Below are 114761 nucleotides of genomic sequence, written 5' to 3'. Positions count from 1 at the left end.
GGCCGGCAGCGTGCTCGCGGTGGCGGGGGCGTCCGTCGGCGTCATGGTCTGGCGCCTGCTCGAGCTCTGGGAGGCGACGGGTGCCTGACGACCGCACGCTGGGGGCGCCGGCCGAGCCGGGATCGGGCACATCGGGTGCCGCCCGGGTGCTGGTGGCGCTCTACGCCGTCTTCGCGCTGGCGGCGGGATCGCGGGCCGGCGTGCAGTTGGCCACCCGCTTCGACGAGGCTCCGCTGGCGTACCTGCTCTCGGCGCTGGCCGCGGCCGTCTACCTCGTGGCCACGGTCGCGCTGGCCCGGGGCCCGGCCGGACGTCGGGTCGCCCTGACCGCGATCACCGTCGAGCTGGTCGGCGTCCTCGTCGTCGGCACGCTGTCCCTCGTCGATGCGGCGGCCTTCCCCGACGAGACCGTGTGGTCGGGCTACGGCCGCGGCTACCTCTACGTCCCGCTGGTGCTGCCGGTGCTGGGGCTGGCGCTGCTGCTGCGCAGGCGGAGCGGTCGGCCGGCGGAGCGCTGAGCTCAGAAGTCCCCGCCGCCGAAGTCCCCACCCCCGAAGTCCCCGCCGCCGCCGAAGTCCCCGCCGCCGTCCCCGGTGTCGGCGCCGGTGTCGGCGCCGTCCTGGTAGCCCTCGGCGTAGGCCTCCTCGTCCCCGCCGCCGAACAGCCCGCCGTCGCCCAGGCCGGTGTCGAAGAGCGCGTCGGCGACGGCGGTGCCGATGACCAGGCCGCCGATGGTGCCCAGCAGGCTGCCGCCGATCATGCCGCCCATCCCCATGCCGCCGCCGTACCCGCCGCCGTAGCCCGGCCCGTAGCCGCCGCCGTAGCCGCCGCACCCGTACCCGCTGCCGTAGCCGGGTCCGTAGCCGCCGAGGGCGCGCTCCAGCGTCCCCGGCTGGCGCATCTCCGCCCGGGTGGCCACCCGGGCGAGGGTTCCGGCGTCGTCGGTGCGCGGTCGTTCGGCGGCCGGCACGACCGCGGCCAGCTGGGCGAGCACCTGCTGGCGCTGGTCGGTGGTGAGCTGCGCGAACGCCTCGGCGTGCGCCTGCTCGATCTGCTCGGGCGGGGCGGTGCGCAGCAGGTAGCGGTAGCGGGCGACGGCCTGCTCGTCCGGCAGCGGCTGGCCGTCGGGCTGGCGGGCGTAGCGGCCGGGGGCCCCGCCGGCATACCCCTGACCCGGGTACGGCGCTGCGTGCTGCTGGCGGGATCGGCCGAAGAGCCGGTCGAGCAGTCCCATGGCGTTCCTCCTCGGAGATTGCTCGGGTCCGGTGCCCGCAGGAGCGGATCCCCACACCACGGCCCCGTCCAGAGGCTCGCGCCGAGCGGAGCGAGGGGTGAGGAGGACGGGGTCCTTACTCAGCCCTCGGCGCGGTGCAGCAGCCCGTAGGAGCCCCGGTGGAACAGCAGCGGCCGGCGGTCGGCCGACGCGCCGAGGTCCAGCACGCGGGCCACCACGATGGTGTGGTCGCCGCCGTCGTACTCGGCCCACAACTCCCCGTCGATCCAGGCGACGACGTCGTCGAGGACGGGGGAGCCGTGCGGGCTCGGCGTCCACGGCACCCCGGCGAACTTGTCGGTGCCCGAGCGGGCGAAGTTCTGCGACACGGCGTCCTGGCCCTCGGCCAGCACGTTGATGCAGAAGCGGCCCAGGGCCCGCAGCTGCGCCCAGGTGCGGGACGTGCGCGCGGGCGCGAAGGCGACCAGCGGCGGGTCGAGCGACAGCGAGCTGAACGACTGGCAGGTGAAGCCGATCGGGCCCTCGGCGGTGTCCGCCGTCAGCACGGTGACGCCGGACGCGAAGTGCCCGAGCACGTCGCGCATCACCAGCGGGTCGACGATCCGCTGCGGCTCCTCGGCACCGGGCGCGCTCACCGGGCGTCCAGGGCACGCGGCACCGACCGGCCACCGGCGCGGTACAGCGAGCTGGGGAGCTCGTGCCCGACGGCCCGCTCCGTGGCGCGGGCCGCGACGAGCAGGGCGTCGAGGTCCAGCCCCGTGCGCACGCCCGACTCCTCGAGCATGTAGACCAGCTCCTCGGTGGCGATGTTGCCGCTGGCCCCGGGAGCGAAGGGGCAGCCCCCGAGGCCGCCGATGGAGGCGTCGAGCTGGGTCACCCCCGCCTGGACCGCGGCCAGCGCGTTGGCCTGACCGGTGCCGCGGGTGTCGTGGAAGTGCACCCCCAGCGGGATGCCCGGGCATGCGCGGCGGACGGCGTCGAGCATCTGCACGACGCGCAGCGGCGTCGTCGTCCCGATGGTGTCGCCCAGGCACAACTGGTCGGCCCCGGCGGTGACGGCGGCGCGGGCGACGTCGACCGTGCGGGCGATGGGCGTGCGGCCGTCGAAGGGGCAGTCCCAGGCGGTGGCGATGATGACCTCCAGCGACCCGCCCGCGGCGTGGGCCAGGCGGGCGATCTCCCCGACGGCGGCGACGGCCTCGGCGGTCGAGCGGCCGGCGTTGGCGCGGCTGTGCCCGTCGGCGGCCGAGACGACGTACTCGAGATCGGCCACCCCGGCGTCGACGGCCCGGACGGCGCCGCGCTCGTTCGCCACCAGCGCGGACCAGTGCACGCCGGGCCAGCGCGCGAGCTCCGCGGCCACCTGGTCGGCGTCGGCGAGCGCCGGCACCGCCTTCGGCGAGACGAAGGACGTCGCCTCGATCCGGCGGACGCCGGTGGCGACGAGCGCCTCCAGCATCTCCAGCTTGGCCGCCAACGGCACCGGCGCCTCGAGCTGGAGGCCGTCGCGCATGCCCACCTCGCGGACGTCGACCTCCGAGGGCAGCACCAGGTCGAACTCGTTCACGGTGGCCTCCTGTCGTCACTCACCGTGCATCCTGCACCCGTCCGGGGTCCCCCGATGAGGCGACCCGGAACGGTTCCGTGACGCCTGCCGCGCCGTTCGTCGGTGCCGTCGCGCAAGATGAGTGCAGGCGACGGAGGTGGGATGTGATCGAGGTGGTGGGCGAGCACCCCTCTGCTGACCGCGCCTCCGTGTTCCTGCACGCGCCCACGGGCGTCGCGCTGACCACGACCGACGGCGTCCTGCTCGACGTGAACGCAGCCCTGTCGGAGCTGCTCGGCGCTCCCGAGGCGGACCTCCGGGGCCGCTCGCTGTTCGACCTCACCCACCCCGGCGACCTGACCGCGGCCCGCGCGGCCTGCGCCGGGCTGCAGGTCCACCCGGAGACGCCGGTGCGGCAGGAGTGCCGGCTGGTCCGCCCGGACGGCACGCCGGTCCCCGTCCAGATCGCCACCTCGTGGGTCGCCCCGCAGGCGGCCGGGCAGGAACCGCACCTGGTCATGATCATCGAGGACATCACCGAGCGGAAGGCGCTCGAGGAGCAGCTGGTCCACCGCTCGCTGCACGACCCGCTGACCGGGCTCCCCAACCGCTCGCTGTTCCAGGACCGGCTGTGGCACGCCCTCGAGCGAGGTCAGCGCGACGGCACGCCGACCTGCGTGCTGATCATGGACCTCGACGGGTTCAAAGCGATCAACGACGAGCTCGGCCACCCCATGGGCGACCAGGTCCTGATCGCCTTCGCCGACCGGCTCCGCTCGGTCCTCCGGGCCAGCGACACCGCCGCCCGGCTGGGCGGTGACGAGTTCAGCATCGTGTGCGAGAACACCGACCGGCCCGACGCCGAGGTGCTGGCCGGACGGCTCCGCACGGCGGTGACCGCCCCGCTGGAGCTCGACGGTCAGGCGGTCTCGATCGGCATCAGCATCGGGATCGGCTCGGCACCCGGGGGCGAGGAGCCCGCGGACGTGCACGAGCGGGTCATCCGGTCCGCCGACGACGCCATGTACGCCGACAAGGTTCGGCGCCGGCGGGCGCGCTCCCGGTCCCGCTGAACCGGCCGGCCCGGGTCAGGGGCCGGACGAGGCCCAGCCGACCGTCGCGCGGGACCGCGCGAGGACGGCGGTGACGGCCGGCAGCGGTGCGCCCAGGAAGGCGAGGCCGAGCAGGAAGCCGGCGTCGTCCCCGTAGAGGGTGGTCTCGGCCACCACGGCGATCAGCGCCAGGGAGGCGAGCGCGGCCAGGGACGTGGCGAAGAGCAGGTCGGCCGACGTCCGGCTCAGCAGCCGGATGCCGCCGGCGAGGAAGCCCGCGGCGCAGAGCACGCCGGTGACGATGGTCAGCAGGAACGCGGCCTCGTCGTCGCCGTCGGCCAGACCGAAGAGGAGGCCCGCGGTCATCAGCGCGGTCAGGCCTGCGGTGACCAACCCCAGGACGGCCGCGGCGGTGGCGACACCCGGTCGTCCCGGCCCGGCCGGCCAGGTGGGCACCAACCCGGGGTAGCCCGGCGCGTACCCGTAGGGCTGTCCGTACCCGGAGGGAGGGCCGTACCCGGGCGGGGGGCCGTAACCGGGCGGGGGGCCGTAACCGGGGGGAGGGCCGTACCCGGGCGGGGGGCCGTAACCCGGGGGTGGCCCGTAGCCGGGAGGAGGGCCGTAGCCGGGAGGAGGGCCGTAGCCGGGAGGAGGGCCGTAGCCGGGAGGAGGGCCGTAGCCGGGCGGCGGGGTCTCGTAGGACGGTGGCCCCGCGTAGGGCTCCGGGGACCCGTGGTGCTCCGACCCGTCTCCGCTCACGCAGCCAGTCTGCCCGGGTTCCGGTCGTCCGCTCCGCAGGGCGGTCAGGCGGCGCGCGGGGCGTACATGATCACCGCGACCCCGACCAGGCACAGCAGCGCACCCGCGACGTCGTACCGGTCGGGCCGGAACCCGTCGACGGCCATGCCCCACAGCAGGGATCCCGCGACGAAGACGCCGCCGTAGGCGGCCAGGATCCGGCCGAAGTTCGCATCGGGCTGCAGCGTGGCGACGAAGCCGTACGCACCGAGCGCGATCACCCCCGCGCCGATCCACAGCCACCCGCGCGCCTCGCGGACGCCCTGCCACACCAGCCAGGCGCCACCGATCTCGGCCACCGCCGCCAGCAGGAACAACGCTACGGACCGGGCGACGCTCACCGCGCGACGGTAGCGGCCCCCAGCCCCTGGCCACCGCCCGGCCGTGCGTCCGCGCTGCGCGAAAACCACTGCGGAAATGTCGGTGGGGCGGATCACACTGTGGCCCATGAGCACCACCGCTGCCGTCGAGGCCATCGACCTGGTCAAGCACTTCGGGGACACGCACGCCGTCGACGGCGTGAGCTTCGTCGTCCCGGAGGGCACGGTCCTGGGCCTCCTGGGCCCGAACGGGGCCGGCAAGACCACGCTCGTGCGGATGCTGACCACGCTCAGCGTGCCGACGAGCGGCACCGGCCGCGTGGCCGGTCACGACATCGTCCGCGAGCCCATCCAGGTGCGCCGCAGCATGGGGCTGACCGGCCAGGCCGCGACGGTCGACGAGCTCCTGACCGGCCGCGAGAACCTCAAGCTGATCGGCGCGCTCTACGGCCTGCCGCGGGCCTACGTCCGGGAGGCCACCGAGCGGCTGTTCGACCGGTTCGACCTGACCTACGCCGCCGACCGGCAGGCGAAGACCTATTCGGGGGGCATGCGCCGCCGGCTCGACCTGGCCGTGAGCCTCCTGGCCGCGCCGCCGATCCTCTTCCTCGACGAGCCGACGACCGGGCTCGACCCGCACAGCCGGTCCGGGCTGTGGGCGGTCCTGCGCGAGCTCGTCGACGAGGGCACCACCCTGGTGCTGACGACGCAGTACCTCGAGGAGGCCGACCACCTGGCCGACGAGATCGTCGTCGTCGACAAGGGCACGGTCATCGCCGCCGGCACCCCGACCCAGCTCAAGGACCAGGCCGGCCGCGCCAGCGTGGTGGTCACGCTGACGCACGCCGCCGACGTGGACGCGGCCGCGGACCTGATGCGTGCCCACTCACCGGAGGTGCACGTCGAGCGCAGCAGCCGCCGGCTCACCGCGCAGGCCGGTGGGCTGAGCGACATGACCCGGATCGCCGCCGTCTTCGAGGCCAGCGGCATCGAGCTCGACGACCTCGGGCTCGCCCGTCCCAGCCTGGACGACGTCTTCCTGCACCTCACCGGGCGCCGCGCCGAGGCCCAGCCCGGCGCGGAGACCGCCACCGACGCCTCGACCGACGCGACCCCCGAGGGAGCCACCCCGTGACCGCCGTCCGGAGCCAACCCACCACCCTGTCCCCGACAGAGCGACCGCCGATCTCGCCGCCGTCCCTCCTGCGGGCGGCGTCGACGATCGTCTGGCGCAACCTGATCCACATCCGCCGAATGCCGGAGATGCTGCTCGACGTCACCGTGCAGTCGGTGATGTTCGTGCTGCTGTTCGCCTACGTCTTCGGCGGGGCGATCGCGGTGGACGGGTCGAACTACCGGGAGTTCCTCCTGCCCGGGATCATGGTCCAGACGATGGTGTTCTCCTCAGCCGTCGTCGCGATGGGGCTCACCAGCGATCTGCAGAAGGGCTTCGTCGACCGCTTCAAGTCGCTGCCGGTCCCCCGGCCCGCCGTGCTCGTCGGGCGGAGCATCTCCAGCCTCATCCACTCGAGCATCGGCATCGCGGTGATGGCGGTGACCGGCCTGCTCATCGGCTGGCGGATCCGCAACGGTGTCGTGGACGGCGTGCTCGCCTTTCTCCTGCTGCTGCTCTTCGGCTTCGCCATGATCTGGCTCGGCATCTGGGTCGGCTCGCTGATGCGCACCGTCGAGGCCGTGCAGGGCTTCATGTTCACGATCATGTTCCCGCTGACGTTCGTGGCCAACACGTTCGTCCCGACGGAGAGCATGCCGGCGTGGCTGCGCGCGATCTCCGAGTGGAACCCGGTGTCCGCGCTGACCCAGGCGTGCCGGGAGCTGTGGGGCAACGGCCTGCCGGCGCCCGCGGACGCCGCCTGGCCGCTGCAGCACGCCGTCACGGTGTCGATCGGCTGGTCGTTCCTCCTGACCGCGATCTTCGCGCCCCTGGCCGTGGCGGCCTTCCGGCGCCGGTCGCGCGACTGAGCGCGCGACCGGCCGGCCGGAGCAGCCGGGGGGCGGGTCAGCCCGCCCGCCGCGGCTCCCCGGCGTAGGTCCCGAACGACCAGAGGTTGCCCTCGGGGTCGCGGGCGGCGAACTCCTTCGATCCGTAATCGGTGGTGCTCAGTTCCCTGACGATCGTCGCCCCGGCGCCGACGGCGCTGGCGTGGACGGCGGCCGGGTCGGCCGTCACCACGTAGCAGGCGGCGGTGCCGGGCACGGCGGGCCAGGCGTCGTCGGCCTCCTCGCGGACGGACCCGAGCATCACGCCCCCGCCCTCGGGCCAGGAGAGCTGGGCGTGCGAGACGTGGTCCCCCTCGCCGTGCACGGCGGTCTCCTCGAAGCCGAAGGCGTCGACGAGGAAGCGGATGAGGGACCGGGCGTCCCGGGCGCGGAAGGCGGGCCAGACGGTGGGCTGCGGCGTGGTGAGGTGCGGCGTGGTCATGCCTCGGAGAGTGCCGCCGTCAGGGCCCGGGTGTCTTGCACGAATCCGAACTCGGCGGCCAGCCAGCGGGTCGGCGGCAGCCCCGAGAGGGCTCGCCACTCGCGGGTGAGGTGGGCCTGGTCGGCGAAGCCGGTGGCGCCGGCCAGGCCGGCCAGGTCGAGCGGCCGGCCTTCCGCCGCCCGGACGGCCAGCTCCCGGCGGGCCCGGTCGAAGCGCACCACCCGGGCCGCCTCCTTGGGGGCCAGACCGGTCTCGGCGCGGAACCGCTGCTCCAGGTACCGGGTCGACCAGCCGATCCGCGCCGCGACGGCGGAGACGGGCAGCCGCCCCCCGGACGCCGTCGTCAGCCGCCAGGCCTCGGCGACCTCCGGGCGGGCCACGTCGTCCCGCAGCTGGCGGAGCAGCACCTCCTGCAGGACGGCGAAGCGCGCCGCCCAGCCCGCCGCCGACCGCACCCGCTCCACCAGCTCGCTGCCCACCGGCCCGAGGACGTCGTCCACGGGGGCGTCCAGCGAGGCCAGTACGCCGGCCGGGCAGCCCAGGAGCGCGCGGGCCCCGGCGGGGGTCAGCGACAGCTGGATCCCCGCCTGACGACCCCGGTGGGCGATGCGTGCCGGCCGCGTGTGCAGTCCGCCGATCAGCCCCTCGTACCGGCCCGGGGCCTGGGCGGGGTCGGGGTGCGCGGCCATCTCCAGCGGCTCGTCGAACGGGAGGACGACGGTGAGGAACGGCGAGGGCAGGCCCAGGTGCTCGCCGGGCGGCATGCCTTCGTGCCGGTAGCCGACCGCCGCGGCCACGAACGGGCGCAGGCGCGGGTGCACGCGGTGCACCACGGACTCCTGCTCCACCCGGCCAGCATGGCGGGGGCCGGCGGGCGGCGACAGGGGGTTCACCCGCCGGCGGCGTCCACGGAGTCGAGGAAGACCCGCAGCGTCTGCAGGAAGACGTCGGGCTGCTCGGAGTGCACCCAGTGGCCGGCGTGCTTGATCCGCACGAGGCGCGTGGAGGGGAACAGCGCGTCCATGCGCTCCCGGTCCTGCGGCAGGACGTAGTGCGAGGTCGCCCCCGCGATCCAGAGCACCGGCCCGTCGAAGGTCGCCCCGGCGGGCGGCTCGGGGAAGCCACGCAGCTCGCCCAGGTCGCGCTCGAGGAGGTCGAGGTTGAGCCGCCAGCGCCAGCCCCCACCCGCCCCCGCCCCCTCGCGGACGAGGCTCTGCAGCAGGAAGCTGCGCACCATCCGGCTGGGCACGGCGGTGTGCAGCGCGGCGTCGGCGTCCTCGCGGGTCTCCAGGGAACCGAGGTCCATCGCCTTCATTGCGGCGATGAAGGCGCCGAAGGGGGATGCCTCCTCGTCCTCGTCGTCGGTCCGGCCGCCCTGCAGCGGGTACTCGACGGGCGCGATGTCGACGACGACCAGGGCCCGCAGCAGCTCGGGGCGGCGCAGCGCGAGCGTCATCGCCACCTTGCCGCCCATGGAGTGCCCGACCAGCGTCACCGGCTCGCCGTGGCCGGCCAGCTCCGCGGCGACGAGTTCCGCCATGTCGAGGTAGTCGACGCGGTCGGTCCAGGGGGAGTGCCCGTGGTTGGGCAGGTCCAGCAGCGTGACCCGGTGCCGGTCGCTGAGCCCCTTCGCGACCGTCGTCCAGTTCTTGCCCTGCCCGAACAGCCCGTGCAGGAAGACCACGCGCGGGCCGGCCTCGCCCAGGGTGCGGCCGTGCAGCCGCAGGTCGTCGTCCACCCGCCCATCCCACCAGCCCGGCGTCGCGCCGTCCGCCCGGGCGCGCCGTCAGCGCGGGAGGACCTCCGCGACCCGGCGCGCCGAGTCCCAGCGGATGGAGCCGCCCTCGAAGTCGCTCCTCCGCCCGCCCGGCACCGCGTACTCGCCGCTGACCGGGTAGCCCAGCGGCCCGCGCTCCCAGCCCTGCTGTGCCCAGCTCGCGCGGATCCGGCCGTAGACCTCGTGCGCGCCGGTCGACGGCGTCCAGTAGATCGAGGCCCCGTCGCCCCGGGCGAAGTGGTTGAACCGGCCCCGTCGGTCCGGCGTCGGCAGCTCGCCCGTGACGGGGTAGCTCAGCGGTCCGAGCTCCCAGCCCAGCTGACCCCAGCGCGCCCGGATGTCGCCGTAGATCTCGTGCGCCCCGGTCCAGGGATGCCAGTAGATCGACGCGCCGCCCGGCCGGGCGTAGTGCGTCATCCGCCCCCAGGTGTCCGGAGTCGGCAGCTCCCACGTGACGGGCGCACCGAGAGGGCCCCGCTCCTGACCGAGCGCCAGGTAGCGGCCCTCGACCCCCGACCAGCGGACGCCGACGCCGAAGTTCCGCGCCACCCGGTCCCGTTCGGCGATGAGCGGCCACATGTTCGACAGGCAGCCCTGCAGGCCGATCGACTGCTGCTGCATGGTCGCGGCGGTGCGGCCGGGCGCCGGGCAGTTCGAGTGCCCGAGGCCCAGCCAGTGGCCGACCTCGTGGGTGATCACGTACTGCTGGTAGTACGGCACCCCGTGCGGCCAGGTGCGGGTCGCCGTCCGCCACCGGTCGTCGTTGATGTAGACGTTCCGGCCCACGCGGCAGCTGTAGTAGGCGTCGCAGCCGGCCAACCGGCCGATCACCGACGGCGCCGCGAGGACCAGCGTGAAGTCCCCGCCGGAGGCGACGCGGGAGAAGGCGAGCGCACCCCCGAGGCTCCAGCCCCGGGGATCGGCCAGGGTGCCGGCCGCCACCGCCGCGAACTGGCCCAGGTCGCCACGCACCGCGCCCTGCGAGGTCACCGAGTAGGTGATGACCCGGTCCGCGGCCTGGGCCTGCGGCGCGGGCGGGACGAGCAGCGCCGCGATCGCGGCCAGGGCCACCAGCACTGCGCGCCAGGTGCCGGGCATGGGCCGCTCCTCGCCGTCGGGCGTGACGCGGTGGACCGTAGCGGCGCGCCGGCCCGCGCGGAACCACATGGGCCACGGTCGTCCGCTCGCTCCGCGACATGCCCGCGAGCGACCTCGATCCGTCGGAGGCGGCGCCTACCGTGCCTCGGGACGAGGGAGGTACCGGCATGCCGGGACGACGCCGGCGCAGCAGCCGGAACACCACCAGCACGACGACCCGCACGACGACCCGCACGACGACCCGCACCCGGGCGGCGGCACCGCGGAAGCGGGCGCCCGCGAAGCCCAGCAAGCCGGCCGCCGAACTGCCGATCGCCGGGCCCGGCGAGCGCGTCTGGGTGCTGGCCGTGCCGTTCCGGGCGCCGGCGCCGGGCGCGGTCTGGAACGCGGGGCTGCAGGCGCACGTGTGGGTGGGCGGCGAGCTACCGGCGGCGCTGGTGCCCTACGACCCACCGCCCCACAGTTTCGAGCGCTTCGTCGAGGACGAGCTCAACGCCTCGCCGCGCCCCCTTCCGGAGGCGCGTCCCCTGACTCCGCGCGACCAGCAGTGCGACGGCGCCGACGTCGTCGCCGCCCATGCCGCGGCCGGTGGCCGGGTGTTCCTGCTCGGCGACGACCCGGGCGTCGGCAAGACGGGAACCGCGATCCTGGCCGTGAAGGCGATCGCCGAGCAGCGCGACGTCACCCGGGTGCTGGTGGTCGCCGACCGGCCCGCCGCGATCACGATCCCGCACTGGTCGCGCTCGATCGCCGGCTTCGGCGACGGCGGGCTGCGCTGGTGCGTCACCACCTGGGACCGGCTGGGCAAGGTGGCCGCGGTCCAGCGGGCGACCGGTGCGCGCTTCGACGTCGTCGTCGCCGACGAGGCGCACATGGTGCGGCACACGACCACCCAGCGCTGGAAGCACTGGAAGGCCGTCTCCGGCGCCGGCCGGGTCAAGGACGCACCGTACGTGCTGGCCTGCACCGCGACGCCGGCGCACACGCCCCTCGAGCTTCCCTACCTGGCGCCGCAGTTCGCCGTCCAGCACGGCGAGCCGCTCAAGGACTGGGCGGACCTGCCCGCGCGGCTGGCCGCGCGAGGGTTCCACGTGGAACGTGGCCGCTACGGCTGGCAGTGGACCGAGGACGCCGACGAGCGCCGCGCCGACCTCGCCGCGCTGCAGGGCTGGCTGGCCGAGGCGGACCCGCCCGCGACGCTGCACCGGCCCGCGCCCTGGGGCCCGGTGTCGGTGAGCGGAGCGCCCGTTGCGCTGACGCCGGCCGAGCGGGCGTCCTACGAGGCGGAGTGGTCGGAGTTCCGGGCCGAGATGCAGCTGGCCCGGCGCGGCCGGCAGACCGCCCGGGGCCGCGCCGCACTGCTGCGGTTCCGGCAGAAGGCGGGGCTGATCCGCGTCCAGGCCACCGTCGACTGGGTGAAGGCCCAGGTGGAGGCGGAGCGGCAGGTCGCGGTGTCGGTGGAGTTCGTGGAGACCGCGGCCGACCCGATCCGCGAGGCGCTGATCGCGGCGGGGATCGAGGTGGCCGGCATCTACGGCCGTGATCGCTTCGACGTCGAGGCCGAGCGGCTGCGCTTCCAGCGCGGTGAGGCGCAGGTGTGCGTGTTCACCGTGACCGCCTCGATCAGCCTGCACGCCGGGGAGCTGCTCCCCGACGGGGCGCACGCCTCGGAGCTCCCGCGCGTGGGGCTGTTCCACCAGCCGAGGTTCTCCGGCATCCAGGCGCGCCAGGTCACCGGCCGCACCCACCGTGACGGCCGGACCTCGCCGTGGCTGGTCGCGTTCGCCGAGGACACGGTCGAGGAGCAGGTTGCGCGCGTGATGGTGGAGCGGCTGGCGGTCACCGGTTCGACCGCCGGCGCGGACACCTCCGCCCTGCAGGAGATCGCCGAGCTGCTCGACGCCGACTGGCTGCCCGGGACGGCGTTCACCGAAGGCTGACCGGATCCTCTTGTGGCCGGGTCGGCCGGGGGCGTCTGATCGACGCCTCCGTCCGAGCCCGGGAGCCCACGTGATCGTCGAGTACATCCGCAACCGCATCCCGGACGACCGCCGCGAGGCCTTCCTCGCCGACTACGGGCGGGCCGCGCTGGTGCTCGGCCGGGCGCCGCAGTGCGTGGACTACGAGCTCAGCCGCAGCGTCGACGAGCCGGCCTGCCACGTCCTGCGCATCACCTGGACCTCGGCGGAGGACCACCTGCAGGGCTTCAGGGGCGGTGACCTCGTCCCGGGCTTCCTGGCTTCGATCCGCCCCTACGTGGGCGACATCGAGGAGATGCGGCACTACGACCGGACCACCGTCACCGGCACCGGGGCCGCGGTGCCCACGCTGCACGACTGGGCCGGTGGCACGCCGGCGCTGGAGCGGCTGACGACGGTGCTCTACGAGCGGGTGCTCGCCGACGACCTGATCGGCCCGCTGTTCGCGCACATGGACGACGACCACCCGCGGCACGTGGCGATGTGGCGGGCCGAGGTGCTCGGCGGCCCGGACCGGTACACGCGCGAGCGCGGCGGCTACCCGGCGATGCTCGGCCACCACCTGGGCAAGGGCATCACCGAGCCGCAGCGCCGTCGATGGGTCGCGCTGCTGCTCGACAGCCTGGACGACGCCGGGCTCCCCGCCGATCCCGAGTTCCGCGCCGCCTTCGTGGGCTACGTCGAGTGGGGCACGCGGCTGGCGCTGCTCAACTCCCGGCCGGGCGCCGAGGTGGTCCGATCCGCGCCGGTGCCCCGGTGGGGCTGGGGAGTCGCACCGCCCTGGACGGGGTGAACACGGCTCCCGCACGGCAGCATGCAGGCGTGGACAGCAGGACGACGCCGTGGGCGCGACGGGCCGTCGGGCACGTGGCGCGATCCTCTGCCGGGAACGTCCTCGACCGCTCGCTGCGCGTGACGCTCAACTTCCACCCGGACCGGCTGATGGCCGGGGCCACCGTGCTGGAACGGCTGGCCCGCGACGGCCGCTACCGGTCGCAGTTCGAGACCGGCACCAGCAACGGCGGGCTCACCGCCCACCCCGGAGGCGATCGGTGGCGCTGGGAGCAGCGCATGTTCGGCCACGCCTACGACGACGCACCGGCCGCCGAGCGCCCGAAGTACGGGGCCTTGGACCACCGCCGCCGCCCGGTGGGCGGTGCACCGCGGTTCGGGTCCGCCCACCTGCGCCTGACCGGAGCCGTCCTGGACCGGACCACCTTCTGCTTCCCGGACTCCGTGTTCGAGCCGACCGCGCTGGCGACGGCCGACCGCTTCGGGCTGTTCCCGCTGGTGGAGCGCTTCGACGCCCGGCCGCTCACCGACGAGCTCGAGGCCGCGGAGGGCGGGCTGCTCGACGACTACGTCGAGGCGCACGTGCACGGCCCGGTCGAGCTGGCAGCGGACGTGGAGGCCCTGGTGCTCGACCCCTGCTTCCGCGGCTCGCCCGTCGAGGAGCAGGCCCTGGCGCTGGGCGTTCCGGTCGAGTGGCACGAGGGACGGCGGCTGACCGTGGATGCCCTCGCCGCGCATCCGACGTTCCGGGGGCCCCGCACGGTGGAGGTCGGCCGCCGGATCGCGGTGGACGGCTTCCTGGACGCCTTCGTCAATCGGCCGCGCAGCCCGCGCCGGCCGGGAGGACCCGCAGGACCTCAAGCGCGTCTGGCACTGCGTGGCCAGGTTCGGGACACCGGCCGACGACGGAGCCGCCGGAACCGGTCGCGCGCCGACGCGCTAGCGCCGGCGTCCGAGAGCCCGGTCGAGGGCGCTCAGGAGCGCGTCGGCGTCGGAGACGAAGTCCCGTCGCACCCGCTGCAGTCCCCACACCACGACGACGAAGAGCAGCGCGAGGCCGCCCGTGACGAGGCCACCGCTCACCGATCCGGCGGACACGGAGAGCGCGAGCAGCACCACGCTCACCAGGAGCCCGAACACCTGCCCGGCCAGCACGAGAAGGGTCGCCTCGTTCTCCGTGACCGTCCCGGTGAGCTGCACCCCGCCTCCGGGCGGGGCCTCCAGGCGGCCCCGGAGGACCGGGAACACCGTGTTCGTGCCGGACAACCGGCCGACCCGGACGCGGCCACCACCGCGCAACCGGATGCGCAGGTCGCCCGGGTTGCGCGGCCGGCGGACCCGCTGACGGGCCGCGAGCGCCGCCAGCCGCTGCACGGCGTCGTCGACGTCCCGCCCGGGGACGGGCACGGTCACCGACCGGCGACGCCGGCGCACCGCTGCTCCTCCGCGCCCGGGGACACCCCGTGCGCTCAGGGGCGGCTGCCGTTCCCGGCGGCGCCGTCGCCGTCGGAGGAGATGGGCACCATCGTGACGCCGTCCACGGCGCTCGCCGCAGCACTGCTGCTCAGCCGGCGGAGCAGCGCGGCGACGTCGATGCCGGTCAGGTCGCCGGAGAGCTGCAGCCCCTGCGCGACGTTGGAGGCGACCGACTTCCCGAGCGAGCCCGCGCCGTCGGTGGAGATGACGGTCATCTTCTCGACGGCGGAGAGCGGTGCGGCGGCGGCGCCGACGACCTCGGGCAGCACCTTGACCAGCATCTCCAGGATCGCCGCCTCGCCGTACTTCGCGAAGGCGTCGGAGCGGGCGTCCATCGACTCGGCCTCGGCCTGACCCCGGGCGAGGATGGCGGCCGCCTCCGCGGCACCCTCGCGTTCGACGGCGTCGGCGATGGCCTGGCGGCGCAGCTTCTCGGCCTCACCGCGCTTGGCGCCCTCGATCGCCTCGGCCTCGGCCAGCGCCGAGCGGCGGGCCCGCTCGCCCTCACCGGAGAGCTCCGCCTGCCGGGCGGCCGCCTCCGCGGCGGCGATCGTCGCCTGGCGCTGGGCCTCGGCGGTCAGGATCGCGGAGTTCTTGCGGCCCTCGGCCTCCTGCTCCACCTTGTAGCGCTGCGCGTCGGCCGGGCGGCGCACCTGGGTGTCCAGCTGCCGCTCGGTCAGCGCAGCGGTCCGCTCGGCGACCTTCTCCTGCTCCATGAGGATCGCCTGATCCTGCGCGGCCTGGGCGAGCGGACCGGCCGCGGCGGCCCGGGCCTTGGCGGCGTCGGTCTCGGCGGTGATCTCGGCCTGCTTGAGCGCGAGCTGCCGCTGGGAGATCGCGATCGCCTCGTCGGCCAGCAGCTGCTCCTGCTGGGAGGCCTGGCGGGCGCGCGCCTCCGCGATCGAGGCCTCCTTGAGCACGCGCGCCGCCTCGGGGCGGCCGAGGTCGGCGAGGTAGGAGCCCTCGGCCTGGATGTCCTGCAGCTGGAAGGTGTCGAGCACCAGGCCCTGACCGGTCAGCGAGGACTCCGCCTCCTCCGCCACCGCGGAGGCGAACGCGGCGCGGTCACGGATGATCTCCTCGATCGTCAGCCGGCCGACGATCGAGCGGAGCGCACCGGCGAGCACCTCCGAGGTGAAGGTGTCGATGCCCTCCTGCTGGTTGAGGAAACGCTGGGCGGCGGCGCGGATCGAGTCCTCGGTGCCGCCGACCTTGACGATCGCGACGCCCTCGAGGTCGCACTTCACGCCCTGCTTGCTCACGGCCCCGCGGATGCCGACCGGGATGCGGCGGCTGGACAGGTCCATCGTGTGCAGCTTCTGGACGACGGGCAGCACGAACACGCTCGCGCCCATGACCACCTTCTGGCCGGACGAGTCGCGGGAGACGACGCCGGACTCGCTCGTCACCTGCCGCCCCTGGCGTCCGGTGACCAGGAAGGCCTGGTTGGGGCCGGCCACCTTGATCCGCGACAGCACGAGCAGGACCAGCAGGATGACCAGGACGGCGATGCCGCCGATGGCGTAGACCAGCGTCACGGGGTGTCGCCTCCAGGCAGGGGATGGGGATCGGGCGCGGTCGAGACGACCTCGACTGCGGTCTCGCTGAGCGCCTCGACGACGTAGACCGGCGTCCCGGTCGGGAGCGGCACGTCGCTGCGGGCGGAGAACTTGAGCTGCTGGCCGGCGAGGGCGAGCCGGACCTCGCCGTACCCGGGGCTGGGGACCGCCGAGACGACGACGCCCTGCGCCCCCAGGAGGGAATGCCGGGTCAGCGTCGGCTGGGTGGGCATGTCCTTCAGCGCGCGGGAGAGCCGGATCGCGCCCCAGGCCAGCGGGACGGCGACACCGATGCCGACGGCCAGGGCGAGGAGTGCGGTGACGGCGTCCGGCAGCGACCCCGGCAGCAGGCTGACCGCGGCCGCGCCGCCGAAGCCGATGCCGCCGAGCAGCGCCGCGAGGGCCGGGACGGAGAAGGGCCCGTCGGCATCCAGGTCACCGAGCCCCAGCTCACCGAACTCGCCCACGAACAGGGAGAGCAGGAGCACGACCAGGCCGAGCACCCCGATGACGAGGAAGACCGCTGCCACCGCGTGGGTCCTCCTCGTCGGCCGTGGGCCCGCAGCCTCCCAGTTCCGGTACGTCCGCGGCAACGCCGTCCCCCGGCCGGTGGACAACCCGGGTCAGCCGCCGGTGCCGCCCCGCTCCAGCGCCGCCCGGTCCCAGCCCGCGAGATCGGCGGCGGCCTCGTAGGTGCGCTGGAGGAAGGCGAGCAGCAGCGCGTCGGGGTCCGCGGCCGTGCGGACGAGCTCGTAGGGGAGGACGAACTCGCCGAGGCCGTCGTCCCAGCGCGCGCCCTGGGGCAGGCCGGTGATGTCCCGGAACCCGGCGGGCTCGGGGTAGGCGTAGCTGTAGAACACGCCCTCTTCCCCGGGCGGACCGGGCCAGTAGCCGCAGCTGCTGACCTCGTGGGAGTAGGCCTCGAGCATCACGTGCGGGCCGCAGTTGGGCGCGCCACCGGGGTGGTCGGGGGCGGTCCGACCGGAGAAGCGGGTGGTGGCGAGGTCGAGCGCGCCCCAGAACAGGTGCACGGGGCTGGACTTGCCGACGAACCGGTCGCGGAACGTGGTGAGGACCCGCGTCGTCTGCACCAGCCCCAGCCAGAAGCGGTGGACGGCGTCGGGGTCGTAGGCGGCGTGGTCGCGGTCGTCCGGGAACGGGATGGCCCCGGGGATCTCCACCGGCACGGGCCAGATCTCCGTCCCGACGCCGAGCCCCTCGAGCAGCCCCATGACGTCGGCGTGGAAGTCGGCCACGGCCTGCGGACCGAGCGGCAGGCCGCCGCTGCGGCCCTCGACGGTGGAGACCTCCAGGCGGTGGGCGACGAGGTCGAGGTCGATCTGGAACGACGGGCCGGTGGGATGGGGGACCAGCGAGGTGGTCAGCCCGCGTGCGGTGACGTACAGCGGCACGTTCCACCAGTGGTTGGACAGTCCCGTGTTGGCCATCCGGACCTTGCCGATCACCTGCGTGTACAGCTGCAGCGTGTCGCGGGTGGCGGCCCAGTCGGCGACCGGCAGCGCCGGCCAGGAGCGCGCGGAGGTCTGCTCGGTCATCCCGGCAGTCTGCCCACCGCGCCGTGCCGGCCCGTCCCGGGGCCCGGGAGCCGGCTCAGCGCGAGACGGCGTACTGCTGGGCGATCTGCGCGGCGCTCAGCACGTTCTGCGTGATCATCACGTGCGCGACCGAGCCGCCGAAGAAGGGGCTGGTCGGGGCGCTGGGCCAGCTGGTGGCCAGCGAGTCGTAGCCGACCCGCCAGTAGCCGGTGTAGGGCTCGGCCGACGTCGCGGCCGCCGAGCCGACCAGCGCGCCGTTGACGTAGAGCCGCATGCCGGTCGAGGGCGAGAAGGTCGCCGTCACCAGGTGCCAGGCGCCGTTGTTGTAGGCGGCCGGGCTGGTCACGGTGGTCGGGGTGCCGTTGTAGACGCCGAAGGTCAGGCGCCCGTCGTTGCGCATGTAGACGTGCCGGTCGTACTGGCCCGACGCCGCGCCGTTCGCGCCGTTGCCGAAGCCGACGAGCTTGCCGCCCCGGTTCGTCGAGGTGGAGAACCACAGCTGGGCGGTGAACGTCTGCGGGTTGTCCAGGGCCACCGTCGTGTAGAGCCGCCCCGAGGAGCCGTCCAGGCGCACGGCCTTGTCCCCGCCGGCCCCGCAGGTGGGCCCGTTCACGCGGTAGGTGATCCCGCCGGCGTAGGTGGCGTTGGCGTACCAGCCCGCGGTGCCGACGTTGGTGGCGGTGGGGCCGGCGGTCTCCTGCAGCGGCAGGTAGCCGGGCGCGTCGACGCCGGCGCCGGCGGACGTGCACGTGAAGTACGGCGCCGCGGCGAAGGAGTTGGCGTGGTTGGCGGTCGAGGCGCTGAAGACCGCGCCGGCCCCGGTGATCGGCGGCAGGCCGGCCGCCAGTGCCACCGCCGCCGTGCCGACGGCGAGGGCCCGCCGCCCGGGGCGTCGGCGAGCGGGGGCCACGGCGCGCGTGCCGTCGGTCCCGCGTCGGTCGTCGTCGGGCCGGTGCAGCAGGGCCAGGGCCAGCAAGGCGGCCAGCCCGGCTCCGGTCAGCGCGAGCGGCACCGTGCGTCCCTCGGCGAGCCACAGCGCCGGCAGTCCAAGCCGCGGCGCCGACCAGACGCCGGCACCGTGCACCGCCGACGGCGCGACCAGCGCGACATCGGCCTCGGCGTTCGCGTCACCGCGCAGCCGCAGCCCGCCCGCCTCCACCTGCTCGAGGCGGTGCAGGCGCAGCATCCCGGGCGCATCCGGGTCGTCGACCAGCAGGATCGTGCCGACGGCCAGATCCTCGGCGTCGACCGGCCGGACGACGACGACATCGCCGGCCTGCAGCGCCGGCGCCATCGACCCGGACATGACCACGCTGGTCTCCCAGCCGGCGAGGGCCGGCACGGTGGCGGCGGTCATCAGGAGCAGGAGCAGGCCGAGGACGCTGCGGGCGACGACGCTGACCACGAACGCGGTCCAGCCCCGCCGCCACGAGGTGAAGCCGGTCATCGGGTCTGCGCCTCCCACACGAAGGAGACCGCCGCGGAGCCGCCCTCGGCCGACAGCGGCGCGGAGGACGGCAGGGACCAGGCGATCCGGTAGGTGCGGGCCGTGGCGACCCTGCCCGGAGCGGTCCAGCTGCCCAGCCCGGCCGCGAAACCCTCGGCGGTGAAGGCGGCGAGCGAGCCGTTGTGGAGGAGGGCGGAACTGGAGAAGCCGTTGCAGGAGGCCGCCGACCCGCCCGTGCCCAGGTGCACGGTGAGCGTCATGGCCGCCGCGAGGCCGGCGCTGCTGGAGCGTCCCGTGCCGTACATGCGCACGGTCGCCGGCGCCGTCCCGTTCGCCGTGACGCGGATGCACCGTGTGCCGTTGTCCCCGGGCTTGATGTCGGAGACGCCGAACAGCGTGCTCCCCGCGTCGTCGTCCCCGAGGGTGAGCGTGCCGGTGCTCGCGGTCGCGGTCACCGGGCCCGCCGAGTCGGCGAACGTGGCGTAGGCCGACTGCCAGACGACCAGCGACGACCCGACGACGGCGACCAGTACGCACGCCGCCAGACCCAGGCGCCGCGCACGGCGACCGGGCCGCGCAGCGCTGCGCTCAGGGGTCACACGGACAGGCTAGGGACTCAACGTGTTCGCTAGGAGACTCTGCGTAGTCGATGCACCCGGATGGGGGAGAGGCGCCGGCCCACGACCAGGGATCATCGTGGGCATGCGTCGGGAGGCCAGCGTGCTGCACCTCGACCTCGATGCGTTCTTCGCGGCGGTGGAGCAGCGGGACAAGCCCTCCCTGCGCGGCCGGCCCGTCGTCGTCGGTGGGGTCGGCGGGCGCGGCGTCGTCGCCACTGCGTCCTACGAGGCGCGCGCCTACGGTGCCCGCTCCGCCATGTCCACGGCCGAGGCCCGGCGCCGCTGCCCGTCCGGGACGGCGTTCCTCGGGGGCCGGTTCGCCGCCTACCGCCGGACCTCCGACGTCGTGATGGGGCTGCTGCGCGAGCTGTCCCCGCTGGTCGAGCCGGTGTCGATCGACGAGGCCTACGTCGACCTCGCCGCCGGGGGGCACGACCTCTCGGTCGAGGGTGTGACGGAACTCGGTCTGTCCCTCAAGGCCCGCATCGCCGCGGCCACCGGGGGAGTCACCGGCTCGGTGGGCATCGGCTCGTCCAAGCTGATGGCGAAGATCGGCTCGGAGCTGCAGAAGCCCGACGGGCTGGTCGTCGTCCCGCCCGGGGCGGAACTGGACCTGCTGCACCCCCTGCCGGTGACCACGCTGGGCGGCGTGGGGCCGGCGACGGCGGAGCGGCTGCACCAGGTGGGCGTGAAGACCGTGGGCGACCTGGCCGCCAAGTCGCTGGCCGACCTGGTCGCGCTGGCGGGCCGGGCGCACGGCGCAGGGCTGTACGCGCTGGCCCGCGCCGAGGACGACCGCGCCGTCGTGCCCGACCGCGAAGCGAAGTCCGTCTCGCACGAGGAGACCTTCGAGCGCGACCTCACCGACCTCGCCGTCCTCGGCCGGGAGATCGACTCGATGGCCACCCGCGTGGGCAAGCGGCTGCGGGACTCGGCATTCTCCGGCCGCACCGTGACGCTCAAGCTGCGCCGTTACGACTTCACCACCCTCACCCGCTCGCAGACGCTCCCCCAGCCCACCGACGACGCCCGCCAGATCGCGGCGATCGCCCGCCGGCTGCTCGCCGACGCCGGCGCCGAGGGCGGTCTGCGGCTGCTCGGCGTCGGTGTCTCCGGCTTGTCGCTCTACGCGCAGGGCGACCTGTTCGCCGAGGAGGACGACGGCTCGGCGGTGTCCGCCACCGAGGAGTCCGTCGCCGACGAGACACCTCCGGAGCCGCCGCTCCCGGCGGACAAGCGCTGGTGGCCGGGACAGGACGTGCGGCACGAGGAGCTGGGCGCCGGGTGGGTGTGGGGGCGGGGGCTGGGCCGGGTCACGGTGCGCTTCGAGGGGCCGTTGACCGCGCCCGGGCCGGTGCGCACACTCGCGGCGGACGACCCGCTGCTGCAGGCCGCCGACCCGCCCGACTGGAGGCCACCTGCATGACGCCCGAGCGCTCGTGGTGGGGGTGGGGGACCACCGACCACGCTCTGAGCGACGAGGAGTGCATCGCGCGCGCCGCGGTGCTGCCGGGGCTGCCCGACCGGCCGCGACCGGTTCCGGACCTGGCCGACGTCGTCCTGCCCACCTCGCGGGTGGCCGCCCCTGACGGGCTCCCGGTGACGACCGACCCCGCCGACCGGGCCCGCCACGCCTACGGCAAGGCCTACCGGGACGTCGTCCGTGCGCTGTCCGGCGAGCTGCCGGGTGCTCCGGACGCCGTCGCCCACCCGGCGGACGAGGACGACGTGGTGCGCCTCCTCGACTGGGCGTCCTCGGCCGGCGTCGTGGTCGTGCCCTTCGGCGGCGGCAGCTCGGTGGTGGGCGGCGTCGAGTACCGCGGCGACCGGCCCTGGATCTCCATGGATCTCACCGCCCTGGACCGGGTGCTGGAGATCGACCGCACCAGCCGGGCGGCGCGGATCCAGGGCGGCGCGCTCGGGCCCGTGCTGGAGGACCAGCTGCGCCCGCACGGCCTGACGCTGCGCCACTACCCGCAGAGCTTCGAGTTCTCCACGCTCGGCGGCTGGCTGGCCACGCGCGCCGGGGGGCACTACGCCACGCTGCTCACCCACATCGACGACCTGGTCGAGTCGATGCGCGTCGTCACGCCGGTCGGCATCAGCGAGTCCTGGCGGCTGCCGGGCTCGGGTGCGGGCCCCTCACCGGACCGCATGTTCCTGGGCTCGGAGGGCACGCTCGGCGTCATCACCGAGGCGTGGATGCGCCTGCAGGACCGGCCCCGCTCCAAGGCCTCGGCGTCGGTGACCTTCGCCGACATGACGACCGCGATCGGCGCCGTCCGCGCGATCGCGCAGGCCGGGCTGCACCCCGCGAACTGCCGCCTCCTGGACGCCGGCGAGGCGGCCACCTCGGGCGCCTCGACGTCAGGTGGCTGCGTGCTCGTGCTGGGCGTCGAATCGGCGGCGCACCCGGTCGAGAGCCGACTCGAGGAACTCACCACGCTGGCCCGCGACTGCGGCGGCGTGGTGGCTCCCCGACGGGACGGCCCCCGGGACGCCGCCGCCGACGCGTGGCGCTCGTCCTTCCTGCGTGCACCCTACGGCCGCGACGGGCTGGCCCGCATGAGCGCGGTCGTCGAGACCTTCGAGACGGCGACCACGTGGGACCGCGTGGACGAGCTGTACGCGACGGTGCAGGCAGAGGTGGGCACCGCGGTGCGCGAGGTCACCGGCGCCCCTGGGCTGGTGAACTGCCGGTTCACGCACGTCTACCCCGACGGGCCGGCGCCCTACTTCACGGTGGTGGGGGTAGGGCGGCCCGGCTCGGAGGTGGCCATGTGGGACGACGTGAAGACCGCCGCGATGGAGGTGCTCACGCGGCTGCGCGCCACCGTGACGCATCACCACGCCGTCGGCCGCGACCACCGTCCCGGCTACGACCGGCAGCGCCCCGAGCCGTTCGCCGTCGCCCTGCGGGCCGCCAAGGCCGCGCTCGATCCGGCCGGGGTGCTCAACCCGGGCGTGCTCGTCGACCCCGTGTAGAACTGCGGGGGTGACCGAGCAGAGCGCCTGGATGCGCATGACCGAGGAGGACCCGGACCACTCGGCCGCCTACGTGCAGCGCTTCCGCACGCTCGCCGAGCAGGGCATGGACCTCGTGGGCGAGGCCCGGCTGGTCGACGCGATGCTGCCGCGCGGGTCCCGCGTGCTGGACGCCGGCTGCGGTCCGGGCAGGGTGGGCGCGTACCTGCACGGGGTCGGGCACCAGGTGGTCGGGGTGGACGCCGACCCGGTGCTGATCGCCGCGGCCGAGGAGGACCACCCCGGCCCGCGCTGGCTGGTCGGCGACCTGGCCGAGCTCGACCTGCCGGCCCACGGCATCGCCGAGCCCTTCGACGCCATCGTGTGCGCCGGCAACGTCATGGCCTTCCTCGCCGTGAGCACCCGGCGGGAGGTGCTGCGGCGGATGCGGGCACACCTCGCGCCCGAGGGCCGCGCGGCCATCGGCTTCGGAGCCGGCCGGGGCTACGAGTTCGACGACTTCCTGGCCGACGCCCGCGCCGTGGGCTGGGCCGAGGACCTGCTGCTGTCCACCTGGGACCTGCGGCCGCTCACCCCGGACGCCGACTTCCTCGTCGCGGTGCTGCGCCCGGCCTGACCCCCGTCAGAGACGGCCGTTGGCGCGCAGCAGCACCAGCGCGTCGACCGTCCGGTGCCCGCGCCACTCGAGGGTGGCCGCGGAGGAGTAGCTGTCGAAGTCGACGGTCCACCCGCCGTCGTCCTGCTGCTCCGCCGCCAGCCGGTCGAGCTCGGCCTCCACCACGGCCGGGGCGAACAGCTCGCGGGCCGGTCCGCCGGGCATGGGCGCGAAGTCCAGCGGGCGCATGAACTCGTCCTCCGCGCCCCCGGCCACGTGCAGCAGCCCGTCCGCCGGGACGAGCGGGGCCAGCCGGTCCAGAAGCGACCGGGCCTCCTCGGAGGCGCCACCGGCCCGGCCTGCGGCGTCGAGGAACTGCACCGCGAAGGCCAGCTCCATGGCGTGCGCGTCGGCGTCCAGCACCCCCACCGCGCCCAGGCAGTACGCCGTCGCCCGCGCCAGCCAGGGGTGCTCCGCCACCGCCGGGTCCAGAGCCGCCACCCGGTACGCCGTCGCGGCGACCACCGCGGTGATCTGCAGCGACGACACCGACGGGTCCGCCTGCACCCAGAACGGCGCGCACGCCGCCGGATCGGGCACCGGCCGCGCGAAGGGCAGTCCGCCGTCGGGCAGCGTCACCGAGGCCAGCCAGTCGCACACCTGCGCGGCCCGCGGCGTCGTGGCCGGCGCCAGGTCGGCGAAGGCCTCCAGCGCGTGCAGCGCGCCGCCGGGCTGGCTGGTGCCCGAGCGCAGGTCCGGTTCGAGCCCCCAGCCGTAGCCGCCGTCGGCGTTCCGGTAGCCGTCGACTGCAGCGACGACGGCGTCCGCCCCGCCGACGCCGGTGAGCAGGTCGAAGCGGCGGCGGTCGAGCACCCGTCCGTGCCCGGCCAGGAACGCCGCTGCGGCGTCGAGGCTCACGGTCATGACGCCGATCCTGCCCGGGGGAGCCACTCCGGCGCGGCCTCCGGTGGCAGCACGGCAGCCGTCGTCCACGCCGGTGAGCCCGGCGGGGCCACCACTGTGACGGACCCGTCCGTCGAGGCGAGCGTCTGCAGGTAGGGCTCGGGGTCGGGCACCGGACCCGGAGCCGAGGGGTCCTGCGGTGCGGCGAGCAACCAGCGCGCGGTCTGCGCCAGGGAGAGCTCGCCGTACCAGCCGCCGCCCTCGCCCCGCTGCCGCACCAGCGCCGCCAGCACCGTCGCGGCGGCGAGGTAGCCGGTCGCGTGGTCCAGGGCCTGCGCCGGCAGCACCCCCGGCTCCTCCGGTGAGCCGTACGTCGTCGCGATGCCCGTGGCCGCCTGCACCAGCGAGTCGAAGCCCCGTCGGTCCGCCCACGGCCCGCTCGTCCCCCAGGCGGACAGCCGGACGACGACGAGGTGCGGGTGCCGCTGCGCCAGCGCGGCCGGATCCAGGCCGAACGCCTCCAGCGCGCCCGGCCGGTACCCCTGCACCACCACGTCCGCGGCCGACAGCAGCTCCTCCACCATCGCCCGGTCCCGTGCGCCGGCCAGGTCCAGCACCACGTGCCGCTTGCCGACGCCGGTGTCGATCAGCCCCTCGCGCAGGTCGGGCAGCCGCGGACCGTCCATCCGCAGCACGTCCGCGCCGTGCGAGGCGAGCACGCGGGTCGCCACCGGCCCGGCGATGACCCGCGTGAGGTCCAGGACGCGCAGCCCGCGCAGCTCCGGCCGCCGAGGGGCGCCGTCGGACACCCGGCGCAGGTCCAGCAGCGGCAGCCCGGCCACCGCCCGGCCCTGCGGAGAGGCGGCCCACGCCTCCGGCGTCCGGACGGCGGCCGCCGCCCCGCCGGCCGCCACCACGGCGGTCTCCAGCTCCTCGGCGGTCCGGCCCACCGCCGCGGCCGCCACCGCGGCGACGTCCTCCGACCCCAGCACCGACGCCGCGGCCGCCCGGTGGTGCGGATAGTTGCCGTGCAGCCGCAGCCACCCGTCGGCGGTGCGCCAGAACCGGGACAGCGGCGCGAACCCGAGGCCCACCGGGCGCCCGTCCAGTCGCACGAACCGCTCGCTGCGCACCGCCAGGGCCACGTGCGCCGCGTCCAGCCGGAGGGGGGACGGGTCGCCCGTCAGCGACCGTGCCGCCACCAGCTGGGCGGCGACGGCGCCCAGCACGAGCTCGGGCACCGCGAGCGGGCCGCCGAGCCCGGTGTCGCCGACGACCGCGACGGGGACGTCCAGCGGCACGCCCGTCGCCGCGGCCACGTCGCCCAGGAGCGCGGTCACCGGGGGGTGATCCGCACCGACGGGTCGGTGCACCAGGCCGGCACCGACGGCCACGAGCCGTATCCGGCCGGCAGGTCGAGGTGCCGCCCGCCCGGGACCACGTCGACGTCCAGCCCGAACCGATCGTCGTACAGCGAGGCCGCGCCGCCGGGGAAGTAGGGGTCGTCGTCGCTCGCCACGAGGCGCGTCCGGGCGACCAGGTCCGGCGGCAGCGTCGCCGTCTCGATGCCCGGCGGCGCGAACGCCGCCACCTCGGGGTACCCGCGCAGCACGTCTGCCGACGGCGGCGCCACGAGCAGCACCCGGTCGGGCTGGAGCTCGCCCAGCGACGGCGCCGCCTGCCACCAGAGCAGGACGGCGAGGCTGTGGCACACGAGCACCCGCTCGCCGCCGTCCAGCGCGGCCAGCTCCGACCGGAGCAGCGCCAGCCAGTCGGCCGGCACGGGGACGTCGGGCTCGGGGAACTGCGGATAGCGGACCTGGTGGCCGTCGTCGCGCAGGCGCCCGGCCAGCCAGCGCTGCCAGTGCCCCTCCGGCCGCCGGTTCTGCCAGCCGTGCACGATCAGGAAGCTCACGACACCGTCCCCTCCGGGAGCACGCCGAGCGCGAGGACCAGCGCCAGGACGGTGGCGGGCTCCTCCAGCCGGGCGCCGTAGAGCTCGCGCAGCTGCGTCATCCGGTAGCGCACGGTCTGCGGGTGGACGAACAGCTCGGCGGCCACGGCGTCCCGGCGTCCCTGGTGGAGCAGCCAGGAGCGCAGCGTCTCGGTCAGCTTCTCCCGGGCGCTCTCGCTCAGGTCGGCCAACGGGGCGAGCGCCCGCGCCCGCAGATCGGCCAGCGCCGGTTCGTCGGCCCGTAGCACCAGCTCCGTCAGGCGCTCCTCGGTATCCACCGGACCGCCGTCGTCCGGCGCCAGCCCCAGCTGCCGCGACCGCAGCGCCCGGGCGTAGGAGGCGTCGACGTCGTCCCACGGCCGTGGCGGGCCCACGACCGCCTCCGCCTCCCGCAGCGAGCGCATCAGGGCCGGCCGGGAGCGTCCCTCCGCGTCCGGCACGAGGAGGACCACCAGCTCGCCGGCCCCGGGCGGGCCGGGCACCTCCTCGGTGGACCGCAGGGTCCGCGCGTCCAGCGCTGCAAGGGCCGTGCGCACCCGGGCCTCGGGCACGATCACCGCCGTCAGCGTCCGCGGCAGCGGCCAGTCGGCCCGCTCGGCGGCGGCCTCCTTTTCCCGCCGCGACCCCCGCCCCAGGAGCACGTTCGCCAGCCGCTCCCGGTAGCGCTCCCGGACGCGGCCCGTGGTGGCCAGCTCGTCGCTGTGGCCGGCCACGCTGGCCGCCGACAGCTGGTCGATGTAGGCGAAGACGAGCTCCGCGAAGTGGGCGAGCTGCTCGGCGGACAGCCCGGCCCGCACCCCGCTGTCGGCCATGTGCCGCCAGGACACCCGCGCTCCCACCCGGTAGGCCCCGAGCAGCGCATCCATCGATCGCCCGCTGCGCGCCTCGCCGCGGCCCAGCGCGTAGGCCCCGTCCAGCGCCGGCTGGATCGGCGTGCTCGCGTCGCCGTCCCCGCCCTCGGACGCGAGCTCGAGGAAGCCACCGAGCGCCAGCTGGACGGCGTTCTCGATGTTCCGGCCCATCTCGCCGCTGAACGCGTCGGCGTAGCTGGGCACCTCGACGACGATCGCGGCGACAGTTCGCTCGGCCACCGACGGCAGTTCCCGCCGCATCTCGTCGGCGACCGGGGCCGGGATGCTCAGGGCTGGGTCCGCCATGGCGCCTCACTTGTTCGGAGAGAACAGAACATAGCGGCTGATTCACGTCCGTCACACAGGTAACTGACGCCTGAGTTGGACAACCCTCTGTGTATGACGACGACCGTTCCCCGCCCGAACTCGGTGCGGTCGCCCCTGGCCTCGCTCCGGGAGCGGGCCGTGCGGCTGGCCGAGATGGTGACCACGCCTCTGCTGCCCGTCGACTACCTCGACCTGTTCGACCCCCTCCGGTCCGGTGCCGCCCTCCGTGGCCGCATCGAGGCCGTGCTCCACGAGACGCGGGACGCCGCCAGCATCGTGATCCGCCCGGGTCGCGACTGGCTGCCGCACAAGCCCGGCCAGTACGTCCGCATCGGGATCGACGTCGACGGCGTGCGCCAGTGGCGCGCCTACTCGATCACCTCGGTCCTGGATCGCGCCGACGGCTGCTTCACCATCACCGTCAAGGCCATCCCAGGCGGCTTGGTCAGCAACCACCTGGTGCACCGCGTCCGCCCCGGCACGATCGTCCAGCTCGACCAGGCGACCGGGGAGTTCTGCCTGCCCGAGCAGGCGCCGGACAAGGCGCTGTTCGTCACCGCCGGCTCCGGCATCACGCCGGTCATGGGCATCCTGCGCAACTCCGCCGAGCTGCTCACCGACACGGTGCTGGTCCACTCCGCCCCGACGGCGGACGACGTCGTCTTCGGCGCCGAGCTGCGGCAGATGGCCGCCGAGGGCCGCATCCGGCTGATCGAGCAGCACACCGACACCGCCGGGATGCTCGACGCGCGCTCCATCGCCGAGCTCGTCCCCGACCTGCACGAGCGCTCCACCTGGGCCTGTGGCCCCGTCGGCATGCTCGAGGCCCTCGAGGAGCACTGGGCCTCGGTCGGCGCCGCCGACAAGCTCTACACCGAGCGCTTCCGCCCGCGGATCCTCGTCACCGGCGAGGGCGGCACCGTCACGTTCAGCAAGAACGGCACGACCGTCGAGGCGGACGGCGCGACGCCCATCCTCGACGCCGGCGAAGAGGCCGGCGTCCTCATGCCCAGCGGCTGCCGCATGGGCATCTGCTTCGGCTGCGTCCTCCCGCTGCGCGAGGGCGCCGTCCGCGACCTCCGCAACGGCGAGATCACCACCGCCGCCCCGGGCGACGGCGTGCTCATCCAGACCTGTGTCAGCGCCGCCGCCGGCGCCTGCGACATCGACCACTGACCGACCCGACACTCAGGAGCCGGACATGACCGTCATCCAGAAGAAGATCGACGACAACCCGATCGCCCACCTCTCCGCCGAGGACATCGAGCTCATCGGCAAGGAGCTGGACACGATCCGCCAGGAGATCCGCGACAGCCTCGGTGAGGACGACGCGAAGTACATCCGCACCGTCATCGACGTGCAGCGCAAGCTCGAGCTGGGCAGCCGCGCCGTCCTGCTGGCCTCGATGTTCCCGCCGGCCTGGTTCGTGGGCACCGTCGGGCTCTCCCTGGCCAAGATCCTCGAGAACATGGAGATCGGGCACAACATCCTGCACGGCCAGTGGGACTGGATGCGTGACCCGAAGATCCACTCCACGACGTGGGAGTGGGACATGGCCAGCCCCGCCGCGCAGTGGAAGCACTCGCACAACGAGCTGCACCACACGTACACGAACGTGATCGGCAAGGACAACGACCTCGGCTACGGCATCATGCGCGTCGACGAGGACCAGAAGTGGCACCCGCTCTACCTGGCCCAGCCGCTGTGGAACTTCGTGAACGCCTGCTTCTTCGAGTACGGGATCGCGGCCTACGACCTGGAGCTGGGCAAGAACCTGGCGACGAAGAAGCGCCGGCAGAACCCCGAGTTCCGCGCTGCCACCAAGCAGGTCCTCAAGAAGGTCCGCAACCAGGCGACCAAGGACTACGTGCTGCATCCGGCACTGTCAGGCCCCTCGTTCGTGCCGACGCTGGCCGCGAACTTCACCGCGAACGTCGTGCGCAACCTGTGGTCGCACTCGGTGATCATGTGCGGGCACTTCCCAGAGGGCGTCCAGACCTTCGAGAAGACCTCGATCGAGGGCGAGACCCGCGGTGAGTGGTACCTGCGCCAGATGCTCGGCTCGGCCAACATCTCCGGCAGCAAGGCCATGCACATCCTGACCGGCAACCTGAGCCACCAGGTCGAGCACCACCTGTTCCCCGACCTGCCCAGCAACCGGTACGCCGAGATCGCGCCGCGGGTGAAGGACATCTTCGACCGCTACGAGCTGACCTACCACTCCGCCCCGCTGGTGCAGCAGGTCGCGTCCGCGTGGCACAAGGTCATCCGCCTGTCGCTGCCCAACGACTGGCTGGCCGAGACCCGGCCCTCCAACCTGCCCTCCCAGCTGGGCAAGCTCTGGAAGATGACGACCGGGGGGCCGAAGGTCCGGCGGGCGATGCAGACCCGGCCCGCTGCCGCCTGAGCAAGGATCCCGCCCCTCTCACCCTTCGCAAGCTCAGGGGAGCCTCCGGGCGGGGCCGGGACCGTTGAACCGCAGAGGCCCAGGACCGGTCAGGTTCTGGGCCTCTCGCGTTCACCGCTCGACGATGTTTCCCGTGGAACTGCGTCAGCGGACGGCGGGCGTGCGCAGGTGCACCGAGTCCAGCCGGCGGCCGACGACCGACCCTGGCTCCCAGACCTGGGCGTAGCGGATCGTCTGGTCGACCTCGTCGGCCAGCATGTCCTCGAAGTCCACCGCACCGAGCACGTCAGGCCCCATGCCGGCGGCCACGAGATGGGCCGACAGCGCCATGCGGACGTCGTCGTAGGTCAGCTCGAGATCCCGTACCAGCGCGGTGGTGGTGGCCCGCAGGGAGTTGAGGCCGGAGAACGCGCGGCCGCAGCCGCAGCCTCCGTCAGGGTCCGACCGGTCGGTCGCGCAGACGAAGCCTGCGAAGACCAGCTCCCCCTCGACGGCGTGGCAGAAGTCCCCGTCCCGGTCGCCCTGGCCCTCACGCGTCGCAGTCAGCAGCTTCATGGCGCGACCCTGGCGGGCGGGTCCGACAGTTCGGGTCGCACGTCAGCCGGCGACCGTGCCCTGGTGGTAGACGGCCTCCCAGTCGTCCGCCGTGCGGCGCCAGACCGTCGCGCGACGCGTGAGCCGGTCACCCTGCCGCAGGTCGTACGTGAGCAGGTAGGTCTGCGGGCCGAGGGCCACGCAGTGGAAGTCGCCGGCCGCCCAGGGGTCGTCCGGGAGGCCGCGGGCGACGCGGTCGTGCACGGTCGCGAGGACGAACTCCCGGCCGTACCGCCGCCCGGAGGCCCCGACCTCCTCGAACTCGGCCGCCGCCTGGCGGTCGAGCGCCTCGCGGGACGTGCCGAGCCGGGGGTGGTGGAAGACCGGCTCGCGCGCGGCCAGCTCGTCCCGCACGGCGGCGAGCGCGGGAGCGGTCATCCGTGCCGGCTGCTCGTCCACGGTTCCTCCTCGGGTCACGCCCACCGGTGGATCAGTTGGCCATGTCCACGAAGCGGCTGTAGTGGCCCTGGAAGGCGACGGTGACGTTGGCGGTGGGGCCGTTGCGGTGCTTGACCAGCATGATGTCGGCCTCGCCCGCCCGCGGGGACTCCTTCTCGTACATGTCCTCGCGGTGGATCATCATGACCATGTCGGCGTCCTGCTCGATCGAGCCGGACTCACGGAGGTCGGAGAGCATCGGCTTCTTGTCCTGACGCTGCTCCGAGCCACGGTTGAGCTGCGACATCGCGATGACCGGGACCTCGAGCTCCTTGGCCAGCAGCTTGAGCGCGCGGGAGAACTCCGAGACCTCCTGCTGGCGGCTCTCCACCTTCTTGCCCGAGGTCATCAGCTGCAGGTAGTCGATGACGATCAGCTTGAGGTCGTTGCGCTGCTTGAGGCGCCGCGCCTTGGCGCGGATCTCCATCATGGTCATGTTCGGGGAGTCGTCGATGTAGAGCGGCGCATCGGCGATCTCGCCCATCCGGCGGGCCAGCTTCGACCAGTCCTCGTCGCTCAGCGAGCCGGCGCGCATGTGGTGCAGCGGCACCTTCGCCTCGGCCGACAGCAGACGCATGGTGATCTCGTGCTTGCTCATCTCGAGCGAGAAGATGGCGGCGGGCATGTGGTGCTTCACCGACGCCGAGCGGGCGATGTCCAGGCCCAGCGTCGACTTGCCCACACCGGGTCGGGCGGCGATGACGATCATCTGCCCGGACTGCAGACCGTTGGTCAGCTCGTCCAGGTCCCGGATGCCGGTCGGCACGCCGCGGCTCACCCCTCCCCGGGAGGCGATGGCGTCCAGCTCGTCCATCGTGGGCTGCAAGACGTCGGCGAGACGCGAGTAGTCCTCGCTCATCCGCTTCTCGGTGACGTCGTAGATCTCCTGCTGCGCGCGGTCGACGATGTCGTCGACGTCGCCCCGCCCGCCCGCCGCGCCGTAGCCGAGCTGGACCACGCGCGTGCCGGCCTCGACCAGCCGCCGCAGCACGGCCTGCTCGGCGACGATGGCGGCGTAGTAGCCGGCGTTGGCCGCGGTCGGCGTCGACTGGATCAGCGTGTGCAGGTAGACCGCGCCGCCCATCTTCGACAGCTGGTCGGTGCGGTTGAGCTCGGCGGCGACGGTGATCGCGTCCGCGGGCTCGCCGCGGCCGTACAGGTCGAGGACGACGTCGAAGATGATCTGGTGCGCCGGGCGGTAGAAGTCGGCGCCGTGCAGCACCTCGACGACGTCGGCGATGGCGTCCTTGCTCAGCAGCATGCCGCCGAGCACCGACTGCTCGGCCTGGACGTCCTGCGGGGGCTGCCGGTCGTACTCCGGCGCCGCCGCCATCGGCCGGCTGTACTCGTCGGCCACCGCCACGGGGGTACCTCTCTCTCACTTGCGGGCGCGCCCGCACCGCCACTCACCGAGGGGAAGCCGGGAGCTCGGCGGACGCCGCCGTGCCGAACACGTGTTCGGATGATTGCTACCGCCGGGCACTGACAGTTCGCGCCCGGCGGCAGCTGCGAGGGAACGTTAGGAAGCCGGAGCGGCGCCGTCCAACACCTCGATCTGCACAACATGTGGACAAGTCGGTGGACGGAGGCGTGTCGACATGTGGAGACGGCCGGGGACACCCTGGGGCCGGTTCCCGGCCACGAGCCGGTCACCTGCGCGGACGTCGTCCACCACCTGTGGACAGGAAGTTCCCGGAAAGTTTTTTCGCGGCTGGCACGCGTGGTGTCGCCGTGGCGGACGGGACCGTCTCGGCGCAGGCTTGCCCACACCGACGCAGCGCCGGTGGTGGGGGGCGCACCGGCGCGTGTCCGATCGGCGCACGGCGCCGCGGGAGCCCTCTCAGCTGCCCTGGAACGCCACGAGGGGCGCCGGACCGGAGTCCGACGCCCCTCGGGGACGCTGCGAGCGCTCAGGGCGCTCTCAGGCGGTTCAGCCCGCGACGACCTCGATCGCCAGCGAGGTGCTGACCTCGGGGTGCACCCGCACGGTGACGGTGTGCTGGCCCGTGGTCTTGATGCTGCTGGGCAGCTCGATCCGGCGACGGTCGAGCTCCGGGCCGCCGGCGGCGGTCACCGCGGCGGCGACGTCGGCGGTGGTGACCCGGCCGAACAGGCGGCCACCGTCACCGGCGCGAGCGGGCACGCGGACCTTGAGACCGGACAGCTGCCCGGCCACGGCCTGCGCCTCCTCGAGCGAGCGCACCTCACGGGTGGCACGCGCCCGGCGGAGGGACTCGACCTGCTTCTCGGCGCCACGGGTGGCCTTGATGGCCAGCCCGCGGGGCAGGAGGTAGTTGCGGCCGTAGCCGCCCTTGACCTCGACGGTGTCGCCGGAGGAACCGAGACCGGTGACCTCCTGCGTGAGGATCAGCTTCAGGGTGCTCATGATCAGCGCGCCGTGGAGGTGTAGGGCAGCAGGGCCATCTCGCGGCTGTTCTTCACAGCGATCGCGACATCACGCTGGTGCTGGCTGCAGTTGCCGCTGACGCGGCGGGCACGGATCTTGCCACGGTCGGAGATGAACTTCCGCAGCAGCGTCGTGTCCTTGTAGTCGACGCCGGTCGCCTTGTCCTTGCAGAACTGGCAGACCTTCTTCTTGACCTTGCGAATGGGTGGCTTGGGCACCGGAGTACTCCAGGGATCTCAGAGAGAAAGAGGGATCGAGGGATCAGAAGGGCGGCTCGTCGGAGGGGCCGGCCGGCGTCGACCAGGGGTCGCTCGCACCGCCGCCACCGCCGCCACCGCCGCCGGGGCCGCCGAAGCCGCCGCCACCGCCGCCGCCACCGAAGCCGCCGCCACCACCCTCACCGCGGGAGGCCTTGGTGACCTTCGCGGTGGCGTAGCGCAGCGAGGGGCCGATCTCGTCGACCTCCAGCTCGATGACGGTGCGCTTCTCGCCTTCCTTCGTGTCGAACGAGCGCTGCTTGAGCCGCCCGCTGACGATGACCCGCGAACCGCGGGTGAGGGACTCGGCGACGTTCTCGGCCACCTGGCGCCACACGTTGCACCGGAGGAACAGCGCTTCGCCGTCCTTCCACTCCTGCGACTGACGGTCGAAGGTGCGCGGCGTCGAGGCCACGGTGAAGTTGGCGACGGCGGCACCCGACGGCGTGAACCGCAGCTCGGGGTCCGACGTCAGGTTGCCGATGACGGTGATGACGGTTTCGCCGGCCATGCTCAGTGAGCCTCGGGGCGCATCAGCTTCGTGCGGAGCACCGACTCGTTCAGGTTCAGCTGGCGGTCCAGCTCCTGGACGGCGGCCGGCTCGGCCTGGATGTCGATGATCGCGTAGATGCCCTCGGGCTTCTTGTTGATCTCGTAGGCCATCCGGCGACGACCCCAGATCTCGGTCTTGACGGTGCCACCGGAGTTGGTGACGACGGTCAGGAACCGGTCGAGCGAGGGCGCGATGGTGCGCTCCTCGAGATCGGGGTCGAGGATGATCATCAGTTCGTAATTGCGCACGGAGAACCCCACCTCCTCTGGTCTCAGCGGCCGCAGGGGATCTGCAGCAGGAGGGTCATGCATGCGTTGCGCGTCCCGACGAGCTCGTGGAGTGCCGGAACGCGCGGACCCAGGCTACCAGTGCGCGACCTGCCCACTCCGGGCGTCGTCCACAGCTGAAGGACCCCGTCCCTCCCCGCCACTCGCGAGCTCGCGGCGGGCCCCTGGGACGGGGCCACGATCAACGGCTGGCGCGGGAGGCCTGGTGGGTGCGGACCAGCGCAGCGCTCGCGGCGGCCAGGGCGACGACCGCGGCCAGCGCCGCGGCCGGTAGCGGAGTCGCGGTGGGGGCGGTGTCGGCAGTGGCCTCGGACCCGGCGCTCTCCTCGTCCAGGCCGGTGCCGTTCAGCCCGGCCAGCTGACCGAACACCGGAACGGATGCGCCGTCGTAGGTGCCGGCCTGCCCGCCCGAGCCGGAACCCGTGCCGGAGCTCGACTGCGTGGACGAGCCGACGGGGCTGCCGCCGGTGCCCAGGAAGCGCGAGGGGTCGAAGGCGGCGGCCGCGTTGCCGCTCCTCGGGTCGAGCTGCGGCGCCGCACCGAGGGTGTACGCGTACTGCGTGCCCGGCCCGCCCTGGAACTGCGGGGCTGGTGCCGGCGCCGGAGGGGCCGGAGCGGCCTCCGGAGCGGTGGGCAGGGCCCCGCCGGGAGCGGGGGCCGGCGGGAGCGGTAGCGGGAGCGGCGGGAGGGCCACCTGCGGGAGCTGCGGCAGACCGACGCTGGGCAGGTTGGGCAGCGCCGGCGCGATGGTCTGGACGACGTAGGGGATCGGCGCCGGCAGCTTCGGCAACGTGCCCAGGACGCCGTCGACGACCTGCTGGACGCTGACGCCGAGCGGGAGCTGCGCCTGCGGGACCACGCGGTAGGTGTACGTGATCGTGCCCGCGGTGGCCGGAGCGTCGAACCGCCACGAGGTGCTCTGCTCGGGCTGCAGAGCCCGGCGCTGCCCGAAGAAGTCCACGGTCACGTCGGTGTAGACGGTGGCGCCGACGGAGACGCTGCGTCCCAGGGGCAGCGGGATCGAGAGCCCACCACGGTTCTCGGCCGGGATCTTGTTGACGAAGGTGACCGTGCCGCCGGGGTCGACGCTGGCGACGGGCGGCGTCACGTTGCGGATCTCGATCGTCGCTGACGGAGCGGCGGCGGCGGACGGGGCCAGGACGACCGAGGCGGCTGCGACGGAGAGCCAGCCCAGGACCGCGACGGCAACCCCGCGCCGGGCCGTGCGGCGGATGCGACCGGTTGCCATGTGCGAAGAACCTCCGAATGACCTACTGCTGGGTAACCCCCGTCACGTGCTTGAACGATGATGTGTGATCGGGGTTACGGCTAAACCTGGATCCTGGTGCGAACTAGGGTTCTTCCTCGTGGCCAACCACCCGATCGGCGTACACGTGGGCTCCGCGGACGAGGGGCCGCTGGCGGCGGCGGCCGAGATGGACGCCGACGGCGTGCAGATCTTCCTGACCGATCCGCAGAGCTACAAGGCGCCCAGGCCCCGGCCCGACGAGGCCGACCTGCGCGCCTCCGACGTCGCCGTCGTCGTCCACGCGCCCTACATGCTCAACGTGGCGTCGACGAACAACCGGATCCGCGTCCCCGGCCGCAAGCTGCTGGCCCAGCACGCCGCTGCAGCCGCGGCGGTCGGGGCCATCGGGCTCGTCGTGCACGGCGGCCACGTGCTCGCCACTGACGACCCGGCCGCCGGCGTCGACAACTGGCGCAAGACCTTCGCCTACCAGGAGAAGGACGGCGGCTTCGCGCTGCCGCTGTTCATCGAGAACACCGCCGGCGGCGGCAACGCGATGGCCCGCGAGCTCGACGCCGTCGCCCGGCTGTGGGAGGCGATCGGCGGGTTCGGCGCCGGCTTCGTGCTGGACACGTGCCACGCCTGGGCGGCGGGCTGGGACCTCGCGACCGCGGTGGACGACGTCCGCGCGATCACCGGCCGGCTGGACCTGGTGCACCTCAACAACAGCCGGGACCCGCACGGTTCCAGCCGCGACCGGCACGCCCCGCTCGCCGGCGGGGAGATCCCGACCGAGCTGCTCCTCGAGGTGGCGCGGGCCGCCGACTGCCCCGTCGTCCTGGAGACCCCGGGCGACGCCGCCAGCCACGCCGAGGAGATCGCCCTCCTACGCAGCGTCCTGGGCTGACCGGCGGGGCAGCACGACGGCGTCCCCCCTCCACTGCAGGGGACCGCCGGCGGGGTCGTCGACACCGCGCCAGCCGGCCCGGACGACGTCGCGGTCGGGCTGCAGCACGTCCCGCACCACCAGGGCCACGAGGACGACGACGGCGGCGTCGCGGATGCCCACCGCGAGGAAGAACCACCCGACGTCGATGCCGCGGTTGTCGGTGCCGAGGTACCAGAGCATGCGGGGCGCCCACAGCAGCGCCTCGGTGGCCTGCCAGGCCAGCAGGGAGCGCCAGGCGGGGCGTGCCAGCACCGCGAGCGGCAGCAGCCACAGCGAGTACTGCGGACTCCACACCTTGTTCAGCAGCAGGAAGCCGGCGACGAGCAGGAAGGCGACCTGGGCGACCCGCGGGCGCACGGGGGCGGCCAGGACCAGCCACCCCACGCCCAGGACCATCAGGACCACGGCCAGCGCACTCAGGGTGTTGAGCACCACCGGCGTCTGCCCCGGCTCGAGGGGGCCGTCGAGGAGCCGGTCGCCGCTGAGGTGCAGCGCGATGTTCCACAGCGAGTCCGGATCGGCCTCCCGCACGCCGTTGCGGCGGAAGAACAGGCCCCACTCGTCCCACGCCGCCAGGGCGACCGGCACGTTGACCGCCGCCCACGCCGCCAGCGCGGCTCCCGCCGCCCGCAGCCAGGTGCGGAGCAGCCCCGCCCGCAGGCAGAGCAGGAACAGGGCGACCAGGACCAGCAGCGGGTACAGCTTGGCCGCCGTCGCCAGGCCGAGGAGGACCCCCGCCGTCACGGGCCGGTCCCGCGCCCAGGCCCACATGCCCAGCGTGGTCAGGGCCACGGCGAACAGGTCCCAGTTGGTGAAGGCGTGCACCACCAGCAGCGGCGAGAGCCCGATCATCGCGGCGTCCCACGGCCGCCGGCCGGACAGCCCGAGCACCCCGCGGGCCGTGACCAGCGCGGAGACCGACAGCAGCAGGCAGGTCACGACGTAGAAGCTCTGCACCGGCGGCAGGTCCGGGAGCAGGTCGCTCGCCCGCGCGGCGCCGTCGTAGGCCCGCCCGACGGCCGCGGCGAGGGCCATGAGGCCGCCGGTGAGCACCGGGTAGTCGACGGGGGAGTCGAGGTAGGGCAGGGCGCCGGAGCCGAGGTCGAAGCGGCCGAAGAGCGGCAGCGGGTCGGCGTAGCAGAGATGGGTGTACTGGCGGAAGCCGCTCCAGTCGCCGTCGGCGCACGGTTCCTGCTTGATCCAGGCCAGGCTCAGCCCCAGGACGACGAAGAGCAGGCAGACCCGCAGGGGCGTCCAGAACAGGGCCCGGCCGGTGACGGCGTGCCGCCCCCACGGTCCGCCGACCGCCTCGCTGGCCTGGGCGGCGACCGGGTCGGTCCAGGACGGCACGATCCGGTCCGGGGACACCGCGGGCCCGCCCACGGATGTGGACGGGCCCGACGGTGAGCTGCTCACCCGGTCAGTGTGCGGCAGGGGTCACCCGTTGCCCCGACCCGCCGGATCCGGCGCGGGAGCGCCGTCCTGGTTCACGGGGGGAACGGGACGGACCGGCGACGTCGGCGTGGTCGACGGGTTCTCCGGTGTCGTCGTCTCCTCCGTCTCCTCCTCGGGCTCCTCCTCGCCGGTGTCGGCCGGCTCCTCCGGCTCGACGGGCGCGGTGGGGCGTGCCGGGGTCGAGGTGCGGGTCGAGGGCGCCGAGCTCGACGGCGCGCTCGAGGTCGGCCGGGTCGGCTGCTGGGTCGGCTCGGGCACGCCCTCGCCGGTGTCGCCCTTGATCAGCGGGGCGTCGGGCAGGTTCTCCTCGGGGGTGCCCTCGAGGACGGTGTTCATGAACTGCTGCCAGATGTCACCGGGCAGGCCGGACCCGTAGATGATCGAGCCGCCGACGGTGCGGATCGGGTCCCGCACATCGGTGCCGATCCACACCGACGTGGACAGCGACGGCGTGTAGCCGACCATCCAGGCGTCCGAGTTGTCCGTGCGGTTGAGCCCCTGGGTACCGGTCTTCGCGGCCACCTCGCGGCCGCCGGCGAGCGCCAGGTCCGAGGAACGCGCGACGTCGGTGAGCGCGTAGGTGACGTCGTTGGCGACACGGGGCTCGATGACCTGCTGGCCGGGGTCGCCGGGGTTGTCCAGCAGGACGGTGCCCTCGCTGTCGGTCACCCGGGCCAGGAAGTACGGCGCCCGGCGGATGCCGCCCGAGGCGAAGGTGGCGAAGCCGACCGCCTGGTCGATCGGGCGCATCTCGTACTCGCCGATCCCGATCGCCGCGCCGGTGAAGCCGTCTCTGTTGGCAAGGGTCGGCTTCCGGAGGAACAGCTCGCCGCCCGCGTCCCAGACGTCCGGCAGCCCGGTGGCGGCCAGCGCGGTCTCCCGCACCTTGTCCGCACCGACCTCGAGGGCCAGTCCGTAGTAGGTGGTGTTCAGCGAGCGCGTCATGGCCTCCCGGAGCGTGCAGGACCCGCAGGACGCGCCGCCGGAGTTCACCACCGGGGCCTCGCGGTCCTCGAACGTCTGGTTGTTGCTGCCGTTGCGCCGGGCCGTGACGCTGATGCCGTCCTTCAGCGCGGTGGCGAGCGCGTAGGGCTTCATGGACGAGCCCGGCTGCCGCGGGCTCTGGGCGTAGTCGAACCCGGCGCCGTTCTCGCCCCCGTAGTAGGCGCGCACCGCGCCGGTCTTCGGGTCGACGGCGACGAGCGCCTCGCGCAGCTGCTCCGGCTCACCGGTCATGACGTCGTTCACCGCGGTCTCCGCGGCGTCCTGGTAGCGCTTGTCCACCGTCGTGACGATCCGCAGGCCGCCGCCGTTGATCTGGTCCTCGGTGTAGCCCTTGGCGGCCAGCTCGGCCAGTGCACGGTTGACGACGTGGCCGCGCGAGTCGTTCGGGATCCCGTTCGACGGCGGCACCTTGGGCAGCACCAGCGGGTACTGCGACAGCGCCCGCTCCTCTGCGGACAGCCAGCCCTCGCCGACCATGGCATCCAGCACGAGGCCCCAGCGGTCCTGCGCACCCTCGGGATTCAGCTCGGGGTCGTAGGCGCCGGGGCTGCGGATCAGCACGGCGAGCACCGCCGCCTGCTCCGCCGTCAGCTCCGCGGCCGGCACGCCGAAGTACGTCTTGGCCGCGGACTCGATGCCGTAGGCACCGCGCCCGTAGTAGATCGTGTTCAGGTAGTTCTCGAGGATCTGTTCCTTCGAGTAGTTGTTGTCCAGCTTGATCGCCACGAAGAGCTCCTGGAACTTGCGGCTGAACGACCGCTCGGAGTTCTCCAGGATCGCGTTCTTGACGTACTGCTGGGTGATCGTCGACCCGCCCTGCGTGGAGCCGCCGGTCAGGTTGCTCCAGGCGGCGCGGGCGATGCCCGTGGCCGAGATGCCGGGGTCGGTGTAGAAGTCGCGGTTCTCGGCCGCGAGAACGGCGTTCTGCGCGGCCTCGCTCACCTGGTCCAGGCGCACGTTCGTGCGGTTCTCGTCGCCGAGGCGGGCCATCTCCGTGGTGCCGTCGGAGTAGTAGACGACCGTCGTCTGGGCGCTGGTGATCGAGTCGGGGCTGGGCACCTCGGTGCTGGCGTAGACGACGCCGATGAAGACGCAGAGCAGCAAGAAGAGACCGCCGAGGACGCCGAAGCCGATCTTCAGCCGACGCCGACGGCGCTGCTTCTTCGTGCGCGCCGGGCGACCCTTGCCGCCGGAGGGCCGCCCACCACCGGGCGGACGACCGCCCGAGCCCGGCGGGCGCCCCGACCCGGGAGGACCGCCGGAGCCCGGCGGACGGCCGCCCGAACTCGGCGGCCGGCCACCCCCGGCAGGCGGACGACCCGCCGCGCTCCCCGAGCGGCCGGCGGTCGTGCGCCCGCGGCCGGGCGGCGGGACCGCGGGCCGACCGGCGCCGGCGCCGCGCGCGGCACCGCCGCCGCCCCCGGTGCTCCGGGTACGGGCGGGAGCCGGACGGCGGACCGAGCCGGCGCGTGGCCCGACGGGCGAGGTCTCGTCGTGGGGAGGCACGCGGGAGTTCCTCTTTCCTGACTGGTGGTGGGCGACGGGGATGCCCGGTCGCAGCCTTGCGTCTTCAGCTGTGGATACGGGGGAGGACCTCCTCCGGCAGCGACCGGCAGGGGCTGCAGTGACGGAGGGGTCCCCCGTGACGGCGGAAAGGACCCCCTAGGGGCGCTGGTCCGTGGCGGTCCGGCGCCGTCGTCCCCGGCGGGGCTGCTGCCCCGGCACGGGTTCGACCCCGAGGACGTACGAGCACTCCAGGTGGTTCCACCCGCAGCCCCGGCAGACCTCGACGGCGTACACGGTGAACTCCTCCTGGGCGGAGTCCATCCGGGCCAGCTCGACCGGGGTCTTGGCCTGGCCGGCCACGGGACCGAGGTGGTCGCCGTACACGTAGTTCACGCGGGTGAGGCGCTCCCTGCGGCACACCGGGCAGGGGGTCTCGGTCGCCTCGCCGTGGTACTTGGCGGCCCGGGAGAGGTAGGGACTGGCGTCGCAGACCTCGAACAAGCCGGTGCGCCCGGCGTAGACCTCCGCCAGGACGGCACGCCTCTGCAGCGCGTAGTCCACGACGGATCGACGTCCGGGCACGGCGGCCAATGTACGTGCCGGGCCTGTGGACCGGGGGGTTCGCGACCAGCGCCACAACGGTGGCGGGCCCGGTGGGTCCCGAGCCGTCCGCGCGAGCGTGGCGGGAGGACGGCGCGCGAAGGCGAACGAAAAGTGACCGGGAGGCGACCCGGAGGGTCGCGATGTGCACTCCTCGATGTATCGTCTCGATACATCGACCGCGGGGTGCGAGGAGGCGAAGTGCTCGAGTTCGCCATCCTCGGTCTGCTGCACCAGTCGCCGATGCACGGGTACGAGCTGCGCAAGCAGCTCGCGCAGGTGCTGGGCGGGCTGCGCAGCATCTCCTACGGCTCGCTGTATCCCGCGCTCAAGCGGATGCGGGCGGCCGGGCTCATCAGCACCGATGAACCCGACCCGCACGCACTGCTGCCGGCGGACGCTCCGCCGCTCACCGGCCGGCGCGGGAAGGTGGTCTACACGATCACCGCGGAGGGCAAGGAGCGCTTCCACGACCTGGTCAGCCAGACCGGGCCGGAGGCGTACGACGACGGTGGGCTCTTCGGGGTCCGCCTCGCCTTCTTCGGCCACACGGCCTCCGACGTGCGACTGCGGATCCTCGAGGGCCGCCGTCGCACCGTCGAGCGGCAGCGCGAAGGGTTGCGGTCCTCACTGTCGCGGACCCGCGAGCGGTTCGACCGCTACACCCTCGAGCTGCAGCGCCACGGCCTGGAGTCGGTGGACCGTGAGGTCCGCTGGCTCTCGGAGCTGATCGATTCCGAACGCCGTGAGGCGTCGGGGAGCACGGCAGGACGCGAGGAGCCGGGCGCCGCACCGGCACCGGCGGCCCCTGCACCGTCATCCGCGGACCGCACCCGGTCCGCGTCCGTCGGACCCGCCGAGGGTCCAGGGGAAGGAGAGCCATGGGCTCCGTGAAGGTCGCCATCGTCGGCGTCGGCAACTGCGCCGCGTCGCTCGTGCAGGGCGTTCACTACTACCGCGACGCGGACGAGTCGGCGTCGGTTCCCGGCCTGATGCACGTCCGCTTCGGCGACTACCACGTCTCCGACGTCGAGTTCGTCGCCGCGTTCGACGTGGACGCCAAGAAGGTCGGCCGCGACCTCTCCGAGGCCATCGTCGCCAGCGAGAACAACACCATCCGGATCTGCGACGTCCCGCCGCTCGGCGTCTCCGTCCAGCGCGGTACGACCCTCGACGGCCTCGGCAAGTACTACCGGGAGACCATCGAGGAGTCCGACGACCAGCCGGTCGACGTCGTCGCCGCCCTGCGGGAGTCCGGTGCCGACGTGCTCGTCTGCTACCTCCCCGTGGGCTCGCAGCAGGCGGCGGAGTTCTACGCGCAGGCCGCGCTCGACGCCGGCGTCGCGTTCGTGAACGCCCTCCCGGTCTTCATCGCCGGCACCAAGGAGTGGGCGGACAAGTTCACCGCCGCCGGTGTGCCGATCGTCGGCGACGACATCAAGAGCCAGGTCGGCGCCACCATCACCCACCGCGTGCTCGCCAAGCTCTTCGAGGACCGCGGCGTCCAGCTCGACCGCACGATGCAGCTCAACGTCGGCGGCAACATGGACTTCAAGAACATGCTCGAGCGCGAGCGCCTGGAGTCCAAGAAGATCTCCAAGACCCAGGCCGTCACCAGCCAGGTCGACCGGGACATGGGCAGGGACAACGTGCACATCGGCCCCTCGGACCACGTGCCGTGGCTGAGCGACCGCAAGTGGGCCTACGTCCGGCTCGAGGGCCGCGCGTTCGGCGACGTCCCGCTGAGCCTGGAGTACAAGCTCGAGGTCTGGGACTCCCCGAACTCGGCCGGCATCATCATCGACGCCGTCCGGGCCGCGAAGATCGCCAAGGACCGCGGCATCGGCGGTCCGATCCTCTCCGCGTCGTCCTACTTCATGAAGTCGCCGCCGGTGCAGTACGACGACAGCCAGGCGCGCGACGCCGTGGAGGCCTTCATCCGCGGCGACATCGAGCGCTGAAAGAGGACCCCGTCCTCCTCACCCCTCGCAGGCTCGGGGTGAGCCTCTGGACGGGGCCGGTCGAGGCCCGCTCCCGACAATGGGGGCGGGCCTCGTCGCGTCTGCGGGCCTGCGGTCACCGGTCTGATTACGCTCCGCCCATGCGGCCCCGGACCCACGCGCGGCTGTCCGCTCTGGGGCTGCTGCTGGCCCTGGCCGCCGGGTGCGCCGGCGACGGCGCCCAGCGCCAGGCGGGGGACCCCGTCACCGAGGCCGACGCCGCGCTGCTGGCCGGGCTGCTCCAGCGCAACCACGAGGAGGGCGGCGCCGACTTCGTGGTCACCGCCCCCTACGGCCCCGAGGCGGTGCTCACGCTCACCGGCGAGGTCGACTTCCGCGCCGGCACCGGCCGGGCGCAGGCCGTGACGAGCACCGGGGGCACCGAGGACGTCCGCACCGTCTTCTTCACCCGCGAGGACCTCTGGATCGGCGACGTCCCGGGCGCGGAGGCGGCGGGGGCGGTCTACCTGAGCCGCCCGATCGCGGTGGAGGGCAAGCGGCCGCCGCTGGTCGACGTCCTGGTCACGGTGCTGCTGGGGCTGGCGGCGGAGGAGGCCGACGACCCGGCCGCGTTCCTCGACGCCGGCTACAGCTGGCAGGGACGGCGGTCCATCGACGGTCGCCCCACGGAGCTGTTCGGCCTGCCGGGGGGACGCGCGGTGGCCGTCTCCTCGACCGAGGACGTCCTGGTGCAGTTCGCTACGCCGCTGCCCGCGGGCTCCGGGGCCGACGAGCTGGAGGCGACGACGACGCTGGCCGAGCACGGCCGACGCTCGCTGGACCTGCCCGACGAGCGGCGGACCGCTCCGGTGGCCGACCATCCCGAGTTGGCTGCGGCGCTGGGTCTGTAGAGACCGCGCTCCGGGCGGTACGAGGCCCTGAAGACAGTGGGAAGGGGCGGCCTCTTCCCCAGACCGCCCCTTCCCAGGTACTTCCTACCAGATGTCGGGCTCTCGCGGCACCCCGTCGTCAGTTGGCGCTCGGGTCCGCCGGCGCGGTGGTGAGGACGCCGAGGCGCCCGGTCTGGCGCTTGAGGACCGTGCGCCACAGCTCGGCACCCGCAACCTCGGCCAGAACGTCGTCCGGCGAGCCCGGGACGCAGGCCCACGCACCCTCGGCGAGCTCCCCGGCCAGCTGACCGGGGGACCAGCCCGCGTACCCGGCGAAGACGCGCAGGCCCTGGACGTGACCGGCCAGCGGCTCAGGGTCGACGTCGAGGTCGACGAGGTGGATGCCGTCGGCGACCGGCCGCAGCCCGGTCTCCGGGTCGGGGGACGGCCCGGGGCACCGGGCGAGGCACAGCGCCGTGTCGGTCTCGCACGGCCCGCCCACGTGGAACACCGCGGGCGCCACGGCCAGGTCGAACCAGCCGGGCAGCACGTCGCGGATCTCCACCTGGCTCGGGCTGCCGAGGACCACGCCCAGCGTGCCGGTCGCGGAGTGCTCGAGGACGTAGACGACGGCGCCGGCGAACGTGGGGTCGGTGAGCCCCGGCATGGCCACCAGGAGGGAGCCCGGACGCACGTCCTCGAGCTCCCCGATGGACAGCGCCGGGACCGCCGAGCGACGGCCACCGGTCGCGGGACGGGTCGGCGGGCCGGACTCGGGATCGGACGACGCGGGGACCGGGCTCACCGGACCCAGTGTGCCGCACCTCGGCGCCGTCGGCCCCTGTCTCCCCGCCTTCCCTAGGCTGACCGGGTGCGGGACTCGGGGGCCACGGTGCGGTCCCTGCTCGTCCGGCCCGACTTCCGCCGGTTGTTCGCCACGCGGCTGCTCTCCCAGTTCGGCGACGGCGTGTTCCAGGCCGCGCTCGCCGGCACGGTGCTGTTCAACCCGCAGCGCGCCGCCGACCCCCTCGACGTCGCCGTGGGCTTCGCCGTCCTCCTCCTGCCCTGGTCGCTGCTCGGTCCCTTCGCCGGGGTGTGGCTGGACCGCTGGAGCCGGCGGTCGGTGCTGCTGCGGGCCAACGTGGTCCGGGCGGCGCTGGTCGCCGTCGTGGCCGCGGTGGTGCTGGGCGGCGTCGACGGCGTCCCCTTCCTGCTCGCCGGCCTGGCTGTCGTCTCGGTGAACCGCTTCGTCCTGGCCGCGCTGTCCGCCGGGCTCCCGCACACCACCGACGCACTCGTCCCGGCCAACGCGCTGTCCACGACCGCGGGATCGGTGGCCGCGGTCGCCGGCGGCGGCGCGGCGATCCTGCTCCTGCCGTTGGCCGGTGCGGGCGACGCCGGGTACGCGGCGATCGCGCTCGCGTCGGCGCTGCCCTACCTGGCCGCCGCCGGCGTGGTCTCCGGCTTCCCCTCCGGGTACCTCGGCCCCGACGCGGTCGACCGCGCCGGCGCGGTACCGGCCCGCACCGTCCTCGCCGGCATGGTGGCCGGCGCCCGGCACGTCTGGGCACGCCCACCCGCGGCGGCGGCGCTGGCCGCCATCGGGCTGCACCGCATCGGTTTCGGCCTGCTCACCCTCATGACCCTGCTGCTCTACCGCGGGCCGCTGGAGAACGCCTCGGGCCTCTTCCGGGGCGGCCTGGCCGGGCTGGGGCAGCTGGTGGCGGCGATCGCGGCCGGATCGCTGCTCGCGGCGGCCGTCACCCCGGCGGTGGTGCGCCGCGCCGGCCGCGTCCGCTGGACGGTCGGGCTGCTGCTGCTCGGCGCCGTCGCCCAGCCGCTGCTCGGGCTGCCGTTCCAGCCGCCGACGGTGATCGCCGGCGGTCTCGTGCTGGGGCTGGTCGGCCAGGGCGTGAAGATCTGCGTCGACGCGACGGTGCAGGAGACCGTGGACGACGACTTCCGAGGCCGCGTCTTCTCCGTCTACGACACCCTGTTCAACGTCGCCTTCGTCGGCGCCGTCCTCGCCGCAGCGCTCGTCCTCCCGCCGTCGGGGGAGTCGGTGCCGGTGCTGCTGCTCGTGGGCGCCGGCTACCTGGTGGCCGTCGCCACCTACCTCGGCATCCGCCGCCGGGCCGTGCCCGCCGCCGCGTGAACCCGGGGCACGCCGCGGGTCAGGCCTGCTGCGCCGCCCACCACTCCCGCAGGGCCGCCTCGGCCTCGTCCGGGTCCAGCGGCCCGCGCTCGAGCCGCAGCTCCTTGAGGAAGCGCCACGCCCGGCCCACCTCGGGGCCCGGGGGCAGCCCGAGCAGCTCCATGATGGCGTTGCCGTCCAGGTCGGGGCGCACGCGCGCCAGGTCCTCGTTCGCCTGGATCTCGGTGATGCGGGTCTCGAGGGAGTCGTAGGTAGCCGCGAGGGCCGCGGCCCGGCGCTTGTTGCGGGTGGTGGAGTCCGAGCGCACCAGCTTGTGCAGCCGGGGGAGCAGCTCACCGGCGTCGGTCACGTAGCGGCGCACGGCCGAGTCGGTCCACTCGCCCGACCCGTAGCCGTGGAAGCGCAGGTGCAGGAAGGTCAGCCGGGAGACCGCCTCGACGACGTCCTTCGGGTACTTCAGTGCCATCAGCCGCTTCCGCACGAGCTTGGCGCCCACCACCTCGTGGTGGTGGAAGGAGACCCGGCCGCCGGCCTCGTGCCGCCGCGTCGCCGGCTTGCCGATGTCGTGCAGCAGGGCCGCCAGCCGCAGCACCAGGTCCGGCGAACCGGCGTCCGGATCGGCCTTCTCCAGGTCGATCGCCTGGTCCAACACCGTCAGCGAGTGGGAGTAGACGTCCTTGTGCTGGTGGTGCTCGTCGATCTCCATCCGCAGGGCCGAGAGCTCCGGCAGCACCACGTCGGCCAGGCCGGTCGCCACGAACAGCTCCAGCGCCGCGCGGGGCGAGTCCTGCAGCAGGGTCTTGGACAACTCGGCCTGCACCCGCTCGGCGGTGATCCGGCCCAGCTCGCCCGACATCGCCGTCATGGCCGCGACGACGTCGTCCTCGGGGGTGAGGCCCAGCTGGGCCACGAAGCGGACGGCGCGGAGCATGCGCAGGGGGTCGTCGGCGAACGAGTCCTCGGCGGGACCGGGGGTGCGCAGCCGCTGCCGGATCAGGTCACCCAGACCGCCGAACGGATCGGTGACCGCCCGGTCGGGGCCCAGCGAGACCGCCATCGCATTGACGGTGAAGTCGCGGCGGGCCAGGTCGTCCTCGAGGGAGTCGCCCCAGGCGACCTCCGGGTTCCGCGACTGCCGGTCGTAGCGGTCGGCGCGGTAGGTGGTGATCTCCAGCCGGGTGCCGCGGACGTCGGCCCCGACGGTTCCGAACTCGATGCCGGTGTTCCACGTGGAACCGGCCCACCCGCGCAGCACCTCGAGCGTCTGCTCCGGCCGGGCGTCGGTGGTGAGGTCGAGGTCGCCCGGCACGCGGGCTCGACCGGAGGCGCCGGCCAGCAGCGCGTCGCGCACCGACCCACCGACCAGGTGGATCTGGAAACCGGCGGCCGTGAAGCGCTCGCCCACCTCGGCGAGCACCGGGGAGAGCTCGACCAGCTCCCGCACGGTCTCCTGGACAGCAGGCGGCACGGGCTCCGCGAGCGGACGGCGCCCACTGGCCCTGCTCGGACGACTCGGGGGTTGGGCGGACACGACCAGCCAGAGTAGTGCCGCCGGTCGCGCTACCCTCCTGGCATGGCTGGGACCGGCGGACGAGCGCGCCCCGGCCGCCGGTTGCGTCGGGTCGACGAGACGTCCGCCGGGGGCCTGGTGGTCGCCGACGACGGCGTGCACGGCCCCCGCGCCGCCCTCATCGGGCGCACCGACCGGCGCGGCCGCCTGCTGTGGTCGCTGCCCAAGGGCCACATCGAGGCCGGGGAGACGCCCGAGGACACCGCGGTCCGCGAGGTCGCGGAGGAGACCGGGATCATCGGCGAGGTCGTCGCACCGCTCGGCATCATCGACTTCTGGTTCGTCGCCGACGGGCGTCGCGTGCACAAGACCGTGCACCACTTCCTCCTCCGCGCCGTCGGCGGCGCCCTCTCCGACGCCGACATCGAGGTGACCGAGGTGGCCTGGGTGCCGTTGGACGAGCTCAGCGGCCGGCTCGCCTACGCCGACGAACGTGCCCTCGTCGAGCGTGCGCCCGGGCTGCTGGCCGACACCGCGTGACCCGGTCGGCCGCCGGTGGCGCCGGTGGCCGCCCCGCCGCCGCCGTCGGCCCCGTCCGGCACGGCGCACGGAGGGCGTCGCTGCGCGCCGCCCTGCTCTCCGTGCTGCTGGCGACGGTCGCGCCCCTCGCGCCGCCCGCCTCCGCCGCACCGGCTCCTCCCGCCCAGCCGCTCCTCGCGGCCGACCCCGCGGACGACGCCAGCGATCCCGAGCGCCCGGTGCGGATCGAGGTGAGCCGCTTCGAGCCGCGCACGGTGACCCCCGGCTCCCTGATCACCGTCACGATGACGCTCACCAACACCGGAACCGTCCCGATCGACGAGCTCAACGTGCGGCTGCAGCGGGGCGACGCGCTGATCAGCCGCGCGGACCTGGCGGCCGACGGCGCGGACCCCGATCCGGCGTCCAGCGTGCTGCTCCCCTTCCAGCCCGTCCCCGAGCGCCTCGACGCCGGTGGGGACCTGAGCTTCACGTACACCGTGGACTCCGCCGAGCTCCGCCTGGACCGCGATGGCGTCTTCCCGGTGCTGCTCAACGTCAACGGCTCGATCGACGGCGACACCCGCCGCGTGGGCGAGCTGTCCACCTACGTCATCCAGCAGCCCCTGGTCCCCGCAGCCAGGACGGCCGTGGCGTGGCTGTGGCCGCTGACCGAGCGCACCCACCGCAACGCCTCGGGCCGGTTCGCCGACGACGAGCTGGCCGGATCGGTCTCCGACGAAGGGCGCCTCGACCGCGCGCTGGGCGTCATCGAGCGGCTGCGGGGCGGCAGCGGGGAGCCCACCCTCCCGGTCACCCTCGCGATCGACCCCGCCCTGGTCGAGGAGCTGCAGCTCATGGCGGCCGGCCCGTACGAGGTGGCGGGGAAGCAGGGGGCGGGGACCGACGCGGCGGCGGCCTTCCTGGAGCGCCTGCGCGCGGTCGCCGCCGTCCACCCCGTCGTCGCGCTGCCCTACGGGGACGTGGACGCCGACGCGCTGGATGCCGCCGGCCTGGGCGACGTCGTGACCCGCAGCCTGCCCGGCACGCCCGCCGGCACCGCCCAGGACCCGCCGGGATCGCCGATCGACACCGCGGCGGGCGAGACGGCCACCCCGACGGAGGGGTCCGACGTCCCCGCAGAGGAGGTCCCGGCCTTCGAGGACGGCGCCGGGGCGCGCATCCTCGCCGACGCCCTCGACGTCGAGCCGAGGACCGACGTCGCCTGGGCGCCGGGCGGGACGCTGCGCGGCTCGACCCTGGCCCGGCTCGCCGACGGTGGCATCGACGAGGTGGTGCTGGCCCCCGGCGCGCTGACCACGGGTGATTCGGCCGTCGGGCTGCAGGACCCGACCGCGGCCGTCCCGGTCACGGTGAGGACGGCGGACGGCCCGGTGGACGCCCTCGTCGCCGACTCCCGGCTCAGCGAGGTGGTCGCCGGCGCCGAGCAGGCCGAGGGGGGCCCGCGCCTGGCCCAGCAGCGGTACCTGGCCGAGCTCGCCGTCCTCACCGCCCAGGCCCCGCCCGGCTCGGAGCAGACCGTGCTGGTGACCGCGCCTCGAGAGGTCGACGCCGGACCCGACGGCGCCGGCGCGATGATGGCCGACACCGCGGCGCTGCCCTCCTGGCTCCGTCCTGCCACCCTGGCGTCGCTGGCCGACGGCCCGCGCAGCGAGGACGGCGAGCTGGTGGAGCCGGCCGACCAGGTGCGCCTGGACGCCGAGGGGCTGGCGGGCGTCGCGGACGCCGTGGCCTCGCGCGACGACCTCGCGGGCGCGGTCGCGGGCGACGCCGGCACCGCCCTCCAGGCGCTCGACGCGGCCACGGCCCGCGCCACCTCGGTGGCCTGGCGTACCGACCCGGCGGGTCTGCGCGACGCCGCCGCCGACCTCGACGACGCCACCGAGCGCCTGCGCGACCGCGTGACCCTGCTCGCGCCGGCCGACGGGACCTACACGCTCGCCTCGACCGACGCCCCGCTCGTGCTCACGGTGCGCAACGACCTGCCCTTCGCCGTTCGGGTGCTGCCCGAGGTGCGGGCCCGCAACACCCGCGGGTTCTCCGTCGGCGACATCGGCGTCCAGGTGCTGGCCCCCGGGTCGCGGACGGTGCTGCAGGTGCCCACCTCGCTGCGCCAGTCCGGTGGCTTCGCCGTCACAGCCACGCTGGTGACGCCGGGCGGCAGCACGCTGGGCGAACGGGTCGAGATGCAGGTGCGCAGCACCGCCTACGGGCCGATCTCCCTCATCATCACGATCGGGGCGGCGGCGCTGCTGGCGCTGCTGTTCCTGCGCCGGCTGGTGCACTTCGTACTGCGCCGCCGCGCCCGCGGCTCCGTCCCCGACGCCGGCGGCCCGCCGCTGGGCCCGGACGGCTCGCCCCTGCCCGCGCCGACCCGGAGCCCGGTGTGAGCGCGGTCCCCGACGACGAGCAGCGGGTGACCCCCGAGGCACCCCGGCCGCCCCATGACCCGCCCTCGCCACCCCGTGGCCGGCGGCTGCCGCCCCCGCCCTACCGGGCGACGCCGCCCGAGGGCGCGGCCTTCGCCGCGCCCGAGGACGGCCGCCCCCCGCTGCCCCCGGTTCCCCCGCCGGTCCGGCGGCGCGACGGCGCGAGTTCCGAGCGGCCCCAGGCGCCGACCCCGCCCCTGCCCGAGCCGGACCGCGCCCGCCGACCGTCGGCGCGACCCCTGCCGCCCCTGCCGCCGCTGCGCAACCGCTGGGTCCCCGCCGCGGACGAGACCCAGGTCTTCCCGATGCCGGTGCTGCCGCCGGTGCCGAGGACGGTCGCCGACACCGACGACGACGTCGAGCAGCGCGAGGGCACCCCCGGCGCCAGCGGGGGCATCCTGCGCGCGGCCGGCACCATGGCCGTGGCCACGCTCGTCTCCCGCATCACCGGTCTCCTGCGCAGCATGGTGCTCGTCGCCGCGCTGGGCGTCGCCGCGGTCGGAGACGCCTACAACACCGCGAACACGCTCCCCAACATCGTCTACGAGCTGCTGCTCGGCGGCGTGCTGGCCTCCGTCGTCGTGCCGCTGCTGGTGCACGCCCAGGAGCGCGACCGGGACGGCGGCACCGCCTATGCGCAGCGGCTGAGCACCATCGCCGTCGCCGGACTCGTCGTCGTCACGGGCCTGGCCGTGCTCGCCGCTCCGCTGCTGACCCGGATCTACGGGATCGACAAGGATCCCGAGCAGATGGAGCTGGCCGTCTGGCTGGCGCGCATCCTGCTGGTCGAGATCGTCTTCTACGGCATCGGTGCGCTCGCCCAGGCGATCCTCAACTCGCGCGGGGTCTTCGGCCCACCCGCGTGGGCGCCGGTGCTGAACAACGTCGTCGTCATCGCCACGGGGCTGCTCTTCCTCGCCGCCGGGGGGCCCGGGGACCTCAGTCCCGTCACGATCACGCCCGTGCAGGTGTGGCTGCTCGGGATCGGCACCACCCTGGGCATCGCGGTGCAGGCGCTGGTACTTCTGCCCCTGCTGCGGAAGGTCGGCGTACCGCTTCGCCCGCGCTGGGGGCTCCGGGACACCGGGCTGCGCGAGGCGGGGACCCTGGGGCTCTGGGTGATCGGCTACGTCGCGATCAGCCAGGTCGGCGTCGTCGTGGCGACCCGCCTGGCGAACCAGGCGCAGGGCCCGGACGCCATCGGCTCCCTGGGCTTCGCCAACGCCAGCCTGCTGTTCCAGATGCCCTACGGGGTCATCGGCGTGGCGCTGCTGACCGCGCTCGTGCCCCGGATGAGCCGGGCGGCCTCGCGGCACGACGTCGAGGGGGTCGTCTCCGACCTGTCACTGGGCACCCGGCTGTCGGCGCTGGGCCTGCTGCCCGTCGCCGCCGTGCTCACCGTGCTCGGCCCGTCGCTGGGCATCGTCGCCTTCGCCCGCGGCAACACGTCCGTGGAGCAGGCGGAGGCCATCGGCACCGCGCTGGCGGTCGGCGCCTTCGGGCTGCTGCCCATGGCCGTCACCCTGCTGCAACTGCGCGTCTTCTACGCCATGAAGGACGCCCGGACGCCGACGCTCATCCAGCTCGGCATGGTGGCCGTCCGCGTGCCCCTGCTGCTGCTCGTCCCGGTGGTCGTCGAGCCCGAGCACGTCGTGGCCGGTCTGATGCTCGCCACCAGCACCACCTACCTGGCCGGGTGGGTCCTCGGGGACCTGGCGCTGCGCCGGAGGCTGGGTGCGCTGCAGACGCGCACGACGCTCCTGCAGGTCGCACGGGTGGCCGCGGTGGCGCTGGTCGCGGGCCTGCTGGGCCAGCTTGTCCTGATCGTGACCGACGACCTGCTCGGATCGTCGACCGCAGGGTCGCTCGGCCGGGTGCTCCTCGGTACCGTGGTCATCGGCGCCGCGGCTCTCGCAGGTCTCGTGGTCGCCCGCGTCCCGGAGATCCGCGAGCCCCTGGCAGCCGTCAGGTCCCGCGTCCGGCGCGGATGACCCGATCCCCCGACGGGACGCGGTGCCCGCGCCGGTGCGAACGCGCCGGCGGCCCGAGCAGGACAGGAGGTCGACAGTGTCGATGACGTCCACGGTCACCGGCCTCCCGGAGCGCTACCGGCCACTGGACCAGGTGGGTCCCGACGAGCAGACCGAGACCGGCGTCATCCAGACCTGGCGGGCCAAGGACCGGATCCTCAACCGCGACGTCGCCGTCCGCGTGCACACCCCCGCGGGCCCGGCCGCCCACGCCTGGATCACCCGCGCCCTGACCGCCGGTGGCCTCGCCACCCCCGCGCTGGCGATGGTCTACGACGCGTCCGAGGGCAGCGTGGCCACCGAGGGTGACACCGCCGTCCCCGGCGGAGCGGCCTACGTCGTCAACGAGTGGATCGACGGCGAGGCGCTGTCCGACCGGTTGGCCCAGGGTCCGCTGCCCGAGCGCGAGGTCCGCACCGTGCTGCGCCGCCTCGCCGACGGGGTCGCCGAGGCGCACCGCGTCGGGCTGGCCGTCGGTGGGCTCACCCCCGAGAACGTCGTGCTGCGCCCCAACGGCCTGGTGGGCCTGCGCGGGGTGCCCGCGGCGAGCGGCACCATCGACGGCGACGTCGCGGCGCTGGGCGGCCTGCTCGAGGTGTGCCTCACCGGCCTGCGACCTGGCGAGGCCGAGCCGCGGCCGCTGACCGGCCCCTCCGACCTCGTGGCGCTGGCCCGGCGGGCCCGCTCCACCGAGCCGGGCCACGCGCTGTCCAGCGTGGCCGCCATGGCCGCGATCCTGGCCGAGCGCCCGCGCAGCCGGCCCTCGACGGGCAGCAGCTCCCGCGCCGACCGCAACGAGAGCCACCGCGCGGACCGCCAGCGCGCCGAGGCACCCGTCCGCCTCGACCCCGACACCATGCCGCCGGTCCCGCCCGCCCGCCCCGCGGTCTCCCCGGCCGTCCGGGGCGGCGACACCGTGAATGCGGCCACCGTCGTCCCTGTCGGCGGCGCCTACGCCGGCAACGGCTCCGGGCCGTCCGTGGACGGCGGGTCGTCGCCGCTGCCCGACGACCTGTACACCGGGCCCCCGACCGGCTCCACGTCCCTCGACGACGACCAGGACGGTGCCGGCCGCCACAAGCTGCTCGTCATCGGCCTGCCGCTGCTCGCCCTGCTCGTGGTCGTGGCGCTGGCCTGGTGGGTGGGCACCAGCCTGCTGTCGGTCGCCGGCTCCGTCGACGACGACTCGACCCCGTCGATCACCGTGCCGACCGCCGGTGCGCCCACCGGTGAGGGCGCCGCGCCGGCCGGCCCCGACGTGGCCGTGCAGGGCGCGGAGATCTTCGACCCCGAGGGCGACGGCGAGCCGGAGAACGACGGCGACGTGCAGTTCACCTTCGACGGGGACCCCGCGACGACGTGGTCGACGCTGAACTACCGGGGTTCGCCGGCCTTCGGCAACCTCAAGCCCGGCGTCGGCATCGTGTATGACCTCGGCAGCTCCCAGCAGCTGGGCGGCGTCACCGTGGCCACGCCCACCCCGGGCGCCACCGTCGAGATCCGGACCGCCGAGACGGCCGCCGGCTCGCTGGAGGGCTTCCAGGTCGCGTCCTCGGCGACGCTGGAGGATACCACCGAGGTGGCGTTCCAGGAGCCCGTGCAGGCCCGGTACGTGTTGCTCTGGGTCACCGGCCTGGTGGAGGGCGGCGACGGTTTCGCCGCCCAGATCGGCGAGTTCACCGCCCAGGCAGCCGGCTGACGAAGGATCCCCGGAAGCCCCCCAGCGCTCGCACGCTCGCGGCGGGCCTCTGGACGGGGCCACCCGGCGGCGGCGGGGGAATGCCGCCCCTACGATCCTCGTTGTGCCGCCCGTGAGTGACTTCCCGACCCCTGGCCCTGCGGTGACGACGGAGGAGATCGTCGATCCGGTGATCCCGCCGGCCGAGCACGACGGCATCCGCGACCTGATCATCATCGGGTCCGGCCCCGCGGGCTACACCGCCGCCACGTACGCGGCCCGGGCCAACCTGCACCCGCTGGTGTTCGAGGGCTCCCAGTTCGGCGGCGCCCTGATGACCACCACCGAGGTGGAGAACTTCCCCGGCTTCCCGGCCGGCATCCAGGGCCCACAGCTCATGGACGACATGCGCACCCAGGCAGAGAAGTTCGGTGCGGAACTGGTGCCGCGCGACGTCACCGAGGTCGACCTCACCGCGACCCCGAAGATCGTGAAGGTCGGCGACGAGGTGCACCGCGCGCACGCGGTCATCGTCGCGACCGGCTCGAAGTACCGGTACCTGGGCCTGGAGAACGAGCAGCGCCTGCTGGGCCGCGGCGTCTCGGCCTGTGCCACCTGTGACGGCTTCTTCTTCCGCGACCAGGACATCGTCGTCGTCGGCGGTGGTGACTCGGCCATGGAGGAGGCGACCTTCCTCACCCGCTTCGCCAAGAGCGTGACCGTCGTCCACCGCCGGGAGGAGCTGCGCGCCTCCAAGATCATGCAGAAGCGCGCCCAGGACAACGAGAAGATCCGATGGGCGCTGGGCAAGCAGGTCACCGAGGTGCTGGGCGAGTCCACCGTCTCCGCGGTCGAGCTCACCGACACCACGACCGGCGGCACCGAGACGCTGCCGGTGTCCGGCCTGTTCGTGGCGATCGGCCACGACCCCCGCACCGAGCTGTTCGTCGGCCAGCTCAAGCTGGACGACGAGGGCTACATCCAGGTGGAGCACCCGACCACCCGCACCAACATCGACGGCGTCTTCGCGTGCGGCGACGTCGTCGACCACATCTACCGCCAGGCGATCACCTCGGCCGGCACCGGCGCGGCCGCGGCGATCGACGCCGAGCGCTGGCTCGCCGACACCTTCGACGAACGCTGAGCCCGTCCACGTACGGGCATAGAACCACCGTTCCGCGGGTTCTCCCCGCAGGACCACATTGATCGACCCCGAGCACGTGGACGAGAAGGAGAACGACCGATGGCAGGCAACACCGTGACGGTCACCGACACCAGCTTCGCCAGCGATGTGCTGGGCAGCGACAAGCCCGTGCTGGTCGACTTCTGGGCGGAGTGGTGCGGCCCCTGCAAGATGGTCGCCCCCGTCCTCGAGGAGATCGCCGCCGAGCACGGCGACAAGCTGACGATCGCCAAGCTGAACATCGACGAGAACCCCCAGATCGCCCGCGACTACCAGGTCATGTCGATCCCGACCATGACGGTGTTCCAGGGTGGCAAGCCGGTGAAGAGCATCATCGGCGCCAAGCCCAAGGGCGCGATCCTGAACGACCTCGCCGACTACATCTGAGCGACATCCCCTGCTCGGCAGGGGCACACAGCGTGACAACGGGTCCACCTGTCCACCCGGGCAGGTGGACCCGTCGTCGTCCAGGGGACCCCGGCTGGGCCGGGAGGGGCGCCGGGGACGACAATCGGGACACGATGGGAGCCAACAGCGGTATGCAGATCCTGGCGCTCGGGGACCGTGGAGCCGCCGTGGCGGACGTGCAGACCGCGCTCCGCAGTCTCGGCCTGCTCCCCGACCTCGACGGCACGGCCGCCCCGCGGCCCCCTCAGGCCATGGCCACGCTGCCCGACGTCGCACTGGACTCGGCCGTGTTCGACGAGACCACCGAGCTGGCGGTCCGGCACTTCCAGCAGAACCGCGGCCTGTCGGTGGACGGACGGGTCGGCGAGGAGACCTACCGGGCCCTCAACGAGGCGCGCTGGTCGCTGGGGGACCGGCTGCTGCGCTACGACCCCGAGCGCGCCATCCGCGGGGACGACGTCATCAACCTGCAGGAGCGGCTGCACGAGCTCGGCTACGACGCCGGACCGGTCGACGGGGTCTTCGGCGTCGACACCGAGACCGGTCTGCGCGCCTTCCAGCGGGACTACGGCCTCACCTCCGACGGCACGTGCGGCCCGGCGACCCTGCGAGCGCTGCGTCAGCTGGGCCGCAAGGTCACCGGTGGCCGCCCCCAGCTGCTGCGGCAGAGCGCGTCCTTCGTCGACAGCGGCCCGCACCTGATCAGCCGGCGCATCGTCGTCGATCCCGGCCACGGCGGCAGCGATCCCGGCCACACCTTCGGCGAGACCACCGAGGCCGACCTGGTGTTCGACCTCGCCTCCCGGATCGAGGGCCGGCTGGCCGCCGCGGGAGCCACCGTCTACCTGACCCGCGGCCGCAACCAGAACCCCACCGCGGCCGAGCGCACCGCGTTCGCCAACGACGCCCGCGCCGACCTGTTCCTCTCCCTGCACGTGGACGCGCAGGCCTCCGAGCACGCCCGCGGGGTGGCCAGCTACTACTACGGCACCGGGTCGGGGGCGTCGTCCACGGTCGGCGAGCAGTTCGCCAACCTCGCGCGCCGCGAGGTGGTCGCCCGCACCGGCATGCTCGACCTGGGGTCGCACGCCAAGACGTGGGACCTGCTGCGGATGAGCCGGATGCCGGCCGTGCGGCTGGACTGCGGGTACCTCTCGCACCCGGTCGACCGGCTGCTCCTGCTCGACGCCCGGGTGCGCGCCTCGATCGCCCAGGGCGTGCTCGCCGCCGTCCAGCGGTTGTTCCTGCCGGCCGAGGCCGACCCACCGACGGGGACCTTCGTCCTGCCCGTGTGACGGGCCGGTCCGCCCGGCGTCCGGAAAGTCGCTACCACCCGGGCCTAGACTCTCGAAGGTGGCCACTCCCCCGCCCGGCTCGTCAGCCGGTTCCGGACAGCAGGGCGCGCACCGCGGTGCGCCCCACCCCTCCCCGCGGCATCCGCGGCTGGACCCGCTGGCCGACCGGTACGCAGCACGCACCCACGGGATGAAGAGCTCGGAGATCCGGGCGCTGTTCTCCGTGGTGAGCCGGCCCGAGGTGGTTTCCCTCGCCGGTGGCATGCCCGCCGTCACCGCGCTGCCCTTGGACGCCGTCGGCTCGATGATCGGCGACCTCGTCTCCGGGATGGGTGCCCAGACCCTGCAGTACGGCTCCGGTCAGGGCGACCCCCGCCTGCGCGAGCGCATCTGCGACGTCATGGCGCTCGAGGGCATCACCGACGCCTCGCCCAGCGAGGTCGTCGTCACGGTCGGTTCCCAGCAGGCCCTGGACCTGGTCACCCGCGTCTTCGTCGACCCCGGTGACGTCATCCTCGCCGAGGCGCCGTCCTACGTCGGGGCCCTGGGCGTCTTCCAGTCCGCGCAGGCGCGCGTCCGGCACGTCGCCATGGACGACGACGGCCTCATCCCCGAGGCCCTCGAGGAGGCGCTCATCGAGTGCCGCGCCAACGGCGACCGGGTCAAGTTCCTCTACACCGTGCCGAACTTCCACAACCCGGCCGGCGTCACCCTGACCGAGCCGCGCCGTCAGGCGATCGTCGCGCTGGCGGAGAAGTACGACCTGCTGGTCATCGAGGACAACCCCTACGGCCTGCTCGGGTTCGAGCACGAGCCCATGCGGGCGCTGCGGGCGCGGAACTCCGAGCGGGTCATCTACCTCGGCTCGTTCTCCAAGACGTTCTCCCCGGGCCTCCGCGTGGGCTGGGTGCTGGCCCCGCTGGCCGTGCGCGAGAAGCTGGTGCTGGCCACCGAGGCGCAGGTGCTCTGCCCGCCCTCGCTCACCCAGTACGCGGTCGCCCGCTACCTCGACACCCAGCCGTGGCGCGAGCAGATCAAGCTCTTCACCGAGCTCTACCGCGAGCGCCGCGACGCCTGCCTGGAGTCGCTCAGCGCCCTGATGCCCGCGGGCACCACGTGGACCCGGCCGGACGGTGGTTTCTACGTGTGGCTGAAGCTGCCGCACGGCCTCGACGCCAAGCTCATGCAGCCGCGGGCGGTGAACGCGCTCGTCGCCTACGTGCCCGGCATCGGCTTCTACGCCGACGGCAGCGGCCAGGAGTACATGCGGCTGTCCTACTGCTACCCCGAGCCCGACCAGATCCGCGAGGGCGTGCGTCGCCTGGCCCGGGTCATCGAGGCCGAGCTGGACCTGCACAGCACGTTCGACGCCGTTGACACCGGCTCCTTCCGGGCCGTCCGGCCGGGGCCGGAGACCACCGGGTCGGGCACCATCGTCGGCCCGGCCAACAGCAACGCCTACGAGGGTGGCCGATGACCGAGTCCGCAGCCGCACCGGCCCGCACGCCGGAGGACGAGCACCCGCTGCGCGCCGTCGTCCTCGCCGGCGGGCTCACCTTCGAGCGCGAGGTCTCCCTGTCCTCGGGCACCCAGGTGGTGGAGGAGCTGACCCGCGCCGGCCTGGATGCCGAGCTCCGGGACGCCGATGCCGAGCTGCTGCCCGGCCTCGCGGCCTCGCCGGCGGACGCCGTCTTCATCGCCCTGCACGGCGCCACCGGTGAGGACGGCGCGCTGCGTGCGGTCCTCGACCTGGCCGGTGTGCCCTACGTGGGCTCTCCCGCGGCGGCCTGCCGGCTGGCGTGGGACAAGCCGGCCGCGAAGTCGGTCGTCCGCTCCGCGGGCATCACGACGCCGGACTGGGTGGCGCTCCCGCACAGCACGTTCCGCGAGCTGGGTGCCGGCACCGTGCTGGACCTGATGGTCGCCCGGCTCGGGCTGCCCCTGATGGTGAAGCCGGCCTCCGGGGGCTCCGCGCTGGGCGTGCAGAAGATCAACCGGGTGGAGGACCTCCCGGCCGCCATGGTCAGCTGCTTCGCGTACGGGGACACCGTCATGGTCGAGCGGTACGTGGAGGGCGTCGAGGTGGCGCTCGCGGTGGTCGACCTGGGTGATGGGCCGCAGGCGCTGCCCGCCGTCGAGATCGCGCCGGAGTCCGGCGTCTTCGACTACACCGCCCGCTACACCCCGGGCCTCACCGAGTACCACGCGCCGGCCCGCCTCCCCGACGACGTCGCCGCTCGGGCTGCCGAGGTCGCCGTGCGCGTGCACGAGGTGCTCGGCCTGGCCGACCTCTCCCGCACCGACGCGATGATCACCCCGGACGGGGAGGTCCACTTCCTCGAGGTGAACGTCTCCCCGGGGCTTACCGAGACGTCCATGTTCCCGATGGCCGTCGAGGCGGCCGGCTACGACCTGGGGGATGTCATCGCCCGGCTCCTCGCCGCCCGGGCCGGTCGCGCCCGCTGAATCCCGGCACTCACGAGAACGCCCCCCTTTACGTTGTGACGTAAAGGGGGGCGTTCCTCGTATCGGGCCTGTTCAGGGCTCCGAACGTCGCCCGGTGATCTCCGGCGCCATGACGCCGATGATCCTTTGCAGGTCGTCGACCGACCCGAACTCGACGACGATCTTCCCCTTGGACCGGCCGATCTGGATCTTGACCTTGGTCTCGAACCGGTCGGAGAGCCGCGAGCCGAGCTCCTCCACGCCGGGCGCAGAGATGTTGCGAGTGCGGCGCTTCGCGGCCGGTCGGTCCGCGGCGGCCATGGCGACGGCCTCCTCGGTGGCCCGCACCGACATGCCCTCGGCCACGATGCGGGTCGCCAGTGCGTCCTGCGCCTCCGGGTCGGGCAGACCGAGCAACGCCCGGGCGTGCCCGGCGGAGATGATCCCGGCGGCCACCCGCGTCTGGACCTTCACCGGGAGCTTCATCAGCCGGATCGTGTTGGTGACCTGCGAGCGGCTGCGCCCGATCTTGCTGGCCAGCTCCTCGTGCGTGGCGCCGAACTCCTCGAGCAACTGCTGGTAGGCCGCCGCCTCCTCCAGCGGGTTGAGCTGCACCCGGTGGATGTTCTCCAGCAGGGCGTCGCGGAGCATCGCGTCGTCGGTGGTGTCCCGGACGATCGCGGGCACGGTCTCCAGGCCCGCGGCGCGGGCCGCCCTCAGCCGGCGCTCGCCCATGATGAGCTCGTAGGTGACGTGCCCGCCGTCGGCATCCGCGTTCTCGCGAACGACGATGGGCTGGAGGAGGCCGAACTCCTTGACGCTGTGGCTGAGCTCCTCGAGCGCCTCGTCGTCGAAGACCTGCCGCGGCTGCTTCGGGTTGGGGACGACGTCGTCGACGGAGACCTCGCGCAGCTGGGCTCCCGGGACGCCGAGCGCGCCGTTCTCCACTGCGGGGACCGCGGCGACCACCGGCCCGGCGGCGCTGGGCTCCGCGGGAGCCGGCTCGTCGGCCGTCGGCGTCGCGGGCGGCGGGACGAGGCTCACCGGCGACGGCGCGGGAGCCGGTACCGACTCCGCGGACACCGGACGGTCGGTCTCCTCGGCGGCCTGCGGGGGAGCAGCCTGCGGCGGAGCGGCCTGCGGTGCAACAGCCGGCGCGGCCGCCGGGGGTGGGCCCGTCGGGATGAGGGCGGCCAGCCCGCGACCCAGTCCACCGCGCTTGCTCATCGCTGCTCCTCGCTCACGGTCGCGCTCACTGGCGGTTCTGCGGAGCCGCCGCGTCGGCGACGGCGAATCTCGTCGCCGCACCCGGCGTGCTCGTGGAGTCGATCGGCGGCAGGTTCACGCCGCGGTGGGCCAGCTCGCGGGCGGCCTCGACGTAGCTGGTGGACCCGCGGGAGCCGGGGTCGTAGGTCAGCACCGACTGGCCGTAGCCCGGCGCCTCGGACACCCGGACGTTGCGAGGGATGACGGCGTTCAGCACCACGTCGCCGAAGTGGTTGCGCACCTCGTCGGCGACCTGGTCGGCGAGCTTCGTCCGGCCGTCGTACATCGTCAGCAGGATGGTGCGGACGGCGATGCCCGGGTTGAGGTGCTGGCGGACCAGGTCGATGTTGTTGAGCAGCTGACCGAGCCCCTCGAGCGCGTAGTACTCGCACTGGATGGGGATGAGCACCTCGTCGCCGGCCACCAGCGCGTTCAGCGTGAGCAGCCCCAGCGAGGGAGGGCAGTCGATGAGCACGTAGTGCGGCCGGCGCTCCGGCGGGAGGGCTGCGATGTAGCCCTCGATCGCGCGGCGCAGCCGGTGCTCGCGGGCCACGACCGAGACCAGCTCGATCTCCGCGCCCGCGAGGTCGATGGTGGCGGGGACGCAGAGCAGGTGCGGGCTCGCCGTCGTCTGGTGCACCACCTCGGTGAGCGTGCTGTCACCGACCAGGGCGTCGTAGATGGACGGCGTCCCCACCGTGTGGTCCACGCCGAGGGCCGTGCTCGCGTTCCCCTGCGGGTCGAGGTCGATGACCAGCGTCCGCAGCCCGTAGAGGGCCAGCGCGACGCCGAGGTTCACCGTGGACGTCGTCTTGCCGACGCCGCCCTTCTGGTTGGCGATCGTGATGATGCGGATCCGCGCCGGCGGGGGGAAGGGTTCCTGGTCGGCCGCGTGCAGGACACGGGTGGCGCGGAGAGCCTCCATCGCGATGGGGCTGTCGAAGTCCGCCATGCCGCTGGAGGCCGACTGGTCCGCCGCGAGACTGCTCCGCAGCCGCTCGCCCGGGTCGGTCATCGCAGTCCTTCCTGGTGCCGTTTCACGTGGAACGGGTCGGGCCGCTGCACCTGTTCCACGTGGAACAGCTGGCCGTCAGTGTCCCGCACGCGTCATGACCACCACGGTAGTGGCAGCCGACCCCAGGGACGCACCGACCGCCCGTGGGTGGATGTCGCGCATGCCCGCCGCCTCGAGTTCGGGCACCAGGCCGGGCAGCTCCTCCAGCGCCCGCGACCCGACGAGGGCGACCAGCTGGGTGCCCGGCCGCAGCAGACCACGGCACCAGCCGACCAGCCGGGGGAGGGGAGCGACCGCCCGCGCCGTGACGACGTCCACCGGACCGACGGCGCCGGCCACGGACCGCTCCTCCGCCCGACCACGGATCACCCGCCAGGGCGTGCGCTGGACGCCGGCGAGCTCCGCGACCGCCTCCTGGAGGAACTCCACGCGACGGGCCATGGGCTCCACCAGGGTCAGCGCCAGATCAGGGCGGGCGAGGCCCAGCGGGATGCCGGGCAGTCCCGCGCCGCTGCCGACGTCGACGACGTGCGCACCGTCGGGCACCGCTTCGGCCACCGCCGCGCTGTTGAGGACGTGCCGCTCCCACAGCCGCGGCACCTCTCGCGGTCCGATGAGCCCCCGCGTCACCCCGGCCGAGGCGAGCTTCGCGACGAACTGCTGCGCCGCGGGCAGGGCATCACCGAACACCTCCGCTGCCACCGCCGGAGGAGGCGGGGCGGGAGGCGTCGGTGCGGTCGACGGGGAGCTCACCTGTCGGGCAGGACCACGACGCGGCGGTTCGGCTCCTCGCCCTCGGACTCGCTGTGGACCCCCGCGATGCCGGCGATGACGTCGTGGACGACCTTGCGCTCGAACGGGTTCATCGGGCTCAGCCGTTCCGGCTGGCCGCTGGTCCCGACCCGGCGGGCGGTCTCGCCCGCGAGCGCCGTGAGGTCGGCCCGGCGCTTGGCCCGGAAGCCACCGACGTCGAGCATGAGCCGGCTGCGCACGCCGGTCGACTGCGCGACCGCGAGCCGGGTCAGCTCCTGGAGCGCCTCCAGCGTGGCGCCGTCCTGCCCGATGAGGTCGTTCAGGCGGCCACCGACGATCGCCACCGAGGCGCGGTCGCCCTCGACGTCGAGGTCGATGTCGCCGTCCACGTCGAGGATGTCGAGGAGCCGCTCCAGGTAGTCGCCGGCGACGTCGCCCTCCTGGACGAGGAGAGCCTCCCCACGCGGCGCGGTGGCCCCAGGGGCCTCAGCGGTCCCATCGGCGTCCAGGTCGGCCCCCTCGACGAGGGCGTCGTCACTGGCCGCGTCGGCGTCGGGCAGCGCCGGTGTGCTGTCGGTCGTGTGCTGCTGCGGGGCACTCACGGAGATTCCTCCACTGTCGGTTCGGCATCCGGGATGGCCCGGTCGTCATGGTCCGGAGCTCGGTCCGGAGGCGCCGTCAACGGCGTTTGCGCTTGCCCCGGTTCGCCGGGCCCTGACCGGCGCGCCCGCTGCCGGCGCGGGGGCCGTTCGAGGCGCCGTTGCCCGTGGAGCCGTTGCCGGTCGAGCCGTTCGCACGGCCGTCGGGCTGGGGGCCGGGCACCTCGGGGAGGTCGGGCTGCACGGTGCTCTCCGGGGCGGCGGTCGCGGGACGGCCGCCCTTCGGGCGCACCGGCTTCGCGCCGGGCTTGGGCGCCAGGGTCCTCGGGTCGACGGCCGGCTTGTCAGCGGCGGCCTTGGCCTTGGCGGCGGGCGACCCGGGCGGGGGCATCTTGCGCAGGATGAAGAACTGCTGGCCGAAGGTCCAGGAGTTGTTCACGACCCAGTAGATCAGCACGCCGATGGGGAAGAAGAAGCCCGTGACGAAAAGGCTCAGCGGCATGCCGTAGAGCAGCAGCCGCTGCACGGTGGCCGCCTGGCCCTCCACGGGACCGGAGCGCTTCATGATCTGCTTCTGGGTGAAGAAGGTGGTCAGGCACATCAGCGGGATGAGGATCAGCGCGACGGTGCGGATGCTGCCGTAGGTGACCCCGTCCAGGGCCAGGAGCGCCTGCTCCTTGGCGCCGTCCATGTTGAAGGACGAGGAGATCGGCGCTCCGAAGAGGTCGGCGCGGGCCGCCTGGTCGGTGAGTTCGTCGGACCAGGTGTAGAGGCCGTCCTTGTCCGGTGCGAGCCGGCGCAGCACGTGGAAGAGCGCGATGAAGATCGGGATCTGCGGCAGGATCGGCAGGCAGCCCGCCAGCGGGTTGACCCCGCGCTCCTTCTGCAGCGCCATGATCGCCTGGCTCATGCCCTGGCGGTCGCTGCCGTACTGCTTGCGCAGCTTGGCGATCTCCGGCTGGAGCTCCTGCATCGCGCGCTGCGACTTCACCTGCTTGACGAACAGCGGGAAGAGCAGCAGCCGCACCGTGACGACCAGCAGCGCGATCGACAGCGCCCAGGTGAGTCCACCGGCCGGGTCGAGGAACGTGGAGAGCACGTCGTGCCACCGGGCCATCACCCAGGCGATCGCGGTGTACAGCCAGTCAAGCAACGAAGGTCTCCTCGTTCGCCCGGCGCGAGGCCGGCGGGATGGCACGTGCGGGATCGGGTGGGGCAGCAGCCGGCACCGCAGTGCTCGACGCACGGGCTGGCCCGGGGGTTCCGGCAGCGACCGGCACCAGGTCGACGCCGCCAGGGTGCCAGGGCGCGCACTTGAGGATGCGGCGCACCGCCAGCCAGCTCCCGCGGGCCGCACCGTGCCGCTCGATCGCCTCGGCGGCGTACGCGCTGCAGGTCGGGTGGAAGCGGCACCGCGGCGGCAGCGCCGGGCTGATCGCCCGGGAGTAGAAGCCCACGACCGCCAGCAGCGCCCGGCGCACCGGAGCCCGCCCGGTCACCGGCCGGCCCGCTGGTCGAGCAACCGGTCGAGGCCGCGGCGGAGGTCCGAGCGCAGGTTCGCCGAGTTCGCGGTCGCCGCCTCCGGGCGGGCACGCACGACCAGGTCGGCGGTGGCGGGCAGCCGGTCCAGCTCCTCCCGGACCGCGGCGCGCAACCGGCGCGTCACGCGGTGACGGACGACGGAGTTGCCCACGGCCTTGCCCACCACGAAACCGGCCCGGGCACCGGGCGGCGTCACGGCGCCGGCTCCGAAGCCACGCGCCGGCTGACCGCCCGCGTGCGCGGGCCGTTCGGGGAGGAAGTGGAGCACCATGGTCGGCCGCCCGGCACGTCGGCCGGACCGGACGACCGCGGTGAAATCCGGGCGCCGGCGCAGGCGTGCCTGCGCGGGCAGCACGTCAGGCGGAGAGCTTCTCGCGACCCTTGCGCCGGCGGCCGGCGAGGATCGCGCGGCCCGCACGGGTACGCATCCGCAGCCGGAAGCCGTGGGTCTTGGACCGGCGACGGTTGTTCGGCTGGAAGGTGCGCTTGCTCACGAGGTACTCCCACAATGACGTTCGGCGGTGCGCGCCCCCGGTGGGCGGACGCGCGGGGGGTGCCGGCCAGCGCGGCGCGAGCCGCACCCAGCCGCACCCCGGAAGCTGGTCCTCCGCGGACGGACACGTCGCGCCAGCGCCGCGCGGAGCGGGCATGGCGGCAACAGCCGTCACGGACTCCGGACAGCATAGCCGAGGAAGCCGGGCCGCCGGTGCCCGGGATTCGTCCGGACAGGTCATGATGCCCCGGCGGCCGCCACGTCGCGGTGACGGCACGCCGTCGCGACGCGCCCGGAGCAGTGGACGCGTGATTGCCGGGCTGTGGACGGGGCTGTTAGCGTCGCCGTCGCCCCGCACCGGACGACAGGGTCACGGCGCGTGGGCCGACCCCTCGGTCTCCCGACCCCCGTAGCGCCCGTGGATCCCGACGACGGGGCGCTGACCAGCGGAAACGCTGGGCAGACCCCGGGCACCTCGCCGGCCCCGGTGGCGACGGCACCGGTCGTGCACAGCCTGTGGACACCCGTGTGGAACACGAGCGTCCGCAGGTGCTGCAGGAGTTCGGAGCGCGGATCCCCGGCAGCCGTCAGGCTGACGGGGTGCGACTCCCGGGGGAACCGGCCGCTCGGGGTCGACGGCATGGGGAGGACGAGCGCATGGCGGACGCCACGCTGGACCTGGCGACGGTCTGGGACCAGATCCGGGAGCGGCTGGCCACCAGTCTCTCCCCGCAGCAGAACGCCATGCTGAACCTCACCCGCCCGCTGGGGCTGGTCGAGGACACCGCCGTGCTCGCCGCCCCCAACGAGTTCACCCAGACGGTCCTGGAGTCCCGGATGCGCCGGGTGCTCGCCGAGGCGCTGTCCGAGCAGTTCGGCCGCGAGATCCGCGTGGCCATCCAGCTCGAGGACGCCCCGGCCGAGCCGGCCGAAGAGCCCCGCGACGAGGCCCGGCCCACCCGGCGCCCATGGACCGCCGCCGAGGTGCAGCGCGCCGAGGAGGACCGGGCCAGCCGGGACCGCGCCGACGACGGCCGGAGCGCCTTCGGCGTGCGGACCGACGTGGTGGGATCCGCGCCCTGGGACAGGGACGGCCACGACGACCGGCAGGTCCGGGCGGATTCCGAGGTCCGCGAGCTGCGACCCGCCGACCGGGCGCCGGTCGACCGCGGAGCGCCGGGGGACTGGGCGACCACCTGGGGGAGCCAGTCCACCGGGCGCGACTGGGGCGGCGGTGACGACGGCCGATCGGCCGACATCCTGCCCTTCGACGTCGACGGTTCCGACAGCGACGACAGCGGCGGCGACCAGCGCGGGCGCTCCGCCGGTGGGGGAGGACGCGGGCGGCGCACGGACTCCGGTCGCCCCGCAGGCCTGGACCCGAGCATGAACCCGAAGTACGTCTTCGACTCCTTCGTCATCGGCAACAGCAACCGCTTCGCCCACGCCGCCGCCGTCGCGGTGGCCGAGGCGCCGGCGCGCGCCTACAACCCGCTGTTCATCTACGGCGAGTCCGGGCTGGGCAAGACGCACCTGCTGCACGCGATCGGCCACTACGCCGCACGGATGTTCCCCAACGTCAAGGTGCGCTACGTCAGCACCGAGGAGTTCACCAACGAGTTCATCAACCTGGTGCACTCCGGCCGGGCCGAGGACTTCCGCCGTCGTTACCGGGACATCGACTTCCTGCTGATCGACGACATCCAGTTCCTGGAGCGCGCCGAGCGGACGCAGGAGGAGTTCTTCCACACCTTCAACACGCTGCACAACGCGTCGAAGCAGATCGTCATCACCTCCGACCGGGCGCCGAAGAAGCTGACGACGCTGGAGGACCGGCTGCGCACCCGCTTCGAGTGGGGCCTCATCACCGACGTCCAGGCGCCCGACCTCGAGACCCGCATCGCGATCCTGCGCAAGAAGGCGTGGGGCGAGCGGCTGCAGGTGCCCGACGCGGTGCTGGAGTTCATCGCCAGCAAGGTGCAGACCAACATCCGCGAGCTCGAGGGCGCCCTGATCCGGGTCACCGCCTTCGCGTCGCTGAACAAGCAGCAGGTGGACCTGCCGCTGGCCGAGCTGGTGCTCAAGGACCTGATCAGCGACGAGCAGGGGCCGCAGATCACCGCGGCGATCATCATGGCCGCCACGGCCGAGTACTTCTCCGTGACGATGGAGGAGCTCCAGGGCTCCAACCGCAGCCGCACGCTGGTCAACGCCCGCCAGATCGCCATGTACCTGTGCCGCGAGCTCACCGAGCTGTCCCTGCCGCGCATCGGTGCCTCGTTCGGCGGCAAGGACCACACCACGGTCATGCACGCGGTCAAGAAGATCACCAACCTGATGAGCGAGCGACGGGCCACCTACACCCAGGTCACCGAGCTCACCGCCCGCATCAAGAGCCGCGCCCGGCAGTAAGAGGACCCCCTCCCTCTCACCACTCGCAGGCTCGCGGCGAGCCTCCGGAGGGGGCCGCCGGACGACACCGCGGCCGCCAGCCGTGTGGTGGGCATCGTTGGACCCTGACGACCCAGATGGACCGCCGTTGCGGGTCATCAGGGTTCACCGGTCGGCCTCGAGGCCCCCAGGCGCTCGCCGGCCGCGGGGCTGGTCGCCGTCCGCGTCCGCGGCCTCCGACAACCGTTGAGCCCTGACGACCCAGATGGACCGCCGCTGCGGGTCACCACGGTTCACCGGTCGGCCTCGCGGGACCCCCGGGGCCCGCTTCCTCGCTCGTCGGAGGAGGTCATCCGGCGCGTCAGGTTGCGCACCACCGACGAGGTCGTCCGGCTACCTCAGGGACCGGGTCGACATGTCGCTGTCCACAGTTGTGGGGAACTCCGTGGACAGCGGAAGCCCTGTTCCGACGGCTCGGAGACCGGTCATCGAGCGATGATCCGGTCGACACGTCGAGAAGTTGTCCCCAGGAATGTGCACAGGTTGGGGAGATCCGTCCCGGTGTCGGACCGGGACAGCCGACCCGATCCCGCCCCCGGCCTCGCAGTGCACGACACATACCACCCGATACGCCGCTGACCTGGGCTTTCTCCGACGGCGAGGGAACGAGCCGCCGAGGACCCGGTGCACCGGCCGGCCTCCGTGCACACGGCATGGGGACGAACGGGGGGCAACCAGGGGAGTGGAGGTGGACGAACAGCGGTCGCTGTGCACGGCGGTCGAGTTGTCCACGTGTCGACAACAGACGGACGCTGACCACCCACAGCGGGCCAACAGCCCCGGTGGGCATCTGACCTGCGGAAAGGGGCCCGGTCCCCAGCTTCCACACGTGTGATGACGAAGATGAAGTACTTCTACCCAGAATTTCTTGAACCACATTCAGGATGGGGACGCTCCGCTGGGCCCTGCCCAGGGAGCGCAGAAGCAGCCAGGACGAGCGGTTCCACAGAGCACCCGACAGGGGACAGGGTTTCCCCCGGAGGCACCCGAGCAGGCACGATGAGCACCGCACCGGCGCCGGGGCCTCACGCCCCGCTCCCCGGCGCACCGTGGACGCAGAAGAGATCGGGTGGATGGACAGATGAAGTTCCGGGTGGCACGAGAGGTGCTCGCCGACACCGTGGCGTGGACGGCCCGCAGCCTGCCGCCGCGGCCCTCGGTCCCCGTCCTCGCCGGCATCCTGCTCGAGGTCGACGGCAGCCAGCTGTCGGTGTCCGGCTTCGACTACGAGGTGTCCGCGCGTGCGGAGGCCGACGTGCAGGCCGGCGAGAGCGGCCGCGTCCTGGTCCCGGGCCGGCTGCTGGCCGAGATCACCCGCGCCCTCCCGCCGCACCCGGTGGAGCTCACCGCCGACGGCCCGCGCCTGGCCATCACGTGCGGCAACGCACGGTTCAGCCTCCCGACCCTGCCGGTCGAGGACTACCCGTCGCTGCCGCACATGCCGTCGTCGGCGGGCGTGGTGGACAGCGACGTCTTCGCCGAGGCCGTCAGCCAGGTGGCGATCGCCGCCGGCCGCGACGACACCCTCCCGATGCTCACCGGCGTCCGGCTGGAGATCGAGGGCGACCAGATCACCCTCGCCGCCACCGACCGGTACCGGCTGGCGGTCCGCGAGTTCGCCTGGCGGCCGGACACCCCGGGCCTGTCCGCTGCCGTCCTCGTGCCGGCCCGCACCCTGGCCGACGCCGCCAAGACGCTCACCAGCGGACCGGAGATCACCGTCTCGCTGTCCTCGGGCAGCTCGGGCGAGGGCATCCTCGGCCTCTCCGGCAAGGACCGGCAGACCACCACCCGCCTGCTGGACGCCGAGTTCGTCAAGTATCGCGCGATCATGCCCAGCGAGTCCGCGTCCAGCGCCACGCTCCCGGTCGGGCTGTTCACCGACGCGGCCAAGCGCGTGGCGCTGGTCGCCGAGCGCGGCACGCCGCTGCGCTGCGAGTTCACCCCCGGCCAGGTCACCCTGCGGGCCGGCGGCACCGACGACGAGGGCCAGGCAGAGGAGCGTTGCGACGTCGAGTTCGACGGCGAGCCGCTGACCATCGGCTTCAACCCGACGTTCCTGCTCGACGGGCTGGCCGCGGTCCACACCGACCGGGCGCGGATGGACTTCACCAGCCCGCTCAAGCCCGCGGTCCTCTCCGGTGTGGAGGAGCCCGCCGACGACGGCGACGCCCCCGCGCCCCGGCCGGGCAGCTACCGCTACCTGATCATGCCGGTGCGCCTCCCGGGCTGAGCCGGGGCACGATGGGCAGGACAACCGTGATTCGCGAAGAGGGGACGCCGACGTGCAGCTGGGGCTGATCGGGCTGGGCAAGATGGGCGGCAACATGGCGGAGCGGATCCGCCGCGCCGGTCACGAGGTCGTCGGGTACGACCGCTCGCCGGGCAAGCGGGACGTCGACAGCCTGCCGGCGCTGGTGGAGGCCCTCTCCGCTCCTCGCGTGGTGTGGGTGATGGTGCCCTCGGGCGACCCGACCCGAGAGACGGTCAAGGAGCTCGCCGGCCTGCTCGAGGCCGGTGACGTGATCGTCGACGGCGGCAACTCGAAGTACACCGACGACCAGGTGCACGACGTGATGTGCCGCGAGAAGGGCATCGGCTACGTCGACGCCGGCGTCTCCGGCGGGGTCTGGGGCCTGGAGAACGGCTACGCCCTGATGGTGGGCGGCAGCGGCGAGGACGTCGCCAAGGTCCAGCCGATCTTCGACGCCCTCAAGCCGCCGTCGCCCACCGACGAGTCCGGCCAGCCCGTCGGCGGTGACGCCGGCTTCGTGCACGCCGGACCGGTCGGTGCCGGCCACTTCAGCAAGATGGTCCACAACGGCATCGAGTACGCGCTCATGCAGGCCTACGGCGAGGGCTACGAGCTGCTCGAGGCCGTCGACCTCATCGAGGACGTGCCCGGGGTCATCAAGTCGTGGACCCAGGGCACGGTCATCCGGTCCTGGCTGCTGGACCTGCTGGTGCGCGCCCTGGACGAGGACCCCTCGCTGGAGCGGGTGCGTGGCTACGCCGAGGACTCCGGCGAGGGCCGGTGGACGGTCGAGCAGGCGATCGAGAACGCCGTGCCGATGCCCACGATCGCCGCGTCCCTGTTCGCCCGCTTCTCCTCCCGCCAGGACGACTCGCCGACCATGAAGGCGGTCGCCGCGCTGCGCAACCAGTTCGGCGGGCACGCCGTCCGCGCGGTGGAGCAGGGCGAGGTCGAGCGCCCCGCCTGAAGAAGGACCACCCTTCCCCCCACGCCTCGCAGGCTCGGCGCGGGCCCCTGGAGGGTGGCCGTTCCGGTCCGACCCGCCGCCGCTGGAAAGCTGAGGACATGTACGTCCGGCACCTGCAGGTCGGCTCCTTCCGGAGCTGGGAACGCGTGGACCTGCCGCTGTCCCCGGGCCCCACGGTCTTCGTCGGGCGGAACGGCGAGGGCAAGACCAACCTGGTCGAGGCCGTCGGCTACCTGGCCACGATGAGCAGTCACCGCGTCTCCAGCGACGCCCCGCTGGTCCGCCACGGTGACGCGCAGGCCGTCGTACGGGCTGCGCTGCGCCGTGGCGACCGCGAACTGCTCGTCGAGATCGAGATCAATCCGGGCCGGGCCAACCGGGTGCGGGTGAACCGGGCGCCGCTGCAGCGGCCGCGGGACCTGCTCGGCATGGTTCGCACGGTGCTGTTCGCACCGGAGGACCTCGCCCTGGTGCGGGGCGATCCGACCGAGCGCCGGCGGTTCCTCGACGAGCTGCTGGTCACCCGGACTCCCCGGCTCGCGGGCGTCCGGGCGGACTACGACCGCGTGCTCAAGCAGCGCAACGCGCTGCTCAAGACCGCGCGCCTGGCGCGCGGCAAGGCGATCGAGACCCTCGACGTGTGGGACGGCCACCTCACCGACCTGGGCGGTCAGCTCCTCTCCGCCCGGCTGGGGCTCGTCGCCGACCTCGCGCCGCAGCTCGCGGAGTCCTACGCCCGGGTGGCCGGCGACGGGGGGCTCACCGCCGGGCTCGGCTACTCCTCGACGGTGCCCCTGGCCGGGACCGGGACGGCGCTGCTCCCGGACGCCCCGCTGCCGACGGCCGTCGAGCTGACCGCCGCGATGAGCGAGCGGGTGGCCGAGCGGCGTGGGGACGAGCTCGACCGCGGCATGACCCTGGTCGGCCCTCACCGCGACGACCTGGTCATCCACCTCGGCCCGGCTCCGGCCAAGGGCTTCGCCAGCCACGGGGAGTCCTGGTCCCTGGCGCTCGGGCTCAAGCTCGCGACCTTCGCGCTGCTGAGGGCCGACGGCGAGGACCCGATCCTGGTCCTGGACGACGTCTTCGCCACGCTGGACGCCGAGCGACGCGCGGCGCTCGCCGAGGTGGCACGCTCAGCGGAGCAGACGCTGATCACCGCCGCCGTGCTCGACGACGTGCCGCCCGAGCTCCGCGGCGGCCGGGTCGAGGTCGGCGCCGGCACCGTGCGCGTGCTCGATCCCGGGGAGGTGGCATGAGCACCGCGAGAACGACGGGGGAGCGAGCATCGCAGCGAGCGCCAGCGAGCGAGGAGCGGAACGAGCCCGGAGTCGAGCCATGAGCGAGGACCGGCCGGCGCGCCCCAGCGACATCGCCCGCGCGGCCCTCGAGGCGGCCCGCGCCGCCTCCGCCTCCCGCCCGCGGCCGACCCGTCGCCGCATCGCCGGGCCGCGCCGCACCTGGAGCGGCCCCGGCCCCGGTGCCGACGACCCCCAGCCGCTGGGCCGGCTGGTCGACTCGCTCGTCGCCTCGCAGGACTGGTCCGAGCGCACCCGGACCGGCGCGGTGTTCGGCCGGTGGGAGACCCTCGTCGGACCGGAGATCGCCGCGCACTGCGCGCCGCAGACCCTCACCGAGGGCGAGCTGCTGATCATCGCGGAGTCCACGGCCTGGGCCACGCAGCTGCGCCTGCTGGCGCCCACCATCCTCGGCAAGCTGCGCGCCGGGGTCGGCGGGGACGTCGTGACCCGATTGCGCGTTGTCGGACCGACGGCCCCCAGCTGGAAGAAGGGCCCGCGCTCCGTGCGCGGCCGGGGGCCCCGCGACACCTACGGATAGCCCGCACCACGACGGAAGGCCAGCGATGAGCACGCCCCGGGACCGCGACAGCAACGACGACGACACCGGCCGCGGCTGGCAGGAGCCCGCCCATCTCGGCGGCGACGAGCCGGCTGCGCAGGACGAGCCGGTGCAGGACGAGCCCAACATCGCCGACCGCCGCAGTCGGCCGCGCGACAGCGACCACTCCGTCGACCCCGAGGCCTGGCGTCCCCCGGGCTGGGACCTGCCGCCGGCCCGGCCCGAGCGGCCCGCGCAGGAAGCCCAGCCGTCGGACCCCTCCGGCGTCGAGCCCTCCGCCGTCGACCCCTCCTGGGCGCCCCCGGGTGCGCCGCCGCAGGAGGCGCCCGTCCCCGAGCGACGCGGGCTGTTCGGCGGTCGCCGGCAGCGGGATCCGGAGATGGACCGGGCGTTCACCTACCAGGGGGACGTCGTCGGCGCCCAGGGCTGGGCGCTCCAGCGCGGCTGGACGATCTCCGACGGCACCGCCCCCGAGGACGCCGCCCTGCAGCCGCTGATCACCTCCGCGCCGCCCCGGCTGAGCAAGGACCACCGCCCGGGCAGCGTGCTGCGCGGCCGCGCCGGCGCGCTCGACCTCGTCGCCTTCGACGCGGTCTACACGTCCGGGCGCTACGTGGTGCCGGAGTACGCGATCACCGCCGCGCCCCTGCTGGGCGTACCGCCGGTGCTGCGGCTGTCCCCCGCGCGGCTGTGGAAGCACGGCGTGGGCGGCATGGTGCAGATTCCCTCGGAGGATCCGGACTTCGAGCGCCGCTGGATGCTGCTGGCCGCCGGGGACGGCCCCCAGGTGCGCCGGCTGGCCGGGGACGCCGACGTGCGCCGCCTGCTGCTCGCCACGGACGACGGCGACGAGTTCTGGACCGCCGGGGGCTTCCTCGCCGCGATCCGCCCCGACGGTCACCGGCCCGAGCTCATCGAGCACCACACCCGGCTCCTGACCGCGCTCGTCGGCGCGCTCGCCGCCGGCTCCTGACCGGGCCGCAACGCTGAGCGCACCGGACCGGCCCGACCGGGCACCCGCCGCCCCCGGCGCGGGTCCGCGGGACCTGCTGCCCCTGCTCCGGCCGCACCGCCGTGCGCTGGTCGCGGCCGCGGCGCTGTCCCTGGTGTCCGCCGGCGGGGCGCTGGCCCAGCCCGCGCTGGTCGCCCGGGTCATCGACGTCGTCGGCTCCGGTGGGCGGCTGATGCCGACCGTCTCGCTGCTGGTCGTGGTGCTCCTGGCGGCCTCCGCCCTCGGGGCCTTCCAGCAGTACCTGCTGCAGCGCACGGCGGAGGGCGTCGTCCTCACCACCCGGCAGCTGCTGGCCGACCGGCTGCTGCGGTTGCCGGTCGCCGAGTACGACCGCCGGCGGACGGGCGACCTCATGTCGCGGGTCGGCGCCGACACCACGCTGCTGCGCGCGACGGTCACCTCCGGCGTCGTCGACGTGGCGGGCTCGGCGGTGCTCGGCATCGGTGCGGTGGTCGCGATGGCGCTGGTGGACGTCTGGCTGCTGCTGGTGACCCTCCTCGCGGTCGGCCTCGGGCTCACCGTCGCCGTCCTCGCCTCCCGCGGCGTGAAGCGCGCGTCGCGGCAGGCGCAGGAGGAGGTGGGCGCCATGACGGCCGCCGTGGAACGGGCGCTGTCCGCCGTCCGCACCATCCGGGCCAGCGGCGCCACGTCCCGCGAGGTGACTGCGGTCGGGGGCAGCGCCCGGCGCGCCTTCGAGGCCGGCGTGCGGGTGGCGCGGCTGGAGTCACTGGTCGCGCCGGCAGGGTCCATCGCCGTGCAGGGGGCGTTCCTCGCCGTCCTCGGCGTCGGGGGCTACCGGGTCGCGGCCGGCTCGATCACCGTGGCCTCGCTGGTCGCTTTCATCCTGTACCTGTTCCTGCTGGTCATGCCGCTGGGTCACGCGATCTCGGCGTACACGCAGCTGCAGACCGGTCTCGGCGCGCTGGCGCGGATCCAGGAGATCCTGGCCCTGGCCCCGGAGCGCGACGAGCAGCCCGAGCGGGCCGGCACGGCCGCGCCCCGGGCGGGTGCGCCGCTGCTCGAGCTGGAGGACGTCTCGTTCTCCTATCCCGACGGGACGCCGGTGCTGCGAGGGGTCTCCTTCGAGGTGGCCGCCGGCAGCCGGGTGGCGCTGGTCGGACCCTCGGGTGCGGGGAAGTCGACGATCCTGGCGCTCATCGAGGGCTTCTACCCTGTGTCCGGCGGCGCGCTCCGCTGGGCCGGCACCGACGTGCGGGAGCTGCCCCGCGCGGCGCTGCGTGCCCGGCTGGGCTACGTCGAGCAGGAGGCGCCGGTACTGGCCGGGAGCGTCCGCGACAACCTGCTGCTCACCCGGCCCGACGCGACCGACCCCGAGCTGTGGGCCGTGCTGGCCGACGTGGGCCTGACCGAGGTGGTGCGCCGGTCACCCCGCGGCCTGGACGTGCTGGTCGGCGACGAGGGCGTGCTGCTGTCCGGCGGCGAGCGCCAGCGCCTGGCGATCGCGCGGTCGCTGCTCGCCCGGCCCGAGCTGCTGCTGCTGGACGAGCCCACCGCCAGCCTCGACGCGCGCAACGAAGGCCTGCTGCGCGAGACGCTCGGCCGGGCCGCGGCCGACCGGGCGCTGCTGGTGGTCGCCCACCGGCTGTCCACCGTCCTGGACAGCGACCAGATCGTGGTGCTCGACCAGGGGCGGGTGGTGGCCAGCGGTACCCATGCGGAGCTGGTCGACAGCAGCCCGCTCTACCGCGAGCTCGCCACCGCCCAGCTCCTGGTCTAGCCGCACTGCTCGGCGGCGCGGGTCATCCCGTCGAAGACGGTGCCGTCGAAGATCCCGATCGACCGCCGGTAGGCGTGGCCGGCCAGCCCCTGCGGGGCGAACGTGGCCCGCTGGCGAAGCGTCGTCCCTCCGCCGTCGGCGTCGTGTTCCACGTGGAACCCGAGCCAGGCCGGTCCGGGGAGCCGCATGTCGGCCCGCCGCCGCAGCCGGCCGGGCTCGACCTCCTCGACCCGCCGCAAGTCCGGGGCGTCGCCGACGTGGAGCCGGTCGGGGTTCCGCCGCCCGCGGCGCAGCCCGACGCCGCCGTGTCGGCGTCATCGGGCGGTGGCGCTCGCATCGCGGATCAGCGTCCCGCGCAGGACGATCGACGCCTCCGCCGGCGTCGCTGCGCGGCACGTCACCCAGGAGGGTTCGATGGCCGACACCACCACCGCCGAGCGCACGGGCGACGGCCAGCCGACCCTCAAGCGGGTCATGGGGCCGGGGCTGCTCCTGCTGTTCATCGTCGGCGACGTCCTGGGCACCGGGATCTACGCGCTCACCGGTCAGGTGGCCGCCGAGGTGGGCGGCGTCGTCTGGCTGCCGTTCCTGGTCGCCTTCCTCGTCGCGCTGGTGACCGCCTTCAGCTACCTGGAGCTGGTCACGAAGTACCCGCAGGCGGCGGGCGCAGCGCTGTACACGCACAAGGCGTTCGGCGTGCACTTCCTGACGTTCATCGTCGCCTTCGCGGTGATGAGCTCCGGCATCACCTCGGCGTCGACCGCCGCACGGGCCTTCAGCGCCAACTTCGCCAGCGTCTTCGAGCTCGACCTCGGCGACGGCATCGGCATCACCCTCATCGGGCTGGCCTTCATGACGCTGGTGGCGCTGGTCAACCACCGGGGCGTCGGCGAGAGCGTCAAGGCCAACGTGGTGCTCACCTGCGTCGAGCTGACCGGCCTCCTCATCGTGATCGGCGTCGGCGTGTGGGCGCTGGGCGGTGGCGACGGCGACTTCTCGCGCGTGACCGAGTTCGACACCGGGGATCGGTCGGTGGTGGGCGGCGTCATCGCCGCGACCGGGCTGGCCTTCTTCGCCATGGTGGGCTTCGAGGACTCGGTGAACATGGCCGAGGAGTGCAAGGAGCCGCGGAGGATCTTCCCGCGGGTGCTGCTCGCCGGACTGGTGGCCACCGGCGTCATCTACGTGCTGGTGTCGATCTCGGCGATCGCTCTGGTCCCGGCGGACAGGCTCAGCGAGGGCGACACCCCGCTGCTGCAGGTTGTCGAGGCCGGGGCCCCCGGCTTCCCGATCGGCCTGTTCGGCGTCATCACCATGTTCGCCGTCGCCAACTCGGCGCTCATCAACATGCTCATGGCAAGCCGGCTGGTCTACGGACTCAGCCGGGAGCGGGTCCTGCCGCCGCTGCTCGGGCGGGTGAGCGCCCGCCGCCGGACCCCGACGACGGCGATCCTGTTCACCACCGCCCTGGCCTTCGGCCTGATCACCTTCGTCGGGGCCGTGCCGGCGCTCGGCGGCACGACCGCGCTCCTGCTGCTGCTGGTCTTCACCGTCGTCAACATCGCGGTGCTGGTGCTGCGGCGGGACCACGTCGACGCCGACCACTTCCGCACCCCGACGTTCCTGCCGGTCGTGGGCGCGCTGGCCTGCGGCTACCTCGCCACCCCCTTCGCCGGGCGCCCGGCCGAGCAGTACCGGATCGCCGGCATCCTGCTGGCGATCGGCGTCGTGCTCTGGCTGGTGACGGTCCTGGTCAACCGCCGCACGGGCGCGCAGACGCCGTCGTTCGACCCGCAGAACCTCAGCGGCGACCGCCCCTCGGGACCCCGTAACTGACGAAGGACCGCTTCACTGGCGCCCCCCGCACGCTCGCGGCGAGCCTCCGGACGGGGCCGGGAAACTGCGGCCCGGAGGCTGCTCGCCCGTGAGCCGTCCGAGACGGCGTGTCGATACCCGGGGGCAGGACCGGTGGTGGCGAGGACGCTGCAAGGGGCTCAGACACGACGTGAGGGCGTGGACGGCGGCATTCTTGTCGGTGGACCCGGTATCCTCGGATGCAGAAACCGCCAGCAACCGGCCCAGTGCCGTTCTGCGCCCCTGAGGGGCCCAGTGCCGTTCTGCGCGTATCCCCTGTCAAGGCTGGGGGAGCGTGTGCCGGTTGCGCGAAAGGAAGGCCCCCCGTGGTCGCAGCACCGCAGACCGAGAACGCCTACTCCGGCAGCTCCATCACCGTCCTCGAAGGCCTCGAGGCGGTCCGGAAGCGCCCCGGTATGTACATCGGGTCCACCGGCGAGCGCGGCCTGCACCACATGGTGTGGGAGGTCGTGGACAACGCCGTCGACGAGGCGCTGGCCGGCTACTGCGACACCGTCCGCGTCACCCTGCTGGCCGACGGCGGCGTGCGGGTCGAGGACAACGGCCGTGGCTTCCCGGTGGACATGCACCCGGTCGAGAAGCGGCCCACCCTCGAGGTGATCATGACCGTCCTGCACGCGGGCGGGAAGTTCGACGGCAAGAGCTACGGCGTCTCCGGCGGTCTGCACGGCGTCGGCGTGACCGTCGTCAACGCGCTCTCCACGCGGCTCGAGGTCAACGTCTGGCGCGACGGCCAGGAGTGGTTCCAGCGCTACGACCTCGCCAAGCCCCGTCCGCTCGAGGAGGTCGGGCCGACGAAGAAGCGCGGCTCGGCGGTCACGTTCTGGGCCGACGGCGACATCTTCGAGACGACGCACTACTCGTTCGACACCATCAGCCGGCGGCTGCAGGAGATGGCCTTCCTCAACAAGGGCATCACCATCGTCCTGCGCGACGAGCGCCCGGGGCAGAGCAAGGCCGAGACCGGGATGGCCGAGGAGATCTCCGTCGTCGAGGCGGCCACCGAGGTCGGGCACGAGGCCGAGGCCTTCGAGCCCACCGAGATCACCTACAAGTACGACGGTGGCCTGGTCGACTACGTCGCCCACATCAACGCCAAGAAGTCGCCGATCCACAAGTCGGTCATCAGCTTCGCCGCCGAGGGCACGGGCAAGAACGACATGCCCATGTCCATCGACGTCGCCATGCAGTGGTCCGAGGCCTACTCCGAGTCGGTGTACACGTTCGCCAACGTGATCAACACCCACGAGGGCGGCACGCACGAGGAGGGCTTCCGGACGGCGCTCACCTCGATCGTCAACCGGTACGCCGAGGAGAAGAAGCTCTTCAAGACCAAGGACGAGAAGCTCACGGGTGAGGACATCCGCGAGGGCCTGGCCGCCGTGGTCTCGGTGAAGCTCGGCGACCCGCAGTTCGAGGGCCAGACCAAGACCAAGCTCGGCAACACCGAGGTCAAGGGCTTTGTCCAGCGCGTCTGCAACGAGCAGATCGGCCACTGGTTCGAGGCCAACCCGGCCGAGGCCAAGACGATCATCAACAAGGCGTCGTCGGCGGCCCGCGCCCGGCGCGCGGCGCAGGACGCCCGCAAGCTGGCCCGCAAGAACCTGCTCAGCAACAACTCGCTGCCGGGCAAGCTGGCCGACTGCCGCTCGACCGACCCGCGCGCCTCGGAGATCTACATCGTCGAGGGCGACTCCGCCGGCGGCTCGGCCAAGTCCGGCCGCGACTCGATGTTCCAAGCGATCCTGCCCATCCGCGGCAAGATCATCAACGTCGAGAAGGCACGCATCGACCGGGTCCTCAAGAACAACGAGGTCCAGTCGATGATCACCGCCTTCGGCACCGGCATCCACGATGAGTTCGACGTCTCGAAGCTCCGCTATCACAAGATCGTGCTGATGGCCGACGCCGACGTCGACGGCCAGCACATCCGCACCCTGCTGCTGACCCTGCTGTTCCGCTTCATGCGGCCGCTGGTCGAGGCCGGCTACGTCTACCTCGCGCAGCCGCCGCTGTACAAGATCAAGTGGGGCGGCAAGCACGCCGACGACTACGTCTACACCGACCGGGAGAAGGAGGCCGTGCTCAGCGCGGCTGCCGAGTCCGGCCGGAAGGTCAAGGACGACGCCATCCAGCGCTTCAAGGGTCTCGGCGAGATGAACGCCACCGAGCTCTGGGAGACCACGATGAACCCGGAGACCCGTGTGCTCCTCCAGGTCACCCTGGACGACGCCGCGGCCGCCGACGAGCTGTTCGGCGTGCTGATGGGCGAGGACGTCGAGGCCCGGCGCAGCTTCATCACCCGCAACGCCAAGGACGTCCGCTTCCTCGACGTGTGACCCGGCGCCGCCGGGTGGCCGGCCGGTGAACACCCCCTGGCCGGCGCCCGACGGCCCGGTTGACCAGCACACTTGTCCACCTCTGTGCACCCACCTGTGGAGACCCGAACCGTGACAGAGACCCCGCCCCGCGACCGCGTCGAGCCGGTCGATCTCCAGCAGGAGATGCAGCGCAGCTACATCGACTACGCCATGAGCGTGATCGTGGGCCGCGCCCTCCCCGAGGTCCGCGACGGCCTCAAGCCGGTCCACCGCCGCGTCCTGTACGCGATGTACGACCAGGGCTTCCGCCCCGACCGCAGCTACGTCAAGTGCGCCCGCGTCGTCGGTGAGGTGATGGGTAACTACCACCCGCACGGCGACAGCTCGATCTACGACGCGCTCGTGCGCCTGGCCCAGCCGTGGTCGATGCGGTACCCGCTGGTCGACGGCCAGGGCAACTTCGGATCGCCGGGCAACGACCCGGCCGCGGCCATGCGGTACACCGAGGCCCGGCTCACGCCGCTGGCCATGGAGATGCTGGCCAACATCGACGAGGACACCGTCGACTTCCAGCCCAACTACGACGGCAAGAACCAGGAGCCCCTGGTCCTGCCGGGGCGCATCCCGAACCTGCTGATCAACGGTTCCGCCGGCATCGCCGTCGGCATGGCCACCAACATGCCGCCGCACAACCTCCGCGAGGTCGCGGAGGCGGTGTTCTGGGTGCTGGACAACCCCGACGCGGAGGCCGAGGAGTCCCTCGCCGCGTGCATGGCGCGGATCAAGGGCCCGGACTTCCCGACGCACGGCCTGATCGTGGGCCGCGAGGGCATCGAGGACGCGTACCGCACCGGCCGTGGCTCGGTGCGCATGCGCGCCGTCGTCACGGTCGAGGAGGACTCCCGCGGCCGGGTGCAGCTGGTCTGCACCGAACTGCCCTACCAGGTCAACCCGGACAACCTCGCCGAGTCCATCGCCGAGGCGGTCAAGGAAGGCCGCATCCAGGGCATCAGCGAGATCGCCGACGAGTCCAGCGACCGCGTGGGCCGCCGCCTGGTGTTCACCCTGCGCCGCGACGCCGTCGCCAAGGTCGTGCTGAACAACCTCTACAAGCACACCCAGCTGCAGACCACCTTCGGCTGCAACATGCTGTCCATCGTCGACGGCGTGCCACGCACGCTGCGCCTCGACGAGCTGGTGCGCGAGTACGTCAACCACCAGATCGAGGTCATCCAGCGGCGCACCCGGTACCGGCTGCGCAAGGCCGAGGAGCGCGCGCACATCCTGCGCGGGTACGGCAAGGCCCTGGACCACCTCGACGACGTCATCGCCCTCATCCGCCGCAGTCCGTCGGCCGACGAGGCGCGCTCCGGCCTGATGGAGCTGCTCGACGTCGACGAGATCCAGGCCGTCGCGATCCTCGACCTCCAGCTGCGCCGGCTCGCGGCCCTCGAGCGGCAGCGGATCCTGGACGAGCTGGCCGAGATCGAGGCCCGCATCGCCGACCTGCTCGACATCCTCGACAAGCCGCTGCGCCAACGGCAGATCATCAAGGACGAGCTCGCCGAGATCGTCGAGAAGTACGGCGACGACCGCCGCACGCAGTTCATCGCGAACGACGGCGACGTGTCGATGGAAGACCTCATCGCGGAGGAGGAGGTCGTCGTCACCATCACCCGCACCGGGTACGCCAAGCGGACGAAGAGCGACCTCTACCGCTCCCAGCGCCGCGGCGGCAAGGGCGTGATGGGCGCGGCCCTCAAGCAGGACGACATCGTCGACCACTTCTTCGTGGGCTCCACCCACGACTGGATCCTGTTCTTCACGAACAAGGGTCGGGTCTACCGGTCGAAGGCCTACGAGCTGCCCGAGGCCAACCGCACCGCCCGCGGCCAGCACGTGGCGAACATCCTGGCGTTCCAGCCGGACGAGAAGATCGCCCAGGTCATGCAGATCAAGGACTACACGGTCGCGCCGTTCCTGGTCCTGGCCACCGCGCGCGGGCAGGTGAAGAAGACCCGGCTGACGGACTTCGACTCTCCCCGCCAGGGCGGCGTCATCGCGATCAACCTGCGCGAGGGCGACGAGCTGGTCGGGGCCGCGCTGATCGACAGCACCTCGGACCTGCTCCTGGTCACCCGCAAGGCGATGTCGATCCGGTTCACGGCCGACGACGGCGCCCTGCGCCCCATGGGCAGGGCCACGGAGGGCGTCCGCGGGATCTCGCTGTCCGAGGATGACCGCCTGCTGTCGATGATGGTCGTCCAGGAGGGCGTCGACGTTCTCGTGGCCACCGAGCGCGGCTTCGCCAAGCGGACCGGCATCGAGAACTACCCGAACCAGGGCCGCGGCGGGAAGGGCGTGCTCACCGCCGACCCGAAGGCCCGCAAGGGCGCCCTGGTCGGCGCGCTCGCGGTCACCCTCGGGGACGAGCTGTACGCGATCACCTCCGGGGGCGGTGTCATCCGGACGCCGGTCAACGGGGTGCGGCACAACAAGGACCGCGCCACCATGGGCGTCAAGCTCATGAACTTGCCTGAGGACGTGTCCATCGTGGCGATCGCGCGTACGACGGACAACGACGAGCCGTCGGCCTAGGGTGACACCTGGTGACGAACTGATCGGCACCCGGGCACGCATGCGCGCTGCCCGGGCGCCGGTCGCGAGGGAGCGGTCCGTGCCGCTGGCGAACGGGAGACTGGTATGAGCGACCGGCCACAGGGTTCGGTGCGCACCGGGTCCCGCAGCGGGAACGCCCCGGCCGACGGCGGCGCGCCCGCCGACGGCGCCGCGCAGACGCCGGCTCAGCCGGCCCCCACCGACACCGGGACGCACGCGATCCCCGGTGCGCAGGCACCCACCGGCGCACAGCCGGCCTCCGCCGCGCAGTCCGGTCCGGCCACCGGCACGCAGGCGATCCCCTCCACGGGGACCCAGGCGATCCCCACGACCGGTGCGCAGCGGGCCGCCGGTGCACCCGCGGGCCCGCCCGCGGCCGCGCCGCCGGTGACGGTCCCCCCGGTCGCCGTCCCGCCGGCTGCTGGGCCCCCGTCCCGGGGCGCCGCGGCCCAGAGCGCGCCGTCGGTCCCGGGGACCGCGCAGGCGACCGCGACCAAGAGCCGCCCGGGCCGCACCTCGGGCCGCGGGCCGCGCCGGGCCCGGCTGCAGCTGCGGCACATCGACACCTGGTCGGCGCTGAAGATCTCGCTGGTCCTGTCGATCGCGCTGTTCTTCATCTGGATGGTCGCCGTCGGCGTGCTGTACCTGGTGCTCAACGCACTCGGCGTCTTCGACACCCTCAACGAGCTGTTCGGCCAGCTGGGCACCGAGGGCGGCGAGGACACCGGCAGCGAGGTGCTGACCCCGGGCATCGTCTTCGGTGGCGCGGCCATCATCGGCGCGATCAACGTCGTGCTGCTCACGGCGCTGTGCACCGTGGGCACGTTCATCTACAACATGTGCTCGGACCTCGTGGGCGGCCTCGAGGTCACCCTCTCCGAGCGGGACTGAGCGAGGACCCCCCTCCGGGGGTCCTCGCCGCCCCAGGTACTCTGTTCGAGGTTCACGGGCCTGTAGCTCAGGCGGTTAGAGCGCATCCCTGATAAGGATGAGGCCGGAGGTTCAAGTCCTCCCAGGCCCACCCGTGTGCCGGTGCCCCCGGCGCGTACGTGCATCGACCCGGTGCATCCACCGCCAGGAGGTCCTCCGCGTGCTGAAGAAGCTGGCGTTGGCCGCAGCGGCCGTCGGCGCCGTGGCCGCCGTCCGCAAGCGCTCCACCGGCAAGGTCGAGGCCGACCTCTGGCGCGAGGCCACCAGCGGCCCGCAGGCCGTCAGCACCCCCACGGCACGCTGATCCACCACCCCGGGGCCCCGGCCCCGTCGGGGACGTAGCTCAATTGGCAGAGCACCGCCTTTGCAAGGCGGGGGTTAGGGGTTCGATTCCCCTCGTCTCCACTCCTCGATCGGGAGGTCCGACGTGAGCACCGACCAGCCGGCAGCCGGATCACCACCCGCTGGGTCCCCACCGCCCGGATCCCTGCCGGCCGGCCGGCCCGCCGGTCCCCGGCCACCCGGCCCGCCGGCCGGAGGTCCACCACCTGGCGGTCCGCCACCGGGCTGGCGCCCCATGCCGCCTCCGCCGATGCCTCAGCAGGGCAACTTCAAGCGCGGCTTCGGCGTGGGCCTCGGGGCCAGCCTCGGTGCCGGCATCGGTCTGGCCGTCGTCGGCGTGGGCAGCACCGTGATCCTGGTGCTGGCCCTCGTCGGGCTGGTGTCCGGTGCCGGCGAGAGCGACACGTCGGGACCGGTGACCGAGACGGTCTGGGGCGAGGACACGGCCGAGGGCCGGCTGCTGTCCGTCCCCGTCACCGGCGTGATCCTCGGCGGTGAGAGCGACGGGGCGACCTTCGGCGGCTCGACCTACGGCTACGAGGTCGCCGACACCATCGACGCGCTGGACGCCGAGGACGCCGACGGCCTGATCCTCGAGATGAACACCCCCGGGGGCACCATCTACGGCTCGCGCGCCATCGCCGACGCCGTCGAGCGCTACCAGGAGCGCACCGGCCACCAGGTGATGGCCCACGTCCAGGGGCTGTCGGCCTCGGGCGGGGTCTACGCGATGGCCGGGGCCGACCAGATCGTGGCCGACCACGGCAGCCTCGTCGGCAGCATCGGCGTGGTCATGGGGCCCTTCCAGCGCTTCCGCGACGTCACGGGCATCCCCGGCACGCTGCTCGAGCCGGGCATCACCACCGAGGGCGGCATCACCGAGGAGTACTTCACCCGTGGGCGCGGCAAGGACCTCGGCAACCCCTACCGCGACATCACGCCGGAGGAGCGCGCCGTGCTCGGTGGCGGACTGGACCGCGAGTACGCGGAGTTCGTCGAGTGGGTCGCGAAGGCCCGCGGCATCCCCGCGGAGACCGTCGTGGACGAGCTCGGCGCCTTCGTCTTCGACGGGCAGACCGCCGTCGACCTGGGTCTGGTCGACCGCGTGCTGGGCCGCGAGGAGGCCTACCGGTACGCCGCCGAGCTCAACGACCTCGACCCCGACGACACCCGGGTCGACCGGATCACCGGCCCCGGCCTGCTGGAGTCCCTGCTGTCGGCGCACTCGCCCACGGGCGGCACCGGCGCAGACACCCTGGAGCCCGGTCGCAGCACCGTCTGCGACGGGGCGCCGCTCGTCCTGGCGTTCCACGGCGGGCTCTCGGCGGCCTGCACCGGCGACTGATCCCACCGCCGCTTCCTCACTGCGGGCCGACCAGTGGGAGAGTAGGGGCGTGACTGAATCGACTCCCGCCCGCCGCGCGGTCCTGCACACCAACCACGGCGACATCACCGTGGACCTGTTCCCCGACCACGCGCCCAAGACGGTCGCGAACTTCGCCGACCTCGCCGAGGGCGCCCGCGAGTGGACGCACCCCGCGACGCGCCAGAAGACGACCGACAAGCTCTACGACGGCACGATCTTCCACCGGGTGATCTCCGGCTTCATGATCCAGGGCGGCGACCCGCTCGGGCAGGGCATCGGTGGCCCCGGCTACCAGTTCGGCGACGAGTTCCACCCCGAGCTCGCCTTCGACCGCCCGTACCTGCTCGCCATGGCGAACGCCGGCCCGGGCACCAACGGCTCGCAGTTCTTCATCACCGTCGGCCCGACCCCCCACCTGAACCGCAAGCACACGATCTTCGGCGAGGTGGCCGACCAGGCCGGCCGGGACGTCGTCGACGCGATCGCCGCCGTGCCCACCGCACGGGGCGACAAGCCGCTCGAGGACGTCGTCATCCAGTCCGTCGAGGTGCAGCGCAGCTGAGCACCACCCCGGACGACGGGGGCGCCGGCCGGGCAGACCAGCCGGCGCCCCCGCCCGCCACGTGCTACCGGCACCCCGACCGGCCCACGGGCATCGCCTGCACGCGCTGCGGCCGGCCGATCTGCCCGGAGTGCATGATCCCGGCCTCCGTGGGCTTCCAGTGCCCGGAGTGCGTCAAGGCCGGGAACGCCGGCGTCCGGACGGTCCGGAGCTTCGGCCTGCGGACGGCGGGGCGGCGCTGGGGCGTCGTCACCCTGGCGCTGATCGCGCTCAACGTGGCGATGTTCGTCGTCACCGCGGTGTCGGCGGTGTCCGCGGGCAACTCCCCGGCCGACAACCAGCGGTCCTCGGTCTTCGTCGACCTGGCCCAGTGGCCGGCCGGCGTGCACTACCTGGACGAGTGGTGGCGGGTGCTCACCGCAGCGTTCCTGCACATCGGCCCGGTGCACCTGGCGATGAACATGCTCGCCCTGCTGCTGTTCGGCTCCGAGCTCGAGCGGCAGCTGGGGTGGGCGCGCTACCTGGCGGTCTACCTCACCTCCGCGCTCGGCGGCGCGGTCGCCATCCAGCTGCTGGGCGACCCCCGCGTGGTCGTCGCCGGGGCCTCGGCCGCCATCTACGGTCTGCTCGGCGCTCTCGGCGTGCTCATGACTGCGAGCCGGCAGGACATCCGCGGTCTGCTGACGCTCCTGGCGATCAACGTGTTCATCAGCTTCCTGCCCGGCATCTCGCTGCTCGGGCACCTCGGTGGCCTGCTGGCGGGCGCGCTCGCCGGGGCTGTGCTCGTGCTGCTCCGACGCCGGACGCAGCTGCAGGTGCCGGCGCTGGCGCTCGTCGCGATCGTGCTGCTCGTGGTGTCGCTGACCGTGCCGACGCTCACGGTGCTGGACCTCTAACCCCGCGCCGCAGCGCTAGGCGCGTGGGTCCAGCTCGCGCAGCTGCCGTGCCACCGCCGCCGGATCGGCCCCCAGATCCCGGCGGCCCAGCACCACCAGCACGCCTTCGTCGTCGGGTCCGGACGCGGTGTCCAACTCGAGGGTCGGAGTCCGCAGCCCCAGCCGGCGGGTCTCCCGGACGCCGATGCGGAGCGGACCCCACGGCAGGTGCACCGGGCCCGCGAGCCTGCGGACCCGGACGCCGTCCGGCCCGGCCGCGAGCCGCGGCCGCTGCAGCAGGTCCCGTCCGGCCTGCCCCAGGAACAGCGCCGCGGCGAGCGTCGCGAGGATCCGCCCCGGGGTGTCGACCACGACGAGGCACCCGGCGACGAACAGGCCGCCCATCACGGCGGAGAGGACCGTTTCCGCGGTCCGGGTGGTCCAGGTCACGGGGGGACCTTGCCAGAAGAGGCCTACGTCATACGATGACAGTCAGGACGGACCGTTTGGCTCCGCCCGAATCGTCGACGAGGAGTAGGTCCATGCGGGATGCCGTCATCTGTGCCGCCGTTCGCACGCCGGTGGGCAAGCGAGGCGGAGGGCTGTCGGGCGTGCACCCCGTCGACCTCTCCGCCCACGTGCTCACCAGCCTGGTGGAGCGGACGGGCATCGACCCGGCCGTGATCGAGGACGTCATCTGGGGCTGCGTCAGCCAGGTCGGCGAGCAGACCTTCAACATCGCCCGCAACGCCGTCCTCGCCGCCGGGTGGCCCGAGGCCGTCCCCGGCACCACCGTCGACCGCCAGTGCGGTTCGTCGCAGCAGTCCGTGGCGTTCGCCGCCGCCACCGTCATCAGCGGCCAGGCCGACGTCGTCGTCGCCGGTGGCGTGGAGTCGATGAGCCGCGTGCCCATGGGCTCGGCCAGCAACCCCGCCACCGGGGCCGGTCGCCCGATGGGTCCGAAGTTCGCCGAGCGCTACAACGGCGTCCAGATCAACCAGGGCGTCGGCGCCGAGATGATCGCCGAGCGCTGGGGCTTCTCCCGCACGCAGCTCGACGAGTTCGCCCTCTCCTCGCACGAGAAGGCCGCCAAGGCGCAGGCCGACGGCGCCTTCGAGGAGGAGATCGCCCCCTACGAGGCCCCCGAGGGCCTGGTCAGCGCCGACGAGGGCATCCGCCCCGGCGGCACCGTGGAGAAGCTCGCCTCCCTGAAGACCCCGTTCAAGGAGAACGGCGTCATCAGCGCCGGCAACGCCAGCCAGATCTCCGACGGCTCGGCGGCCCTGCTGGTCACCACCAGCGAGAAGGCCCGCGAGCTGGGCCTCACCCCGCTGGTCCGCATCCACACCACCGTGATGGCCGGCGACGACCCGGTCATCATGCTGACCGCGCCGATCCCGGCGACGAAGAAGCTGCTGGACCGCTCCGGGCTGTCGATCGACGACATCGGCGTCTACGAGGTCAACGAGGCCTTCGCCCCCGTCCCCATGGCCTGGCTGGCCGAGACGGGCGCCGACCCCGACAAGCTCAACCCGCACGGCGGCGCGATCGCCCTGGGCCACCCGCTGGGCGGCTCCGGTGCCCGCCTGATGACCACGCTCATCCACCGGATGCGCAACACCGGCAGCCGCTACGGCCTGCAGACGATGTGCGAGGGCGGCGGCATGGCCAACGCCACCATCCTGGAGCTCATCGACGCCTGATCCACGACCCCTGATCCACGCCGGCGGTCCCCAGGGACCGCCGGGCCCGGCCCCCGACGCCACGCGGCGTCGGGGGCCGTCGTCGTCCAGGGGTCCGGACGAGGTGTCGTCGCAGGTCAGGCCGGGTATGAGGGGCTCGAGGTCACCGCCTCCCGGGGGCGGACAAGTCGACTCGTCCACAGCGGTGTGCACAGCTGGGGACAGACTCACACAGGTGTAGTTACGCGCGTGGACGATGCGCCACACCAGTCCCACCGACGGAGAATGCGCAGGTCAGGGCGGTACGGGCCGGTCCCGTCCCTCCACATCCCGTGGACAACCCTGGGGGCGGGGCGTCATGTCGACCTGTGGACGACGGTCGGCGGCTGTGCACAGCGTGCCGGGAACGAGGAAAGGCCCCCGTCCCGAGCGGGACGAGGGCCTTCCGGTGCGGAGTTCCGCTAGCGCCAGCGCATCGACATCACGAGGCCGGCGACCATCGCGCCGAAGCCGATGGCGAAGTTCCAGGCCGACAGCGAGACCATGAACGGGATCTCGTCGCCGGCGATGTAGTAGACGACGATCCACAGCAGGCCGACCAGCAGCAGCGCGACCATGAGAGCGACGTACCAGCGCGGGCTGGGCTGGGCGATGCGGGCCTGCTCCGCCGACCGGGCCTGCAGCACGCCCTCGGGCGGGGTGTAGACCGACTTCTTGCGCACCTTCGACTTGGGCACGTACCTGCTCCCTCCGGGTGGCCGGGTGCGTCCTCACCGGCCGCGACGGGGCCCAGCCTAAGCTGTGGGCGGAGCACGACGACGTCGCCACGGTGGCGGAGGTCCCTCGGACGGCCCTCACGCCCGTCGTCGTCCGCCCCGAGACGCCGGAGGTGCCCGTGGCTCGTCTGTCGGCCTGGGGGGCGCTGGTGCCCGTGGTGGCGCTGGCCGCCGGGCTGCTGTTCGCCACCTCGGGGCGCACGGCGCAGGGCACCGACCTGCGCGCCGGCGAGGTCACCGAGCTCTCCGCCCTGATCCGCGAGCGCGAGAGCGCCATGGCCGCCCAGGAGCAGCGGCTGGCCGAGCTGCAGCGGCGCTCCGAGCAGCTGACGGAGCAGGCCGCGGCGCGCGACGGCGCCGTCGCCGAGGCCCGCAGCGCCGGGGAGCTGGGCGTGCCGGCCGCCGGCCTGACCCCGGTCAGCGGCTCCGGCCTGGAGATCACGCTGGACGACGCCCCGCGGCGACCGGACGGAACCCTGCCCGGGAACGCGCGCCCCGACGACCTGGTCATCCACCAGTCCGACGTGCAGGCCGTGGTCAACGCCATGTGGGCCGCCGGTGCGAGCGGGGTGACGGTCATGGACCAGCGGCTGATCGCCACCAGCGCCGTCCGTTGCGTCGGCAACACCCTGTTGCTGCAGGGCCGCACGTACTCCCCGCCGTTCGTGGTCAGGGCCGTCGTCGACTCCACCGCGGCCCGCCAGCAGCTGGCCGCCTCCCCGCAGATCCTCGTCTTCCGGCAGGTCGTGGACGCCTACGGGCTGACCTACGAGGTGCGCGAGCGGCCGCAGCTCGAGCTGCCCGCCTACGATGGCCCACTGACGCTGCAGCACGCCGTCGCCGGCTGAGCCGACGCGCCCCACCGAGCCGACCACCCGGGAGATTCGTGCCCGCCGAGAGCCACCCGACCGGGACCGCCGCCGCGCGGCCGGTCCTCGTCGTCGACAACTTCGACAGCTTCGTCTACAACCTGGTGCAGTACCTGGGGCAGCTCGGCGTCCGCTGCATCGTCCGGCGCAACGACGCCGTCACCGTGGACGAGCTGGCCGACCTGGACGTCGCCGGGGTGCTGCTGTCCCCCGGCCCCGGCACCCCCGCGGACGCCGGCGTGACCGTGCCGATGGTCCACGCCGCGGCCGCCCAGGGCGTGCCGGTGCTGGGCGTCTGCCTGGGTCACCAGGCCATCGCCGAGGCCTTCGGTGGCGAGGTCGTCCGCGCCCCGGAGCTGCTGCACGGGAAGACCAGCCAGGTAGTGCACGAGGGCACCGGCGTGCTGGCGGGGCTGCCCTCGCCCTTCACCGCCACGAGGTACCACTCGCTCGCCGTCGACGCCGCCTCGGTGCCATCCGAGCTGGAGGTGACCGGCCACACGCCCTCGGGCATCGTGATGGCGCTGCGCCACCGGGAGCTGCCCATCGAGGGCGTCCAGTTCCATCCGGAGTCGGTGCTCACCGAGGGCGGGCACCGCATGCTCGCCACGTGGCTGACCACCTGCGGGCTGGCCCCGGACCCGGCGGCCCTGGAGGCGGCCTCGGCGGCCGCGGAGCGGCTCAACGTGGCCACCGCCTGACCCAGGCACTCCCCGGCCCCCACAGGGGCTCGCGGAACGACGAAGGGCTCCTCCCGGATCGGGAGGAGCCCTTCGTCGACGAGGACCGGACGGGTTCAGTTCGGGGCCGTGGTGCCCTCGCCGTCCTCGCCGTCCTCGCCGTCCTCATCTCCCGCAGGGGTGCTCGGCTGGACGATCAGCACCAGCCGGTCGTCCGGCTGCAGCTGGGTGCCGGCGCGTGGCTCCGTGCGGAGGGCCGTCGCATCGGCGGGGGAGGCCTCCGCGCCGTCCTCGTCCAGCACCGCGATGTTGGTGAAGCCGGCGTTCCGGAGGGCGCTCAGGGCGGCGTTGGCGGGCGCCCCCTCGGTGACGTTCGGCACCCCGATGGTCTCGGGCTCGGCGGGGCCGCCGGAGATCTGCAGCACGATCCGCGTGTCGGCCGAGGCCGCGCTGCCGCCGCCGGGAGTGGTCGCGACGACCGTGCCGGGCGGCTGGTCGGAGTCCACCTGCTCCGTGCTGATCTGCGAGTCCCGGAAGCCGGCGGCGGTCAGCACGCCGCGGGCGTCGGCCTCGGTGCGGGTGCGGACGTCGGGCAGCTCGATCGAGCCGGTGGAGATGCCGAGCGTGATCCTGCCGTCCGGGTCGACCGGCTGACCCTCGTCGGGCGTCACCGACGCGACCGAGCCGGCCTCCTGGAGGGAGTCCTCCTCGCGGACGTCGATGGTCCCGGTGAAGTTCGCCTGGGCCAGCTGTTCCCGGGCCCGCTCCTCGTCGAGTCCGATGATGTTGGGGACGAGAACGGTGTCGGGAGCGACGCCGACGACCAGGTCGACGGGGGTGCCCTCCGGCACCTGGGCGCCGCTGCCCGGAGTGCTGTCCAGCACCGTGCCCTCCTGGGCGCTGTCGGTCGTGACCTGCTGCGTGACCGTGCCGACCTCCAGCCCCGCGTCGGTGATGGCGGCCCGCGCCTCCGCCTCGGGCAGGTTCTCCAGCGGCGGCACCTGGACCTGGGTGGCGACCGGTGGGTCCTGGGCGTCCCCGCCCATGTTCATGGCCGCGATGACGGCGCCGCCCAGCAGCAGCACGGCCAGCACGGAGACGACGGCGATGATGATGCGGCGCTTGCGGCGGCGGGCCTGCTCGTCCTCGTCGTCCCAGTCGTCGTAGCCGACGGGAGCGGCGCCGATGATGGCGGTCTTCTCGGCGTCGCCCATGACCGGCGTCGCCTCGACCCGCTGCCCGGCCAGCGCGCGGAGCAGGTCGTTCCGCATGTCCGCGGCCGACTGGTACCGGTTGGCCGGGTTCTTGCTCATGGCCTTGAGCAGGATCGCGTCCAGCTCCGGCGGGACCTCGGGGTTGATCGACGACGGCAGCCGCGGGTCCTCGCGCACGTGCTGGTAGGCCACCGACACGGGGGAGTCGCCGGTGAACGGCGGCGCTCCGGTGGCCAGCTCGTAGAGCATGCAGCCCAGGGAGTAGACGTCGGAGCGGGCGTCGACGCTCTCGCCGCGGGCCTGCTCCGGGGAGAGGTACTGGGCGGTCCCTATGACGGCGGCGGTCGACGTCATCGTGGCGGCGGAGTCGGAGACCGCTCGGGCGATGCCGAAGTCCATCACCTTGACGGTGCCCTGGGGCGTGATCATCACGTTCCCGGGCTTCACGTCGCGGTGCACGATGCCGTTGCGGTGGCTGAAGTCCAGGGCGCCGCAGATGTCGGCGGCCAGGGTCATCGCGCGCTCGGGGGAGAGGTGGCCCTCACGGCGCAGCACGTCGCGCAGCGTCTCGCCCTCGACGTACTCCATGACGATGTACGGGGTCGCGCCGAGCGCGGTGCGGTCCTCGCCGGTGTCGTACACCGCGACGATGGCGGGGTGGTTCAGCGAGGCCGAGGCCTGCGCCTCGCGGCGGAAGCGCACCTGGAAAGAGGGGTCGCGGGCGAGATCGCTGCGCAGCACCTTCACCGCCACCTCGCGGCCGAGCCGGAGGTCGCGGCCCAGGTGCACCTCGGCCATGCCGCCGCGGCCGAGCACCCCGCCGATCTCGTAGCGCTCGCCGAGCACCTGCGGCGTGGTCATCGGTGGTCCTCTCGAACAGGAGCGTGCGTCGTCCGGGGACGGACCTCGGCGCGCGGGCAGCGGCCGGGGCGCGCCGCTCGCAGCACGCCGTCGGCGAGCCTAGCCGCGGGACGGTGCGTTCCCGGGTAACCGACGAGGGTCGACCAGGTCACCCGGTCCCACCCGCAGCAGCCGCCTCGTCGCCCCCGCTCGCGTCGGGGTCGACGTCTTCCCCGGGAGGCGTCTCCGACGACGGGGGTGCGCTGGACCCGGACTGCGTGGGGGACCCGCTGCTGGGCGGGGAGGGACTTCCGCTGCTGCTGCTGCCGCTGCCGCTGCCGCTGCCACCGGGAGAAGAGTCCGGGGTCGTCGAGTCCTGGGGCGGAGTCGTCGTCGTGGTGGGTGCCTCGGTGGTGGTGGGCGCGGTCGGCTCCTCCGTCTCGGGGGCCTGCGGCGGCTGCTCCTCCTCCGGCTCTTCCTCGTCCTCGACCGTCCAGCCCTCCTCGGCGACGGTGAGGACCACGGTGGTGGTGGCCGGGTCCACGGTCGTCCCGGCCGGCGTGATCGCCGCGACGTCGTTGGGATCGAGCTCCAGGCCCAGTTCGGCGAGCGTGGCCTCGTCGGCCGGCTCCTGTTCCACGGTCAGGCCGAGGGCCCGCAGTTCCTCGGCGACCTCGTCGGCGTCCTCGCCGATGTAGTCGTCGGCCGGACCGATGGCCACGCCGGCCGCGGGTGCACTGGAGGTGCTCGAGCTGGTGCTCGGGCTCGCGGTGCGGTCGCCGTTGTTCCCGTCGCCCCGGTCGAGCAGCAGGAAGGTGCCCCCACCGACCAGGAGCAGCAGGAGCAGCCCGGCCAGCAACCACGCCCAGCGGCGGCGCTTCGCGGGGGCGGGGCCCGCGTCGTCCGCCAGCCAGTCGTCGTCGTCCTCGGGCCCGTGCAGCGGGGGCATGGGGCCGGCGCCTGTCGCCGGGGTGAGCGCCCGGGTGCCGGTCAGCGCCCCGGTCTGCGCGGCGAGGACCGTCGTCCGCCCGTCGGCGAAGCTGTCGCCGACGACCTGGGTGGGGGCCGTGAACGGGCCCACCGGCAGGGGCGTCGGCGTCCCGCCGGCGGCCACCCGCCGGACCGCGTCGGCGAAGGCGCCGCCGTCGGGGAACCGGTCGGCCGGGTCCTTGGCGAGCGCGCGCTCGACCAGCAGCCGGACCGCCGGGGGGACCTCGGGCGGCAGCGGCGGCGGCTGGCGGTTGATGTGCGCGAGCGCGATGGCCACCTGCGAGGTGCCGTCGAACGGCCGGCCCCCGGTGAGGCACTCGTAGGCGACGACGCCGAGGGAGTAGACGTCGGAGGCGGCGTTGACCTCCAGGCCCTGGGCCTGCTCGGGAGAGAGGTACTGGGCGGTGCCCACGACCATGCCGGTGCGGGTGAGCGGTGTGGCGTCGCGGGCCTGGGCGATGCCGAAGTCGGTGAGCTTCACGACGCCGTCGGGGCGCACCATGAGGTTGCCCGGCTTGATGTCGCGGTGGACCACGCCGGCCCGGTGGGCGGCCGAGAGCCCGTCGGCGGACTGCTCCAGCACGTGGAGCGTCCAGTCGACCGGCAGCTTCCCCTCCTCGTGCAGGATCGTCACCAGGGGCTGGCCTTCGACGAACTCCATGACGAGGAAGGCGAGCTTCTTGGTGCCCGTGTCGTCGACGGTCTCGCCGTAGTCGTAGACCGAGGCGATGTTGGGGTGGGACAGCGCCGCGGTGTGCCGGGCCTCGTTGCGGAAGCGGGCCAGGAAGCTCGGGTCGTCGGTGTACTCGCTCTTGAGGACCTTGGCCGCGACGGTGCGGTCGAGCACCTGGTCGCGGGCCTTCCAGACCTCGCCCATGCCGCCCACGGCGATGGGTGCGGTGATCTCGTAGCGGCCGGCGAGCAGGCTGCCGGTGGCCAGCGTCATCGGCCCTCCTGCCCGTCGAGGTAGGCCTCGATCACCCGGCGGGCGATCGGCGCGGACGTGTCGCCGCCCGTGCCGCCGCCGTTGCGGACGAACACCGCGACGGCGATCTGCGGCTCGGCGGCCGGCGCGAACCCGATGAACCAGTTGTGGTCGGGTCCCTCGTTCTCCGCCGTCCCCGTCTTGCCGGCCACCTGCACACCGTTGATGCGCGCGTTCCGGCCCGAGCCGCTGGTCACGACGCTGGTCATCATCTCGGTGAGCTGGTTGGCGACGTCGGTCGAGATCGGCTCGCTGAGGACCTCGGGGTCGGTCTCGTCGATGACGGTCAGGTCGGGGGCCAGGAGCTGGTCGACCAGGTAGGGCTTCATCAGGGTGCCGTCGTTCGCCACGGCCGCGGCGACCATCGCTGCCTGCATCGGGGTCATCTGCACGTCCTGCTGGCCGATCGAGCTCACGCCCAGCTCGGCGTCGTTCTCGATGTCCCCGACGGTGCTCCCCTCGACGCGCAGCGGCATCTCGAAGCGCTCGCCGGTCATGCCGAACCCCTCGGCCATCTCCCGGACCTTGTCCTCGCCCAGGTCGATGCCCAGCTGGATGAACGCGGTGTTGCACGAGATCGTGAGGGCCTCGATCAGCGGCTGCTGGCCGCTGGGGTCGCACGCCGAGCCGTTGAAGTTCTCCACTTCGGTCCGGGTACCGGGCAGGGTGATGGTCTGCGGGGCCGGGACGACGGTCTCGGGGGTGTAGCCGTCCTCGAGCGCGGCGGCCGAGACGATGACCTTGAAGATCGAGCCCGGCGCGTAGCGCTGGCTGATGGCCTGGTTGCTGCGCGGGTCGGGGTCCGCGCCATCGAGCAGGGCCGCGGTGTCCCGGACGCCGTCCAGGTCGTGGGAGGCGAGCGGGTTCGGGTCGAAGGTGGGGGTGCTGGCCAGCCCCAGGACGGCGCCGGTCGTGGGGTCCAGCGCCACGACGGCGCCCACCTGACCTTCGAGGCCGGCCATCGCGGCCTGCTGCACGGCCGGGTCCAGCGTGAGCACGACATCGCCGCCGGAGGGGTCGCGGCCGGTGAACAGGTCGGAGATCCGACGGACGAACAGCCGGTCGTCGGTGCCGGCGAGCAACGCGTTCTCGGCCTTCTCGATGCCGGTGGCGCCGTAGATCACCGAGTAGAAGCCGGTGACGGCGGCGTAGAGGCCCGCCTGCGGGTACTGGCGCAGGTACTTCAGCCGGTCGTCGGTGGACACCGACAGCGCGATCGGCTCGCCGTCGACGACGATCGCGCCCCGCTCCCGGGAGTACTCGTCGGCGAGCAGCCGGGTGTTGCGCCCGTCCTCGCGCAGGTCGTCCGAGCGGACCACCTGGATGTAGTTGATGTTGAGGATCAACAGCGTGAAGAGCACCAGCACGCTGATGGCCACGCGGCGCAGCGGGGCGTTCACGGTTGCACGACCTCGGTCGGCGCATCGGTGAGCCGCTGGGGGGCCACGTGCGGGGTGGCGGGGCGCCGGGCGGCGTCGCTGATCCGCACGAGCAGCGCCACCAGGCCGAAGTTGGCCACCAACGAGGAGCCGCCGTAGGCGAGGAAGGGAGTGGTGAGGCCGGTCAGCGGCAGCAGGCCGGTGACCCCGCCCAGGACGACGAACAGCTGCCAGGCGACGGCGAAGGAGAGACCGGCCGCCAGCAGCTTGCCGAAGGGGTCCCGCACGATCAGCGAGGTGCGCAGGCCGCGCTCGACGAGGATCAGGTAGACCATGATCACCGCGGCGAAGCCGAACAGGCCGAGCTCCTCGCCGATCGCGGACCCGATGAAGTCGCTCTTCGCAATGGGGACCGCGTCGGGGCGACCGCCGCCGAGCCCCGCGCCGAACAGCCCGCCGGTGCCCAGGCCGAACAGCGACTGCGCCACCTGGTAGCCCGAGCCGTCGTAGTAGGCGAACGGGTCCAGCCAGGTGTCCACGCGGGCCTGCACGTGGCCGAACGCCTGGTAGGCCACGGTGGCGCCGCCGGCGAACATCAGCAGGCCGATGACCACCCAGCTGGCCCGCTCGGTGGCGACGTAGAGCATCACCACGAAGATGCCGAACAGCAGCAGCGAGCTGCCCAGGTCGCGCTCGAACACGAGCACGAGGATCGAGACGACCCAGACCACGAGCACCGGGCCCAGGTCGCGGCCGCGGGGGAACTCCAGGCCCATCACCTTGCGGCTGGCCAGCGCCAGGACGTCGCGCTTGTCCACCAGGTAGGCGGCGAAGAAGACGACCAGGCAGATCTTGGCGAACTCACCGGGCTGGATGGAGAAGCCGGCCACGCGGATCCACAACTTCGCGCCGTAGACCTCCGAGATGGAGGCCGGCAGCACGGCCGGGATGGCCAGCAGCACCAGGCCGACCAGCATGAGGATGTAGGCGTAGCGGGACAGCAGCCGGTGGTCGCGGACCCCGAGCAGCACCGCGACGAAAAGCAGCAGCCCGATGGTGGCCCACAGCAGCTGCACGGGGGCGTCGGCGCCGGCGTCGGGGTCGGCGATGTCCAGCCGGTGGATCATCACCAGGCCCAGCCCGCTGAGGACGGCGACGCAGGGCAGCAGCAGCGGATCGGCGTACGGGGCGAACTTCCGGACGACGACGTGCGCGACGGTCCAGAGCGCGGTGAACCAGATGCCGAACGTGGCCAGCTCCGGGCGCAGTGAGCCGGTGACGGTGAGGTCGACGATGCACTGCGCCGCCAGGGTGATGACGACGGCGAACACGAGCAGCAGCGCCTCGGTGCCTCGGCGCGTGGGCACGGGGGTGCCGGGGGCGGCCGCGGCGCGGGGGTCGGTCGTCGGTCCGGCCATCACTCGGCCTCCCGGCAGTCCACCCCCGGCCGGGACGACGACGTCGTCGCGGCCGACGTGCTGGTCCCGGCGGAGCTCTCCGGCGTGCTCGGCTCGGCGGTGGCGGGCGCCGAGGGCAGGGCGCCGGGCACCGGGGCCGGCGTCGGCGTCGGTGTCGGCTCGGCGTCGTCGGCCGGCTCCTCGTCCTCGGCGGCGGGGCAGGGCTCGAGGCGCTGGTCGCGCAGCGCGGACACGATGCGCGCGGCGTGCTCGGAGTCGTCGGCGGTGATGCCGCCCTCGACCCGGTTGCGGGCCGCCGGCGTCAGGTCGGTGACGGGGAGGTCGGCGTCCCGGTCGACGCGGAAGAGGTCCAGGCCGAGCAGCGAGACGTCGAGGCCGCGGAAGACCGCGACCTGCTCCTGCCCCTGCTCCTCGTCGACGCCCACGAACCAGTGCTGCAGCGCCCACACGTAGGTACCGATCGACCCGGCCACGAGCACGACCAGGAGGATCCCCGCCCCGAGGAGAAGTCGCAGCGGGCGGCGGCGGGCGGAGGGGCCACCGCCCGTCGGCGGTGCGGGCGGAGGCGGTGGTGGTGCGGGATCGGCCAGTGCGGCCCGGCCGGCCGCGGAGGTGGCGTCCACTTGTCGCTGGCCGACGTAGTCGCCGGCCGCGCCGTCGACCACCGGCTCCATGAGCACGCCGCGGCCGTCGTCGTCCACGACGTCGGCCACGATAACGGTGATGTTGTCGGGGCCGCCGCTGCGCAGCGCCAGCTCGATGAGCCGGTCGGCGGTGGTCTGCGGATCGGGGTCGGTCAGCGCGTCCGCGAGGGTCTCCTCGCTGACCACGCCGGACAGCCCGTCCGAGCAGAGCAGGTACCGGTCACCGGCGCGGGCCTCGCGCATGGAGAGGTCGGGCTCGACCTCCTGGCCGTTGAGGGCGCGCAGCAGCAGCGAGCGCTGCGGGTGGCTGTTCGCCTCCTCCGCCGTGATCCGGCCGTCGTCGATCAGCGTCTGCACGAACGTGTCGTCGTGGGTGATCTGCGAGAACTCGCCGTCGCGGAGCAGGTAGGCGCGCGAGTCGCCGACGTGGCACAGCGCGAGCCGGCCGCCGGCGAAGAGGATCGCGGTCAGCGTCGTCCCCATGCCCTCGAGCTGCGGGGAGTCGCGGATGACTTCGCGCAGGTGCTCGCTGCCGTCGAAGACGCCGCGTCGCAGGGCTTCCAGCATGTCGCCGGAGGGGGTGTCGTCGTCCAGGTGCTGGAGGGCGGCGATCACCACCTTGCTGGCGACGTCGCCGGCGGCGTGGCCACCCATGCCGTCGGCGACGGCGAGCAGCCGCGGTCCGGCGTAGACGGAGTCCTGGTTGTTGCCGCGGATCAGTCCGCGGTCGGAACGCGCTGCGTAGCGCAGGACGAGACTCATGAGCGCAGCTCCAGCGCCGTCTGGCCGATGCGGATCGGCTGGCCGGGGCTGATCAGCAGCGGCCCCTGGACGCGCTGCTGGTCGAGATAGGTGCCGTTCGTGGAGCCGAGGTCCTCGACGTACCACTGGCCACCGCGGTTGGTGAGCCGCGCGTGGCGGGAACTGGCGAAGTCGTCGGTGAGCACGAGGGTCGAGTCGTCCGCCCGTCCGATGAGGATCGGCTGCTCGCCGAGGGTGATCTTGGTACCGCTGAGGGGCCCGGCGGTGACCACGAGGGTGCGCGGGCCCTTGCCGCTCCGCTTCTTACCAGGCGCCGCTGCCCGGGGCGGCACCGAGGTCACCCGGCCGACGCGACCGCCGAGCAGATCGGCCCGCACGACTCGGAACGCGGCGAAGATGAACAGCCACAGCAGCAGGAGGAACCCGAAGCGGAACCCCTGCAGCACGATCTCGGCCATCAGCCGTCCACCTCGCTCGCCATCAGCGAGTCCGTGCCCGGAAGTGCGGTGCTCATGCGTGACCTCGGTGACCTCGTCACGCGCCGTCCCGCCGGTACACCAGCACCGAGTGGCCGATCCGGATGACGTCGCCGTCGGCAAGCGGCTGGCGGGTGATCCGCCGGCCGTTGACGAGGGTGCCGTTGGTGGAGCCCAGGTCCTCGGCGGTCGCGACGCCGCCCTCCAGGACGACGTCGACGTGCTTGCGGCTCACCCCGGTGTCGGGGAGCCGGATGTCGGCCTCGGTGCCGCGGCCGATCACGTTGCGCCCGTGCGAAAGCTCGTGCCGCGTGCCGGGGCCGTCGACGACGAGGGCGTGCGTGACGGTCGACCGGCCGGGCCGCAGCAGGGGCGGGGCGACCTTGCCGGTGTCGCCGGCGTGCCCGCGCAGCGGCGGGAGCGGGGGCAGCGGGGGGTGGCCGTTGACCGGCGGCGGGCCGGCGGGGGCGAGGTCGCCGCGGTGGCCGGGCGCCGACGGGTCGGCCACCTCCGAGGACACCTCGAAGACGCCGGTGGGCAGGTCGCTGTCCAGCTCGAAGTGCACGCGGACGGCGTCGAAGATCGCGTAGCCCTCGTCGTCGATGTGCTCGGAGACCATGTCCGCGAGCTCGCCGGCGAGCTGGTCGGACCACTGGCCCAGGTGCTCGAAATCGGTGTCACCGAGGCGGACGACGTAGACGTTCGGCGCCAGGATGCGGCCCTCGCCCACGACGGAGCGCTGCTCGTCGGCCTCGCGGGTCAGCGCCTTGGCGATCTCGGCGGGGTGCACCTTGCCCTTGAACAGGCGCGCGAAGGCCAGGCCAACCATGCCCTCGAGACGCCGTTCGAAGCGCTGGAGCACACCCACGGTCGCTCCCTTGCGCTCGCCCGGACATGTCTGTGCTGTCGGTGATCGTAGCCGGGCGGCGCGCCGTGGACCGGCCAACGCGCGCCAGGGTGCCCGTTTGTGCTGGCGGGGGCGAGACGCTGCCACCCCCGGCCGGGCCGGCGCTCCCGGGCTGATATCGTCGTCGCTCGCCAGGGCAAGTGGCGGAATGGCAGACGCGCACGGTTCAGGTCCGTGTGTCCGAAAGGACGTGGGGGTTCAACTCCCCCCTTGCCCACCAGGCAGCGAAGGGCTCCCCGCTCCGGGGAGCCCTTCGTCGTCCCCGGGCTGAGCGGTCAGGCCGTGCCGCCCGCCTTCTGCACGAAGGCCGCCGAGTCGTAGTACGTGCGGACGCCGGTGAGCCGGTCCTCGTCGCCCTCGATGACGGTGACGCCCCGGTAGGTGAACGCCGAGCCGCTGCGCAGCGTCCCGGTGGACGTCCACTCCAGGGCCGCGCTGCGCTCGCCGATCACCGACGAGGTGAACGTGGTCTCGAGCTCGCCGAAGACGTTCCGGTAGTCCTCCCAGAAGGTCCTCGCGCCGTCCTTGCCCGACGTCCCGTTCCGCTCGTCCAGCTTCATCAGCTCGGCGTCGTCCCCGGTGAGCTCGAGCATCGGTGCGACGTCCCGGTCGCTGTCGATCGTGTGCAGCGCGGCGGTGAAGCGCTCGGTCATGGAGTGCACGGTTCCTCCTGGGGCGGTGGTCACGGGGCGGCCATCGCGCCCTACCCCGTCGCGTCCCACCCACCCGTCGCGCGCACGCCCGACGATGTGCGTGGACGGCGCATCCGGGGCCGGGAACGCGCCCTGGGCGCACATCGTCGCCGGGGATCAGCCGACGGCGCGCTGCCGTCGTCCGGCGAGGTCGGCGAACCAGGTGACGGCGGCCGGGTCGTCGACGGCACCGAGGTTGCACGCCTTCTCGACGGGGACGCCCTGGAAGATCCGCTTGATGGGCACCTCGAGCTTCTTGCCCGTGGTGGTGTGCGGTACGGCCGGCACCTCGAGCACCTCGTCGGGCACATGCCGGGGAGAGGCCTGCGTCCGCACGGCGGAGCGGATGCGGTCGACCAGCTCCTCGTCGAGCACGGCGCCGTCGGCCAGCCGGACGAACAGCGGCAGCCAGTAGCCGCCGTCGGGCTGCTCGATGCCGAGCACCAGCGCCTCGGCGACCTCGGGCAGCGCCTCGACCGCCTGGTAGATGTCGGAGCTGCCCATCCGCACGCCGTGCCGGTTGAGGGTGGAGTCCGAGCGGCCGTGGATCAGGGCGGTGCCGCGGCTGGTGATCGTCAGCCAGTCACCGTGCCGCCACACGCCGGGATAGGTGTCGAAGTAGGCGTCGTGGTAGCGCCGGCCGTCCTCGTCGCCCCAGATCCGCAGGGGCATCGAGGGCATCGGCGACAGGATGACCAGCTCGCCGACCTCGTCGACCAGGGGCTTGCCGTCGGTGTCCCACGACTCGACGTGGCAGCCCAGCGACCGGCCCGACATCTCGCCCAGGTACACCGGCAGCCAGGGGGAGCCGCCGACGAGGGTGGCCGCGAAGTCGGTGCCGCCGCTGAACACCCGCAGCACGAAGTCCGGCCCCAGCTCGTCGTACACCCAGCGGAACGAGCTCGCCGGCAGCGGGGAGCCGGTCACGCCCAGGCTGCGCAGGGCCGACAGGTCGTGGTCGCGGGCGGGGTGCAGCCCGGCCTTGGCGCACGCCTGCAGGTAGCCGGGGCTGACGCCCAGGCTGGTGAGCCGGTGCTCCTCGGCCAGCTGCCACAGCCGGTCGACCGAGGGGTACATGGGGTTGCCGTCGTAGAGGACGGCGGTGCTGCCGGTCAGCAGCCCGCTGACCATGCTGTTCCACATGATCCAGGTGGTCGAGGTGTAGGACATGCCGCGGTCGCCCGGCTGCGGGTCGTTCTGCAGCCCGCTGCCCGCCAGCGCGACCAGCAGGATCCCGCCGTGCCCGTGCACCAGCCCCTTGGGCAGCCCGGTCGTGCCGGAGGAGTAGACGACCCACAGCGGGTGGTCGAAGGGCAGCTGGACCGGGGCGGCCTCGCCCGGCTCGGCGAGCAGGTCGGACCACGGGAGGACGGCGCCGGTCGGCTCGGTACCGAGGACGGGCACCGAGACGACGTCGCGCAGCGTGGGGAGCGCCGCGGCGAGGTCGCCCACCAGCTCCCGTCGGTCGTGGGTCCGGCCGCCGAAGCGGTAGCCGTCGGTCGCGATGAGCAGCACCGGCTCGAGCTGGGCGAAGCGGTCGATGGCGCTCTGCAAGCCGATCTCCGGCCCGCATGCCGACCACACCGCGCCGATGCTGGCCGTGGCGAGGAAGGCGACGACGGCCTGCGGCACGTTGGGCAGGTAGCCGACGACCCGCTCGCCCTGCTGGACGCCCATCCGGCGCAACGCGGTCGCCACCGCACCCACCTGGCCGATCAGCTCGTCCCAGGTCACCTCGGAGACCGTGCCGTCCTCGGAGACCGCGACCAGCGCCGTCTCGCCGCCGCGGCCCTCGCCGCGCCGGAGCACGTGCTCGGCGTAGTTCAGGCGCGCACCCGGGAACCAGACGGCACCGGGCATGCTGCGGTCGGCCAGCACCGCGTCGTACGACGTCCCGGGCGCGACGTCGAAGAAGTCCCACACCTCGGCCCAGAAGTCCTCGAGGTGCTCCACCGACCAGCGCCACAGCGACTCGTAGTCCTCGAAGCGCTCGCCGTGGGCCGCCTCGATCCGGCGGGCGAAGGCGGTGAGCTTCGAGCTCTCGAGCCGCTCGGGCGACGGCGTCCACAGCACCTGGCCGGGCTCGTCGAGCTCGATGTCACCGGTCACGCGCGCCTCCCAGGGGGATGAGGTGCACGGTTCGGTCGACCGCGCCCCGCCGGCCAAGCTATCGCCGGACCCCGGCCGTCGCGACGCCGCGGGTCCGGGATGCGCGTCAGCGGCCCGGCAGCGCCTGGGGGCCGGTCCCGTCCTCGGCGCCGTCCTCGTCGTCGCCGCCGGTGAGGGACTGGACCAGCAGGATCGCGCCCCAGGGGCCGATGACCCAGATGGGCCAGAAGTACAGGAACTCCCAGCTCGCCAGCGACGTGGTGGCCCAGATGGCGATGACGATCGCCGCCGTGCTCGCCCACGAGCGCCATTCCCCGGCACCCGCTCCCGACCAGTCGCGGTGCCACCGGTCCGGACGGGTCTCCCCGCCCGCGGCCGTGGCCCCGGCCGGCACCGCGGGCACGGCGGAGCCGGCCGGCAGGTCGGTGGTCAGCTCGGCCAGCTCGCCGTAGGTCTTCGCGGCGTAGGCACGGGTCAGTCGCTCCTCGTACTCGGCGACGGTGAGCCGGCCCGCCGCCATGTGGTCGCCGAGCACGGTGGCGACGGCGGTGCGGTCGGCGTCGGCGGCGCGCAGGTGCGGTTCGGGCATCGAGGCTCTCCTGGGACGGTGGCTCCCAGTATCGGGCCGCGGAGCCCCGTCGTCGTCCACCCTTCGGTGGGTTCCACGTGGAACCGACGGGCTACGCGTTCGGCGGGACGGCGGCCGAGGTGAGCGAGCGGCCGATGACCATCCGCTGGATCTGGTTGGTCCCCTCGAAGATCTGCATGACCTTGGCCTCGCGCATGTAGCGCTCGGCCGGGTGGTCGCGGGTGTAGCCGGCACCGCCCAGCACCTGGACGGCGTCGGTGGTCACCTTCATCGCCGCGTCGGTGGAGACCAGCTTGGCGATGCTCGCCTGCCGCGAGTAGGGCTTGCCGGCGTCCTTGCGGCGGGCGGCGACCAGGTACGTGGCCCGCGCGGACTCCACCGCGGCAGCCATGTCGGCCAGCAGGAAGGACACGCCCTGGTGCTGGGCGATGGGCCGCCCGAACGCCTCCCGCTCCACCGCGTAGCCGACCGCGAGGTCCAGCGCCGACTGCGCCAGGCCCACGGCGACCGCGCTGACGCCGAGGCGCCCCGAGTCCAGCGCCGCCAGGGCGATCCCCATGCCACGACCGCGCTCGCCGACGATCCGGTCCGCGGGGACGGGCACGTCGTCCAGCCGGACGGCGGCGGTCGTGGAGCCGGTCAGCCCCATCTTCTGCTCGGGCGGTGCCGCGCTGAAGCCGGGAAGGTCCGGGGTGAGGTGGAAGCAGGAGATTGCCCGCTCGCCGTCGTCCGGCGTCCGCAGGAAGGTCGAGTAGAAGTCGGCGTGGCCGCCGTGGGTGACCCACGCCTTCTCCCCGGAGGCCCGCCAGCCGTCGTCGGCGGCCCGGGCGCTGGCCCGCATCGCCGCCGGATCGGAGCCGGCGTGCGCCTCGGACAGGCAGTAGGCGCCCAGGAGCTGCCCGCCCACCATGTCCGGCAGCAGGTCCCGGCGCTGGGCCTCGCTCCCGAACCGGTCGATGGGGAAGCAGGAGAGCGTGTGCACGCTGACGCCCAGCGCCACGCTGGCCCAGCGGGCGGCGAGCTCCTCGACCACCTGCAGGTAGACCTCGTAGGGCTGGCCCCCGCCGCCGACGTCCTCACCGAAGGGCAGGCCCATGAGCCCGGCGTCGCCCAGCAGCCGGAAGACCTCGCGGGGAAAGCGCTCCTCCCGCTCGTAGGCTGCGGCCTTCGGGGCCAGCTCCGCGTCGGCGATCTCGCGGGTGAGGGCGAGCAGGTCCTCGGCCTCGGGGGTGGGCAGTTCGCGGTCGACGGGCACGGTGCTCCTCCGGTCGGGCTGTTCCGCGGACGGTACCGCCGGACCTCGCGGAGGCGGTCGCGGAGGATGAGGGCGTGCGGATCGAGGAAGTGGCCTGGGACGACCCCGTCGTCCAGCAGCTCGCGGGTGACCAGCAGGCCGAGCTCATCGAGCTCTACGGCGGCAAGACCGAGCCCGGGCGCCCACCGTCGGCGGCCGACATCTCCGTCGTCCTGGTGGCCCGGGACGACGACGGCGCGCCGCTGGGCTGCGGCGCGCTGCGGGCCCTGGGCGACGGCGCCGCCGAGCTGAAGCGGATGTACGTCGTCCCGGCCGCGCGCGGACGCGGGGTCAGCCGGGCGGTCCTGGCCGGCCTGGAGGAGGCGGCGCGCAGCCGCGGCTGGACGACGCTGCGGCTGGAGACCGGTCCGCGGCAGAGCGCGGCGATCGGGCTGTACGAGTCCGGCGGCTATCGCCCGATCGCTGCGTTCGGCGGCTACGCCGGCGACCCTAAGGCGGTCTCCTCGCTGTTCTTCGAGCGCGCCCTCCCCTGACGCGTCAGGGGAGCAGGACCTCGAGCTTCGCCGGGCCGCGCAGGATCCGGTTCGGCTTGTAGGTCAGCTCGCCCAGCCGGGCACCGTCCATGCGGCGCGCGAGCGCCTGCAGCGCGATCCGCCCCTCCAGCCGGGCCAGCGGCGCACCCAGGCAGTAGTGGTGGCCGATGCTGAACGCCAGGTGCGGGCTCGTGCGGGCCGGGTCCAGCCGCAGCGGGTCCGGGTGCTGCTCGGGGTCCCGGCCGGCCGCCGCGAGCAGCAGCACCACCCGCCCGCCGGCGCGGACGCGGCCACCAGGGACCTCCAGGTCCTCGCGCGCGATGCGACCGGTCATCTGCACGGGTGGGTCGAGGCGGAGCACCTCCTCCACGACGCCGGCGGCGCAGACGGGGTCGGTCGCCACCCGGGCCCGCAGGTCGTCGTCCCGGAGCAGGGCCAGCGTGCCGTTGGCGATGAGGTTGACCGTCGTCTCGTGGCCGGCGACCAGGAGCAGCTGCGCGGTGCTCAGCAGCTCGTCGGTGGACAGCCGGTCGCCGTCGTGCTCGATCTGCACCAGCGCGCTCAGCAGGTCGTCGCGCGGATCGGCCCGGCGCTGCGCGCACAGCTCGGTGAAGTAGGCGCGGAACTCGTCGGCGGCGTGCCGCCGAGCACGGGACTCTTCGGTCTCGTCGATGGCCGGGCCGTCGTCCAGGCTCTTGGCCAGCACGTCGGACCACTCGGAGAACCGCAGGTGGTCCTCCTCGGGGACGCCCAGCATCCGGCTGATGACGGTGACCGGCAGCGGGTAGGCGAGGTCGCCGACCACCTCGAGCCCCCCGCGCGCGACGGCAGCGTCCAGCAGGTCCTCGGTGAGCTGCTCGGCGAAGGGCGTCAGCTCCGCGACGGTCCGCGGCGTGAACGCCTTGCTCACCAGCCGCCGCAGGCGGGTGTGGTCCGGCGGGTCCAGGAACAGGAAGCTCCGCTGCCGCTCCTGGCGCTCGCGGTCCTCGGGCGAGAGCGAGGTGAGGAGCTCCTGCCACTGCGTGGAGTTGTTCCGATCGACGCTGACCAGGGGCGAGCGCAGCACCGCGTCGCAGTGGGCGTGCGAGGTGAGCAGCGCGAACGACTCGTCGGGGGCGACGATCGGCCCGCCGGCGAGCAGCTGCTGCCACAGCGGGTACGGGTCGACGACGTCGATGTTCCGGACCAGGTCCTCCAGATCGCTCACCGGAACGTCAGCCCCTCGAAGTCGCCGGACGAGCGCCAGCCGTCCAGGTAGGTGAAGTAGGCCGCCGCGCCGGCCGGGTAGCCGACGTTCAGCTTCGCCCGCAGACCGGCGTCGTGGCCCTCGTTGTTGTAGTAGCCGGGGGTGCAGTCGGGAGAGCCGATCACCCCCCTGCCCGGGTGGGTGAGCAGCAGGTCCACCCACGCCTGCTCCGCCTCCGCGGTCACCTCGACCTCCGCGGCCCCGGTGTCCAGGGCGTGCCGCACGATGGCGGCGATCGTCCGACCGGACTCGGTGAGGTTGTGCGGCACGTTGCTGATCAGGTTCGCGCCCTGGGTGGGCTGGACGACGAACAGGTTCGGGAACCCGTGCACGTGGGTGCCGTGCAGCGTGCGCATGCCGTCGGACCAGCGCTCGGACAGCCGGACGCCGTCCCGCCCGGTCACGTCGTAGCCGGCGCGGCGGGTGTACTCGGTCCCGACCTCGAAGCCCGAGGCGTAGATGATGCAGTCGACCTCGTAGGCCCGCCCGTTCGCCACGACGGCGGTCTCGGTGATCCGCTCCACGCCCTTGCCGTCGGTGTGCACCAGGTGCGTCCCCGGCTCGTTGAAGGCGTCGAGGTACTCGTCGTGGAAGCACGGCCGCTTGCACAGCTGCCGGTACCAGGCCTTGAGCCCCTCGGCGGTCGCCGGATCGGCCACGACGGCGTCGACCCGTGCGCGGATCTCCTCCATCTTCTCGAGATCCGCGTCCTCCATCGCCGCCTGCATGCCGGCGAGGGTCTGCTGGTCCGGCGGCAGCGACAGCACGCGCTCGCGCATCCGGCGGGCCAGGTCGGTCCAGCCGTCCATCACCAGGTCCTCGCCGTCCCCGGCGCCGGTCTGGGTGGCGGTGAAGTTCTCCAGCCAGCGTCGCTGCCAGCCCGGGGTGGCGATCGAGGCGAACCACTCGGGGTCCAGCGGGGCGTTGGCGCGGACGTCGACCGAGGACGGCGTGCGCTGGAAGACGTAGAGCTCGGCGCACGCGCCGGCCAGGTGGGGCACGGCCTGCACCGAGGTCGCGCCGGTGCCGATGATCGCGACCCGCTTGTCGGCCAGGCCGTCCAGCGGCGCGCCCGACGGGTCGCCGCCGGTGTAGGCGTAGTCCCACCGGCTGGTGTGGAAGCTGTGCCCGGTGAAGTCGGTGATCCCCGGGATGCCCGGGAGCTTGGGCACGTGCAGCGGGCCCGTGCCCATGGCGAGGAACGTCGCGGTGAAGGCGTCGCCGCGGTCGGTGCGCACCAGCCAGCGCGACCCCTCGGCGTCCCAGCTGATGTCGGTCACCTCGGTGTGGAACAGCGCGTCGTCGTAGAGGCCGAAGTGCTTCCCGATGCGCTGGCAGTGCTCGAGGATCTCCGGCGCGTGCGCGTACTTCTCGGTCGGCATGTGGCCGGTCTCCTCGAGGAGCGGCATGTAGATCAGCGACGCCGTGTCGCACTGGGCGCCGGGGTAGCGGTTCCAGTACCAGGTGCCGCCGAAGTCCCCGCCCTTCTCGACGATCCGCACGTCCTCGACGCCGGCCTCCTTGAGGCGGGCGCCGGTGACCAGCCCGGCGAAGCCGCCGCCGATGAAGGCCACGGTCACGTGGTCGTTCTTCGGCTCGCGCTCGACCCGGGGGGTGTACGGGTCGGCGAGGTAGCCGGCCAGCTCGCCGGTGAGGCGCAGGTACTGGTCGTTCCCTTCGGCGCGGAGGCGCTTGTCGCGCTCCTCGAGGTACTTGCGCCGGACGGCGTCCTTGTCGATCGGGGTTCCGTCCGGGCGCACCGGCCCGCGGGTGGAGGTCGTCATCTCGCGTTCCCCTCGTCCGGCTGTGCTCCGCGCCACAGTGCGGGGAAGACTCTCACAGCGCGGCGGACCGGCGGTGCGATCCAGGCCACAATTCCCGAACTGGATTCTGTTTTCTGCGGGGCGTGAACCGGTTCCGCCGCTCCGGACATGGAGGGGTGTGACCACATCACCCCTAGCGGCCGCATCATCACCAGCCGTGACGTCCACGGCGGTGCATTCGTCGGCCGGCCCGCCCGACGAGCCGCCACGGCTCCGCGCCCTCCCCGACTCCGCGCCGTCCGACTCCGAGCTGGTATCCCGATCGATCGAGGACCCCGCGCAGTTCGCTGCCCTGTTCGACCGGCACGCCACGACGGTGCACCGGTACCTGGGCCGGCGGGTCGGTGAGCTGGCCGACGACCTGCTCAGCGAGACCTTCCTGGTGGCCTTCCGCCGGCGGGCGGCCTACCGGCCCGAGCACCTGGAGGTGCGGCCCTGGCTGCTGGGCATCGCCACCAACGTGGTGCGCGGGCACCAGCGCAGCGAACGGCGCCGGTACCGGGCCCTGGCCCGGGCGGCGGGACGGCCGGAGGAGCACGGCGACGATCCCGCCGACTCCGGCGACCGGCTCGCCGCCCAGGCGCTGCGCGGCCCGCTGGCCGCGGCCCTGGCGGGCCTGAAGCCCCGCGACCGCGACGCCCTGCTGCTCCTGGCCTGGGGCCAGCTCGGCTACGGCGAGATCGCCGCGGTCCTCGACGTCCCCGTGGGCACCGTCCGCTCCCGCCTCAACCGCGCGCGCCGGCAGACCCGCGCCGCGCTCGGCGACGTCTCCCCGTTCGACCCGACGTCCGAGGAGGACGACCGATGAACGACCTGCAGCTGCTCCGCGACGCCGGCCCCGGGGCCGCACCGCTGTCGCCCTCCGCCCGCTCGGCCGCCCGTGCCGCGCTGCTGACCGAGATCGAGGGCGCCGCGATGCGCGCTGCGCCGCGCCGGAAGGTCCGGATCGGGCGCACCGCGGCCCTGCGCACCGGGGTCGCGGCGGCCACGGCGGCCGCCGCCTGGGCCGGCGCGGTGGCGATCACCGGGCCGGAGGCCGCCGACCCCGCACCGGGCGGTATGACCCTGGTGGCCGTCGACGAGATCACCTTCCCGCTCTCCCTCGACCCGGTGCCCGCCGGGATGACGCCGTCCTTCACCGGCTCGACAGGTGACCCGGAGGCGGTCGCGGGCTACACCTCTCCCGACGGCACGGGCTTCGCGATCTACCTGTCGCCCACCGAGCTCCCCCCGGCGGACGACCCGAACGTGACGGACCGCGGAACGGTCGCCGTCGCCGGGGCCGAGGCCCGATGGACCTCCGGCGTCACACCGGAGATCTGCACGGTCGCCAACGTCTGCTTCGAGGACCTGCCGTTCGCGGAACTGATCTGGGAGCGGGCGCCGGGTCAGTGGATCCGGCTCTCGGGCGACGGCTCCCACGGCGACGTGGCGGCCCTGGTCGCGGTGGGGGAGTCGCTGGTCGACCGCCCTCAGCCCATCACCCTCCAGGTCGGGCTCGCCCCGGCCGGCTGGTCCGTCGTCGACTGGCACGAGAGCAGCGGCGCCATCGGCGTCGCCAGCGACGAGGACCCGACCCGGGCCTTCACCGTGCAGTGCATGCCGGAGGCGCCGGCCGGGGCGAACGAGATGGACAACGGCACCGTCGAGGGGCGCGTCGCCTCGGTCACCGCCCTCGACCCCCCGGTGACGACGACGGTGGGGGGGCAGCCGGCCCGGATGGTCCGGGCGGCCGACTACATGGATGCCGACCAGCGCTTCTGGCTCGTGGCGTGGGAACTGCCCGACGGCACGCTGTGCTCCGTGCAGACGCCCGAGGACTTCACCCGGGACGACGTCCTGGCCATCGCCGAGGGCGTCGCGTACACGCCCTGAGACCGGGCGCCGGACGGCAGGGCGCGGGCGGCGGCCCGGATGTGGTGAGCTGGCTCCCATGCCCCACATCTGGCCGCCGGCCGAGCCCCGCGAGGTGCAGCTGACCGCGGGCGACGCCTCGCTCGCCGTCGACCTGCGCGGCGGGGCGCTGCGCCGGCTGGCCGTCGCGGGCTGGGAGGTGCTCGACGGCTACCCGGCCGGCGGCACCCCGGCCGGCCGGCGCGGTGCGGTGCTGCTGCCCTGGCCCAACCGGCTGCGCGACGGCCGGTGGACGTGGGAGGGCGAGGAGCTGCAGCTGGAGGTCGCCTCGGCGGCCTCGCCGAACGCCGCCCACGGCCTGGTCGGCTGGCAGCCCTGGTCCGTGCTCGCGGCCACCGGCGGCACCGCCACGGTCGGGACGACGGTCCTCCCGCGCCCGGGCTACCCGTTCCGGCTCGCCGCCGCGGTCGACCTCGCGCTGACCGCGGAGCGACTGATCACCACGCTGCGGGTGCGCAACGACGGCGACCGCCGCGCACCCTTCGGCGCCGGGTTCCACCCCTACCTGTCGGTCGGTGCCGACGCCGACGGCGGCATCGGGGAGGCCGAGCTGCACGTGCCGGCCCGTACCGAGCTGCTGGTCGACGGCGGTCTGCCCAGCGGCGGACGGCGCCCCTTCGACGGCGCCGTCGGCCGGATCGGCGAGCGCGCGCTGGACACCCCGCTGACCGACCTGGCACGCGACGACGACGGCTGGGCCCGCGTGCGGCTGGGCGGCGCGGCGGGGGAGCTGGAGCTCGCCGTCGACCGAGCCTGGCCGTGGCTGCAGGTCTACAGCGGGGAGACCCTGCCGGCCGGTCAGCGGCGGCGCAGCCTGGCCGTGGAGCCGATGACCTGCCCACCGAACGCGCTGGCCGACGGGGTGGACCTCGTCGTCCTCGAGCCGGGAGAGACGTGGGCCGGCAGCTGGACGCTGTCCTGGACGGCGGGCGGCTGACGTGCGGGTCCTGGAGCTGTGGCGCTACCCGGTGAAGTCGCTGCAGGGCGAGCGGCTGACCGAGGCCTGGGTGGGCCCGCTGGGCATCCCCCGGGACCGCGGCTGGGCGCTGTTCGACCGGGACACCGGCCTCGGGCTCACCGCCCGCCGGGTGCCCGAGCTGCTCTTCGGCGCAGCGAGGGTCCGCCCCGACGGAGCGGTCGAGGTCGTCCTGCCCGACGGCACGGTGACCGCCGACGACGCCGTCCTGTCCGACTGGCTGGGCCGGCGGGTGGAGCTCCGGGCCGCCACCGAGAACGAGGGCGCCGCCCCCACCTACGAGGACCCGGGCGACGAGGAGCCCGACGGGCCCACGGAGTGGCAGCAGTGGCAGGGCGCGACCGGCCCCTTCCACGACAGCCCCCGCATCCGCCTCTCGCTGGTCTCCACCGGCACGCTGGGCACCTGGGACCGGCGGCGCTTCCGGGCCAACGTGGTGCTCGACGGCGAGGGGGAGGACGCCCTCCGCGGCCGGGAGACCTGTCTCGGTGCCGCCCGGCTGGCCTTCGGGGCGCCGATCTTCCGCTGCGTCATGACCACGCGCCCGCAGCCGGGTGGCATCGCCCGCGACACCTCGGTGCTCAAGACCATCCACCGCGAGCGGGACGGGCTGCTGGCCGTGCGGGCCGCCGTCCTGGACCCGGGGACGGTCCGGGTCGGCGACGTCCTGGAGCCGACGGCAGACTGAGCGGCATGCGCACCGTCGACCTGCGGCCGGGGGAGGACACCATCCGGCTCGGCCAGCTGCTCAAGCTGGTCGACGCCGTGCCGACCGGCGCCCAGGTGAAGGACGTCCTGGCCACCACGGACATCCGCGTCAACGGCGAGCCCGAGGACCGGCGCGGCCGGCAGCTGCGCTCCGGGGACGTCGTCTCCGTCGACGGCTTCGGGGACGTCCGCATCCGCTGAAGGACCCCTGCCCCCCAGCGCTCGTACGCTCGCGGCGCGACCCTGCAGGTTCCACGTGGAACGCGGGCGCCCGTCGGCTCTGCCAGGCTGGCGGCATGGCCAGCCCTCCGCTCCGCGTCCCCCGCTGGCCGGCCGCGGCGCCGGAGGGCCCCGACTTCGCGGCGATCCGCGCCGACCTCGACGTCCCGGAGGAGTTCCCGGCCGACGTCCTGGCGGAGGCCCGGCGTCGGGCGGCGCAGCCCCGCCTGCCCGAGCTGGACGCGACCGACGTCCCGCTGGTCACCCTCGACCCCCTCGGCAGCCGGGACCTCGACCAGGCCGTGCATCTCGACGTGCTCGGCAGCGGCTACCGGGTGAGCTACGCGATCGCCGACGTCGGCGCGGTGGTCGAGCTCGGCAGTGCGCTCGACGCCGAGGCCCGGCGGCGCGGGCAGACGCTGTACAGCCCCGACCGCCGTACGCCCCTGCACCCGCCGGAGCTCAGCGAGGGTGCGGCCAGCCTGCTGCCCGGCGAGCTGCGCGCCGCCGCGCTGTGGACCATCGACCTGGACGCCGACGGCGAGCCGGTGCACGTCGACCTGCGCCGGGCCCGGGTCCGCAGCCGGGCCCAGCTGGACTACCGGTCGGTGCAGGGGCAGGCCGATGCCGGCACCCTGCCCGAGGCGCTCGCGCTGCTGCCGCGGATCGGCGGGCTGCTGCAGGAGCGGGCCGCCGAGCGCGGCGCGATCGAGCTCGGCACCCCGGAGCAGGAGGTCGTCGCCGGACCGGACGGCGGCTGGACGCTGGCGCTGCGCGGCGACCTGCCCGTGGAGGGGTGGAACGCCCAGATCTCGCTCCTGACCGGCCGCTGCGCCGCGGCGCTGATGCTGGAGGGCGGCGTCGGCGTGCTTCGGACCCTCCCGCCGGCCCGCCCCGAGGACGTGGACCGGCTGCGGCGGCTGGCGCCGGCCCTGGGGGTCGAGTGGCCCGCCGACACCGGGGCCGGACAGGTGATCGCCGGCCTCGACCCGGCCGTGCCGATGCACGCGGCCTTCCTCGAGGAAGCCGTGACGCTGCTGCGCGGCGCCGGGTACACCCCGTTCGACGGCGCCCTGCCGGAGCAGCCGACCCACGCCGGCGTCGGCGCCCCCTACGCGCACGTCACCGCGCCGCTGCGCCGGCTCGTCGACCGCTTCGGCACCGAGGTCTGCCTGGCGCTGGCGGCCGGTGGGGAACCGGACCCCGCGCTCCGGGCCGTCCTGCCGGAGCTGCCGGGCCTCATGACCGCCTCCGACCGCCGCACCCGCGAGGTCGAGCGGGCGGTCGTCGACGCCACCGAGGCCTGGCTGCTGCGCGGGTCGGTCGGCCGCACCTTCCGCGGGGTGGTCGTGGAGGCCGGGGACGACGCCGGCACGGTGGTGCTGGACGCGCTCGCCGTGCGGGCCCGCTGCTCGGGCCCGGGCCTGGAGCCCGGCGCCCGGGTCGAGGTGCGGCTCACCCAGGCCGACGTCGACGCCCGTACGGTGCGCTTCGAGGTGGTGGCATGACCGCGGCACCGCAGCTGGCCGGCCGCCTGCGGGGCTTCGGCACGACGGTGTTCGCCGAGATGAGCGCCCTGGCGGTGGCCACCGGGTCGATCAACCTCGGTCAGGGGTTCCCCGACTACCCGGGCCCGCCGGAGGTGCTCGACGTCGCCCGGGCCGCGATCGGTACCGCCGCCGACCAGTACCCGCCCGGCCCGGGCATCCCCGAGCTGCGGGAGGCGATCGCCGAGCACCGGCAGCGGTTCACCGGCCAGGTCTACGACCCCGACACCGAGGTGCTGGTCACCGCCGGCGCCACCGAGGCACTGGCTGCGGCGATGCTGTCGCTGCTGGAACCCGGCGACGAGGTCGTCCTGTTCGAGCCGATCTACGACAGCTACTCCGCGGCGACGGCGATGGCCGGCGGCGTCGTGCGCCCGGTGCCGCTGCACCCGCCGGAGGACGGGGCCGGCCGGTGGACGTTCGACCCGGCCGACGTGCGGGCGGCGGTGACGCCGCGGACCCGGCTGCTGCTGCTCAACACCCCGCACAACCCGACCGGCACGGTGCTCACCACCGAAGAGCTGGACTTCCTGGCCGAGCTGGCGGTCGCCCACGACCTGCTGGTGGTCACCGACGAGGTGTACGAGCACCTGGTCTTCGACGGCGCCCGGCACGTCTCGCCGGCCACGCTCCCCGGCATGCAGGAGCGCACCCTCGTGGTGAGCAGCGCTGGCAAGACGTTCAACGTGACCGGCTGGAAGGTCGGCTGGATCTGCGGCCCGGCGCCGCTGGTCGCCGCCGTCCGCACCGCCAAGCAGTTCCTCACCTACGTCAACGCCGGGCCGTTCCAGCCCGCCGTGGCCGCCGGCCTGCGCCTGCCGGACGCGTACTTCGCCGGCATCGCCCGGGACCTCCAGGCCCGCCGCGACGTGCTCGTCCGGGGGCTGCAGGAGGCCGGTCTGCCCGTGATCAGCCCGGAGGCCACGTACTTCGCCACCGTCGACGTCCGCGGCGTGCAGCCCGACGGCGACGGGCTGGCCTTCTGCCGGTCCCTGCCCGGGCGGGCCGGCGTGGTGGCCGTCCCGTCGGGGGTGTTCTACACACCGCAGCACGCCGCCCTGGGCCGGCACCTGGTGCGGTTCGCGTTCTGCAAGAGCGACGACGTGCTGGGCGAGGCGGTCCGGCGGCTCGGGCGGCTGGCATGAGGGGCCACCATGGCCATTCTG

Annotated in this window: 108 protein-coding genes, 3 tRNA genes and 1 pseudogene (1 of these 112 cut by a window edge); 56 read left to right on the top strand and 56 right to left on the bottom strand. The window is 73.8% G+C overall.

The window, feature by feature from the left end; translation table 11 throughout:
• Both BLS70_RS18075 and BLS70_RS18070 read left to right on the top strand, forming a co-directional pair.
• Positions 1-88: the final stretch of a hypothetical protein gene (locus BLS70_RS18075; protein ID WP_091770759.1), read on the top strand. The gene continues 275 nt to the left of window position 1, outside the view; the window shows 88 of its 363 coding nt (coding positions 276-363); its start codon lies beyond the left edge, outside the window; it ends in the stop codon at positions 86-88.
• Positions 81-518 (top strand): hypothetical protein, encoded by a 438-nt coding sequence (locus BLS70_RS18070; protein WP_218122478.1) that lies wholly within the window; start codon positions 81-83, stop codon positions 516-518. The genes BLS70_RS18075 and BLS70_RS18070 overlap by 8 nt, the downstream gene beginning before the upstream one ends.
• Positions 519-520: 2 nt before the next feature.
• Here BLS70_RS18070 and BLS70_RS18065 read toward each other — a convergent pair whose 3' ends face one another.
• From BLS70_RS18065 to BLS70_RS18055, 3 genes are all read right to left on the bottom strand, one after another.
• Positions 521-1234, bottom strand: coding sequence for a hypothetical protein (locus BLS70_RS18065; RefSeq protein WP_091770757.1), 714 nt, complete (start codon positions 1232-1234; stop codon positions 521-523).
• A gap of 119 nt (positions 1235-1353) precedes the next feature.
• Positions 1354-1869, bottom strand: coding sequence for a flavin reductase family protein (locus BLS70_RS18060; RefSeq protein ID WP_255362562.1), 516 nt, complete (start codon positions 1867-1869; stop codon positions 1354-1356).
• A complete protein-coding gene (locus BLS70_RS18055) occupies positions 1866-2801 on the bottom strand; it encodes a hydroxymethylglutaryl-CoA lyase (RefSeq protein ID WP_091770755.1) in 936 nt (311 codons plus the stop codon). The genes BLS70_RS18060 and BLS70_RS18055 overlap by 4 nt, the downstream gene beginning before the upstream one ends.
• A 143-nt stretch (positions 2802-2944) precedes the next feature.
• Between BLS70_RS18055 and BLS70_RS18050 the strand changes: the two genes are divergently transcribed.
• Positions 2945-3853, top strand: a complete 909-nt coding sequence (locus BLS70_RS18050; RefSeq protein WP_091770753.1) for a GGDEF domain-containing protein — start codon at positions 2945-2947, stop codon at positions 3851-3853.
• Positions 3854-3868: 15 nt separating this feature from the next.
• On the opposite strand, the gene BLS70_RS20910 is transcribed toward BLS70_RS18050, so the two are convergent.
• Positions 3869-4288 (bottom strand): hypothetical protein, encoded by a 420-nt coding sequence (locus BLS70_RS20910; RefSeq protein WP_176946478.1) that lies wholly within the window; start codon positions 4286-4288, stop codon positions 3869-3871.
• Positions 4289-4635: 347 nt separating this feature from the next.
• Positions 4636-4971 carry a YnfA family protein gene (locus tag BLS70_RS18040; RefSeq protein ID WP_091770750.1) on the bottom strand — a complete coding sequence of 112 codons (336 nt, stop codon included), beginning with the start codon at positions 4969-4971 and terminating at the stop codon, positions 4636-4638.
• A gap of 106 nt (positions 4972-5077) precedes the next feature.
• Here BLS70_RS18040 and BLS70_RS18035 point away from each other — a divergent pair, with 106 nt between their 5' ends.
• Positions 5078-6085 carry an ATP-binding cassette domain-containing protein gene (locus BLS70_RS18035; RefSeq protein WP_091770748.1) on the top strand — a complete coding sequence of 336 codons (1008 nt, stop codon included), beginning with the start codon at positions 5078-5080 and terminating at the stop codon, positions 6083-6085.
• On the top strand, positions 6082-6933 hold the full coding sequence (locus BLS70_RS18030; RefSeq protein ID WP_091770746.1) for an ABC transporter permease: 852 nt from the start codon (positions 6082-6084) through the stop codon (positions 6931-6933). The genes BLS70_RS18035 and BLS70_RS18030 overlap by 4 nt, the downstream gene beginning before the upstream one ends.
• A gap of 37 nt (positions 6934-6970) precedes the next feature.
• Here the strand turns inward: BLS70_RS18030 and BLS70_RS18025 are convergent, their stop codons facing one another.
• Genes BLS70_RS18025 through BLS70_RS18010 form a run of 4 tightly spaced genes read right to left on the bottom strand, consistent with a single transcriptional unit; the run spans position 6971 to position 10268 of the window.
• Positions 6971-7393: a VOC family protein gene (locus tag BLS70_RS18025; protein ID WP_091770744.1), complete on the bottom strand. Its 423-nt coding sequence runs from the start codon at positions 7391-7393 to the stop codon at positions 6971-6973.
• Complete coding sequence (locus BLS70_RS18020; protein ID WP_091770742.1) at positions 7390-8241, bottom strand: AraC family transcriptional regulator; 852 nt, start codon at positions 8239-8241, stop codon at positions 7390-7392. The genes BLS70_RS18025 and BLS70_RS18020 overlap by 4 nt, the downstream gene beginning before the upstream one ends.
• A 41-nt stretch (positions 8242-8282) precedes the next feature.
• Positions 8283-9131, bottom strand: coding sequence for an alpha/beta fold hydrolase (locus tag BLS70_RS18015; RefSeq protein WP_091770740.1), 849 nt, complete (start codon positions 9129-9131; stop codon positions 8283-8285).
• 48 nt (positions 9132-9179) lie between these two features.
• Positions 9180-10268: a DUF3152 domain-containing protein gene (locus BLS70_RS18010; protein ID WP_176946477.1), complete on the bottom strand. Its 1089-nt coding sequence runs from the start codon at positions 10266-10268 to the stop codon at positions 9180-9182.
• 167 nt (positions 10269-10435) lie between these two features.
• Between BLS70_RS18010 and BLS70_RS18005 the strand changes: the two genes are divergently transcribed.
• The 3 genes and pseudogenes from BLS70_RS18005 to BLS70_RS21670 all read left to right on the top strand — a co-directional run.
• Positions 10436-12208, top strand: coding sequence for a DEAD/DEAH box helicase (locus tag BLS70_RS18005; protein WP_091770736.1), 1773 nt, complete (start codon positions 10436-10438; stop codon positions 12206-12208).
• Between the two features lie 70 nt (positions 12209-12278).
• Positions 12279-13040, top strand: a complete 762-nt coding sequence (locus BLS70_RS18000) for a group II truncated hemoglobin (RefSeq protein WP_091770734.1) — start codon at positions 12279-12281, stop codon at positions 13038-13040.
• A pseudogene (locus BLS70_RS21670) lies at positions 12932-13834 on the top strand (DUF3626 domain-containing protein); the annotation flags it as partial. The gene BLS70_RS18000 and the pseudogene BLS70_RS21670, both read left to right, overlap by 109 nt.
• Before the next feature lie 144 nt (positions 13835-13978).
• Here the strand turns inward: BLS70_RS21670 and BLS70_RS21425 are convergent.
• From BLS70_RS21425 to BLS70_RS17965, 6 genes are all read right to left on the bottom strand, one after another.
• Positions 13979-14473, bottom strand: a complete 495-nt coding sequence (locus BLS70_RS21425) for a hypothetical protein (RefSeq protein ID WP_091770732.1) — start codon at positions 14471-14473, stop codon at positions 13979-13981.
• 35 nt (positions 14474-14508) lie between these two features.
• On the bottom strand, positions 14509-16053 hold the full coding sequence (locus tag BLS70_RS21420) for a flotillin family protein (protein WP_091770730.1): 1545 nt from the start codon (positions 16051-16053) through the stop codon (positions 14509-14511).
• On the bottom strand, positions 16050-16604 hold the full coding sequence (locus tag BLS70_RS17980; protein WP_091770728.1) for an NfeD family protein: 555 nt from the start codon (positions 16602-16604) through the stop codon (positions 16050-16052). Before BLS70_RS17980 ends, BLS70_RS21420 begins: the two co-directional genes overlap by 4 nt.
• Before the next feature lie 93 nt (positions 16605-16697).
• Positions 16698-17630, bottom strand: coding sequence for a DUF5996 family protein (locus tag BLS70_RS17975; protein WP_091770726.1), 933 nt, complete (start codon positions 17628-17630; stop codon positions 16698-16700).
• 55 nt (positions 17631-17685) lie between these two features.
• On the bottom strand, positions 17686-19077 hold the full coding sequence (locus BLS70_RS17970) for a LamG-like jellyroll fold domain-containing protein (RefSeq protein ID WP_091770724.1): 1392 nt from the start codon (positions 19075-19077) through the stop codon (positions 17686-17688).
• On the bottom strand, positions 19074-19676 hold the full coding sequence (locus BLS70_RS17965) for a TasA family protein (protein WP_091770722.1): 603 nt from the start codon (positions 19674-19676) through the stop codon (positions 19074-19076). Before BLS70_RS17965 ends, BLS70_RS17970 begins: the two co-directional genes overlap by 4 nt.
• A gap of 103 nt (positions 19677-19779) precedes the next feature.
• Between BLS70_RS17965 and BLS70_RS17960 the strand changes: the two genes are divergently transcribed.
• The 3 genes from BLS70_RS17960 to BLS70_RS17950 are packed head-to-tail and all read left to right on the top strand — an operon-like array spanning position 19780 to position 23298.
• Complete coding sequence (locus BLS70_RS17960; RefSeq protein WP_091770833.1) at positions 19780-21123, top strand: DNA polymerase IV; 1344 nt, start codon at positions 19780-19782, stop codon at positions 21121-21123.
• Positions 21120-22682, top strand: a complete 1563-nt coding sequence (locus BLS70_RS17955; protein ID WP_091770720.1) for an FAD-binding oxidoreductase — start codon at positions 21120-21122, stop codon at positions 22680-22682. Before BLS70_RS17960 ends, BLS70_RS17955 begins: the two co-directional genes overlap by 4 nt.
• Before the next feature lie 10 nt (positions 22683-22692).
• On the top strand, positions 22693-23298 hold the full coding sequence (locus tag BLS70_RS17950) for a class I SAM-dependent methyltransferase (RefSeq protein ID WP_091770718.1): 606 nt from the start codon (positions 22693-22695) through the stop codon (positions 23296-23298).
• 6 nt (positions 23299-23304) lie between these two features.
• Here BLS70_RS17950 and BLS70_RS17945 read toward each other — a convergent pair whose 3' ends face one another.
• From BLS70_RS17945 to BLS70_RS17930, 4 genes are read right to left on the bottom strand one after another with little or no spacing between them, the layout of a single operon-like run.
• Positions 23305-24201, bottom strand: coding sequence for a hypothetical protein (locus BLS70_RS17945; RefSeq protein WP_091770830.1), 897 nt, complete (start codon positions 24199-24201; stop codon positions 23305-23307).
• Positions 24198-25520, bottom strand: a complete 1323-nt coding sequence (locus BLS70_RS17940; RefSeq protein WP_091770828.1) for a CoA transferase — start codon at positions 25518-25520, stop codon at positions 24198-24200. Before BLS70_RS17940 ends, BLS70_RS17945 begins: the two co-directional genes overlap by 4 nt.
• Positions 25517-26095 (bottom strand): RBBP9/YdeN family alpha/beta hydrolase, encoded by a 579-nt coding sequence (locus tag BLS70_RS17935; RefSeq protein WP_091770716.1) that lies wholly within the window; start codon positions 26093-26095, stop codon positions 25517-25519. The genes BLS70_RS17940 and BLS70_RS17935 overlap by 4 nt, the downstream gene beginning before the upstream one ends.
• Entirely contained in the window at positions 26092-27291 is a 1200-nt protein-coding gene (locus BLS70_RS17930; protein ID WP_091770714.1) for a PucR family transcriptional regulator, read from the bottom strand. Before BLS70_RS17930 ends, BLS70_RS17935 begins: the two co-directional genes overlap by 4 nt.
• Before the next feature lie 93 nt (positions 27292-27384).
• Here BLS70_RS17930 and BLS70_RS17925 point away from each other — a divergent pair, with 93 nt between their 5' ends.
• Positions 27385-28488, top strand: coding sequence for a ferredoxin reductase (locus BLS70_RS17925; protein WP_091770712.1), 1104 nt, complete (start codon positions 27385-27387; stop codon positions 28486-28488).
• 25 nt (positions 28489-28513) lie between these two features.
• A complete protein-coding gene (locus BLS70_RS17920) occupies positions 28514-29719 on the top strand; it encodes a fatty acid desaturase family protein (protein ID WP_091770710.1) in 1206 nt (401 codons plus the stop codon).
• Between the two features lie 144 nt (positions 29720-29863).
• On the opposite strand, the gene BLS70_RS17915 is transcribed toward BLS70_RS17920, so the two are convergent.
• The 8 genes from BLS70_RS17915 to BLS70_RS17880 form a co-directional block, all read right to left on the bottom strand.
• A complete protein-coding gene (locus tag BLS70_RS17915; RefSeq protein ID WP_091770708.1) occupies positions 29864-30274 on the bottom strand; it encodes a DUF7715 family protein in 411 nt (136 codons plus the stop codon).
• Positions 30275-30316: 42 nt separating this feature from the next.
• Positions 30317-30712 carry a nuclear transport factor 2 family protein gene (locus BLS70_RS17910; protein ID WP_218122475.1) on the bottom strand — a complete coding sequence of 132 codons (396 nt, stop codon included), beginning with the start codon at positions 30710-30712 and terminating at the stop codon, positions 30317-30319.
• Positions 30713-30743: 31 nt separating this feature from the next.
• Positions 30744-32114 carry a replicative DNA helicase gene (gene dnaB / locus BLS70_RS17905; RefSeq protein WP_218122474.1) on the bottom strand — a complete coding sequence of 457 codons (1371 nt, stop codon included), beginning with the start codon at positions 32112-32114 and terminating at the stop codon, positions 30744-30746.
• 567 nt (positions 32115-32681) lie between these two features.
• Complete coding sequence (rplI, locus tag BLS70_RS17900; RefSeq protein WP_255362561.1) at positions 32682-33137, bottom strand: 50S ribosomal protein L9; 456 nt, start codon at positions 33135-33137, stop codon at positions 32682-32684.
• A gap of 2 nt (positions 33138-33139) precedes the next feature.
• On the bottom strand, positions 33140-33376 hold the full coding sequence (rpsR, locus tag BLS70_RS17895; protein WP_091770706.1) for a 30S ribosomal protein S18: 237 nt from the start codon (positions 33374-33376) through the stop codon (positions 33140-33142).
• A 43-nt stretch (positions 33377-33419) separates the two neighbouring features.
• Complete coding sequence (locus tag BLS70_RS17890) at positions 33420-33926, bottom strand: single-stranded DNA-binding protein (protein WP_091770704.1); 507 nt, start codon at positions 33924-33926, stop codon at positions 33420-33422.
• Positions 33927-33928: 2 nt separating this feature from the next.
• The gene (gene rpsF / locus BLS70_RS17885; protein ID WP_040339252.1) at positions 33929-34216 is read right to left on the bottom strand and encodes a 30S ribosomal protein S6; all 288 of its coding nucleotides are present in this window, start codon (positions 34214-34216) and stop codon (positions 33929-33931) included.
• Positions 34217-34436: 220 nt separating this feature from the next.
• A complete protein-coding gene (locus BLS70_RS17880; RefSeq protein ID WP_091770702.1) occupies positions 34437-35504 on the bottom strand; it encodes a hypothetical protein in 1068 nt (355 codons plus the stop codon).
• A 118-nt stretch (positions 35505-35622) separates the two neighbouring features.
• Between BLS70_RS17880 and BLS70_RS17875 the strand changes: the two genes are divergently transcribed.
• Positions 35623-36411, top strand: a complete 789-nt coding sequence (locus tag BLS70_RS17875; RefSeq protein WP_091770700.1) for a deoxyribonuclease IV — start codon at positions 35623-35625, stop codon at positions 36409-36411.
• Here BLS70_RS17875 and BLS70_RS17870 read toward each other — a convergent pair.
• From BLS70_RS17870 to BLS70_RS17860, 3 genes are all read right to left on the bottom strand, one after another.
• The gene (locus BLS70_RS17870) at positions 36391-37869 is read right to left on the bottom strand and encodes a glycosyltransferase family 87 protein (protein WP_255362560.1); all 1479 of its coding nucleotides are present in this window, start codon (positions 37867-37869) and stop codon (positions 36391-36393) included. The genes BLS70_RS17875 and BLS70_RS17870 overlap by 21 nt on opposite strands.
• A 21-nt stretch (positions 37870-37890) precedes the next feature.
• The gene (locus tag BLS70_RS17865) at positions 37891-40017 is read right to left on the bottom strand and encodes a transglycosylase domain-containing protein (RefSeq protein ID WP_255362559.1); all 2127 of its coding nucleotides are present in this window, start codon (positions 40015-40017) and stop codon (positions 37891-37893) included.
• 558 nt (positions 40018-40575) lie between these two features.
• On the bottom strand, positions 40576-41001 hold the full coding sequence (locus tag BLS70_RS17860) for a DUF5318 family protein (RefSeq protein WP_091770696.1): 426 nt from the start codon (positions 40999-41001) through the stop codon (positions 40576-40578).
• 219 nt (positions 41002-41220) lie between these two features.
• Between BLS70_RS17860 and BLS70_RS17855 the strand changes: the two genes are divergently transcribed.
• The 3 genes from BLS70_RS17855 to BLS70_RS17845 all read left to right on the top strand — a co-directional run bounded on the left by BLS70_RS17855 (position 41221) and on the right by BLS70_RS17845 (position 43870).
• Positions 41221-41913 carry a PadR family transcriptional regulator gene (locus BLS70_RS17855; protein WP_255362558.1) on the top strand — a complete coding sequence of 231 codons (693 nt, stop codon included), beginning with the start codon at positions 41221-41223 and terminating at the stop codon, positions 41911-41913.
• Positions 41901-42980, top strand: a complete 1080-nt coding sequence (locus BLS70_RS17850; RefSeq protein ID WP_091770694.1) for an inositol-3-phosphate synthase — start codon at positions 41901-41903, stop codon at positions 42978-42980. The genes BLS70_RS17855 and BLS70_RS17850 overlap by 13 nt, the downstream gene beginning before the upstream one ends.
• 140 nt (positions 42981-43120) lie before the next feature.
• The gene (locus tag BLS70_RS17845) at positions 43121-43870 is read left to right on the top strand and encodes a hypothetical protein (protein WP_091770692.1); all 750 of its coding nucleotides are present in this window, start codon (positions 43121-43123) and stop codon (positions 43868-43870) included.
• Positions 43871-43988: 118 nt separating this feature from the next.
• On the opposite strand, the gene BLS70_RS17840 is transcribed toward BLS70_RS17845, so the two are convergent.
• Positions 43989-44654: a YqgE/AlgH family protein gene (locus BLS70_RS17840; protein WP_255362557.1), complete on the bottom strand. Its 666-nt coding sequence runs from the start codon at positions 44652-44654 to the stop codon at positions 43989-43991.
• 66 nt (positions 44655-44720) lie between these two features.
• Here BLS70_RS17840 and BLS70_RS17835 point away from each other — a divergent pair, with 66 nt between their 5' ends.
• On the top strand, positions 44721-46004 hold the full coding sequence (locus BLS70_RS17835) for an MFS transporter (RefSeq protein WP_091770690.1): 1284 nt from the start codon (positions 44721-44723) through the stop codon (positions 46002-46004).
• A 19-nt stretch (positions 46005-46023) separates the two neighbouring features.
• Here the strand turns inward: BLS70_RS17835 and BLS70_RS17830 are convergent, their stop codons facing one another.
• Positions 46024-47472, bottom strand: coding sequence for a CCA tRNA nucleotidyltransferase (locus BLS70_RS17830; protein ID WP_091770688.1), 1449 nt, complete (start codon positions 47470-47472; stop codon positions 46024-46026).
• A 105-nt stretch (positions 47473-47577) separates the two neighbouring features.
• On the opposite strand from BLS70_RS17830, the gene BLS70_RS17825 reads away from it, so the two are divergent.
• The 9 genes from BLS70_RS17825 to BLS70_RS17785 all read left to right on the top strand — a co-directional run bounded on the left by BLS70_RS17825 (position 47578) and on the right by BLS70_RS17785 (position 59543).
• Positions 47578-48054 (top strand): NUDIX hydrolase, encoded by a 477-nt coding sequence (locus tag BLS70_RS17825; protein ID WP_091770686.1) that lies wholly within the window; start codon positions 47578-47580, stop codon positions 48052-48054.
• Entirely contained in the window at positions 48051-50444 is a 2394-nt protein-coding gene (locus BLS70_RS17820) for a DUF6049 family protein (protein ID WP_091770684.1), read from the top strand. The genes BLS70_RS17825 and BLS70_RS17820 overlap by 4 nt, the downstream gene beginning before the upstream one ends.
• Positions 50441-52474, top strand: coding sequence for a murein biosynthesis integral membrane protein MurJ (murJ, locus tag BLS70_RS17815; RefSeq protein ID WP_255362556.1), 2034 nt, complete (start codon positions 50441-50443; stop codon positions 52472-52474). The genes BLS70_RS17820 and murJ overlap by 4 nt, the downstream gene beginning before the upstream one ends.
• An 82-nt stretch (positions 52475-52556) precedes the next feature.
• Positions 52557-54212, top strand: coding sequence for a protein kinase family protein (locus BLS70_RS17810; protein ID WP_143030448.1), 1656 nt, complete (start codon positions 52557-52559; stop codon positions 54210-54212).
• A gap of 112 nt (positions 54213-54324) precedes the next feature.
• On the top strand, positions 54325-55335 hold the full coding sequence (trxB, locus tag BLS70_RS17805) for a thioredoxin-disulfide reductase (RefSeq protein ID WP_255362555.1): 1011 nt from the start codon (positions 54325-54327) through the stop codon (positions 55333-55335).
• A gap of 99 nt (positions 55336-55434) precedes the next feature.
• On the top strand, positions 55435-55761 hold the full coding sequence (gene trxA, locus BLS70_RS17800; RefSeq protein WP_091770678.1) for a thioredoxin: 327 nt from the start codon (positions 55435-55437) through the stop codon (positions 55759-55761).
• Between the two features lie 134 nt (positions 55762-55895).
• Positions 55896-57077 (top strand): N-acetylmuramoyl-L-alanine amidase, encoded by a 1182-nt coding sequence (locus BLS70_RS17795; RefSeq protein WP_255362554.1) that lies wholly within the window; start codon positions 55896-55898, stop codon positions 57075-57077.
• Positions 57078-57135: 58 nt separating this feature from the next.
• On the top strand, positions 57136-58554 hold the full coding sequence (locus BLS70_RS17790) for an aminotransferase-like domain-containing protein (RefSeq protein ID WP_176946476.1): 1419 nt from the start codon (positions 57136-57138) through the stop codon (positions 58552-58554).
• Positions 58551-59543 (top strand): D-alanine--D-alanine ligase family protein, encoded by a 993-nt coding sequence (locus BLS70_RS17785; RefSeq protein WP_091770674.1) that lies wholly within the window; start codon positions 58551-58553, stop codon positions 59541-59543. The genes BLS70_RS17790 and BLS70_RS17785 overlap by 4 nt, the downstream gene beginning before the upstream one ends.
• Before the next feature lie 72 nt (positions 59544-59615).
• On the opposite strand, the gene BLS70_RS17780 is transcribed toward BLS70_RS17785, so the two are convergent.
• The 8 genes from BLS70_RS17780 to rpmH all read right to left on the bottom strand — a co-directional run bounded on the left by BLS70_RS17780 (position 59616) and on the right by rpmH (position 65191).
• Complete coding sequence (locus BLS70_RS17780; protein WP_091770672.1) at positions 59616-60749, bottom strand: ParB/RepB/Spo0J family partition protein; 1134 nt, start codon at positions 60747-60749, stop codon at positions 59616-59618.
• A gap of 25 nt (positions 60750-60774) precedes the next feature.
• Positions 60775-61803: a ParA family protein gene (locus BLS70_RS17775; RefSeq protein ID WP_091770670.1), complete on the bottom strand. Its 1029-nt coding sequence runs from the start codon at positions 61801-61803 to the stop codon at positions 60775-60777.
• Between the two features lie 75 nt (positions 61804-61878).
• Positions 61879-62505 (bottom strand): 16S rRNA (guanine(527)-N(7))-methyltransferase RsmG, encoded by a 627-nt coding sequence (gene rsmG / locus BLS70_RS17770; protein WP_255362553.1) that lies wholly within the window; start codon positions 62503-62505, stop codon positions 61879-61881.
• A 47-nt stretch (positions 62506-62552) separates the two neighbouring features.
• On the bottom strand, positions 62553-63158 hold the full coding sequence (locus tag BLS70_RS17765) for a Jag family protein (RefSeq protein ID WP_091770666.1): 606 nt from the start codon (positions 63156-63158) through the stop codon (positions 62553-62555).
• Between the two features lie 76 nt (positions 63159-63234).
• Positions 63235-64308, bottom strand: a complete 1074-nt coding sequence (yidC, locus tag BLS70_RS17760; protein WP_091770663.1) for a membrane protein insertase YidC — start codon at positions 64306-64308, stop codon at positions 63235-63237.
• Positions 64301-64654 (bottom strand): membrane protein insertion efficiency factor YidD, encoded by a 354-nt coding sequence (yidD, locus tag BLS70_RS21665; protein WP_091770661.1) that lies wholly within the window; start codon positions 64652-64654, stop codon positions 64301-64303. Before yidD ends, yidC begins: the two co-directional genes overlap by 8 nt.
• A complete protein-coding gene (gene rnpA / locus BLS70_RS17750; protein ID WP_091770659.1) occupies positions 64651-65052 on the bottom strand; it encodes a ribonuclease P protein component in 402 nt (133 codons plus the stop codon). Before rnpA ends, yidD begins: the two co-directional genes overlap by 4 nt.
• Before the next feature lies 1 nt (position 65053).
• Complete coding sequence (gene rpmH / locus BLS70_RS17745) at positions 65054-65191, bottom strand: 50S ribosomal protein L34 (protein ID WP_040338882.1); 138 nt, start codon at positions 65189-65191, stop codon at positions 65054-65056.
• Positions 65192-65847: 656 nt separating this feature from the next.
• Here rpmH and dnaA point away from each other — a divergent pair.
• The 7 genes from dnaA to BLS70_RS17710 all read left to right on the top strand — a co-directional run bounded on the left by dnaA (position 65848) and on the right by BLS70_RS17710 (position 75472).
• On the top strand, positions 65848-67602 hold the full coding sequence (gene dnaA, locus BLS70_RS17740) for a chromosomal replication initiator protein DnaA (RefSeq protein WP_143030447.1): 1755 nt from the start codon (positions 65848-65850) through the stop codon (positions 67600-67602).
• Between the two features lie 1120 nt (positions 67603-68722).
• Positions 68723-69874, top strand: coding sequence for a DNA polymerase III subunit beta (dnaN, locus tag BLS70_RS17735; RefSeq protein ID WP_091770657.1), 1152 nt, complete (start codon positions 68723-68725; stop codon positions 69872-69874).
• Positions 69875-69926: 52 nt separating this feature from the next.
• Entirely contained in the window at positions 69927-70862 is a 936-nt protein-coding gene (gene gnd / locus BLS70_RS17730; RefSeq protein WP_091770655.1) for a phosphogluconate dehydrogenase (NAD(+)-dependent, decarboxylating), read from the top strand.
• Between the two features lie 98 nt (positions 70863-70960).
• Entirely contained in the window at positions 70961-72121 is a 1161-nt protein-coding gene (gene recF, locus BLS70_RS17725) for a DNA replication/repair protein RecF (RefSeq protein ID WP_091770653.1), read from the top strand.
• Positions 72122-72200: 79 nt separating this feature from the next.
• The gene (locus tag BLS70_RS17720) at positions 72201-72701 is read left to right on the top strand and encodes a DciA family protein (protein ID WP_091770651.1); all 501 of its coding nucleotides are present in this window, start codon (positions 72201-72203) and stop codon (positions 72699-72701) included.
• Between the two features lie 25 nt (positions 72702-72726).
• Positions 72727-73695: a hypothetical protein gene (locus BLS70_RS17715; RefSeq protein WP_091770649.1), complete on the top strand. Its 969-nt coding sequence runs from the start codon at positions 72727-72729 to the stop codon at positions 73693-73695.
• Positions 73696-73708: 13 nt separating this feature from the next.
• On the top strand, positions 73709-75472 hold the full coding sequence (locus tag BLS70_RS17710) for an ABC transporter ATP-binding protein (RefSeq protein WP_091770647.1): 1764 nt from the start codon (positions 73709-73711) through the stop codon (positions 75470-75472).
• Here the strand turns inward: BLS70_RS17710 and BLS70_RS17705 are convergent.
• Complete coding sequence (locus tag BLS70_RS17705; RefSeq protein ID WP_091770645.1) at positions 75469-75765, bottom strand: DUF2867 domain-containing protein; 297 nt, start codon at positions 75763-75765, stop codon at positions 75469-75471. The genes BLS70_RS17710 and BLS70_RS17705 overlap by 4 nt on opposite strands.
• A 31-nt stretch (positions 75766-75796) precedes the next feature.
• On the opposite strand from BLS70_RS17705, the gene BLS70_RS17700 reads away from it, so the two are divergent.
• The 10 genes from BLS70_RS17700 to BLS70_RS17655 all read left to right on the top strand — a co-directional run bounded on the left by BLS70_RS17700 (position 75797) and on the right by BLS70_RS17655 (position 86383).
• Positions 75797-77308, top strand: coding sequence for an APC family permease (locus BLS70_RS17700; RefSeq protein ID WP_255362552.1), 1512 nt, complete (start codon positions 75797-75799; stop codon positions 77306-77308).
• Between the two features lie 344 nt (positions 77309-77652).
• Positions 77653-79686, top strand: a complete 2034-nt coding sequence (gene gyrB / locus BLS70_RS17695) for a DNA topoisomerase (ATP-hydrolyzing) subunit B (RefSeq protein ID WP_091770643.1) — start codon at positions 77653-77655, stop codon at positions 79684-79686.
• Between the two features lie 111 nt (positions 79687-79797).
• On the top strand, positions 79798-82266 hold the full coding sequence (gyrA, locus tag BLS70_RS17690; RefSeq protein ID WP_091770641.1) for a DNA gyrase subunit A: 2469 nt from the start codon (positions 79798-79800) through the stop codon (positions 82264-82266).
• Positions 82267-82371: 105 nt separating this feature from the next.
• The gene (locus BLS70_RS17685; protein ID WP_091770639.1) at positions 82372-83178 is read left to right on the top strand and encodes a DUF3566 domain-containing protein; all 807 of its coding nucleotides are present in this window, start codon (positions 82372-82374) and stop codon (positions 83176-83178) included.
• A 56-nt stretch (positions 83179-83234) separates the two neighbouring features.
• Positions 83235-83308 (top strand) — tRNA-Ile (locus tag BLS70_RS17680).
• A 69-nt stretch (positions 83309-83377) separates the two neighbouring features.
• On the top strand, positions 83378-83521 hold the full coding sequence (locus tag BLS70_RS20905) for a DLW-39 family protein (RefSeq protein WP_176946475.1): 144 nt from the start codon (positions 83378-83380) through the stop codon (positions 83519-83521).
• A 28-nt stretch (positions 83522-83549) separates the two neighbouring features.
• Positions 83550-83622, top strand: a tRNA-Ala gene (locus BLS70_RS17675).
• Between the two features lie 187 nt (positions 83623-83809).
• Positions 83810-84904, top strand: a complete 1095-nt coding sequence (locus BLS70_RS17665; protein WP_176946474.1) for a S49 family peptidase — start codon at positions 83810-83812, stop codon at positions 84902-84904.
• A 49-nt stretch (positions 84905-84953) separates the two neighbouring features.
• A complete protein-coding gene (locus BLS70_RS17660; protein WP_091770633.1) occupies positions 84954-85487 on the top strand; it encodes a peptidylprolyl isomerase in 534 nt (177 codons plus the stop codon).
• 134 nt (positions 85488-85621) lie between these two features.
• Positions 85622-86383, top strand: a complete 762-nt coding sequence (locus BLS70_RS17655) for a rhomboid family intramembrane serine protease (RefSeq protein WP_091770632.1) — start codon at positions 85622-85624, stop codon at positions 86381-86383.
• A 15-nt stretch (positions 86384-86398) separates the two neighbouring features.
• Here the strand turns inward: BLS70_RS17655 and BLS70_RS17650 are convergent, their stop codons facing one another.
• Positions 86399-86812: a PH domain-containing protein gene (locus BLS70_RS17650; RefSeq protein ID WP_091770630.1), complete on the bottom strand. Its 414-nt coding sequence runs from the start codon at positions 86810-86812 to the stop codon at positions 86399-86401.
• A 92-nt stretch (positions 86813-86904) separates the two neighbouring features.
• Between BLS70_RS17650 and BLS70_RS17645 the strand changes: the two genes are divergently transcribed.
• Entirely contained in the window at positions 86905-88065 is a 1161-nt protein-coding gene (locus tag BLS70_RS17645; RefSeq protein WP_091770628.1) for a thiolase family protein, read from the top strand.
• A gap of 440 nt (positions 88066-88505) precedes the next feature.
• Here the strand turns inward: BLS70_RS17645 and crgA are convergent, their stop codons facing one another.
• Positions 88506-88781: a cell division protein CrgA gene (gene crgA, locus BLS70_RS17640; RefSeq protein WP_091770626.1), complete on the bottom strand. Its 276-nt coding sequence runs from the start codon at positions 88779-88781 to the stop codon at positions 88506-88508.
• A gap of 158 nt (positions 88782-88939) precedes the next feature.
• Between crgA and BLS70_RS17635 the strand changes: the two genes are divergently transcribed.
• Both BLS70_RS17635 and BLS70_RS17630 read left to right on the top strand, forming a co-directional pair.
• Positions 88940-89668, top strand: a complete 729-nt coding sequence (locus tag BLS70_RS17635; protein WP_091770810.1) for a DUF881 domain-containing protein — start codon at positions 88940-88942, stop codon at positions 89666-89668.
• Positions 89669-89706: 38 nt separating this feature from the next.
• A complete protein-coding gene (locus BLS70_RS17630; RefSeq protein ID WP_091770624.1) occupies positions 89707-90390 on the top strand; it encodes an aminodeoxychorismate/anthranilate synthase component II in 684 nt (227 codons plus the stop codon).
• Positions 90391-90485: 95 nt separating this feature from the next.
• On the opposite strand, the gene pknB is transcribed toward BLS70_RS17630, so the two are convergent.
• The 7 genes from pknB to BLS70_RS17595 all read right to left on the bottom strand — a co-directional run bounded on the left by pknB (position 90486) and on the right by BLS70_RS17595 (position 99945).
• Entirely contained in the window at positions 90486-92444 is a 1959-nt protein-coding gene (gene pknB / locus BLS70_RS17625) for a Stk1 family PASTA domain-containing Ser/Thr kinase (RefSeq protein ID WP_091770622.1), read from the bottom strand.
• A 148-nt stretch (positions 92445-92592) separates the two neighbouring features.
• Complete coding sequence (locus BLS70_RS17620) at positions 92593-94359, bottom strand: serine/threonine-protein kinase (RefSeq protein ID WP_091770620.1); 1767 nt, start codon at positions 94357-94359, stop codon at positions 92593-92595.
• On the bottom strand, positions 94356-95798 hold the full coding sequence (locus BLS70_RS17615) for a peptidoglycan D,D-transpeptidase FtsI family protein (protein WP_091770618.1): 1443 nt from the start codon (positions 95796-95798) through the stop codon (positions 94356-94358). The genes BLS70_RS17620 and BLS70_RS17615 overlap by 4 nt, the downstream gene beginning before the upstream one ends.
• Positions 95795-97195 (bottom strand): FtsW/RodA/SpoVE family cell cycle protein, encoded by a 1401-nt coding sequence (locus BLS70_RS17610; protein WP_091770616.1) that lies wholly within the window; start codon positions 97193-97195, stop codon positions 95795-95797. The genes BLS70_RS17615 and BLS70_RS17610 overlap by 4 nt, the downstream gene beginning before the upstream one ends.
• Positions 97195-98601, bottom strand: coding sequence for a PP2C family protein-serine/threonine phosphatase (locus BLS70_RS17605; protein ID WP_091770615.1), 1407 nt, complete (start codon positions 98599-98601; stop codon positions 97195-97197). Before BLS70_RS17605 ends, BLS70_RS17610 begins: the two co-directional genes overlap by 1 nt.
• The gene (locus BLS70_RS17600; RefSeq protein ID WP_091770613.1) at positions 98598-99059 is read right to left on the bottom strand and encodes an FHA domain-containing protein FhaB/FipA; all 462 of its coding nucleotides are present in this window, start codon (positions 99057-99059) and stop codon (positions 98598-98600) included. The genes BLS70_RS17605 and BLS70_RS17600 overlap by 4 nt, the downstream gene beginning before the upstream one ends.
• A 76-nt stretch (positions 99060-99135) precedes the next feature.
• Positions 99136-99945, bottom strand: coding sequence for an FHA domain-containing protein (locus BLS70_RS17595; RefSeq protein ID WP_091770611.1), 810 nt, complete (start codon positions 99943-99945; stop codon positions 99136-99138).
• A 173-nt stretch (positions 99946-100118) separates the two neighbouring features.
• On the opposite strand from BLS70_RS17595, the gene BLS70_RS17590 reads away from it, so the two are divergent.
• Positions 100119-100204 (top strand) — tRNA-Leu (locus BLS70_RS17590).
• 55 nt (positions 100205-100259) lie between these two features.
• Here BLS70_RS17590 and BLS70_RS17585 read toward each other — a convergent pair.
• The 4 genes from BLS70_RS17585 to BLS70_RS17570 form a co-directional block, all read right to left on the bottom strand.
• Positions 100260-100637, bottom strand: coding sequence for a nuclear transport factor 2 family protein (locus tag BLS70_RS17585; protein WP_255362565.1), 378 nt, complete (start codon positions 100635-100637; stop codon positions 100260-100262).
• Positions 100638-100793: 156 nt separating this feature from the next.
• Positions 100794-102785, bottom strand: a complete 1992-nt coding sequence (locus BLS70_RS17580; protein ID WP_218122473.1) for an acetoacetate--CoA ligase — start codon at positions 102783-102785, stop codon at positions 100794-100796.
• A 106-nt stretch (positions 102786-102891) separates the two neighbouring features.
• Positions 102892-103374, bottom strand: a complete 483-nt coding sequence (locus BLS70_RS17575) for a DUF1707 SHOCT-like domain-containing protein (RefSeq protein ID WP_091770607.1) — start codon at positions 103372-103374, stop codon at positions 102892-102894.
• 91 nt (positions 103375-103465) lie between these two features.
• Positions 103466-104629 carry an acyl-CoA dehydrogenase family protein gene (locus BLS70_RS17570; protein ID WP_091770605.1) on the bottom strand — a complete coding sequence of 388 codons (1164 nt, stop codon included), beginning with the start codon at positions 104627-104629 and terminating at the stop codon, positions 103466-103468.
• A gap of 74 nt (positions 104630-104703) precedes the next feature.
• Here BLS70_RS17570 and BLS70_RS17565 point away from each other — a divergent pair, with 74 nt between their 5' ends.
• Positions 104704-105162: a GNAT family N-acetyltransferase gene (locus tag BLS70_RS17565; protein ID WP_091770603.1), complete on the top strand. Its 459-nt coding sequence runs from the start codon at positions 104704-104706 to the stop codon at positions 105160-105162.
• A gap of 4 nt (positions 105163-105166) precedes the next feature.
• Here the strand turns inward: BLS70_RS17565 and BLS70_RS17560 are convergent, their stop codons facing one another.
• Together BLS70_RS17560 and BLS70_RS17555 are read right to left on the bottom strand one after the other, a co-directional pair.
• A complete protein-coding gene (locus BLS70_RS17560; protein ID WP_091770601.1) occupies positions 105167-106369 on the bottom strand; it encodes a cytochrome P450 in 1203 nt (400 codons plus the stop codon).
• Positions 106366-108192 (bottom strand): flavin-containing monooxygenase, encoded by a 1827-nt coding sequence (locus tag BLS70_RS17555; RefSeq protein WP_091770598.1) that lies wholly within the window; start codon positions 108190-108192, stop codon positions 106366-106368. Before BLS70_RS17555 ends, BLS70_RS17560 begins: the two co-directional genes overlap by 4 nt.
• Positions 108193-108388: 196 nt before the next feature.
• Between BLS70_RS17555 and BLS70_RS17550 the strand changes: the two genes are divergently transcribed.
• The 7 genes from BLS70_RS17550 to BLS70_RS17520 all read left to right on the top strand — a co-directional run bounded on the left by BLS70_RS17550 (position 108389) and on the right by BLS70_RS17520 (position 114740).
• Positions 108389-109039 (top strand): RNA polymerase sigma factor, encoded by a 651-nt coding sequence (locus tag BLS70_RS17550; RefSeq protein ID WP_255362551.1) that lies wholly within the window; start codon positions 108389-108391, stop codon positions 109037-109039.
• On the top strand, positions 109036-110106 hold the full coding sequence (locus BLS70_RS17545) for a hypothetical protein (protein WP_091770594.1): 1071 nt from the start codon (positions 109036-109038) through the stop codon (positions 110104-110106). Before BLS70_RS17550 ends, BLS70_RS17545 begins: the two co-directional genes overlap by 4 nt.
• A gap of 58 nt (positions 110107-110164) precedes the next feature.
• Positions 110165-111082, top strand: coding sequence for an aldose epimerase family protein (locus BLS70_RS17540; protein ID WP_091770592.1), 918 nt, complete (start codon positions 110165-110167; stop codon positions 111080-111082).
• Between the two features lies 1 nt (position 111083).
• On the top strand, positions 111084-111809 hold the full coding sequence (locus BLS70_RS17535; protein WP_091770591.1) for an MOSC domain-containing protein: 726 nt from the start codon (positions 111084-111086) through the stop codon (positions 111807-111809).
• Between the two features lie 5 nt (positions 111810-111814).
• Positions 111815-112030, top strand: coding sequence for an RNA-binding S4 domain-containing protein (locus tag BLS70_RS17530; RefSeq protein WP_091770589.1), 216 nt, complete (start codon positions 111815-111817; stop codon positions 112028-112030).
• A 95-nt stretch (positions 112031-112125) separates the two neighbouring features.
• Positions 112126-113556 (top strand): RNB domain-containing ribonuclease, encoded by a 1431-nt coding sequence (locus tag BLS70_RS17525; protein ID WP_091770587.1) that lies wholly within the window; start codon positions 112126-112128, stop codon positions 113554-113556.
• The gene (locus tag BLS70_RS17520) at positions 113553-114740 is read left to right on the top strand and encodes a pyridoxal phosphate-dependent aminotransferase (RefSeq protein ID WP_091770585.1); all 1188 of its coding nucleotides are present in this window, start codon (positions 113553-113555) and stop codon (positions 114738-114740) included. The genes BLS70_RS17525 and BLS70_RS17520 overlap by 4 nt, the downstream gene beginning before the upstream one ends.
• Positions 114741-114761: the final 21 nt, after the last annotated feature.

Source organism: Blastococcus aurantiacus, assembly GCF_900102425.1.
GTDB lineage: Bacteria > Actinomycetota > Actinomycetes > Mycobacteriales > Geodermatophilaceae > Blastococcus > Blastococcus aurantiacus.
Note: the sequence above shows the minus strand (reverse complement) of the source record. Positions and strands in the feature narration are given on the sequence as shown.

Bases quoted from the DNA above. Each gene is read 5' to 3' on its own strand.
- BLS70_RS18065 (WP_091770757.1), bottom strand. From the start codon at position 1,234: ATGGGACTGCTCGACCGGCTCTTCGGCCGATCCCGCCAGCAGCACGCA.
- BLS70_RS18035 (WP_091770748.1), top strand. From the start codon at position 5,078: ATGAGCACCACCGCTGCCGTCGAGGCCATCGACCTGGTCAAGCACTTC.
- BLS70_RS18025 (WP_091770744.1), bottom strand. From the start codon at position 7,393: ATGACCACGCCGCACCTCACCACGCCGCAGCCCACCGTCTGGCCCGCC.
- BLS70_RS18010 (WP_176946477.1), bottom strand. From the start codon at position 10,268: ATGCCCGGCACCTGGCGCGCAGTGCTGGTGGCCCTGGCCGCGATCGCG.
- BLS70_RS18005 (WP_091770736.1), top strand. From the start codon at position 10,436: ATGCCGGGACGACGCCGGCGCAGCAGCCGGAACACCACCAGCACGACG.
- BLS70_RS17975 (WP_091770726.1), bottom strand. From the start codon at position 17,630: ATGACCGAGCAGACCTCCGCGCGCTCCTGGCCGGCGCTGCCGGTCGCC.
- BLS70_RS17970 (WP_091770724.1), bottom strand. From the start codon at position 19,077: ATGACCGGCTTCACCTCGTGGCGGCGGGGCTGGACCGCGTTCGTGGTC.
- BLS70_RS17960 (WP_091770833.1), top strand. From the start codon at position 19,780: ATGCGTCGGGAGGCCAGCGTGCTGCACCTCGACCTCGATGCGTTCTTC.
- BLS70_RS17955 (WP_091770720.1), top strand. From the start codon at position 21,120: ATGACGCCCGAGCGCTCGTGGTGGGGGTGGGGGACCACCGACCACGCT.
- BLS70_RS17945 (WP_091770830.1), bottom strand. From the start codon at position 24,201: ATGACCGTGAGCCTCGACGCCGCAGCGGCGTTCCTGGCCGGGCACGGA.
- BLS70_RS17930 (WP_091770714.1), bottom strand. From the start codon at position 27,291: ATGGCGGACCCAGCCCTGAGCATCCCGGCCCCGGTCGCCGACGAGATG.
- BLS70_RS17925 (WP_091770712.1), top strand. From the start codon at position 27,385: ATGACGACGACCGTTCCCCGCCCGAACTCGGTGCGGTCGCCCCTGGCC.
- BLS70_RS17920 (WP_091770710.1), top strand. From the start codon at position 28,514: ATGACCGTCATCCAGAAGAAGATCGACGACAACCCGATCGCCCACCTC.
- BLS70_RS17915 (WP_091770708.1), bottom strand. From the start codon at position 30,274: ATGAAGCTGCTGACTGCGACGCGTGAGGGCCAGGGCGACCGGGACGGG.
- rplI (WP_255362561.1), bottom strand. From the start codon at position 33,137: ATGAGCACCCTGAAGCTGATCCTCACGCAGGAGGTCACCGGTCTCGGT.
- BLS70_RS17890 (WP_091770704.1), bottom strand. From the start codon at position 33,926: ATGGCCGGCGAAACCGTCATCACCGTCATCGGCAACCTGACGTCGGAC.
- BLS70_RS17880 (WP_091770702.1), bottom strand. From the start codon at position 35,504: ATGGCAACCGGTCGCATCCGCCGCACGGCCCGGCGCGGGGTTGCCGTC.
- BLS70_RS17850 (WP_091770694.1), top strand. From the start codon at position 41,901: ATGGGCTCCGTGAAGGTCGCCATCGTCGGCGTCGGCAACTGCGCCGCG.
- BLS70_RS17845 (WP_091770692.1), top strand. From the start codon at position 43,121: ATGCGGCCCCGGACCCACGCGCGGCTGTCCGCTCTGGGGCTGCTGCTG.
- BLS70_RS17825 (WP_091770686.1), top strand. From the start codon at position 47,578: ATGGCTGGGACCGGCGGACGAGCGCGCCCCGGCCGCCGGTTGCGTCGG.
- BLS70_RS17810 (WP_143030448.1), top strand. From the start codon at position 52,557: ATGACGTCCACGGTCACCGGCCTCCCGGAGCGCTACCGGCCACTGGAC.
- trxA (WP_091770678.1), top strand. From the start codon at position 55,435: ATGGCAGGCAACACCGTGACGGTCACCGACACCAGCTTCGCCAGCGAT.
- BLS70_RS17795 (WP_255362554.1), top strand. From the start codon at position 55,896: ATGGGAGCCAACAGCGGTATGCAGATCCTGGCGCTCGGGGACCGTGGA.
- BLS70_RS17785 (WP_091770674.1), top strand. From the start codon at position 58,551: ATGACCGAGTCCGCAGCCGCACCGGCCCGCACGCCGGAGGACGAGCAC.
- BLS70_RS17780 (WP_091770672.1), bottom strand. From the start codon at position 60,749: ATGAGCAAGCGCGGTGGACTGGGTCGCGGGCTGGCCGCCCTCATCCCG.
- BLS70_RS17775 (WP_091770670.1), bottom strand. From the start codon at position 61,803: ATGACCGACCCGGGCGAGCGGCTGCGGAGCAGTCTCGCGGCGGACCAG.
- dnaA (WP_143030447.1), top strand. From the start codon at position 65,848: ATGGCGGACGCCACGCTGGACCTGGCGACGGTCTGGGACCAGATCCGG.
- dnaN (WP_091770657.1), top strand. From the start codon at position 68,723: ATGAAGTTCCGGGTGGCACGAGAGGTGCTCGCCGACACCGTGGCGTGG.
- recF (WP_091770653.1), top strand. From the start codon at position 70,961: ATGTACGTCCGGCACCTGCAGGTCGGCTCCTTCCGGAGCTGGGAACGC.
- BLS70_RS17720 (WP_091770651.1), top strand. From the start codon at position 72,201: ATGAGCGAGGACCGGCCGGCGCGCCCCAGCGACATCGCCCGCGCGGCC.
- BLS70_RS17715 (WP_091770649.1), top strand. From the start codon at position 72,727: ATGAGCACGCCCCGGGACCGCGACAGCAACGACGACGACACCGGCCGC.
- BLS70_RS17685 (WP_091770639.1), top strand. From the start codon at position 82,372: ATGAGCGACCGGCCACAGGGTTCGGTGCGCACCGGGTCCCGCAGCGGG.
- BLS70_RS17665 (WP_176946474.1), top strand. From the start codon at position 83,810: ATGCCTCAGCAGGGCAACTTCAAGCGCGGCTTCGGCGTGGGCCTCGGG.
- BLS70_RS17655 (WP_091770632.1), top strand. From the start codon at position 85,622: ATGATCCCGGCCTCCGTGGGCTTCCAGTGCCCGGAGTGCGTCAAGGCC.
- BLS70_RS17645 (WP_091770628.1), top strand. From the start codon at position 86,905: ATGCGGGATGCCGTCATCTGTGCCGCCGTTCGCACGCCGGTGGGCAAG.
- pknB (WP_091770622.1), bottom strand. From the start codon at position 92,444: ATGACCACGCCGCAGGTGCTCGGCGAGCGCTACGAGATCGGCGGGGTG.
- BLS70_RS17620 (WP_091770620.1), bottom strand. From the start codon at position 94,359: ATGACGCTGGCCACCGGCAGCCTGCTCGCCGGCCGCTACGAGATCACC.
- BLS70_RS17610 (WP_091770616.1), bottom strand. From the start codon at position 97,195: ATGGCCGGACCGACGACCGACCCCCGCGCCGCGGCCGCCCCCGGCACC.
- BLS70_RS17605 (WP_091770615.1), bottom strand. From the start codon at position 98,601: ATGAGTCTCGTCCTGCGCTACGCAGCGCGTTCCGACCGCGGACTGATC.
- BLS70_RS17600 (WP_091770613.1), bottom strand. From the start codon at position 99,059: ATGGCCGAGATCGTGCTGCAGGGGTTCCGCTTCGGGTTCCTCCTGCTG.
- BLS70_RS17585 (WP_255362565.1), bottom strand. From the start codon at position 100,637: ATGACCGAGCGCTTCACCGCCGCGCTGCACACGATCGACAGCGACCGG.
- BLS70_RS17575 (WP_091770607.1), bottom strand. From the start codon at position 103,374: ATGCCCGAACCGCACCTGCGCGCCGCCGACGCCGACCGCACCGCCGTC.
- BLS70_RS17555 (WP_091770598.1), bottom strand. From the start codon at position 108,192: ATGACGACCTCCACCCGCGGGCCGGTGCGCCCGGACGGAACCCCGATC.
- BLS70_RS17545 (WP_091770594.1), top strand. From the start codon at position 109,036: ATGAACGACCTGCAGCTGCTCCGCGACGCCGGCCCCGGGGCCGCACCG.
- BLS70_RS17540 (WP_091770592.1), top strand. From the start codon at position 110,165: ATGCCCCACATCTGGCCGCCGGCCGAGCCCCGCGAGGTGCAGCTGACC.
- BLS70_RS17530 (WP_091770589.1), top strand. From the start codon at position 111,815: ATGCGCACCGTCGACCTGCGGCCGGGGGAGGACACCATCCGGCTCGGC.
- BLS70_RS17525 (WP_091770587.1), top strand. From the start codon at position 112,126: ATGGCCAGCCCTCCGCTCCGCGTCCCCCGCTGGCCGGCCGCGGCGCCG.
- BLS70_RS17520 (WP_091770585.1), top strand. From the start codon at position 113,553: ATGACCGCGGCACCGCAGCTGGCCGGCCGCCTGCGGGGCTTCGGCACG.